This window comes from Chelativorans multitrophicus, from assembly GCF_011317445.1.
Taxonomy (GTDB): Bacteria; Pseudomonadota; Alphaproteobacteria; order Rhizobiales; family Rhizobiaceae; genus Chelativorans; species Chelativorans multitrophicus.
This window is the reverse complement of sequence record NZ_JAAAPL010000001.1, coordinates 954,547-1,069,889: the sequence shown is the minus strand read 5'-3', so window position 1 is coordinate 1,069,889 and position 115,343 is coordinate 954,547. Positions and strand designations below refer to the sequence as shown.

Here is a 115,343-nt window from a genome sequence, read left to right as displayed (position 1 = left end):
CTGGGGGAGCGGTTCCGCTTGGGGATCATCCCAACGGTGGCGCCTTTTCTTCTGCCGCGCCTTTTGCCGAAGCTCAAGCAAGACTTCCCTTCCCTCAGACTGGAGGTGCGCGAGGCGGTAACGGACACGCTTATCCAGGAGACAAGCGCAGGGAGGCTCGATGGCATGATCGCCGCCGCTCCCATTGAATCGCCGCAACTCAAAAGCGAGATGCTCTTCGAGGATCGGTTCTATCTTGCGGTTCCCGAAGTGGACGCGGAACGGCTGGCACCGCCTGTGGCGCAGGAGAGCATGGCGCTGGAGCGGCTCATGCTGCTTGAGGACGGTCACTGCATGCGCAACCAGGCGCTGGCGATCTGCGGTATGGTTAAGCCCATAACGATGGCAAGCCTGGGGGCGACGAGCCTCATGACCCTGCTGCAACTCGTCGCTCACGGGTTCGGGGTGACCTTGGTCCCGGAGATGGCGCGCGAGTCGGCGGACGCTCAGCAGGGCCTTCGCGTCCTGCCGTTTGTCGATCCTGCGCCGGCGCGCACCATATGTCTTTCCTGGCGCAAGACCAATACTCGCGAAGCCGACTTTGCTGCTTTAAGTAAAACCGTCAAAGATTTGCATCGGTTATAATAGTAGAATTGCGGTGAGCCTCTCCGCCAAGAGCCCAAAAACTTGCTTTCAAAAATAAATTGTAGGATGATTCATCGCTTTTACAATTGTGGGGATGATTCGATTATGAAAGCCTACATAGCGGAAGTATTTGGCACATTCTGCCTTGTATTTATCGGGTGCGGAAGTGTGGTGCTCGGCGGCTTCGGGCCGCTGATTCCTACGGGGGGAGCGCTGGGCATCGCGGTTGCCTTTGGTGTGGCCGTCTTGGCAATGGCTTACGCGATTGGCCCGGTCTCGGGTGCGCATCTCAATCCCGCTGTAACGTTGGGTGCTTTTCTTGCCGGGCGATTGCCGGCGAAGGACGTCGCACCATACATGATTGCACAGGTCGCGGGCGGCATTCTCGGCGCTCTGGTGCTCTGGATCATTGCCTCGGGCAAAACGGGTGGCGCGCCCGCCAATCTCGCCGCGAATGGCTGGAGCGAATATACGACAAGTGCTGCTTTCCTTGGTGAAGTCGTGGCCACCTTCATATTCGTGATGGTGATCCTGGGCGCGACCTCCGAGCGTCACACGACGGTAATGGCAGGCGCTGTTATCGGTCTGACACTCACCGCGATCCATATCTGTTTCATCGCCGTCACCGGTACCTCGGTCAATCCGGCCCGATCGATCGGACCGGCTCTGTTCTCGGGCGGCGCGGCGATCTCTAAGCTGTGGCTTTTTATCGTCGCTCCGCTGATCGGCGGTGCTCTGGCCGGGCTCGTCTACAAGTCGCATGCGCTTGAAAATACGCAGGCGGACCTTTTGAAGAAGGCAAAGGCCTGATCTAGCAAATATCCAGAAATAAAAACGCCCGGCTTGCCGGGCGTTTTTTGTCTTACCTTCCAGGGTTCTATTGTCTCATGACGCGCCCGGATAGTTCGGGCTTTCGCGCGTGATGGTCACGTCGTGTGGGTGGCTTTCACGAAGACCGGCGCCGGAGATGCGCACGAAGGTGGCCTTCTCCTGCAATTCTCTCAGATTGTGTGCCCCCACGTAACCCATCGCTGCCCGCAACCCGCCGGTGAGCTGATGCAGGACGCCGGCCGCGGGGCCCTTATAGGGGACTTGCCCCTCGATCCCCTCCGGAACGAGCTTCAGCGTATCACGCACTTCCGCCTGGAAGTAGCGATCTGCCGAGCCGCGCGCCATCGCGCCGACCGACCCCATGCCCCGATATGCCTTGAAGGATCGGCCCTGATAAAGGAACACCTCGCCAGGGCTCTCATCCGTACCGGCCAGAAGCGAGCCGATCATCGCCGCGTTTGCGCCGGCGGCGAGCGCCTTGGCAAGGTCGCCTGAAAATTTGATGCCGCCATCGGCAATGATGGAAATGCCCAGCTTCTGCCCTGCCTCCACGGCGGACATTATTGCGGCGAGTTGCGGCACACCCACGCCCGCTACAACGCGGGTGGTACAGATCGAGCCGGGGCCGATTCCCACCTTCACGCCATCTGCGCCCGCATCGATCAAAGCCTTTGTGCCGTCCGCTGTGGCGACGTTGCCGGCTATGATCCGCACCGCGTTCGACAACATTTTTGCCCGCTTCACGGCATCCAGCACGCGTTGCGAGTGGCCGTGGGCCGTATCGATCACGAGCAGGTCCACTCCGGCATCGATAAGCCGCTCGGCCCGTTCAAATCCGTCATCGCCCACGCTGGTGGCTGCGGCCACGCGCAACCGGCCTTGCGCGTCCTTGCTTGCATGTGGGTTGAGTTGGGATTTCTCTATATCTTTAACGGTGATCAAACCAACGCAATTGCCGGCATCATCGACAACCAGCAGCTTTTCGATACGGTTTTGATGTAGGAGGCGCTTTGCCTCCTCCTGGCTCACGCTTTCCTTCACGGTGATCAGCCGGTCATGCGTCATCAACTCGCGCACGGGCTGCGCCGGGTTCGAGGCGAAGCGTACATCGCGATTGGTGAGGATACCCACCAATTTGCCGACCGTATGACCACCTAGCCCGCCATTCTCCACAACCGGGATCCCCGATATGCGATGAGCGCCCATCAGGGCATGAGCATCGGCAAGCGTGGCGTCGGGGCCGATGGTGACCGGGTTCACTACCATGCCGGATTCGAACTTCTTTACCTGGCGCACCTCTTCCGCCTGCTCCGCAGGCGTGAGATTGCGGTGAATCACGCCGATGCCGCCCGCCTGCGCCATGGCAATTGCAAGCCGCGCCTCCGTCACCGTGTCCATGGCGGCTGAAAGGATGGGAATATTGAGCTCGATGTCGCCGGCGATCCGCGTGCTCACATCCGTCTGGCCAGGCATGACCTCTGAATGACCGGGCTGGAGAAGCACGTCATCAAAAGTAAGCGCTTCCGCGCCGGTGGGAGTCTGGATAATTTTTGCCATTGCCCAATCCTGAAAATATACGACAGGCGCTGGCCGTTGTTTCAACAAGACCGCGCCCGACTCTTTTAACCCTTTGCGGATTGGCAAGGGCTGGTAACACGTCTGTCCGATGAAGGGAAGATGCCGGCCCGCGAAGCGACAAAATATCTTGAAAACAATTCATGCCCTGGAGAACCAGCTGAGGCAGCCGGAAACCGCGGGAGAAGTGCCAACGAGGAGCGCGCCGTTCCTATAGAGCGGCAAAACGCTGGCGTTTTCCGGCAATTCGATTGCCCAGACCCGATCGAACTCATCCGACCAGATCAGGCGGCCGTTTACCTGTGTCAGGGCAGAAAAAGCGTGCGCGGGAGAAACGCCCGGACGGAACACCACCAGGACGGGGCCGTCGCCGGGAGGGGGCAGCGCCGCGGCCGCTCCGCCAAACAAGGCGAGCAGGGCCAAAGCCGAAGACGTCAGCCCGGCTCCTCCGGCGCCTGAACTGCGGCCCCGCTGCAGGTAAAAACCCGCCAACACGAAGACTACGCCGAAAAGGACAAACCAAAGCAGGTCCCAGAACAGCGGAAAGGCCGAATCCATGCGGATGCGGTGAATGCCAAGCACCCAATGCGAAAGGATCCCATCCAATATATGCCAGGCACCAAAGCCGATCAGCGCGGCCCCCAGAAGCGTTCGACCCGACGGAGATCGGGAGAATACTGTTCTCGACCGCCACAGCAGCCACAGGCCCGCCAGTGCAAGCACATACATCAGCAAATGGAACAAGCCGTCTGCAAGGATCTGAAAGCGCAGATCGCCGAAACGGCCGCCTTCCAACGCGGAAAGCAGGTGATGCCACTGCAATATCTGGTGGAGCAGGATGCCATCGAAAAAGCCCCCAATAGAGAAACCGAGCAAATATCCCGACCATCGATAGCCGGCGGTACTTTGCTTTTCTGTATCGCTGACCAGGGCGCTCATTTGTTCTTCCTTTTTCGGTAATGCCGAACAATGCGTATGCGCTGTGGTTCCGTCTTTACGGGTTGACTAACAGAACCCGGCTGCAATCCCCCTGCACAAGCGGAAGCGAAGATGCTAAGGGCAAGATATTGTTAGATCAGACGCGGGCTCGGCATCACCGCGCGCCCGTGGTGTTCTCGCCTATCACGTCCAAGAGTCCGCCTTGAACCGCACACTGCCCCTGGTCCTTGCCGTCGCCCTTTTCATGGAGCAGATGGATTCCACGGTAATCGCCACCTCCTTACCGGCGATCGCCGAGGACATTGGCACCAATCCCGTGACGCTGAAGCTTGCCTTGACCACCTATCTGGTGGCGGTCGCAATCTTCATCCCGGTCAGCGGCTGGATGGCGGACCGCTTCGGGGCCAAGCGGATATTCCGGCTCGCACTCGCGATCTTCGTGCTCGGCTCGATCGCCTGCGCGGTGTCCAACTCTCTTCTCGCCTTTGTCCTGGCGCGTTTCCTGCAGGGAATAGGCGGGGCGATGATGACGCCGGTGGCGAGATTGGTGCTGGTTCGCGCCACACCGAGGAACCAGCTTATTTCAGCCATGGCGTGGCTCTCTGTGCCGGCCCTTATCGGTCCCATTTCCGGCCCGCCGCTAGGCGGCTTCATCACCACCTATTTTTCCTGGCACTGGATCTTTCTGATAAATGTGCCCATCGGGCTTGCAGGCATCCTGCTCTCGGGCCGCGTCCTGCCTGATTTAGAGCCGGAACATAAAAAAAAGCTCGATTCCACGGGGTTTGCGCTCTCCGGTCTGGCGGCCTCGGGGATTGTTTTCGGTCTTTCCGTGATAAGTCTTCCTGCGCTCCCGCCCATTATCGGTATTGTCACCGCAGCCTTCGGCTTCGTGATGGCGTTCCTTTATATTTTCCACGCGCGCCGCGCGGCAGATCCGATTTTGAACCTGCGGCTCTTCGCCATCCCTGCCTTTCGCGCCGCTATAATAGGAGGGAGCCTCTTCCGGGTTGGCGTCGGCGCGGTTCCGTTCCTTCTGCCGCTGATGTTGCAGCTCCAGTTCGGGCTGACGCCCTTTCAATCCGGCATGCTTACCTTCGCGTCCGCGCTGGGCGCCATCTCGGTCAAAATGATCGCTTCCACGGCATTGCGGGCCGTTGGTTTCCGCCTCACGCTCATTTTCGCGGCCATCTTCGGCAGCCTGCTGATTGCCGCCAATGCTCTATTCACCGCTGCCACGCCCCATCTCACCATTGTGGCGGTTTTGGTGGCCGCCGGTTTCTTCCGCTCTCTTTTCTTCACCTCCAACAACGCGCTCGTTTTTGCCGAACTCGGAGACCGTGAAGCGGGGCAAGCGACCGCGATCGCGGCCGCGTCGCAGCAGATCAGCATCGCCATAGGCGTGGCGGTGGGGGGAGGCATTCTGGAGATCACCGGCTATGTCACCGGGGAGCCGCTCGGGCGCGACGCCTTTGTCAACGCGTTTGTGATTGTGGGATTTGTGTCGGCGCTGGCCGCCTTGCCGTTCCTGCGTCTTCCCGCCGACACCGGAAGTGCCGTATCCGGCCACGGCCGCAAGCGCGTGGCAGAAGAGGAACAGGCCTTGGCCGCGGAACGGACTGCTCAGCCCTCCGCAGCCTGACGGCCTTTGAAGTCCTTTGCAAGAATGTAAAGCTCGACCGATTCATCGCGGGAAGCAGGCGGCTTGACGTGATGGACCGAACGGAAATTCCTTTTGAGCAGCGACAAGAGCTCGCCCTCCGTACCGCCCTGGAACGTCTTGGCCAGGAAGTTTCCGCCGGTCTTCAACACGGAGATTGCAAAATCCGCCGCCGCCTCGCAAAGCTGCATGGTGCGCAGGTGATCGGTCCGCCGGTGTCCTGTGGTGGGTGCCGCCATATCGGACAGGACCACATCCGGCGACCCGCCCAGAACCTCGATCAGCCGGTCCGGCGCGGCGTCGTCGAGAAAATCCATCTGGAGCACCGCGGCTCCTGGCACGGGGTCCATTTCGAGATAGTCGATGCCGACGACGGAAGGCTTTGCGGGATCGGATTTCACGCTGGCAGCCGCCACTTGGCACCAGCCGCCGGGAGCCGCGCCGAGGTCGATCACCTTCATGCCTGGTGCCAGTATGTGGTGCTTATCGTCGATCTCGATCAGCTTGTAGGCGGCGCGCGAGCGCATTCCCTCCGAATTGGCTCGGCGCACGTAAGGATCGTTCAGATGCCGCTCCAGCCAGCGCCGGGACGAGCTCTTCAAGCCCCGCTTCTTCTTGACCCGCGTTTTCAGGACGCGCGTCCCGGAGCCAGCCTTCTTCTCCTTCGTCACGCCGGGCATGCTCCGTTCTGCTTTCGGCGCCGCCAAACACCGTCGCGCGCCATCATCTCGTTGAGCATGCCCTCCCTCAGGCCCCGGTCGGCGACCCGCAGGCGCTCTGCCGGCCAATGACGGCGTATAGCCTCCAGAATGGCGCATCCAGCGAGCACGAGGTCAGCACGCTCCAGCCCGATGCACGGATTGGCTCTACGCTCGTCGAAGCTCCAGTTCAGGATCGTGTCGATGATGCGGTCGACGCTGGCGCGCTCCATCCAAAGCCCGTCCACCCGCCTCCGGTCGTATCGCTTGAGACCCAGATGAACGCCTGCAAGCGTCGTCACCGTGCCGGAAGTGCCCAGCAGGTGGAACTTGCCGCTGCCGGCCACATGGGCAAGCCTTGTGCCGCCATCGAACTGGGCCAGCATTTCGGAGACGTGGGACACCATGGCCTCGAAAATCACCGGCGTGACGACGCGGCCGCCAAAACGTTCCGCCAGCGAGACGACGCCGGTCGGCAGGGAAGTCCAGGATAAGATGTGGTCGGCGAGCCGGGGCGTGCGATGGCGTGAGAGATCGATCAGCGCGATTTCCGACGAACCGCCACCGATGTCGAACAGGACGACGCCATCCGTATCGCGTGAAACGAGAGAACCGCAGCCGGAAACGGCGAGCCGAGCCTCGGTGCGCCGGTCGATGATCTCAAGGTCGAGACCGGTTTCGCGGCGTACGCGTTCGATGAAGTGAGGCCCGTTCTCCGCGGCGCGGCAGGCCTCCGTCGCAATCATGCGCACGCCGGCCAAACTCCGGCCGTCCAGCTTCTGCGCACAGACGGAAAGAGCCTCTACCGCCCGCTCCATCGCGGCGTCACTCAACCGTCCGCTGGCCGCGAGCCCTTCGCCCAGCCGAACGATACGCGAGAACGCGTCCACAACGCGGAAGCGGCCCGGCCTGCCCGGCGTAGCGACCAGCAGCCGGCAATTGTTGGTGCCAAGATCAAGGGCGGCATAAAGCGCATCGGCATCAGGGGAGCTTGAAAGCCGGGCAGCATAAGCCTTGCTCCTTCGCGCAAATTCTGCGGGTGCAGGCTGCGGTGTGAGGGCAGGCGCCTTCTGTGGCGCGGCTTTCCTGTCGGCGCAAGGCTCGGCTCCGCGCACGAACACGCCGCGCTTGCGCCTTCTCCTGCGTTTTCGTTTCGGCTGCGGAATGTCAACAGATGCGGGACTCGTGACCGGATCCCGTCCGCTGCCCACGCCGCCCCCGGTTGACGCGTGATCGCGAAGGAACTCCGCGACCGGTGGCGCGTCACCTTTTCCGTGGTCGTCCACCGTCTATCCTTCCGCGCCGCGCAGCGCCGAGAAGTGGCGCGCAGCAGGCGCTTCATATCGCCATGTTGGAAACAGATTAGCAGCCAAGAGGCTATCCACCAAGAGCAGACGGAAGCAAATTATCCCACCTTAAGCAGATAGGCATGCCGGCGCCGGTGAATGCGGTTTTCCCGGAATTGGTCAGATGAGAAAAAGATGCGGAAGGGGATTTGAAAGCGGGGCCGGGGTTGACTATTGAAGGGGCATGGCTAAATAGCTGTCACCGCATGGCCTTTGACGGCCGCTGCTGGGGAATAGGTTAACGGTAGACCAGCGGACTCTGACTCCGTTAGTCCTGGTTCGAATCCAGGTTCCCCAGCCACACACCTTTTTCCCTATACAGCACCAAAGGCGAGTCGCTACCGGAGGGGTCGTCTCTACGCCAAATCGGACGTGATCGTGGCGATACGTTCCCCAATGCGCCTTGGCACTTGCAGGACGGCGATGCGGAGATTGAGATCCCCCATACGGCTGAAGGGCGCTTTGCTGATTATTGCACCTGGTCGGCACAGAGCGAAACTCTGTTTCGTTGAGCCAGAGTTTATCCGGCAGGTGAATCTTGGGACATTTTATTTCGCTGGTCCGAATTCCTTGCCAATGCATTCTGGATAGAGACCACAATGTTATCGTAGCCCGTGCAACGACAGAGATTGCCGCTTATCGCTTGGCGGATATCTGCTGCGCTCACCTCCTGATCCCGATTCAATAGCTCAGCCGCCACTAGAATCATTCCAGAGGTGCAAAATCCGCATTGGAACCCATGGGCTTCGACAAATGCCTCGCGAACCACGTCAATCTCTGTGCTGCAATGCTCGATCGTCTGGACATCTGCATCACGAGCAGCCTGTGCCAGCATCAGGCAGGATTTCCGAAGCTCCCCGTTGAACAAAATAGTGCACGCCCCGCAATCGCCGGTAAGGCATCCAATGCGCGTTCCCTTCAATCCGAGAGGTCCCCGCAAGACCTCCGCCAGTAGCATGCGTTCATCGATCTCGACATCTCGGGCGACACCGTTCACCTTCATAGCGATTCTCATGCCGTGGCCTCCGCTAGGGCCTGCTTCACAGCCCGCGTGACAACCGATTTGACGATGCGTTGCCGATATGCTGCTGGCGCGAGTGCATCGCTCCACGGATCCACCAACGCCTCGCTCGCACGTTGTCCGATGTCTTCAGCGCATCCCTTGGTTCGGCATATCCCTTCGACCACATATGGCCTGGAAGCGGCTCCACCGACTGCGATGCGAACATTACGGTCATTATCTGCAAGACACGCCGCCGTAACTATGGGCCAAGAGCTCGTGGCGTGCTTTTGCTTGATGTAGCCGAAGCGATTCCAGCACGAAGGAGGGATAAGGATCTCCAGTAAAACTTCGTCCGGTCGGAGGACATTTGTAAATGCGCCGGTGAAGAATTCCAGCGCCGACAATGTTCGTGTGCCAGCAGCAGAACCCAAACGCATCCGCGCATCGAGAGCCACGATGCTAGCTGGAACATCCGAAGCGGGATTAGAATAGCAGGCCGAGCCGCCTGCGGTCGCTTGACTCAATATCTGCGGCCCACCTGTGATCTGCCTAGAGACATAGGCCAGCAACGGCGCCATCTCGCCGACAGCACGATCAGCCGCGATCGTTTTGTAGGTTGCGGCAGCACCGATCAAGAGGCTGCCATTGCTCTTCGTAATACCGCTAAGGGGCAAATTCCTAAGGTCAACAACAACCGAAGGCTTCACATCGCCAAGGCCCATCAGTGGCACCAGCACTGTGCCTCCGCCGAGAATTTTGGCATCGTTTCGCCCAGAGAGAAGCTCGAGAGCCGCATCCAGCGTCTTTGGCGCAGCGTAGTCAAAACGGTTGGGTATCATGCAGGATATCCAGAAGTGTTGGCGGTGTTGCGGGACAGCGTGTCAGCGCGGCGCGCCGTTCCCCCAAAGCGTCAGCGACGGCGGAAAGCATCGCTGCAATACCGCCACCGACCCCCGACTCGCCTGCGCCCTTCAGTCCGAGGGGATGATATGGGCTGGGCGTACTCATGTGCCCTACGCGGATTTCAGGCAGATCTATCGCACGCGGTAGAAGATATTCTTTAAGACGACGTGCCAGCGGCCTTCTCTGATCATCATAGGCAAGCTCCTCCCACAGGGCGGCTCCGATACCCATGACAATTGCGCCCTTTAGCTGCCCCGTAACCAGCATTGGGTTGATCATCACACCGCAATCATGGACGCAAGCGTAGTCCAAGACCTTGACCGAACCAGTCTCTCGATCGAGCTCGATGGCGGCTGCGTGAACCGAGTAGGGGAAGGAAGAATACGTCGCGATGCGGCCCTTTTCATCGGGAATAACGCTGACATTGATGGGCTGAAAGCTGCGAGTAGCTTCAAGTGGCAGTTCAGTACCCTTCGCCACGATGATGGGATTGGTATGCGCCTGGTGGGAGACTTCTTGAAGAGTTAGGACACCATTCCCCTCACTGTCGCGTATCATGCTCGCCTCTAGGGAGAGACCTTCCGTCGGCGCTCGAAGAATGTTTGCAGCGCATAACAAAACCTTCGCACGAAGATCGCGCGCGGCAAGAACGGCCGCGGTACCACCATAGAGCATCGCCCGGCTGCTTGCATGTCCGGTACCAACAGGCGTTACGTCAGTATCCCCTTGCACCACTTGGACGGATCTAGCATCGACGCCCAGTTCCGCCGCAACGAGTTGGGCAATACCAGTTTCGTTGCCGCTCCCGGGTGAAGTTACCCCAACCAGAACCTGCACGCTCCCGCCAGGAAGGAGCTTAACGGTAGCGGTTTCAAATCCGCTGGGGAATGCACCCGGTCGAGCTCCTCCTTCAGGCGTCAATTCGAACGCGATGCCAATGCCAATAACCTTTTCCGATTGGCGTTGCTTCGATTGCCGATGGCGCCAAGCGTCGTAGCCAAATAGCTTCGTCAGCTTCTCGAGCGCGGTCGGATAGTCACCGCTATCGAGATTGAGACCGGAGGCAAGTTTTTTCGGAAAATCGCCGGCCGCAATCAGGTTCAGGTGCCGCAGGGCCACCGGGTCCATTCTGAGATGTGCCGCGAGCAAATCGATGGCCCGCTCCATCACAGTGTTACCGATCTCCTTGCCATACCCGCGGATAGGTTGCCAAGGCGTGGAATTGGTCGCGATCAATGTCGCGGAGATCCGGCAGTGCTCCACATCGTAGACCGTCGGGAAGACCGTAGCCGTAACGAGCGGCATCGACCAACCATTGCCGGGCCCCGTGATGCCGACATCTGCGACAAACTGGTCTTCGAAGCCAAGAATCCTGCCGTCGCGTGTCGCCGCGATCTGGAACCTATGCTTCTGCCGGCGGCAAGGAGCCATCAGCGTTTCCCAGCGTTCTTCCGTGTAATTGACCGGCCGCTTAAGAAACCGCGCCAAGGCGCATACAAGAACCTCTTCAGGATGCCCCGCCATTTTTAAGCCAAATGAGCCGCCAAGCGGTGGCGCGACCACGCGCACGGCGGTCTCTTGGATATTGAGCGCCGTGGCGATCATCCAGCGGGTTGTGTGAGGGTTCTGCAGGGTACCGGTCAGGGATACGCGTTCAAGTGCCGGGTCCCAATCTCCCGTAAAACAGCATGGTTCCATGGGTGCGGCTGTTGACGGCGCGAACTCAAGCTCCCCGGCAACGACCACATCTGCCAAACGTAGGGCGGCTTCGAAATCGCCCCGATGGATCTCGTCACGGGCGACCACGTTCGTAGCCCAACCGGGGTGCGCAGCGACCGCTCCCGCATCAAGTGCTTCGTCGAAGTCAAGGACCGCTTGCAACGGCTGGTACTCGACTTCGATCAGGTCGAGAGCTGCCTGGGCGCTGTGCACACTGGTTGCGACGACAGCAGCGATTGGTTGACCGATGTAACAAACCTCGCCATCCGCAAGACATCGACCGACAATCGTTCCTCGCCCCTCCACGTCGCTCCTGAAGGGAAGTGCCGCAGGGATCGGCTTTAGATCGTCGAGGTCTACTGCGGTCACAACCTCAACGATATCGGGCGCTGCCTTTGCCTTCATTACATCAAGACTAACGATGCGCGCGCGCGGATGCGGACTGCGCAACAGAGCCATATGGAGGCAGCCAGCTGGGAGTAGATCAGAGGTATAAACCGGCTTCCCACTCACATAACGATGCGCGTCGATGCGAGGAATGGAGCTGGAGACGGCCGATTGCTCAGCTAAGGTAGGCATCGAAGATTTCCTGCGTGTCTACAATCTCGGATCGCGGTTTGCTGAGGGCAATTCCACCCCGCCGCAAGACGTAGACATGGTCCGCCACCTCAAGAGCCATCTTCGTATTCTGCTCAACGAGCAGCACCGTGTAGCCCCGCTCGTTCACTGCTCGGATAATTTTCTGGAGCTCTGAAACTATTATGGGTGCGAGTCCTGTTGTGGGTTCATCCAGCAAGAGCAATTTCGGCCGCGCCATCAAGGCACGGCCCGTCGCCAGCATCTGTTGCTCCCCTCCCGAAAGGGAGGCTGCTCGATTGAACGCCCTTTCACGCAGCCGCGGGAACATCTCATAGATTTCCTCGACGCGCGCCACGACGTCCGACACGCCTGTCTGAGCAAGGACTCCCAGCTCCAGGTTCTGACGAACGGTCATTTCCGGAAAGAGTTCCCTAGACTGTGCTACTAGCGAGATACCGGCAGCGAACACCTTGTGGGATGCCTGACGAGTGATGCGTTCGCCGTTCATGTAGATTTCGCCGCCTCGCAGCGGGATTAGCCCAGCGATGGCATTCATTGTGGTCGTCTTGCCGGCACCATTACCTCCCAGCAGCGCGACGACCTTTCCTTTCGGAACGGTGAAACTCAGGTCACGCAGAACCTCGATCGCACCGTATCCGACAGAAATCCCCTCGACCTTAAGCATGTACTTCTTCTCCGAGATAGGCGGATTTGACACGCGGATCGCGCGCTACCTCGTCCGGCAGCCCATGGATGACGAACCTGCCGTTGTCTAAAACCGTAATTTCATCTGAGACAACGAGAACCAGGGAAAGCACGTGTTCCACCAGCAGAATAGCCATGCCCCATTCAAGGGCGAGTCGCCTTAGCAGCCGATCCAGCTTTTCAATCTCAGCCTCACTAAGCCCAGCAGCCGGCTCGTCCAGCATCAGCACTTTCGGGCGGGAGACGATGGCTCGGGCGATTTCCACGAACCGCTGCTCAGCGAATGTCAACTCGGCGATTGACTTAAACAGGGTATGTTCGATGCCGAGGAAGGCTGCAACGTCCCAAACTTGCTCCTGCTCGGCCCGATCCGGGCCTTCAAAGCCGAAGAGTGCACCGATGCCACGCCAGCCCTTGCCTGCCGATCCACTGTGCAGACCGATAAGAATGTTTTCAAGTACCGTAAGACTCTGTACTAATTGAACTGACTGGAACGAACGTCGGATGCCAATATCCGCTCGCCGATGGGCAGGCAGATTGGTGATGTCTTTCCCTAGATATTGGACCCTGCCGTCGGACTGCGGCACCAGTCCGGTGATCGCGTTGAAGAAGGTCGTCTTGCCCGCTCCGTTCGGTCCAATGAGACCGTGCACCTTGCCAGCCTTGAGGGCAACGGAGACGCTGTCGACCGCAACCAGCCCGCCGAAGCGTACCGTCAGGTTGGATACGTTTAGAACTGGATCAGTCATGGGTGACTCCCACACCAATAGGTTCCAGGTCCTGATCCCGTCCGGGTGTAGCAACCGGACGCCTTTCGCGCACGATGCCACGCACGAGCATTTCACGCGGGAGAATGCCGAACCGAGTCAACGCGCCGGCAATACCCCGGGGCATGAATATCGCTACGATTACGAGCGCCGTTCCGAACATCACCTCCTGCAGACTCTGGAAGTCGCGCAAGAATTCTGGAAGCGTAGTCAGGAGCAGTGCCCCGATGATGGCGCCAGCAAGACTGGCCATGCCGCCTAGCACCACAATTGCTATGTGAATTACCAGCTGGAAAAGTCCGAACGACTGCGGCAGCACAAGGCCGACCGTATAGGCGAACAGCGCTCCACCTACGCCACCGAAGAATGCCGAGAGGCCGAAGGCAATCATCTTCGTGCGGCTGACATCGATCCCGTTGCAGCGGGCTACGATCTCGCTTTCGCGTATGATGACGAATGACCGGCCTATGTACGACTTCAGGATACGCGATGCGAGCCAAAGCATTGTCAGGCAGCACGGCAGAAGAAGATAATATAGGCGTTGGTCGCCGCGAAACACATAGCCGAAAAGATCCGGAGCGCTGACGCCAATGCCGTTCGATCCGTTCGTTACACCCTTCCAGTTGATGAAGACCCACACCATTAGCTCGGCGAAAGCGAAGGTAACGAGTGCAAGGTAGATGCTGGCCATCCGCATTGCCGGCACGGCGCAAGCTGTCCCAATCAATGCGGTCACGACGCCTGCGGCTGGAATGCACACCCAGAACGGCAAGCCGAGCTGACTGGACAATATCGCAGTTATATAGGCGCCGATGCCCATGAACGCAGCGTTGGCGAAGGCGAACTGCCCAGCATAGCCAAGCAGTATGTTAAGGCCGACTCCAAGCACAACATAGACGGTCACGAGATTGACAACATACTGCGTGTAGCCGTTGGTCAGCAACGGGACCGCAAGAAGAGCTGCGGCCAATCCGCCATAAATCAGGGGCTTCTTCATAATAGCGGTTCGATCCATCAAACTCGCTCCACCGGTCGGCGTCCAAACAGGCCGTGAGGACGGACGAACAAGACGATAATAATGATGAGGAACGGAGATACCTGCTGGAACGCCGTTGAGATATAGCCTCCGATCAGCATTTCGATCACCCCAACGAGCAAGCCGCCGACTATCGCCCCGGTGACGCTATAAAAGCCGCCGAGAACTGCGGCTGCGAAGCCCTTCAGCAGGAATTCACTGCCCATGTCAGGATACAGGAGGGAGGTCGGGCCAGCCAGAAGGCCAGCCACTGCGCCGACGGCGGCGGCAAGCGCCCACGTGATAGAGAAAATCCGTCCCGTATTGACGCCCACGATGCGGGCGCCGTTGAGGTTCTGTTGGGTTGCCTGCATTTGCCTTCCGGTACGGGTGTAACGGAAGATCGCCAGCAGCATTAGCGCGATGCCAACTGAAATAGTGATCGTCAGGACACTCTGCGCCGTGACTATCGCGCCAGCGAAGCGAAGTGGTCCGGCATCTACGGCCGGCGGCAAGGTGTACACGTCTGCACCAAAGGGGATGCGCGCCAGCCCTTTGATGATGACGGAGAAACCGATCGCCACCAAAGCAAGCGTTGCATGATGCTCATGTACGATGCCGCGAAAGGCGACCCGCTCCATCACCGCCCCTAGCAACGCACCGGCCAGGACAGCGATGAGGAAGGCAAGCGGATAAGGGAGGCCGACAAGCACGAAGGCAGTATAGCCGGAGAAGGCTCCCACCATCAGCAATTCGCCATGGGCCCAGTTGACGATGCCCTGTGTTTTGTAGATCAACACCAGTCCCAAGGCGACTAGCGCATAGAGTCCTCCATGCGCTAGTCCTGCCGTTAAAAGGGTCATGAACCCCATTTATAACCTCCCGAGTATTACTGCCGCCGGCGGAGCTTGGGCTATTGAGGCCAGGTCTCCCCGATAGCAACAACCTTACCGTCGCGTACCGCCCAGATATGCCCTTCTGTGCAGCCCTGGTGATTTTCGGGAGAGAACGAGATCTTACAGTAAGCGGGACCAGCGAAGCCGTCGGACGTGCTCTCCAGCGCGTTGATGAAACCTTCCCGCGTGAGATCCGGCCCCGCCCGCTCCAACGCATCGACGAATGCATACGCACCCGACATCCCGTAGAACGACAGAGTCTGCAGCTTATCGTTCGGAAAGTGCTTGGCGTAGAGTTCAGAAAACTCCTTCATCTTCTCGCCATCCACCGGCTCAAGGAGATAGGAACTTACATAGAGCTCTGAGATCGCATCGATACCCCCGGCCCGATCCGCAACTGCGAGCATGTCCATTTGGGAGCTGGCGCCGACAAAGGGACCCTTCAGCCCATACTTCTTTGCCTCACGCAGGAAGACAGCCGTCTCATTCGGATAGGTGACGAGAATGACGGCATCGGCATTCGCCTCAAGGCTATGAAGTGCTTGGGTCGTTGCGTCCGACGCATTGCGCTCCAGAACAATGTCTGCGGCGACCTCAATGCCTGCCTCTTTGAGGCCCGGGTAAATCGTCGACAAGTGTGAATCAGCCCAGTCGTCGGTATTCTTGACGATTACCACCTTCTTGACGTCTGGAATCGACTTCACGAAGTTCACCATAGTGACTCCATCGAGGGTGCCGGTTTGCGTGGTAGTGAACATATTTTTAGCGACAGGCGAGGTGATGGAATCGAGAACCATCGCCATCACCATGTAGGGCACTTCACTTGCAATGATTTCGTCCCTGGCCGCGTTCACCGCGGAGCTGCATGTGCCGCCGTGAATGGCGAAAACGTCGCTGCTATGAACCAGCTTCTTTACGGCCGCGCGGGTTTTCGCCGCGTCACAAGCGTCATCTTCATAGACCATTTCGATTTTACGGCCGTGGATTCCACCCTTCGCGTTGATCTCGTTATAGACGGCCACTGCTCCGTTGATGATTGGATAGCCATAGATCGAGACGGGTCCAGTCAGGGGGCCGAACGTGCCAATTCGAATTTTATCATCGGTTACGCCAGGCTCAGCCAACGCCGCAGACGAAACGCCTGCCAGCAGCGCAGCGGCCAAAATAGAGTTGCGCATTGCGGATTTCATTGCCTTCTCCTCCAATCGTCTGAACCCGACGTGCGCATGAAGCCTCACTCCCATTGACGCACGACATTAACTGATCAAACAGTCAGTATTTGTTACTGCAGTCTCGGCCTTAACGTCAAGGGGCGGATTCGGGCCACTTCTGCGCGCATTGCCAAATTTTTTACAAGAGATTGATATATAACTATTTATTGTGCTGACGCCCTGGTGCGCGCGAGCGGGAATTGGCCAATAATCACATGTCTTAGTCGTATCATACTTGACTGATCGATCAGTTAGTGACTTTCTTTTGGAGCCGTGGCCGGCACGTTCGTGGGCTGCGCGGATGACACTGACAAGCGAGATTTACGAATGGCGCGACGCTTTATCGACCTATCCGTCCCTTTGGAGAACGACCTCCCGGCTGATCCGCCCGGGTACGAGCTTTCCATCGACTACAAGAGCCATCAGGACACGCTCCCTATGCTGCTCGGCCGCTATAAGGGGCTAAGCGCAAGGGACCTGCCGAACAGCGAAGCCTTCGCCAATGAGCATATCAAGCTGTCCACGCACAATGGAACCCATGTTGACGCGCCATGGCATTATAGCTCGACCATGGAAGATGGGTCACGGTCATTAACGATCGACCAGATGCCGCTCGACTGGTTCTTTCGACCGGGAGTTAAGCTCGATTTTCGTGAGTTTGAGGACGGTTACGTGGTGCAGCCTCGCGATATCGAGGCGGAACTCGCTCGCATCGGATACGAGCTGAAGCCCTTCGACATTGTAGTCATTAACACTGCTGCCGGCGCCGCTTTTGGCAAACCCGGATATCACAAGCGTGGCTGCGGAATCGGACGGGATGCAACGCTCTACTTGACCTCGCAGGGAGTTCGGGTGGCCGGTATCGACAGCTGGTCCTGGGACGCTTCCTACGAACACATGGCCAAGGTTTACGAAGCCACTAGTGATGCAAGCATCATATGGGAAGGACACCGGGCCGGACGGAAGACAGCATACTGCCACATCGAGAAGCTGCACAATCTGGAAAGCTTGCCAGCCTTCGGCTTCGACGTGGCCTGTTTCCCAGTGAAAATCACCGGCGGCTCCGCGGGGTGGACGCGCGCAGTCGCCATTATCGACGAACCCGGGGATTGAGACACATGAGCACTTTTGCCGATTACGCCGAAAAATACTCCATGATTAAGATGCGTCGCGAGGATGGTATCCTTGAGATGCGCTTCCACACGGACGGAGGTCCTTTTCAGTGGAGCCTTATTCCACACGCCGAGCTTGAACAAGCTTTCCTCGATGTGGGCCGTGATTACGACAACGAGGTTGTAATCCTTACGGGCACCGGCGACGAATATTGCGGCCCGCTGGTCAAGGAGGGGGGCCATCCTAACCGAGCTAATGCCACCCCAAACCGCTACGACCGCATCTACTGGGAAGCGAAGCACCTCCTCAACAACCTGCTCAACATTGAGGTGCCAGTGATCAGCGCGATCAACGGCCCGGCTGTCCGGCATGCCGAAATCCCGCTCTTGAGCGACATCGTTCTGGCTAGTGATACAACTTATTTCATGGATTCGGCACACTACCAGGGTGGAATGGTGCCTGGGGACGGCGTGCACATCATTTTCCCGCTGCTGATGGGCGCCAACCGTGCGCGATATTACCTTCTGACAGGTCAGAAAATCCCAGCAGACGAGGCGAAGGCAGTGGGCCTTGTGAACGAGGTCCTACCCGCCAACGAGGTATTGCCACGCGCATGGGAGCTTGCCCGCCAACTCATGAAGCAGCCGCGTCTCGTACGCCGATACAGCCGGGTTGTGCTGACCCAGGACCTAAAGGAACGCATGCAGGGACTGCTCGGCTACGGCCTGGCTCTTGAGGGCCTAGCACGCATCAAAATGGACGAAAAGTGACCGTCTCGACCATTTCTAGAGGAGGAAGACGATGGTAGCAGCGGCAGATTTTGACGAAGTGGTGGACGTCGTAGCCATAGGCTACGGCTTCGCCGGTGCATGTGCGGCGATCACCGCACATGACGGTGGCGCCAGCGTTATTATTCTAGAGAAGATGCCGCACGGCGGCGGCAACTCTCGTGTGAGTGCCGGTCAAGGTTTCGTCGCTCTCCCGGGCGATCAAGCGATTCAGGATCTCGTTAATTGGTTGGACGCGATGTGCCTCCAGACTACGCCCCGGGATGTACTCGAAGCCTTCGCACGGGGGACGCGGGATCTTCCCCCGTTTCTACGCTCCCTCGGTGGAGAATTCAGCGTACCGAAGACCAAGATGTTGACAGGCCGGTATCCAAGCGCAGTGAAGGGGCCGAACTTTCCGGAAATTGCGACAACTCGATCGATGTTTGACAAGCGCTGCTTGGAAGGTCCAGACGATGTGCCACCATCTCGACGGCTATGGGAACTCTTCTCCAAAGCGGTTGCCGGCCGGGGCATCAACGTCCGCTACCAGACGCCGGCGACAGATCTAATTCGTGACGATAATGGCTCAATAGTCGGCGTTTCTGCCGCGGCGGGCGGGAAGACGATCCGGATTGGAGCACGCAAGGGCGTCGTCATGTCCTGCGGAGGCTTTATTGCAAATCCTGCCATGCGTTGGGACTACGCTGCGCCAAAACCCCTCAAATTCGCCGGCAACCCTGGCAATACCGGGGACGGCATCGGCATGGCGATCCGCGCTGGAGCAGATCTCTGGCACATGACGCGCACGTCGACGTTCATTGGCTTTCAGTCACCAGATTACGAAGCTGCGTTCTGCATCTTCTTCCCTGGTCCCGGCTTTATCTGGGTAGATAAGTATGGACGGCGTTATATAGACGAAACGAGCGTGGAGCTGCACGATTTCGATCGCGTTTTTGGTTACATCGATCCCGACAAGGTTGAGTTTCCGCGCATTCCCACCTGGGGCATCTTTGATGAAGAGACTCGGAACGGGGGAGCGCTAACCTGGCCAATCGCTGGCTACAACCGCGAGACCTACCGGTGGAGCGACGACAACTCGGTCGAGTTGGAGAAGGGTTGGATACGGCGCGCTGAGACGATAGAGGCCCTTGCCGAGATCACCAATATCGATGAACGGACGCTCACCGAAACCTTGGGCCGCTACAATTCTGGCTGTGCCTCGGGCATTGATCCGGAATTCGGTCGACCCGGCGAAACGTTAAAGACACTCGAGCCTCCCTACTACGCGATAGAGCTTCATCCCGTAGCTCTTAATACCCAGGGCGGCGCAAAGCGTGATGCCGCGGCCCGCGTGATAGATACACGTGGCCAGCCTATCCCTGGCCTTTATTCCGCCGGCGAGTTCGGCTCAATTTGGGGTCACCTCTATCCCGGCGGCGGCAACATCACCGAAGCGATGGTCTTCGGCCGTATCGCCGGCCAATCCATCTTGGCTCGGTCGGCATGACGGTATTTGAACAAGCGCGCAAAGTCTCGCGAAGAAGATCTGGCTCAGCGAGGGACACCTTCTTGACCCGTGATTCAGTCAATGAGAAGGATGCGCGCATGAGTCAGAAGCAGTCGTCCAGGGACGTGATTCTCGATGCGGCCGAGAAGGTCTTCGCAACCTTTGGGTTCGAAGGGGCAAGCATGCGTGAGATTGCCAATGAATCGGGCATATCCCAGGCGCTGCTGCACTACCACTTCCAAAGCAAGGACAATCTCTACGAAGAGATCTTTGCGCGCCGTGCCAGGATCATCAATGGATACCGTGCACAACTCCTCGACGAATTGTTCGCCGGGGAGCGAAAACCTGAACTTGAGGATGTGCTGGAGGTGATGTTCTGCCCAGCATCAGATGCGCTTGGCAGCGGCACACAGAGCGAGGCATTCACGCAAATGGTTTCTGCATTAGTCGCGGGCGGAGATGAACGCTCCCGCGCACTAATGATCAAGCACTACGACCCGATTGCTCGGCGGTTCATGGAGGCATTCATGAAACTCGAAACGCCGAAACTCAGCCAGGAAGATGCCGCTTGGGCGTACCTCTTTGCTCATTCCGCACGCATGCAAATCTATGCACACACGGGGCGCCCGGAGCGGTTAACTGGCAAACCTCTGAGCGAGACCCGCCTACGTAGAGTGAAAGATAACGCTATTCGGTACACGGCGGCCGGTATCCGAACCCTTGGCATTAATGGCTCGTCAGTGCGTTCTTCAAGAGAGTCTGCGCATCGCGCTTAACAGCGTAGAAAACGCTGTAGCACTGGCAGTAGTTTCAGCTGAAAAAACTGATCACTCGTGATTTACCGGTAAGGGGAAGAAAATTTCCTCCCTCCTGTTTTCCCCTTCGCTCATTCCTCTTCCCTTTGCCTGAGCGCCCGAGGCCTGTTGGCATCTTTGAGTTTATGCCTTCGGAAAGCCGGATCGCGTAAGGGCCAGGTTCCCTGGCCAACAAAATCCATCAAAACAATCATCTAATACGTCACTCGAGCCAACTTACGCCTCTTTACTTTGCGTTAACACGCAAGCTCTTCGCGACATTTTTTTCAAGCATTCGCAAGAATCGCAAACCCATGGCGCAACCTGAATCCCATACGAAGCTGGCGGTGGGGGGGGGAGGGGCGTTGCGAAGTTTTCGGCCCGTGCTTACGTCGCTGCGCGGCGGCGTTTCAACCGCGCACGAGCCATTCGGGACGATACTCGCCCGGCGGCTTTTGCGCCGTCTTCATGCGAAAGCAGAGCAGCTCCTTTGGAGCGGTTGATGTTTTGCACTCTTCCGGATGTTAGCTTTCAATCGGACATGATATGGGCCGGTGCAGGAGCCGGAGACTAAATTGGCGTGCAGGCCTGTCGAAGAAGCCGACGTTCCAGTGCTTCCCATCGTCTGGGGCGCCCGAAATACCCGCGCTTGATAATGGGGATCATCAATGCTGGATGGTATTGAACCTTGAAGAATAGGATGGTTGGATGAAAGTCACTGTATTCGGTGTGGGTTATGTGGGGTTGGTGCAAGCTGCTGCTCTTGCGGAAGTCGGAAATGACGTTCTGTGTATCGATGTAGATGAGAAAAAGGTGGAGCAGCTCCAACATGGAGTCATACCGATCTATGAGCCCGGGCTAGAGAGGCTGGTGAACGAGAACTGCGCCGCTGGTAGATTGCACTTTACCACCGATGCTGCAGCGGGCATCAATCACGGCAAGGTCATTATTATCGCCGTTGGTACGCCACCCGAAGAAGACGGCTCAGCTGACCTGAAGCACGTTTTGGCGGTCGCAAGCACAATCGGCCAGAACATGGCCGCAGACAAGGTTATCATCAGCAAGTCGACAGTGCCCGTGGGCACGTGTGACAGGATAAGGGAGACGATCAGCGCGGCGCTGTCCGACAGGGGCCTCGAGCGCATCGCCTTCCATGTTGTGTCGAACCCGGAATTCCTGAAGGAGGGCTCCGCTGTCTCCGACTGCATGAAGCCCGATCGAATTATCGTTGGCACTAACAGCCCGGAAGCTGAGGCGGTCATGCGTGAACTCTACGCGCCGTTCAACCGCAACCATGAAAAGATGATCTTGATGGATGTGCGGAGTGCCGAACTCACAAAATATGCCGCCAATTGCATGCTGGCGACAAAGATCAGCTTTATGAACGAAATGGCGAATATTGCCCATCGGTTGGGGGCTGACATCGAGCAGGTGCGGCTTGGGATCGGCAGCGATCCACGTATCGGCTACGACTTCATCTATCCCGGTATCGGTTATGGCGGCTCGTGCTTTCCTAAAGATGTGCGGGCGCTGATCCGCACGGCCGAGCAGGCGGAGTTGGAGCCGAAGATACTTCGGGCGGTGAGCGACCGAAATGAGCGGCAGAAATGGGTGCTGTTCGAGCGCATACGGGATTATTTCGGCCGGGATCTTTCGGGGCGCGTCATCGCGCTATGGGGACTCGCCTATAAACCGAATACCAATGACATGCGTGAAGCACCCTCACGCGTGCTCATGGAAGCGCTATGGGATGCCGGAGCCCAAGTGCAGGCATATGATCCACACGCAATGGGAGAGTGTCGGAAGATCTACGGCGAACGACAAGGTTTGACTTTCTGTGAGACAAAAGAAGCTACATTGGAGGGGGCTGACGCGCTAGCGATCGCCACCGAATGGAAAAGCTTCCGCGCACCTGACTTCGCTCTCATCCGGCGGAAGCTGAAGGCACCCGTCATTTTCGACGGAAGAAATCTATACGACCCGCGCATGGTGGCAAGGTACGGCCTGGAATACTGCAGCATCGGCCGAACGACTGGAAACGCGAGCTAGAGACGCCGCGTCAGGCTGGTGCACTCTCCCCCAGCTCGCCCTTCAGCGTGCATGTTCTCGGGCCGCGCGTGCCGCGCAAGGAGATCTCCCCGCTCGCGATCTTACCGGTGAGGTTAATCTTCTTTATACCTCCCGCACCTTGCCGGTAGACACCTTCAATAACGACGTCCGATCCCTCAACAGTGCCAGTCCACACTTCGAAACGCTTTTCGCGCTGCTGCCAATCTCCCTGACGAAGTAAGAGGGTGCCATCCTCCACTTTTATCTCGACCTGCCGGCTGAAAGCGATGTCTGATCCTACAGGACCGCACTTGAGGATTGCCGCCAAGACGTCGCCTTGTTTCGCGCCATTCTGCACGATCGAAGAGCTTTCACCGGCCGAAAAGGACAGCCCCGCCTTCTCGGCGAGATAGGGGGCGAGAGCTGCAGCATAGGTGGCGGTCATATGGTGGCGGTCGCGCCACACGATGACATTGCCAACCACTGCTCTGCATGTTTCCTTACCGCAGATCGCATCCGTGAGATCGACCACCCGGACGCCCTCGATGGCGCTAGCCGCATAATCAAATAGATCGCCCGCGACCACCTCGGCGCGCGGCGCCAGACATTCGTCCTGATCGCCCGCCAGACAGTCGCCGGGCTCGAACGGCATCCACGGCGTGTCGTGGATAGCAATCACCTTGACGCCTGCTTCCGTCAGCTCTCGCCACACGCTCCGCAGCCCTTCCGCCATCGCATTGCGGTCTATGTTCCCATACCGCGACTGAGTCGTGAACACGATGTCGGTGCCTATTTCCTTTATCTTTCGTATCGCATTCTCACGCCATTCCGAGCATGACGGATACGGCTTTCCTGATTTTATAACGTCGACGCGGCTGAAGGCGCATGCCGATTTCGTGAGGGTGACAAGCTTCCAGCCTTGGGCGGCAGCGATCCTCTCCAACGCAGGCACCCACTGGGCGGCGTGGGAATCGCCGGTAATGACCATCGTTTTGCTGCCATTAGGGTCGCCCAGCGTGCAGCTTATCGGCTCAGCACTTTCTTGATCCTGATGGCACTTCTGGCGGTAGACGACGGGCAGGTCGCGTTTCAGTTGAGCAAGCGCGGGAATGAACTCAACCCCGTCCGGCGAGGGAACGGCTGACATCAGAGCGGCAGGACCTGGATATCGAGGGTCATCCAGATCCACTTGGGCATCTGCCTGCATCGCAACGAACATTTGCACCATGGAAGAAGCAACAACACAGGCTGCAATGGATGCGAGGCCGTAACCTAGCGGGCGCCACTCAATGGGGGCTCGCGCATGCCTGTAACGCTGCTCAATGTGCTGATAGGAAAAATGCGAGAGGATAAGCGTTAGGGCGATCAGTGCGATGCCATCCAACGGGCCGATGCTCTCGGAGCCTACCGAATAGAAGGTGATAAGCGGCCAGTGCCAAAGGTAAATTGAGTAGGAGCGGTCACCCAAATAGAGAAGCCATTTGGCTTCGAACCAGCGCCACCAACCCAGGCGCACGTCACCGGCCAAGATTACCAGCACAGTGCCCAGCGTCGGCACCAGCGCCGCCCAGCCTGGAAATGCCGTCTGGGGCGAGTAGGCGAAGGCCGACCAAACAATGGCCGCGAAACCGGCAACCGCTATCAATGGCCTCACAGCCGCGCCAATGCTGAGGCGGTGTATCGTCAGTGCCAGGATCCCACCGAGCGCCAGTTCCCAAATCCGTGTATGGGTGACGAAGTAGGCGCGAGCCGGCTCATCCGCCGTTATAATCATGGAGGCAGCAAAGGAGGCGGCGGAAATCGCGGCAAGGGCAATGGTGAAGACGCGGCCCACCTGAAAGCCTAGCCGGCGCGCGAACGCCAGTGCTGCTATCATCACCAGCGGCCAGACGAAATAGAACTGTTCCTCGATGGACAACGACCAATAGTGCTGGACGGGGCTCGCTGCATTTTCCGCGCCGAGATAATCGACGGCGAGCCATGCCAGCGCCCAGTTTTGCACGTAAAGCGCGCTCGCGGCGATCTGAGTCGCCGTCTCCTCCCAGCGGGCCTCGGGCAGAAAGAGCAACGACCCGGCAAGGGACACTATAAGGACGACCGTAGCAGCTGGCAGAAGACGGCGCGCCCGGCGCGAATAGAATTGGACCAGGGAGATCCTGCCCTCCCGCAGCGCCGTGCGCGCCAGGAGGCCGGTGATCAGATAACCGGAGATGACAAAGAAAACGTCAACACCGACATAGCCTCCCGGCACCGCATGTGGCCAGACGTGAAAAAGCACGACAAGCGCAACGGCCACCGCGCGCAGGCCTTGGATTTCTGGAAGGATAGATCGGGTTGGGTTCACGTAGACTTCGCCCCGGCTGCAATAAAGGTGTGCTTGAATTATCAATGCTGAGGAGTCAAGTTGGTAAACCCGAGTGGGCGGCTTGCTAGGCTCGTGTCTTTTCTCGAAATACACCGCCCTCTAAGCGATTTCTTGCCGAAGCACCGTGTCCGCAATATAGGCTGCCCAAGATGCTGCTTCGAGTGTCGATTTCCCACGCCTTATGGAAATGGTCGATGTATATGCCAGGATCTACCGAGCTGGTTGGGCGTCCCAAAACCGGCTTCATGCTTGACGACTTTTCCGGCGCGGAATGTTGTCGAACAAGTGAGGTAGACTGATGAAGGGCGGCTCCGGGAGATGTCGGCTGCGGCGTTCGAGAAGCATAATAATTACTCGATGACATTCATTTCGATTCCTCGAGAATGACGTGTTGCAGGAGTTCACCGGGAAACAACACCTTGCCGGTTTTCCCTAAGCTGAAGCTTGCACGTGAACTGAGAAGGTTAGGTCACAACCGGGTAATCGGAAAATTGCAGGGCAGTCGCATGAGATCGAGTTGAGGATACTGCAGGAGGAGAATCGCGCCCTTCGCACTAAAGTGGCATCATTGCGCACCCAGATTGCGGCTGCCGCGGCACTGGATGATCAAACGCCGGCATTCAAAATCCTCACACGGCGATAGCTTATTGCAAAGGTTAAGTCCCTTTCCGATTTGGCTGCCGAAATTGAGAAACTGGAAAGGCGACTGGCTGCAAAGCGGCTCGCATGAGCCACACTGCTCATCCAATCAGCTTAACTGACGTAGTGCCCCATCTCTTGCGACTGGCTTACTACTGATTTGATTCTTCGACGGGAAGCGGACCTTCCGCGATAACCACAGCGAGGCCTTTCTCGAACTCGCGGTGATGATAAAGCCTGAGGCCACGATCAGAGGCCCACGCCTTAACGACCTTTCTTTCTTCCTCGCGGGACGCATCGTCCAGAAGGACGGTGCAGTTTGATGCCATTCGATCGCGGAAATGCGGAACTGCAGGGTAACGCGCAAAAGGCCCCGTTGCCTTAGGCGGTCCGTCGATGACCAGCAGATCGATGTCCTGTAGCGAACCCACCGTTTCAGGCACGGAATACCACTGCCACTCCGTACCGAGTTTTGTTTCCTTGGTGGGCCTCCACGGTGCTAGCGGCGCATGGTGCACAGTAGCAATATCGGCAAATGCATGCTTGGCGAGTAGCTTTGAGGTCGCCTCCGCGAAGGTCGCCTCATGATCCAGACTGTGCAACAGTCCGCCGTCGCCATTGGCCTTCAGCGCAGCGGCAATAACTACTGTCGAGACGCCACTGCCAAGCTCCACCACCAGCTTCGGCTTATGTTCGGAGATGTGCTGGTAGATATGGAGAAGAAAATCGGGCGAGGCGGCCCAGCCTCGAGTGGGAGGCAACGGCAAGTCCAAGCTCAATAGCTTTGAGAGGGCGCCAAGTGCTTCCGTCTGCCGAAACTCATTGAGGGCGGTCTTCTCGACACCGGCAACGACAGCGCGGGTGCTCTCGTCAATCTGCTCACTGAGTCGAGTGAACCTCTTGTCGATTTCGGCAATCGCACCGTCGGCCTGCATCGATAGTTTGGCGTTGATTTGATCGAGAAACTCGCCAGCCATGCTCTCTCTGAGTTCGGCGGTGAGGCGTTTTGCTTGTTCTATGGACAAGTTGATGTCGCGCAACGTGGAAAGCACCAAATTCTTGAATTGGTCCTCAACATCGGCATGCGCGTCTATTTTAGCAGATAGATATTCAATCTTCTTGTCGATGATGAGCACGGAGTCGCTGACGTAGTCCAACGTTTGGTGCGTGCGGCTGGACTTTTTCAGGATACCTCTTGCGTTATTGCGGGTTTCCCAGATGAGAGAGCGAAGAAGGAGCTTGTTGAGCAGCCATTTCAATCCTTCTTTCGCTCCTCGAAACACGAGTACTCTCCATTTATCAGTAATTATGGTAGCGGCTACCAAGCGTAGCACAGGACAATCCCAAAGCGGCTACAGCCTAATCTTTGCCTTTGCCGAGTGGCCATTTGGCCCACTTACCTCACTTTGCAGTTCACGCCTTCACAACCGTCTCGCCGCTAAAACCACGCTTTCCTAAAGCATTCCGTGTGTCCAGCACCAGCTTGGCCTTAGCCGCCACTAGCCCGTAGTCCACATCGTCATGATCGGTCACGAGGACGACTGCGTCGTAGCTTGAGATCGTCGCCGCATCCAGCCCCACCGAACGCTGCCCGTAGTACTGCTCGTGCTCGCGCGTGCGTGGAATGCTCGGCACATGGGGGTCATGATAGTCAAATGTCGTGCCGCGTGCTTTCAGCATGTCCATGATGGCGAAGGCCGGGCTTTCGCGGATATCGGGGACGTTCTTCTTGTATGCCAGGCCGAGGATGAGCACCTTCGAAGCACTCAGCGATTTGGCGAAGCTCTTATCCAGCGCGACCTCAAGCCGGCTGATCACATAGCGAGGCATGGCAACGTTAATCTCGCCCGCCAGCTCGATGAAGCGGGTGGGCACGTTGTATTCCCGAGCCTTCCAGGTGAGATAAAACGGGTCGATTGGGATGCAATGCCCACCGAGTCCGGGGCCCGGATAGAAAGGCATGAAACCAAAGGGCTTGGTGGCCGCGGCATCGATCACCTCCCAAACGTCTATGTCCATCGCGTCGTAGATGATCTTGAGCTCATTGACGAGCGCGATGTTGACTGCGCAGAAGATGTTTTCCGTAATCTTCACTGCCTCAGCTACCCGAGGAGAAGACACCGGCACGATGCGCTCCACTACATTGCCATAGAAGGCCTCAACCAGGGCTTGCGCATCTGCCCCGTCGCCCGAAACGATCTTCGGGATTGTGACCGTTCGGAAGCTGGCATTGCCGGGATCTTCCCGCTCAGGCGAGAAGCCGAGGAAGAAGTCACGCCCGCTCTTCGTGCCGTCGGCTTCCAAGATGTTCTTGACGACCGTCTCGGTCGTCCAGGGCCAAGTGGTCGATTCGAGGATGATGAGGGCACCGGGCTTGCGATTCCTGGCAATTGCGGATGCGGTTTGCTCTACGAAGCTCAAGTCGGGCTCCCGCTGCTTCGTGAGCGGCGTCGGCACGCAAATGACGACGACGTCGCATGAGGCGAGGCGCGCAAAATCGGCAGTCGCCTCGAAGCGGCCAACAGCAACCTGTTCGCGCAAGGACGGCTCAGGCACTGCCTCTATATAGGAGTTGCCGGCGTTCAGGGCTTCGACTTTGGATTGGTCGACGTCAAAACCTAATACCGCATATCCCGCTTTGGCCGCGGCCACGGCCAAAGGCAGCCCGACATAACCCAGACCGATGATGCCCGCGGTCGCCGCGCGAGACTCGATCCTGATTTTGATGTTTTCGGCGCTTACGACGCTCGTGTCCATGTCGGAGGACCTCCATGTTGGAAACGGGATCTAACCAGGGATTCCGGCCGTGAGGGGCACAAATCCACAATTTCGGAGTGGTGACTACGACAGCTGCTTTCTCCAGGCAACATAAAGCTGGACAACAGGTGCAAAATCACTGTCGTAAATCGCGCCATGTCACCGGTGCATCACAATAACGGCGCAGGGTTGCCTCGCAGATTTCGCGTTCACGCGCAGTGGGCGCTTTGTGGAATATGTCGCTTCTCGTTGTGGTCACCTCGATCGTTTTGGCGCTTACATCGAGGAAGAAGCGATTATAGTCCCGTAATGGCCGCCAGCCCAGTATTTGCAGCTTTTCGCAATCGACCTGTTCGCCCGTCACCACATACTGAAACAACCCGGCATCCAGGGCGGCAATTAGTGCCTCTTGTATCGGCTTTTCCGGGTCGAGCTCGAAAATCGGAAGGTGGAAAACTGCTACCGACATGCCCTGACGCCGGTAGCTTTGCAGGACGGAAACTGCATTCCTCAGTTCGCGTCCACCAAGCCTGCAATCAAGAACAAGAACAACATCAAAATAGCGCCTAGCTCCTCGGGGCGATCGCGCCGGCAGCATAGGTTCAGGAACGTAGAATGGCCGGTCTTGCGCATTTCCTCTGAATCGGAGCGGCAGCCCTGAGCGATGAAATCGCAAGTACCGCTCCCGATAAAATTGACGAGCACCCATGCGAAAACCATGGTAGCCGAACGCTTTAGACGCGGTAAGACTGTCTTCCCGATATCGAACCAGCGACAATGGCTTGGCGATGCTGATAACGGATATCCGTCCAAAAACCGCATACAGCCTCTCCAAAAATTCGCTATCCGCTGCAAATCGCACCTCGTCCCAAAACCCAAGTTCCGAAAGAACCGGCTCGCGCCTGAACATGAGAGAGGACGTGTTCAGCCGAAGATATGATCCGAGGCGGCGCGCTCGAACACGTAAATCGTCATCAACGAAATACAAATATGAGTAATTCGCTACAATTCTATCAGTGTGCCTTTCGAGGTGCTCTGCTTGAATTTGCAATTTCTCAGGATGAGACCAGTCATCTGAGTCGTGACACGTCACATACTTTCCTCTAGCGTTCTTCAAACCCAGATTGCGTGCACAGTAAGCTCCAGAGTTCCGCTCCATACGGAGCACCTGAATGCGAGAATCCTTGTTTGCAAGCTTAGTTACAATCGACACCGTCTCGTCAGTGCTGCAGTCATCGACTACATGGATTTCAATATTGCGCCAGGTCTGCTCCTGCAGGGAGCGGATGGCAGTAGCAATGGTGTATTGTGCATTGTACGCGGGTACGATCACCGACACCAACGGGCGCCCGCTTTGATCGGCTTCCGGCCGCAAGCCCGTGGTCAATCGGTCGAAGGCAGGCTCTGATCCAGGTAAAAGCCTCACAGCACTAAGTTTTTCCTGTTGTAGAACCTGGTTGACCGCGGCCAAACGCCCGTCCAGTTCGTCAATAAGACCACTACGTGCCAGAATGAAGTCGGGATGTGATTGCGAGAGCGAGGGGTCTTCAAAGCTTCGAGCCGCTTCTGCCAAGTTCCCAAGTGTGCACAGTGCGGTAGATCGTGCTGTTGCCAAGTGGATCAGCCGACCGCGCCGCCACTCAACGCGCTTCAGCATGTCGGCGTAACTAAGAACCTTTCTCGCATCCTCAATGGAAATTTGTCCGGTGTGCCAACTGATGAGTTCCCAGCAAGCGCGACGTCTTATCTCCCGACTCCTGGAACTCTCTGCCAAGTGCGCGAGCTCGCGGTAGCCGCGCTCAAGGTATCCAAGATTCAGCATGCGAAATCTGTGCTGGCGGATGCGTCGTGCCGCGAGCCCACCCTTACGCGGCAACTTTTCGTAGAGGCGCCTCACGAGGGGCCGCATGCCTGGAGGTATTCTGTTGATGAGTGCTCGCCGTAACTTCATGGGAAGCAATCGCATGCCGTCACGTAGGCTTTGCCAACGTGATTTAGCGCCCTCAGTGCATGTCTTCAGGAGATATGTTGCGGAATCCATGTCGATCCGTTTGGCTATCGGCGTTCGGGAGAGGAGGCGATCTTCAGGCGAAAAGTCTCTGCAAGTTGTACTCCCCACACTCGCAAGAGCACCAGACATGCAATCAAGCGATGCCTGATCGGAAACTGTGTTTGGCGAAGGAAGCGCCAGAAAACCTTTACTGTCGGTAGAGTCACACCAGTAACGAAAGATCGGTATCGGCGCGGGGAACCTGCGGTGAGTTGCCCTCCACGTATGCGCCTTGCCTTAACTGCGACCTCGTCCCAAGTGGAACGGCATGAATGGCTGACAAGAGCCTCATCAATCAAAACGATTTTGAAGCCCGCTGCTCGGGCTCGTCTGCAGATATCAGCATCCCCTCCTGAAAATCGGCGGCAATCGAAACTGCCGATCCGATCAACAAGACTGCGATGAAACGCGAGATTGGCGGTAGCCGCATAGCCGTTACGAACGTATTGATCTTGAGGTATGCCGCGCAACATATCATAGATTTCATACGGTGTCGGTCTGGAGGATCCAGGAACCATCTCGACACGACCTGCGATCAGATAATCCGGACCGAAGCGAGCAGCGCCAGCTGCGATTGAAAACAACCACTGCCGATGCGGTCTGCAGTCTGCATCCGTAAAAACCAGCCACTGCCCTTTGGCATTTTCAATGCCGAAGTTCCTGGCCGCATAGGAACCTGCCGTGTCGCAACGTAAGACACGAAAGTTTGCTCGCATGTTTTGGGGAATGCTGATGCTTTGTGAGCCGTTGTCAACCAGAAGGACCTCGTAGTCTAATGCCGGGAAATCTTGATTGGACAAGGCGTCACAAAGCTTAGTTACCAAGCCCCACTGTTCATAAATCGGTACGATAACAGAGATGCTCGGACTCATTGGAATTGCTACTCTTTAGAACCGTTCAGTAGAGAGCCGCTTCACATTTGCACAAAGTGAGCTTCTCATTTCAGCTTCGATCCGAAACCGCAAACTGAAATAGTCTGCCGAGCCGGTGCTCGCCTCATCGCAGCCCAGAATTCAAGTCGGTGAGTTCTGTCGCTCTATCTTCCGGGTTTTCATCCACGTCTGGTATTCAGGATACACCTCACCTACTCTGCCTAATGCAAGAATTTCGCCTTGATCGAGCCATGCAAGAGTATCCACCCATTCCTCAAGGACACGGCGTGAGTGGCTGGCGAGCAAGAGGATCTTTGCCCTTTCCACTAGCTGTGCCTGCAAACCGCTTACCTTGGTGCTAAGCGAGGGATCGGCTGCATTTATCCACTCATCCATGATCAAAATTTCGCCGCGCACCAGACGCAGCAGACTCATCACGAGTCGTGACCGCATTCCGGCCGAATAGCTTTGTATTGGCAACTCAAAATACCCGCCGAGCCCGGAAAGCGCTTTCACCTCTTCCACATGGGCGGCGATTGCGCTCTGCGGCACACCCATATAGAGGCATTTCAGCTCCGTATTCTGCCGCCCCGTCAGCGCCGGTTTCATGCCTGATCCGAGTGCGAATTGCGGGCTCACCCTGCCTTCGATTGCCACCGTTCCGGATTGCGCGGCGAGCGCGCCAGCGCAGAGCTTTAGCAGGGTTGATTTCCCCGAGCCGTTGATGCCGACAAGACCGACGCGATCGCCATCGTTGAGCGATAGCGTGATGTTCTTCAGCGCCGTTATTTCAAGATAACGCCTCCCAGCCACGATTTGCGCACCGACTGCGCCGCGCTCCAGACTTTTTACCTTGGCGCCAGACTTTCTGAGAAAGTAACTGACGCTGGCGTTCCTGATGTTGATCCTGGCCATGGCTATTTCAGATTCCTCACAAAGGCCTGGGAATGGTGATAGGCGATGTAAGCTGCCACGCAAACAATAACTGACAGAATGGCCGCAATAAGCCACGCCTTCAAATCCAAGGCCTCAATGCCGAAAACCTGTCTCGGCAGCGAAAGGTAGTAGGCCGCGGGGTTATATTGCACCAGAAAGGCGCGGGCTCCACCTGTGGTGTCAGCCGCGCTCCAAAATACCGGCGAGGCGAAAAACATGAAGCGCGTTCCGACACGAAACAGCGACTTCATGTCAGGGTAGAAGATGGTGGTTAGGTTCACCAGGTAAGCCGTGCCGACTGAAGTCAAGACAATGAGTGCGATGAACGGCAGGAAGAGGCCAAGTCTAGTTCCGAATTTCCCTGGATCAATTACCAGAATAAGGACGACCACCAATGCCAGGTTCAGAAAAAATTCGAAAAGCCGATCGACAAGAAGCTTTCCGAAAAGACCCGCTAGCGTAAGATTGTTATGGACCGCGAACTCGAAGCGGCTTTGGATCACATCGGTGCTGCCGGTGATAGAGTCGGAGATAAAACCCCAAAAGATGTAACCGACTAGGACGTAGAAAAAGAAATCGGTCAGCGGCATCGTATCGGAGTGGCGGAAAACAAGTGCAAGCATCGCCGAGAAAATTAGCGAGGATAATGGCACCCACAGAATCCCCAAGTGACTTCCGCGATTCTGCGATTTCGCCTCTATATAGCTGATGTGGAAGAAGCGTATGAGGCCCGAGAGGTATGGCCGGATGCTTTTCCAGATTACCATGATCCATCCACTTGAGACTTGAAGTTGGTTGGGTCGCTTACAGCCTAGCGGCGGCAACCGCAACGGTGCTTGCCCGCATTGGCTCTCCGGAATGCATCGCTGGTGCCCCAACGAGAACCAAGATCTATAAAGCTGATTTGCACCGTCAAAAGCGATTTGCGGAGCGGGCAAGCAAGAGATATCAGGCCCGTGTTGGATCTGACAAATCCGGTGAAAGCTGAGTAAAATGAAAATCTGGTACGTCCGTGATCTCGAGCCGGTTCCTACGGATCCCGGCAATCCGCGGCTCTTACGTGCTGGTCTGCTAGCCACGACACTTTCTTCTCTCGGACATGAAACTACTTGGTACACCTCCACCTTCAACCACTATTCGCGACGGCAGCGGAAAGCCGAGATACTCCGGCCAAGCGAGAACCTGAGCATCCGGGTCCTTCCGGCCCCCGGCTACAGCCGGAACATCAGTGTGAAGCGCGTTTTCCACAATCGGAGCTTTGCGCAGGCATTTCTGACTGTAGCAAATGCGGCGCAGGAACTGCCGGATATTCTCGTCGCGGACCTGCCGACCACCGACGCAGCCGCTGCCGCAGTTCAATTCGCCCGGCGGAGAGGAATTCCGACCGTAATTACCATCAGAGATTTGTGGCCGGATTTCTTTGCTGATTTCGTTCCATCCGCGTTAAGCCCGTTTGCGAAACTCGCTACATTGCCTCTTGAAATGCAGGCACGGTTCGCCTGCCGCCACGCGACCTCTTTGGTGGGGATCTCCGAGCAATATCTTGAATGGGGGAGGGAGAAGGGCGGTCGCACTTCCGTCGAACACGATCGCATCTTCCCGCTTGGCTATCTCAAACCACGACAGCTCGAGAGTGATGAAATCGACAAGATTCTCGGTCAAATGGGGATCAGTTCAGATCAGCACATCGTCTCGTTCGTCGGATCGTGGGGTGCCACATACGATCTGTCCCTCGTTTTGGAAGCAGCCCGTCTACTTGCGCATAGAAAAGACGTCGTCTTCGCCCTGGCGGGCAATGCCGCTGAAAGGCCTGATCTAGAGCGTTCGTTTCGAAAACTGGACAACACTGTCCTCCTCGGTTGGATAAGCCAGCCCGAGGTCAGCGCGCTTTTAACGCGATCCTCTATCGGGCTGCTGCCATACGCGAAACAGGCTCCTCAGGGGCTACCCAACAAGGTTTACGAGTATTTGGCATTCGGCACCTTCCAACTTGCCATCCTGGGAGAAGAAGCGGAGCACCTATATAGGGAGACGGCAGCCGGCCTTAATGTTCCGAATGCATCACCGCTTGAACTTGCAAATGCCATCGAAGCAGTGCTCTCCGATAGCCGTCTGATCAAGGCGCGAGAGGAACGCATCGCGATCTTCAACACCCGCTTCGACGCACGGAAAATTTATCGCGACATAGCAGATCACATAGTCAAGGTGGCAAGTAAAAAGCTTTGATCGGTCAATGTTCCTCTGCCTTCATCGCGTCAGAGATTAGAAATTGTGCCGCCCTGTGGAGCTAACATCGCGGGATCTTTCGACCCGCTCCACAGAAACGCGTTCACATGCACCGCAAGGCATTGGCGTTTGGCGTTGCCGCGAGCCGAAACGAGCCAATGGCTTTACGATCTCACCCATGAATCGGCAGTATTTGGCGACGATCTGCCCGATTGCCCCGCACAATCCGCTTTGTCATAAAGGCGGTGAAGAGGGAAGGGACCGATGCAGCAGCCACGAGTGGAAGGCGATTTTGAAGCCCGGGTGCGCGCAAGCTTTGCCCGGCAGAAGGCGATGGCCACCATCGGCGCCGAGCTTACATTGGTTACCCCCGGCATCGTCGAGATAGAGATGCCTTATTCCGAAAGCCTCACCCAGCAGCATGGGTTCCTTCATGCCGGCGTTATCTCCATGGCACTCGACGCCGCCTGCGGCTATGCTGCCTATTCGCTGATGCCCACCGATGCGGGCGTGCTCACAATCGAGTTCAAGGTAAATCTGCTGGCGCCGGGTAGGGGAGAGCGGTTTCTTTTTAGGGGTTCGGTCACGAAGCCTGGCCGAACCATTATCGTCGCCGACGGTCAGGCCTACGCCTATGACGGGGACGGAGAGGCAAAGCTGATCGCCACGATGACCGGCACCATGATGACGATCGTTGGTCGGCAGGAGATTGCGGGGTGAGGGAAGTTCCGCTCACAAGGCTCGGGGGCCAGCGCGTGCTTTTCGCAATGGCGGCGGAGCCGGAATATGGCGCGCATCTCAAAAAGCGTTTCCGGCCGCTCATAACGGGTGTCGGGCCGGTGGAGGCTGCGGTTGAGCTTACGGCTGCGCTTTCACAGCTCAAATCCGAAGGCGAAGCGCCGCAACTGGTTGTCTCGCTCGGCTCCGCCGGCAGCCGCATGCTCGAGCAAACCGAGATCTATCAGGCAAGCTCCGTCTCCTACCGGGACATGGATGCTTCTCCCTTGGGCTTCGAAAAAGGAGTAACGCCCTTCCTAGGCCTTCCGAAGGAGATGCCGCTGCCTTTCCGCATTCCGGGGATCAAGACGGCTACCCTTTCGACGGGCGGCGGTATCGTCAGCGGCGGTGCGTATGACACCATCGCTGCGGACATGGTCGACATGGAAACATATGCCTGCCTGCGCGCCTGTCAGCATTTCGGCGTGCCGCTAGTAGCACTTCGCGGCATTTCCGATGGCGCGGAAGAACTTCGTCATGTCGGTAATTGGACGCAATATCTGCACATTATAGACGAGAAGCTCGCAGCTGCGGTGGACCGGCTGGATACAGCGATCTGCGATGGCGATTTGCTATGCTGCTCGAGAAATCCCGATTCCGCCTGATCGGATCTGATCGGGTGGCGGAAAACGCATGGTGCTGAACGGATTGCGGCAAAAAACCCCTATCGAACCCGTTGCGCGGGATCGCTTCCTTCTTTAAAGCCTCGCCATGACCATTACCCATCCCGACACTGTTCTGATCATCGATTTCGGCAGCCAGGTCACGCAGCTGATCGCCCGGCGCGTCCGCGAGGCCGGCGTCTATTCCGAAATTGCTCCCTTTCAGTCAGCCGAAGAGGCTTATCTGCGGCTCAAGCCGAAGGCGGTCATCCTTTCCGGCAGCCCGGCCTCGACCGTCGAGATCGACAGTCCTCGTGCGCCCGATGTGATTTTCCAGTCAGGCGTGCCGGTTCTCGGTATCTGCTATGGCGAGCAGACCATGTGCGCCCAGCTCGGCGGCAAGGTCGAATCCAGTGATCATCGCGAGTTCGGCCGCGCCTTCCTCGAGATCGAGGAGGATTGCGGGCTGTTCGCCGGCATCTGGGCGCCCGGCACGCGCCATCAGGTCTGGATGAGCCATGGCGACCGCGTGACGGCGCTTCCGCCCGGCTTTAAGGTTGTCGGAACTTCAGCGGGCGCGCCTTTTGCGGCCATCGCCGACGATAAGCGCAAATATTACGGTGTGCAGTTCCATCCGGAAGTGGTCCACACACCCGATGGCGCAAAGCTGCTTGCCAACTTCGTTCACAGGATCGCGGGCCTTAAGGGCGATTGGACCATGGCCGCTTATCGCGAACAGGCGGTGGATGCGATCCGCGCCCAGGTTGGTTCCGGCAAGGTGATCTGTGCGCTCTCCGGCGGCGTCGATTCCTCCGTCGCCGCGCTTCTCACCCATGAGGCGGTGGGAGAGCAGCTCACCTGCATCCTTGTCGACCATGGCCTGATGCGCAAGAACGAGGCGGCGGAAGTGGTCTCCATGTTCCGCGAGCACTATAATGTGCCGCTCGTGCTGGTCGATGCTTCCGACCGTTTCCTAAGCGCGCTCGAGGGTGAAACCGATCCCGAGAAGAAGCGCAAAACGATCGGCCGTCTCTTCATTGAGGTGTTCGAGGACGAGGCAAAAAAGCTGGGTGGCGCTGATTTTTTGGTGCAGGGCACGCTCTATCCGGACGTGATCGAGAGTGTCTCCTTCACGGGCGGCCCCTCGGTCACCATCAAATCGCACCACAATGTGGGCGGCCTGCCCGAGCGCATGAACATGAAGCTGGTCGAGCCGCTGCGCGAGCTCTTCAAGGACGAGGTGCGGGTGCTCGGCAGGAAGCTCGGCCTGCCCGACCATTTCATCGGCCGTCATCCCTTCCCGGGCCCCGGCCTTGCCATCCGCTGTCCCGGCGGGATCACGCGCGAGAAGCTCGAAATCCTGCGCGCGGCCGACGCCATTTACCTCGACGAGATCCGCAAGTCGGGCCTTTACGACGCGATCTGGCAAGCCTTCGCCGTGCTTTTGCCGGTACAGACCGTCGGGGTGATGGGAGACGGCCGCACCTATGAATATGTCTGCGCGCTTCGCGCGGTGACGTCAGTCGATGGCATGACGGCTGATTTCTATCACTTCGACATGGAGTTCCTTGGCCGCGCCGCCACCCGCATCATCAACGAAGTGCGCGGGATCAATCGCGTGGTCTACGATGTGACGTCCAAGCCACCTGGGACTATCGAGTGGGAATGATTCTCGCCCATCCGAACGCCGCCGATTTTGCGCCAGAGTTCGACCTAACACACTGAAATATAGAATGTTTGTGACGGTGCCTATCAATGCCTATCGGTGGGCATAGATCGCATGTACCGTCACGGCTGACGGCCCTTGCCTATATTGATCCCTGCTGAATTCGAAAGTACCGTCACGGGAAATGAGGCTCGTGACGGTACTTTCTATGGCTTAAGCCATTGTAAGAATGCGCATGTTTTAGGCGCGAGCCTCCCAAAAACCCGCGTTACGGTAGTTTTTCGGAGGTGATACGGCAATGCTGACGGATGCCGCGCTCCAGGCGCTAAAACCAAAAGACAAAATATACAAGGTCGCGGATCGCGACGGCATGTATGTCTGCGTCATGCCATCAGGAGCCACATCTTTCCGGCTGGAATACCGGCTGCATGGCCGACGGGAAACGGTCTATCTCGGCAAGTATGGGCGTGATGGCATCTCTCTCGCGCGGGCGCGGGAGCTGTGCCTGGATGCAAGGCGGGCGATCAGAGAGGGACGTTCACCGGCGATCGAGAAGCAGCGCGAGAAGCGCCGCCTGAAGGAGGCCAAGAGCTTCGGCGAGTTCGGCGAGAAATGGCTGGTGAATGCCCCGATGGCAGACAGCACCAGAGCATGCGCGCGCGCCATCTTCGAGCGTGAGCTGCTCCCTGTCTGGCGCAATCGCCTTTACGGAAATCACGCCGGACGATCTGCGAGCGCACTGTGCCAAGATCGTCGAGCGCGGCGCCCCGGCCACAGCGATCCATGTTCGGGACATCCTGAAGCAGATCTACGGCTTCGGATTCTGCATGGAGAGAAGGTGCCCAACCCAGCGGATGAGGTTGGACCCGCCGCGATCGCGATGTTCGCGCCGAGGGATCGGGCGCTCTCCCCGACCGAAATCCGGATCATGCTGAGGCAGCTTGAGCATGTACCGACGCTGCCGACCATTCGGCTGTGTATGAAATTGTTCCTGCTGACAATGGTGCGAAAGAGCGAACTCCAGGATGCGGTCTGGGACGAGGTGGATTTTGAGAATGCTGTCTGGACGATACCGAAGGAGAGGATGAAGCGGTCGACAGCCCAGGCGACTGCCGGCATGTAGGGGGCTTTCGCCGAAGCGCAGTCGATAAGGTAAGTGCGGCGATCCGTGGTGATGACGAGGTTGATGGTGATGTCGGTGCGGGTCGGCTTGACCAGCACATGGACGCGCCGTGTGGCGCCGCTGCCGCTCTCGGTGTCGCCGATGATCCAGCGGACGGTGTCGCCGGCGGCGATGGGTCCAGCGCCGGTCAAGCTTCCACCCGGTTCGAGCGCGATTCGGGGGGGACGTTTAACTATCGAAGACCTGATTGGCGGAAGCCAAGTGACGAGTTCCTCGACTTTCTCGAAGACCACGGACAGCCCATCGAACCATAACTTTAAACCGGGACCCAATGACGACACGTCACCAGCGGGTGCCCCATCACTGTGTCAAGCGCAAAACTTGCCAGCCTTTCCAAGTTGCGCGTTTTTTTGGGCGCACCCACGTGTCATGACGATATTGAAATGATGCACGAACAGTTCGCTCCCCGGAAGTAACCGGAGAGCGAACGGCCAGCATAGTGGGAGGGGATTTCAGGCGGCTGGAATGAGTGGAATGCTGCGCACCATTGGTTGCTCGGAAGCACCGATGGAAACGCGCGCGTACGTCGCATCCCGGATTTTTCCTTCCGCGATCAACGAGTTTCCTTCGGAAGACGGCGTTATCGCCAGATTTCTAACCTGTGAGTTTTCCGTAATGGGTCCGATCGCCTGAACCACCACCTGATCTGCGGGCAGCGGTGAGGTCGGCTTGTTCTCGTTCAGGAAGATCAGTTCCCATTTACTCGGCTCCAGCGAACGCACTTCAACCTGCAGCCCATCGTTGAACACGGCTACCGTGCCGCCGTTTGGACCCTTCGTCGCTTCGATTGGCCGCGAGCCGCGCAGAAATGCTTCGCGCGTATGGAAATGCGTATCGTGCCACACTCGCACGCGTACACGATAGGCGTTGGCTGTATCGCCACTAGCAATCACAGTTGAAGGATTCGGTCCCTCCGATACCTGAAGTGGGGTGACCTTGCCGGCGATGTCGATTGCGTCTACCCCGATTTCAGCGACGGGAGGCGCAGAGTAGCTTGAGTTCCCCTCCTCGCTGAAAACGATTTCCCATTGGCCGGAACCCTTGTCGATGACATTGACCAACTGACCATGTCCCATGTCAATGAATGGCTTGTCTTGCATTCCAGTTCTCCTTTCAAGCTGTGTATCGCGTTGGACAGTTGATGCGCTTGAACCAATCCTGTTGGAGGGGATAGCTCACGACACATTAATGATGATGCGAGCACGAGGCATGCGCGCCTCCGCAGCAGCCGTGTACTCTTGCGCGCCTGGATCTCACCTCATCATGGGAGGGCCGAAATATTCGCTTCGCGACAACTCCGGACACGAACACGATCGCAAGGCTGACCGCAGCGATGATCATTCCACGCTCCAGATATGTGCCGTCTTCAAATTCAGCAGCGCTCTGTCCGGCTATCCAGCCGGGGATCAGCATGCAGATGCTCCACGCGATCGCAGACAAAACATTCGCAATTTGGAAGCGGAAATGACTCATCACCATCATGCCGGCCAGGAGCGGAACGGTGGAACGTATCGGTCCAAGGAAGCGGCCAAGGAAGATGGACGCCAGCCCGTATTTCCTGAAGAAGAGTCGTGTGCGCGCAGTGCCGTTTCGATATTTCTTCAACGGCCACCTGTAGGCGAATTGCCAACCCAGCTTACGTCCCAGCCAGTACGAAACGGCGTCTCCTAGGATCGCACCTAAAATTGCGGAACCGACGATCGGCCCGGCTTCAATGGTCCCGCTGCCAATTAGCCCTCCGAGGATTATCATCAGAGCGGTGGCTGGTATGGCGAATCCGATTATGAAGAGCGACTCTCCAAATGCGATCAGAAACGCTGCCACCGTCGCATAGACCGAATTGTGTTCGATAAAGAGCACCGCATACTCGATAAGCTGATCCATTATCACTTCCTGTAGGAGGGGATGATGATCTACGCACCTGTCATTGAGACAGCGAACATTTTAAAGATACTTGGTGATCGCCTTGAACTCGTCGATCGGCCTACGTTCCTCTCTAGGAAGCGTTCCGACCACCTCTTCGAGGCAATGATCGAGATGATCCTGGATGAGGGTCTTCTTGGCCTGGGTGATCGCCTTTTCAACAGCGAACAGTTGTTGGGCGATATCTAGGCATTCCCGCCCATCCTCCAGCATTTCGACTACCATCCTCAAATGTCCATTGGCACGCTTCAACCTCTTGGCGATCGTTTCGTGATGATGATGGATGGTGTGGCCATCGGAACGTTTTTTCATATTAGCGCAGCATCCAGTTTTCGGTTTTTGGTCAGTTCACCAAACACTGTTCTCATACGAAATTCCTTACAATGGCGAAATCCCCATGACCGCGCTTTCCAGGCTGGAGGAGATCACATTGAAGACTGCACCCGTTCGACAACGGGATTCGTCCTGCTCAAGGCCGCCTCCTCCTCATGGTGCGGGTTCATAATTCCTTCGATGCCGTGATAGCCCATGTAGAGCCCGACCAGCACGATCAGTGCGCTGGAAAAATATGGTGCTCTCGCGGCCGCCGTCGAAAGCCAGCTGAACTTCTGGGTCGCCTTCCTGACGCCGACCGCAGCCACTGCTCCGACCACGACCAATGTGATTGCCAATCCGATTGAGAAGCAGAGAACAAGAACCGCGCCGAGCGATAGCTTCTCAAGCTGGAGACACAGCAGGAGAACGGTGATCGCAGCGGGACAGGGAATGAGACCGCCGGTAAGACCGAACAGGATGATCTGCCAGGTCGTAACCTGCCGGTTTGCGAAACGCTTGCGGATATCATTGGCGTGCGAGAGGGCATGAGCGTCCTGGTACCCCTCCGTCTGCAGGTTCAATCCGGAATCATCCTTGGAAACAGCGGTCGATTCCTGCTGGAATGCCAGATCGTAATCATGCTCATGGTCGCCATGATCCAGGCTCAGGCGCGCGGTGAAATTATATGGCTCCGCAATCGTTTCGATCGATTCCATGTAACCGTCACGGTCGACGAAGGTGAACTTCTGCTTCGATCCGTCTGGCCGCTCGGTGGTAACGATCACGTCATCGGCAAGCCACTTATCACCACTCACGACCTTCAGGCGCCAGAACGCTGGCTTCTGCGGAGTGATCTCCATGGACATGAACCCGTGTCCGGTATCAACTTTTTGCGTGATCACGGATTTGTCGCGTGTCTTCTCCCACCGCGCGACGTCGCGCTCATACTGCTTTGCAGCTACCCGCTCCCTCCAGGTCTGGCGGAACATCCAGGCGGCGACACCTATGATTATGATTGCTGAAACCAACTGGAAGTAAGGCTCGGCGACCTCAGCGTCCAGATTTGAGAAGAGATACATGCCGCCTAACGCGATACCCCAAACCACCAGCGTGTGAGACACCGTAGCGGCCAGTCCGAGCAAGACAGCCTGCACGACGGTTCCCCTGACCGCTACAATGAACGCTGCCATCATCGTCTTTGAATGACCGGGCTCCAGACCATGCAGCGCGCCCAACAGGATCGCACTAGGAATGAATAGCCAAGCCGAACTGCCTCCCTGGGCAAGAAGTGAACTGAAAGATTCCATATCCTCTCTCCAATCTGCTCAGAACGCCACATAGACAGCGGCACACTGAAATTTTTGAACGGCGCCAGCAGACGGATCCCCTCGTCCGCGAGAATTCAAAAGAATGCCGCTGCGCAGAGAGCCTGCTCTCTGCGTTGAAGTGATGCCTTCCTACGTCAAATTCGACCCATTTATATCCTATGAGGGGGGATGGGATCAAGAGGATATTTCTTATCGTCTCTGAAAATTAAATTGGTAGTGGAAGAAAATCGCGATGACGATAGAGTCGTCCCAAATACTTGGCGCAACAGATAAATCATCCCGGTGAACCGATACGGCCCATCAGGCACACATTACGATCAAAGGTCTTCTTATATTATCTATTATCTTCTTAGCACACGCACTTATTCCGAACCAACGCGGACTCGTTTGATGAGATTCCGGGAATTGCCTGCAGAAGAGAGTAAGTGTACTGATTTGATGGCTTGGTGAATATTGCTTGAGTGGGACCCTCTTCAACTACATTCCCAGCCTTCAAGACGATTATGCGATCGCTCACTTGACCGGCGACGCGCAGGTCGTGCGTGATAAAAAGCATGGTGAGTCCAAGTCGATCCCTTAGGTCCGCAAGAAGTCGCAAAATCTGCGCTTGAACCGTAACATCGAGAGCAGAGACAGCTTCGTCCGCAATAAGAACCTCCGGCTTCGCGGCGAGAGCCCTGGCGATACCAATGCGCTGACGTTGCCCGCCGGAGAACTCATGAGGATAACGGTCGAGTGCATTTCGTCCCAGACCGACAATCGTGAGCAGGTGCTCCGCGAGTTCACGGGCTTCGCGTGACGCAACCCCCTGCGCAATTGGTCCGGCCGATACCGCATCCACGATCTTCTGGCGAGGATTCAGAGATCCGTACGGATCTTGGAATACGATCTGCACCTTGCGGCGCAGTTTCATTAGGGCCTCTCCTTTGAGGCTCAGCATATCTGCCCCGTCAAGACGGATCGAACCGGTGTCTATCGACGTGAGACGCGTCAGGCATTTTGCAATTGTTGATTTGCCGGATCCGGACTCCCCTACAAGCGCGACAACCTCGCCTTTGCAAACCTTGAAATTGACATCGTTCAGGACCCTCATGTCCTGCCTTCTGAAGATGCTCGTTGCCACTCCATACGTTTTGCTCAAGCCGCGCACTTCGAGCACCGGTGTCGATCGCTCGGCAACCGAAGCCTTATGCTCATGAAGGCGCGGAACAGCTGCGAGCAATTTTCGAGTGTAGCGGTGCTGCGCGCGAGCCAAAACATCTTCCTTCGAGCCGAACTCGACAAGGTTTCCGCTTTCCATGACAGCGACTTCGTCGGCAATATCCGCCACGATCCCAAAATCATGCGTGATGAATATGAGTGCCATTCGGGTTTCAGCCTGAAAGTCGGCCAACAAGTCAAGAACCTGTCTTTGCGTCGTCACATCGAGCGCTGTGGTCGGCTCATCGGCAATAAGCACCTTGGGCTTCATTGCCACGGCCATGGCTATCATAGCACGCTGCCTCTGACCGCCTGACATGCGGAACGTGTAGGATTTCGAGATGCGGGCCGGGTCCTTTATCCCGACACGCTCGAGCAAACCTTCAACCCGGTCCCGGACTTCCGCCTTCCTGAGGCGCAAGCCGTGTGACCGGTAAACTTCAGCAATCTGCTGCCCGACTGGCATCAGCGGATTCAAGGCAGTCATCGGCTCCTGAAACACCATTCCGATTTCCCGCCCTCGAATACGGCGCCACGCACATTCGTCTAGCGACAGCAAGTTTCGGCCGCCAAGGCGTATGGAACTCTGTTTCAAACAGTGAAGGGTTTGCGGTAGGAGCCCTGCAACGGCTTGTCCGATAACCGATTTCCCCGACCCGGATTCGCCCACAAGACAAAGCGTTGAACCGGACTTCACGCTGAACGAAACGTCCTTAATCGCGAGAGCCCTGTCGGCGCCGGAAGGAAGAACGATGCTAAGCTTTTCTATCTCGAGCACTTTGTCCTCACAGCATGCTTTGCTTGCGTGCACTACCTGAGCGCGCAATTCCGTCAGAGAGAAGCGTAAGTCCGAGTATGGTCACAAACAGCGCAACCCCCGGAAAAACGCTCATCCACCATGCTTCCCGGAGTTGCCCCTGCGCGTTACCGATCATCATGCCCCACGACATTCTAGTCGTGTCGCCGAGCCCGAGAAAGCTTATCGTCGACTCTGTCAGTATGGCGCTCGACACCTTCAGGGATGCCGTAGACACAATTGGCCCGAGCGCATTCGGTAGCATTTGGGAAAGAATGATTTTTGTGTTTCGCTGACCGAGCACGATTGCAGCCAGAACGAATTCCCGACCGCGCAGCGATAAGAATTCAGCACGGATCAAACGGGCGACCGGTGCCCAGCTCACAATTGTGATGGCGATCACGACGGACCAGATCGATGGCCCAAGAACGGCGACCAAAACAAGCGCGAGTGCCAAGCCTGGCATAGTTTGCAGGAACTCGGTGAACCTCATCAAAATATCGTCGACGATTCCGCCATAGTAGCCGGCAAATGCGCCTACAACGATTCCCAAGACAATTGCCGCGCCTGCTGAAGCGAGTCCGACCAGCAACGACGATTGAGCACCGTAGATCACGCCGGAAAGGACGTCGCGACCCAGCATATCGGTGCCGAGCAGATGTTCCGGCGAAAGCGGTGGAAGACATGGAGTGCCCGCAATCTCCCACGCCCCGTAAGGCGAGATTGGTGATGCGCCAAATGCAACCAGCGCCAATAGGGCGATGATGCCCGCGCCATTTGCGATCTGCCAATTAAAACCGCAAAAGGTAAGCACACTCCTGGGAACCGAATAAAAATACCTCATCGCACCAGCTCTATTCTTGGATCAACGACAACATACAGAACGTCAGCGACGAGATTCAGCAGAACGACCATGGTTGCCGTGACCAGGAACACACCCAACAGCATGTTATAGTCGCGCTGAACGAGTGCCTCGTAGCCAAGTCTCCCGATGCCTGGCCAAGCGAAGATCGTTTCGACGGCTATCGATCCACTGACGAGGTGCCCCGCCTGAAGCGCAGCCATGGTGACTACCGGCAATATGGCGTTCGGGAGCACGTGCTTGCGCAGAATGAACGCCGAAGGGAGGCCCTTCGACTTCGCGGTCCTGACAAAATCCTGATGCGTTACGTCGACGACTGAGGTGCGCGCAAGCCGAATGTAGACGGCGATGTAGAACAGCGACAGCGTGATCATCGGCAACAGCAGGTGACTCAGAAATTCCAGCACACCGGGGATTTGTCCGTATTCAAATCCCGTACCTGATGCTGGAAGCCAATGTAGCTTCAGCGAGAACACGAGTATCAACATCAAGCCGATCCAGAACACAGGAACGGAATAAAGCGCGACGGATACGAACTGGATGGCGACGTCCACTTTGCTGCCTGGGCGCGAACCCGCGATCACGCCAAGACTCACCCCCACCACCAATGAGAATATGAATGCGGCGCCAGTTAGGGCGATCGTTGCCGGAAGCCGTTCGATGATCAGCGCAAGTACATCCGTCTGGAGGCGATACGAATGGCCGAAATCCAGAGAAAGCGTATTCACGAGGTAGGTTTTCAGTTGGACCAGCAAAGGCTGGTCCAACCCATATATTTCACGGATTCGTGCTACGAAATCCGCGTCGGCCATGCCGCTTTCACCGGCAATAACGGTCGCGGGATCTCCAGGAACCATCCTGATCAACAGGAAATTCAAGGATATCACGGCCACCAGCAAAGCGGCAGCCTTCAGCAGGCGCCAGGAGACGTAACCGAGAAACTGCATAGCTGATCACTATTCAATGTAGGCGCTTGCCCATGAACCCCATGGTCCGAACGCGTCCGTCACCAGGTTGTGAACATTCTTTTGGCTGACGGTGAAGCGCTCGAGGTCAATTAACCAGATTGCGGGAGCATCAGTGACGATCTTCTGCTGGATCTGGTGATAGATCTCGCCGCGGCGTTCAGGATCCATCTCGAGTGAAGCCTGATCAAACAGTGCGTCGACATCCCCGTTCTTGTAGCCGCCCATGTTCGAGAACATCACACCTTTTTTGATGTTGCCCGAATGATAGTAGCTCCTAGCTCCGATCCCGGGATCGGCAAATTGGCCTAGATTTGCGATGGCGACATCGAAGTTCCAGTTGGCCATGCGGTCATACCAGTTGCCTAGGTCGACTGCCTGCAGATCCGTGGCGATGCCAATGCCGCGCCACGCCTCCCTAATATACTCCGCCAACCTGCCATAAGGTTCTCCGGGCAATATCAGCAGTTTAACAGTAATCGGATTGCCTTGGGCATCGAGCCTCTTGTCGTCGGCACCTGCCCTCAACCCAATCTCGTCGAGCAAGGCGCTCGCTTTCTTGGGGTCGAAGCTGTAGCTCGAAATTTTATCGGTATAGAACGGGATAGAGTGGCTAACGGGCCCGGTCGAAATTGCACCGGTGCCGTTCCACACGTGATCTAGGATGAATCTCTTGTCGAGTGCATAGGAGAGTGCCTGTCTGAACCGGGCATCCTGTAGAACGTGGTTCCGCACATTGATGACCAGAAGCGCCTGGCTGGCGAAATATTCCCAACCTTTGGAATCCATCCGAAACTCGCCGGATGTCTTGAAGCGCGCAATGTCCGAACTGCTCAATTCTCCCGACGTCGCGACATTGACATCGCCACTTTCCAGGGCGATCGCGCGCGAAGATGCATCCGGCATGATCCGATAGGTGATTGAATCCAGGTAGGGTTCCGGCTTCTTCCAGTAATTCTCGTTCTTCTCAAGACGAACGTAGGAACCACGCTTCCATTCGACCAACTCGAATGGACCCGTGCCGATTGGCATTAGATTCGCTGGATTCTTTATGTAGTCGGTGCCCTCATAGATATGCTTAGGCATGATGGGCATCTGTTGGCCCGGGAAGAGCATAAGGAAGTAGGGCACGCGCCGCTTGAGGGTGATCACGACCGTTTCCGCGTCGGGCGCCTCAATGGATTTCACCTCTTCAAGCGCCTGCTTCGCCGCCGCATTGGTGGCGGGAAGCATTTCGTTCAGACTGAATAGGACGTCGGCCGACGAGAACTCCTTGCCATCGTTCCAATGCACGCCGTTTTGGAGTTTGAACGTATAGGTCAAGCCATCGCTCGAGATTTCCCAGCTCTTGGCGAGCCCTGGGAGCGGCCTTAAATCCGTGCTGTAGGATATCAGGCCCTCAAAGATCTTTGCTGCGATGATCCGAGCGTCACCTCCGTGGGGAAATGCAGGTATAAGACCTTTTGGATCCGCCCGCATTACGGTGACCAGATCTCCTCCGCTCGTCTGAGCGGAGGCGTTGCTTAGGCTGTTGGCGACGGTAATTATTGCCCCGATAGTTATGAACGCCGCCTTTGCTTTCATTCCCATTTGAATGCGCATTGCGAATCCCCTGTTTTTAGTTATTCTAACTCATTGGATAACTAGACCTTTTTTCTCCTTGAAGTGACCGATCATCCATCAGCCTCAGCGCAGGTATTTTCTGTCGGTTTGGATGATCTGCTGCACGCTGTCCGCCAGTGTTTGCTTTGCGTTCGCAAGAGCTTGCGTCGCATTTGCGAGCCATGCACGATCTTTGTGAAGTTCCGCCATTGCATCATCGATGCTGGCCTTCACGGACATCGGGGCCGGCATTCCCTTGCCTTCGCGCCGTAGGACGTTCTGCCACGGGTCGAGCGCGTCCTTGATGTCGTCGGCACTCACATTTATTCCCGCGCCGGTCTGGGCAACTGCCGCCTCCTGGACCAGATCGAGACCAATTTTGTTTGCCTTGATGCCTTTTTCGATGGCTGTGATCACGACATGAGCCACTATCTCGTGCGCTTCGCGATAGTCGATTCCCACGCGTCTAACGAGCATGTCGGTGAGGTCGGTCATGGTCGAATAGTTTTCTGCAGCGTATTGCCGCATGCGTTCCTTGTTAGGATGCAGTGTCCGCACTACCCCTGTCATCGCGTGCGTTGCGGCGATCAAGGCGTCGATGGAGCGTGGTTCCAACTCAACGCGGGCAGCGCTATATTGATATTCGATGGCATTTAGCGAGGTGAGGATACCTACAAGCGGACCCATCGCTGCAAATGCCGCTTTTCGGCTGCGTTCCAGCGAGTCTGGATTCTTCTTCTGCGGCATGATGCTGCTCGTGCCTGCGAATGACGCATCCAGTTCCGCTACTTGATATTCGTCAGTGGACCAGAGCTGGATTTCCGAAGCCAGACGGCTGAGGCCGCTCAGGAAGACGGCATTGACAAAGGCATGCTCCGCGACGTGGTCCCAGCCCGCGACGCCCTCGATCGAATTCACGACCAACCCATCAAAACCCAGCAGAGCTGACGTGCGGTCGCGGTTCAACGGCCAGCCTGTGCCGGCGGTGGCAGCCGCTCCCAACGGGCACAGGTTGATGCGCGCATATAGTTCGCGATATCTGTCGAGGTTCTTCGCAAGATTTTCGCTTATCGCCATGAGATAATGGCCGAGCGTAATAGGCTGCGCCTCCTTGCGCTGAGTATATACTACCATCACCGTATCGAGATGGTCGGCCGCCTTGTGCACAACCGCTTCGCGATAGCCGATCACCGCCTCAATAGTGCGCAAGAGCTGATCGCGCAGAAACATCCGCTTTCCGGCATTTGCGAGATCGTTACGGCTTCGTCCGATATGCATTTTTCCCGCAACCGAGCCGATTGTTCGCTTCAACGCAGCCTCGTAAGGAAGATAGGTGCGCAATGACCCATCAGTGGCGGCGAGCTCGTCCACCTGGGCCAGTCCACTGAGAATGGTTGCTGATTCCTCTACAGTGAGAATTCCCTGTTCCGTCAGCATCACGACATGCGCACGATGTATTTGACTGTCGTAGGGAAAGACCGCGCTCGTAAGGGTCAGCGCTGCCGCGTCGAAGTCATATAGCTCTTGGAACTCAGGCGCTTTTGCTCCCGTGGCGCGGCCGATCCGGGTGGCATCCGGGACATTAATGTTCATCGATTGCTCTCTCTATTTGCTTCTGGGTGAGTTCACGGACCTGCTTTCCAGGAGGTGGGAATAGGGAGCAAATCCCATCCTGCTCCAGAATTGCTGCCCGCCGGGATTCGACTGCATCACTTCGAGGAGCACCCGCGTGTCGGCCGGAAATTCGCGACCCATCAATGCGTTAAGAGCCTGCCGTCCAACTCCGCCGCCCCTCGATTCGCGCGCCACATAGAATTGCCGGAGATAGACGCGCTTTCCGCTCGGTTCCGTGTTGTCGTCCTCGAGTTTCCAGGTTGCATATCCAACAACGCTCCCCGCCTGCTCGAATAGATCGATCCTCCACCCGGATTCATCCATGAACCCGGCAGCTCTTTGCTCCAACTGATCGACAGTCATCGGATTTCGATGGCCCTCATCTTCGATAAGTTCCTTGTTCATCCGCGCTACAAGTTTCAGGTCGGCCCTAGTGGCCGGTCGAACGCGTATTTCAGGATGGAGGGTCATGCGGCACTCCCTTGAACGGCCATCCACGTCGTCTTTAAGTCGCAATATTTGTCGAGCGCATGGAGCGAAAGATCCCGGCCGTTTCCAGATTGCTTCACGCCTCCGAACGGCGTCCGTAAATCAACATGGTCGACCGCGTTTATGCTGATACTGCCCGCATGCAGTCTGCGCGAAAGGCGGAACGCGCGATCAAGATCGCCTGTCCAAACGGAAGCGCCCAGCCCGTAGATTGACGCATTCGCCAGCTCCACAGCCTCAGACTCCGACCCGAAAGGAATGATGGACAAGACGGGGCCGAAGATTTCTTCGCATGCGATTACGCTTCGCGGATCCACATTCCGGAAGATCGTGGGCTCGATGAAATACCCTCCGGTCTCCTGGAGAACCCGACTGCCACCGGCGATCAGGTCTGCCTCCTCCTTGCCCTTTTCGATATACGACATGACCCTTGTCGTCTGCTCTTCACTGATCATCGAACCCATGCCGGAACTGACTTCCAGCGGATCGCCGGGTTTGAAGGAATTGCTCGCTTCTACTAACAGGGTTGTAAAATCGTCGAGCAGGTCTCGATGAACGAACAATCGCGACGTCGCCGAACAGACTTCGCCCTGATTGAAAAAAATGCCCAGCGCCGCGGCTTTCGCAGCCGCCTCGAGATTTTTTGCGTCCGGAAATACGATGCAGGCACTTTTTCCACCGCACTCCAGCCAGACACGCTTCATGTTTGACTGCCCGGCATAGGCGAGAAATCGTTTTCCAATTTCAGTCGAGCCCGTGAAGCCTACGCAATCAATTCCTGAATGAAGTCCAATCGCAGCTCCGGCTTCCGGGCCAAAGCCCGGGACGACATTGAAAACGCCTTCCGGAACTCCCGCCTCTACCGCGAGCTGGGCCAGTTTTAACGCCGTTAAGGGTGATTGTTCTGCCGGTTTCAGCACCACGCTGTTGCCTACGGCGAGAGCAGGCGCGCATTTCCATGCTGCCATCTTCAAGGGAAAATTCCAGGGGATCACAGCGCCGACTACGCCGACAGGCTCTTTTGTAATCGAGGCAAAGGCATAAGGGCCTACTGGAACCACCTCGTGAAGCAGCTTGTCGCAGGCTTCCCCATAAAAGCGAAAAACGGCCGCCGAAGAAGGAATATCCAGGGTTACGGAATCCCTGATGAGCTTTCCGGTATCTAGAGTCTCAAGCAGCGCGAGTTCGTCCCTCGCTGCTTCGATGAGATCGGCAAGCCGAATGAGAACCTTCCGACGTTCGCTCGGATCACAGCAGGACCAGGCGCCGCCATCAAAGGCGCGTCTTGCTGATCTCACGGCCAGGTCGATGTCGGTAGATTTGCAAGAGGCAATCTTCCCAAGAACCCGCCCGGTTGCAGGATTTATGCAATCGAAGCTGTCTCCGTCCGCCGCGTCAATATATCTGCCACCTATAAAGGCTCGGCCTTCGATGGAGGCTTTCTGGGCGGCTGCCTTCCATTCGTCTCTGTTCGTATCTGTTATGTCAGCCATTGCTTTGCCTCCGATGTTTCTGCTTTCACGCATGCCGCATGCGATCGATCCAATCGTTTAAGCCGAACCATCCAGCCGCGAACGGAACAAACCATGGTTTGCCTTCAATGGTCGGCATTACATCGAAGGCGATTCGTTCGAAAACCGTCGACTCCGTCCGCGTGCCAAGCATTCGCTCGACCGCCAGCCGGCCAACCCATGGCATGATGGCGACGCCGCTGCCGTTGCAGCCGACGGCGAACCAGATTCCCTTTCTTTGACCGATGTGCTGGACCTGCCGCCGTGTCATCGCGATGGTCCCCGTCCAGGCGTGGGTGATCTTCACATCATGCAATGACGGAAAAACCAAGGACATGTATTGGTGTAGTTTAATTGCCGCCTGGCGAGGAGCGCGAGGCAGAATTCCAGGCCGTCCGCCGAATAGTATTCGCTTCCCATCGGGCGACGGCCGGAAGAACCAAAGATTACGCTTCGTGTCTGAATACATGCGAAGCCCGGGCATCGCCGCGGCAACCTGGTCGGTACCCAATTCTTCGGTCGCGATCATGAATGAGCCGACAGGCGCGATGCGACGCCGGACAAGGCGCATTGCATTGTCGGTGTAGCCGTTAGTGGCGAACAGTACCTGCCCAGCCCGCACCGACCCCGCGTCGGTCTCGACGATAAATTCCGACCCGCGGGCTTTCACGGCCAGCACCCGAGTATGCGAACGAAGTTCTGCACCTTTCCGCTGAACTTCCCGCGCGAGGTTGCAGGCGAAGAGCGAGGGATGCAGACCGCCGAATTCCTCTACCAACAGGCCGCCGTAATACCGCTGGCTTGCCAGTTCAGAACGGAGATCCTGTTTGCAAACCGTCCGCGCGGTGACTTGCGCAATTTCATTCAGTATCTCTGCGTACTGCGCGAAGCGTTGGAAGTGCTCTGGTACAGCAGCAAGAAAGAGCCTTCCGGAAGTTCGAAACTGCCCTTCCACTCCACCCTTCGTCGCCAAGGTTCGCACATAGCGAAACGCATCGGCATGCACGTTTATTAGTTCGTTGACAATTTCGCTTCCTAGTGACTGAGCCGCGCCGCTGATCAGAAATTTCTGTCCACTTGAAACCATAGCGCCGCTGCGCGAGCTGGCCTCGCCGCCTATGAAGCCGACATCAAGCACGAGCGGACGGACGCCCAGCTCCAAGGCGCGCAAAGCGGCGCTGAGCCCACAAAGCCCGGCTCCGACTATAACGAGGTCGCTGCGCGCCGGGAGGCTCGCGACCGATGAGAATGGCCGTGCCAAATCCCACCAGTAAGGCTCCTCCTTGAACTCGCTCTTGAATATGTCGCGCTGCATTTGTCCCCTGCACTTCGTCGGTCTTGGTGCCGATGGAGAGAGCTTGGTTCGAAGTCGTTAAATTGTCAACAATAAAAACTTTGCAAAATTACGGCGTAGCGCATAAATGGCTGAAGGGAGTGGATCGCCATGAAAATTGAAGGCAAGGGGACAGATTTGAGTGTGAAGCGGCGGCCGTTGGCCGAAACCGTCCGAGAGCAGATCTCAAACATAATTTTGAACGGGGAACTGAAGCCGGGAGACAAACTGAACGAGATGGAGATCGCTGGGCGCCTCGAGGTCAGCAGGGGCCCCGTGCGTGAGGCGGCAAGGCAGCTGGAGGAGATGGGTCTCCTGGAAACGCATGCCTTCCGTGGCTCATACGTGAAGAAGTTCAGCCAGAGAGAGGTTGCCGACATCTACAGCTTGCGTGAGATTCTCGAATCCACCGCAGCGCTCGAAGCTGTACGATTGGCGACGCCCAGCGATCTGAACGCCATCGAAGTTGCAATGCGCGACACTGAAACGGCCGCACTCTCGAATTCACGCAGTCGAATGATGGAATCCGATGCCGCATTTCATACAGCACTTTGCCGTGCCGGCAAGAACGATAGGATCACTGAAACCTTCAAGAGACTGGCGACCGAACTGCGATTGGTGCACCTGATGATGAGCCCGAACCCCGAGCAGCTGAGAGCCGCGGCGTTGGACCATGCGGCGATCCTACGCGCATTGCGGAGTCGGAACGCACAACATGTGGTCGACGCTCTGCGTAGCCATATTACTGGCGAGCGCGATGTCGTCCTGCAATACCTGGCCCCCCATGGAAGCAATACAGGATCGTCGGTTTCGCCCAGGGGAGTCGACGGTCCCCAAGAGACCCGGTTCACGGGCAAGATCATAATCAGCAGGCACTCGGCGAAAGACTACCCGCTTTTGGCGCGGATGAATCGCGAATTGGCTGACGATGAAGGTCACCGCAATCCAATGACGGTAGCGCAAATGGAGGAGCGATTCCGCCACTTTGTAAACAAAGAGGGTTGGAGTGTCGATCTATTTAAGGTCGGCGACGAGATTGTTGGCTACGCCACACATCGCCGCGACAATGACCCCACCAATCCCAACCGTCAGTGCGTATTTCTGAAGCAGTTCTACATTGTGCGCCACTATCGGCGAGACAATTTTGGAAAGGCAGCGTTCGATGCACTAGCTGCCGCCAGATTCCAGGAAGGCGAACGTGTTGTTCTCGAGGTGATCGAAAACAATCCTGGCGGCAGGGTGTTCTGGATGCGGGTTGGCTTCACGCCATACAGTTCAATGCTCGAGTACATCCACCAATAATCCTGCGTCAGAGCGATCTCGTCTGCGTGTGCCGTGATATCCTCGGGAAGGATGCTCACCCTTCGAGATCTGAGCGAGATACGTCTTCGCGGTCGCGCGTGCCTCGCGAGTGGAGATCGATACTGCGTCACCTATACGGACAGAGATCGATGCGACGCGCTTGCCGTTTCTTCGCAGATCGCCATGGACTGCGAAGATCTTCCTCCGCCTCGCGACCACGACATGGAAGCCCTTCAGCTGTGTATCGCGTGCGCGGTACTGGCCTGAACCAGGTGGTTCGAGGTCGCTGATCGCTCTGTCGTTAAGGAGGTCGGCCATGGCGTATTTCCTGCGAGTCTAGACGTCTGAGGTCGAAAATCCAGCCGGTTTTAGACTCGCACAGGATTAGGTGGTGTTTCTACGCCAGTTCCCTACGTGTCGCGCAAATTACTAGTAAACAATACGATCGTCGAAGAGATCGCGTGGATGCTGCCGGTCGAGTGCGGCACAATCTTCCCAGCATAGAGATCGGCGAAGGAGACGATCCGCATTTCCGCAAAGCCGAACTCGTCTTCGACACTGGATGAGACTGGACGCATCCCCGGCTCGAACACGCAGCCCCGCAGGACCGGCGTGACCTCGATCTTGATCAGCGCACCGTCGCTCCGGACTACGAGCTTGGTGACGACATTCTCACGCGAGCGCGAAGGTGCGACGTGGACGCCACGGACGACTTTAGTGATGCGCTCGGCGATGCGCAGCATCGCCACATCGATCGCGGTTAGCGAGGTCGCACGATCCTGAACAGGCAGATAGGTGAGGTCGATATCCACCGAGAGCCGAGGCAGGTCGCGGATAAAGTGATTGATAGCCGTGCCGCCCTTCATCGCGAAACACTCTTCCGCTGCGACGGAAGGTAGCGTGCGGATCAGGAGTGCGACCTGGTTGCGGTAGGCATCAGCAAAAGCCATCAGCGTGCCTCGCCCAGCTCTTTCGGCACGGTGATCTGATAAGCGGGATCGAACTGGCATAGCCCTGCAGTCGAGGATTTGTATCGGTCGGCTGACGCTTGACCATCGGTGGATGACGGGTATTTTATGGCCTCACAAGCGCCCGGCAGAAGTGCCTGCCAGAGGTCGAAACAGGCGATCGACGTCGATGGTCGCTGAACCCTCAAAAAATTTTTCGGGCGATTTCCCTTTAAAATCAAGATAGTAACTTTTTGGCGACCTGCGCGTCGGTATTTCCGACGTTAGAGGAAAATTTGACTGCGATTTCAAAGACTTAGATGTGGTTTGGACAGTCGAGTGGGAATGACCCAGGACTCAGACCACGAGTGGCGCGCACCGGTAGTCCGCTTGCTTGTCGTGGTCGCGAATCCTCGTAATCACTTCTCCTCTGCGCGGAGAAAATCGATGAACGCCCTGAGCTTGGTGGGAATGAGCCGGCGACTGGGATAATAGAGGTGAAGCGGATCCAAAGCGGGTAGGAACGGCTCCAAAACCTTGAGCAGGCTGCCTTCCTCCAAGCGTCGCCTGGCGAGATGCTCGATAGTGTAGGCGAGTCCAACACCTTGCGCAGCCGCCTCGACGACGAGCGGCATTGTATTTGCGCTGAGGCGCGGATCTGGTGTGAATGCGATCTCGCGGCCATTTTCGATAAGATCCCACGATGAGATCGCGCGGGTCGATGCGAAGCGGTAGGCTATGCAGCGGTGACGGGCGAGGTCGGCTGGCCGCTGCGGCATGCCAAACTCGGCGAGATAGGTTGGGCTCGCCAGGACTGCCATGCGCATCGGTCCTCCGATCCGAACGGCGATCATGTCCTTCTCCAGCAGCTCGCCGATGCGAACTCCAGCGTCGAACCCTTCTGCCGCGATATCCACAAGGCCGTCATTGAAGACGAGATCGAGCCTAATGTCGGGATAGGAGTCGAGGAAGCGGCCCATCAACGGCTCTATCAGGAGCGGCCCGACGATCCAGGGCAAGCTGAGGCGCAGCACGCCCGCGGGGCGGTCTCTGGTGTCGGCAAGGGCGGTTCCGGCCGTCCTCCGCTGCCGGGCGGACCCGTTCCAGGTAGGCCGCGCCGGCCTCTGTCAGACCGACACTACGGGTCGTGCGGTTCAGCAGCCTAATGCCGAGCCGTTCTTCCAATCCCTTCACCGCCTCACTCAGCGAGGGTGGAGTGACGCCGAGCTCGACCGCCGCGCGGGTGAAACTCTTCGTCTCCGCAACTTTCAGGAAGGCGATAACGCCACTGAGCTGATCCAGTCTCATTATAAGGAATTTCCGAATAACTCAGTAGAACATAGCCGATTTTTCCGCATGCTGGGAAGTGGCAGTCTCTTCTGGACGCAAACCCAAGGAGACCTACAATGACTTCTTCCCTTCTTCGTCCCTCCCGGCGTGCCTTCCTCGGACAGTCGGCGATTGCAGCCGCATCCATTGCCACACTGGGGCTTTCCGGCTTCGCCAAAGCGGCCCCTTCGGCCAGCGCCGCCGAAAGCGCGATTCAGAAGGTCCGTTTTACGGCGGGCGACAGCTTCGTTGTCGGCAACCTCTACCTGCCCACGGACTACCGCGCAGGTGTGCGCTACCCAGCAGTGGTCGTCGGTGGTTCGCTCACAGCCGTCAAGGAGATGATGGGCGGCATTTACGCGGCCGAAATGGCCAGCCGCGGGTATCTCACCCTGTCGATCGACTACCGTCACTACGGCGAGAGCGGCGGCGGTGCCCGACAATACGAGGACCCGAACAGCAAGGCCGATGATCTGGCAGCTGCGGTCACCTATCTTGCTTCACGCGAGGACGTGCGCCCGGACGGCATCGGCCTCCTCGGCGTCTGCACCTCGGGCGGCACGGTGCTCTATGCCGGCGCCCGCGACAAAAGAGTTGCGGCAATTGCGTCCGTCGCCAGCCATCTTGCAGAGCCGTCGATCACGCCATTGCTCTATGGCGGTCCGGAAGGGGTTGAGCAGCGCCGTGCGGCGGGCCGTGAAGCCCGCGCAGAGTACGAGCGCACGGGCCAGAACCGAATGATCCTCGCCTACCACAACACCGACCAGAGCGCCTCCCATGTCGGACCGATGGAATACTACATGGATACGTCGCGCGGCGGCGGTATCGCCGAATGGACAAACGCCTTCGCCGTCATGTCATGGGAGCCCTGGCTCGACTTCGATCCCATCAGCGAAGCCGAGCGGGTGACGGCGCCCACGCTGATCGTCCACTCCGATGGCTGCGCGCTACCGGACCAGGCACGCAAAGCCTACGATCTGTTGCAGGGACCCAAAATGCTTCACTGGACCGACGGTCTTCATTTCGAGTTCTACGACGGCGCGAAGGTGTCGGAAGCGACAGATGCCGTCGCCCGTCACTTCGGTAATCATCTCGCGTGATCAGGTTTCTGCGAAAGACTCACTAGCAATTCATGCCGGGACGTTCGCGCCCCGGCATTCCATTCTGCGACGCGGGGCCTTGACGCTGACATATGGCTTACCGTTAGAGGCTCGGGCTCACTGCTGGACGCCAGCCAGCGTTCTCTCGCCAATTGCAAAGCGCTGGCGATAATCGTTGGGCGAAATGCCTAACTGCCGATGAAAAGCCTTGCGTAGATGTGCCTCATCACTGAAGCCACAGCGGTTTGCGACCTCGATCAGCCTCAAATCGTGTTCTTCCAGAATGCGGCGAGCCGCCTCGACGCGAATTGCCTCGACGGCACGAGCGGGCGTTGCCTTTCGCATATCACTATATCGCCGCGCAAAGTTGCGCGGGCTCATGCCAGCGCGCGCGGCAAGCCGCTCAACGCGGAGATCCTCAGTCGGGTTCTCCAGCATCCAGCGCTCAAGGTCAGCGAACCGGTCGGTTGAGCAAGAGGTTTGGGCGGCAAGCATGGCGCTGAATTGAGACTGCCCGCCAGTGCGTCGAAGATAGACGACCAGCAACCGCGCTACGAACATTGCCAGGTCGCGCCCGAAATCCTCCTCTATGAGCGCGAGCGCGAGGTCGATGCCGGTGGTGACTCCTGCCGAAGTCCAAACGCGTCCGTCTCGCACGAAGATTGCGTCGGCGTCGACGGTGATGTCTTCGTAATCCCTGCTCAAACGATCACAATGAAACCAGTGCGTGGTTGCACGGCGGCCACGCAGGAGCCCGGCTTCGGCCAGTATGAAGCTGCCCGCGCAGATCGAACACACCCGATCCGCTCTGCCGGCGTTTTCTCGCAGCCATTCAACCAAGGCCGTGTTGCCGATAATCAGATCGGGCTGAATAGCGCCTGGGACAACAACGGTGCGGTAGGGCGTTTTCAACGCACCCACCTCTACAGTGTCGATGCTGAGGCCGTTGAATGTCTGAACAGGACCGCCTGTCATAGAAGCGACAGTGCACCGGTATCCCGCCGGATTGGACTGGTGCAGCGCCACTCCTTGGAGTGCCTCCATCGGCCCGATGAGATCAAGCATGGAGACGCCAGGATAAGCTAGAAAAAGAACGTCGATCGGGGAGATCGGACCTGGCACGGCAGAAAACTCTCGGTTCAGCAACTTTCTGGCCAATCCTTATTTTGCGCGAACTGCCTGTCAAGCTCTCACCGCCGACTTTCAGCCTTTGGCAGAAAAGTGCATCTCCTATGTCATTCTCGCGCAGTGTGAGTTGAGGCACTACCCCCAACCAACCGCCTCGGTCCGCAGTATCAACGCCATCGTGACGAAATCCTGTCTCAGCAGGGCGAAGGCGCGGATTCTGATTAGGCATCGCTATCACAGCAGCGAGTCTACGAATTAGAATTATGCAAAGGCGATGCCAAGGTCGCCACGTGAGGGCGTCAAAAGGTAAACACGATGAATGCCGTTGCGCATACGAGTTATTTGCGAAACCTCAGCTCACGGGCGCACGAACAAAGCACCTTTCTTTGGTCAAGCGGGCAATTTGACGTCGCGCGTCGCGATTACACAGAACTAGTTGAGGGCTCGATCCTTTCTACCTGCCATCTCCTCATGGTCACCTTGGAAGGCGGTGCCGCTCGCCACTCTTACGTGACCGATTGCGGGTATCGGTACGACGGTATTGACGCGCCAGGATCGGTTTCCTTCTTACCCGCGAATTCCCAGCGTCGCCTGAGACTTGAAGCCGTGTCATGGCGCTGGGCCAGCATTGCGATCTCGCCTGATCATTTCGAGGACATGACAGGGGGCGTGCATATCGATGCGTTCAGCACCCGCGACGACCGTTTCCTGAGTGCCCTTCTGGGTCAACTCGCGTGGTACCAAGTTCGGGATGGTCATCTCAATCTCCCATATCTTGACGCGATGCTAACCGCTCTCATTCACCACCTACGGGTCCGCTATCAGACTGAAAGCAGAGCGGTTACTGAGCGTCTTCGTAGGTTGCCCTCATGGGCGATCCGCCGCATCACGGACTACATCGTGGCTCAGTTGCCGGGAGAGGTCCGGGTTTCGATGCTGGCCAAACTGACGGGGCTGTCGGAGGGTCATTTTCATCGCGCCTTCCGCGCGACGACCGGAAAAACGCCTCTGCAGTTCATAAATGAGCTGCGTATCCAAAGCGCCATTCAAATACTCAACCAGCACCCGATCAATACCGCTGAACTTGCAGTGGCGGTCGGCTTTTCAAGTCCAACTTACTTTTCACGTGTTTTCCGTAAGGCCGTCGGCTGCTCCCCCTCGAATTATCCAGTATCAATCAAACGTGTTCGAGAATCTGCAGGCACAATTGCGGAAAACATCAGCTCTGTGCGACCCAGGTCAGGATCGTGAGCGACCATCCGCAGCAAAAGGTCTACTCCCCAGGCCTGTAAACCAGGTACGGAGAGCATGATGACACGAGTTCACAGGCGCACAATCCTGCAGGCTGCGGGTGCAGCGATTGGATCGATGGCGATTGGTTCGCTGGCTGGCGGCCAAGCCTTTGCGCAGCAGGCAACTGAGCGGCCAATCATCAGGCGCGCAATCCCCAAGACGGGGGAGGAAATTCCTGTCGTTGGCCTTGGCACCTTCGAGACGTTCGATGTCTTGCCCGGCGAGCCGCGCGAGCACATCCGAGAGATCATGCGCCGCTTTCATGCGGCTGGCGGACGGGTAGTCGACACGTCGCCGCTCTATGGCATGTCGGAAGTGAGCGTCGGCGACTTTGCCACCGAGCTCGGCATCGCCGACGACCTCTTCATCACCAACAAGACATGGACGACTGGCGAATGGCTCTCGGATGACAGCCATTCCGAGGCGCAGCTCCGCCGCTCGATGGAACGGCTGTGGCGCAACAGAATGGACGTCCAGCAAGTTCACAGTCTGGAGAACGTCGATCAAGTCCTGCACGCGCTTCGGCGATGGAAGAGTGAAGGGCGGGTCCGGTACATCGGTGTCACGCAGTGGAGCCCGGAATACTACGACACGATGGAGCGGCTTATCCGCACCGGTGATCTCGATTTCGTGCAGGTCAATTACACGATCTTCTCCCGCCAGGCGGAGGAGCGCATCTTGCCGGCCTGCGCGGACAACGGCGTTGCCGTCCAGATCAACATTCCGTTCGAGAAGGCGCGGCTCTTCACCTGTGTAGAAGGCAGGCCGCTACCCGAATTCGCGGCCGACTTCGGTGCGGAAACCTGGGCGCAGTTCTTCCTCAAGTTCATCATCGCGCATCCGGCCGTCACCAATGTCATACCTGCGACGAGCAATCCCGAGCATCTGACAGATAACATGGGCGCGCTCTACGGTGAGCTGCCGGACCAGGCCATGCGAGCGAGGATGGTCGAGCACATGGAAGGGATCGAGGGATTTGGCGCCACGCTACGTCAGCCGCCGTATCCGGGAAAGAACTATGGCGGGGTCGTCACCTGGCCATTCAGGAGGACCTGAAGGTGGGCGGTCGACTCGGAAGCAAAGCCCTGCTGGTGATCGGCATCATTGTTGGCATTGGATCACCGGCGCGGTCGGAAGACGGCGAACGTGTCACGATCGGCGCGTTCGAAATCGATGCGACCGAGGTCACAATCCGGCAGTTCCGCGAATTTGCCGATGCGACCGGGCTCGAGACCGCAGCCGAGAAATCCGGCGGCGGCTTCGAATGGGGCTCGGGTTGGGAGCGCCGGTCCGGGTGGATCGTCTATCGCCCGTTCGGCGCTGAACCGGCCTCACTCGATGAGCCTGCCGTGCATGTGAGCTGGGAAGAGGCGTCCGCCTATTGCCGCTGGCGGGGCGGCCGACTCCCAACTGCACAGGAGTGGCGCCTTGCCGCCTACACAGAAACGCGATCGTCGGTGGCCGGCTTCGAGACCGGCCGAACTTATCGCTTTCCCTCCGGCGAAACCGCGGAGGGCATGAACACGCGGGAGGACGATCCTTGGCCGCGCCATGCGCCGGTCGGATCGACGCCTCCAGGTGTCAACGGCCTCCACGACATGGGAGGGAATGTCTGGGAATGGATCGCGGATCGGCAGGGTGACGAGGCACTCACCGCTGGGGGCTCGTGGTGGTACGGCAGCGAACAGGCGACAGCCGAGGCCATGCAGTGGAAGCCATCTGATTTCTACGCAGTCTATGTCGGGTTCCGCTGTGTATACCCGCCCCCTTCATGATCTGGCGGCCGGACGCCGAATCTCGCGCTCGACTTGATGCCACGATGCAACCCATCGTGCAGGAGTAGCCAAATGGATGAGGAATCCGGCCGCACCGATTCCTCTTCACGGATGGAAACGCATTCGGCTCCGCTCTCTGCGGTGGTGGCCGAGCGCGAGGTTCAGCCCTCAGAAACTCATCCATCGGCAAGGTCCACCGTAGAACCGACCTTCGCTGTGAGGCAGCTACAGGGTGGAGCCCCCGTCGAGCTCTGCTGGGGAACGAACACCGCCAGGTCGTCCCTGCGGCATCTTCATGAGGATTATCGCTTCGGAATTGCCGGATCAGGCCACTGGGCGTGTCGATACCGAGGTATCGATCACATCGTGACATCGGGGCACCTCCAGTATGCAGAGCCGGGCGAGACAAGCTTCTGCGCCTTCGACGGCGTGAACGATTCAAGCTATCGGGTCATCGTCATCAGCCCGGCCGCGCTTCAGGCGATTTATGAGGATATCACGGGGCGTCCATCGAATGCGCCGCACTTCCGAGATCACATTATTGCGGACCCAGCGATCTGGCAGTCGTTCGCCTGCACGCACGCGGAACTCACAAGTCCGATGAGCAGGCTCGAGGCCTCATCGCTGCTTCGCGACTTGGTTGTCCAACTTCTTGCCCGGAATCTGAGCAGCACTCGTGTGCCCCGTTGCACGCGCCACTCCAGCGGACTCGAGATCGTGCGCAGCTATCTGCATGATCAGATCGCGGCGAATCCATCGCTCGAGGAACTCGCCGCAATAGCGGGACTGAGTCCATTCCATTTCAGCAGGTTGTTCCGCCAGACGTTCGGTCTACCGCCGCATGCCTACCAGAACCACCTGCGCATCGAGCGTGCGAAGGAGCTCTTGAAAGGCGGGAATTCAGCAGCCGCAATCGCCCACGATCTCGGCTTCAGCGACCAACCCCATTTCATTCGCCATTTCCGCCGCCAAGTCGGCGTCACGCCGCAGCGCTACCTGGACGCATGGCTGCACTGGAACCGCTCCTTCGAACCGCAGGCTCCTGCGTGTTAGCTAAAGGGACTAGCGAACCTCAGCGCTCGTCCAGTTCGGGTTCAAGGCTGGCCACCACTTCGAAAAATCGTTCCGCAGTCACAGAAGGTAACGATCCTGCCCAAGCGGCGGCAACCGGTAAAGACGGAGCGGCGGGAGATACGGGACGAAATGCCACTCCGGGCCGGCCTGCGTTGGCCATGCCTTCCGTTACAAACCCGACGCCGGTACCAGCCGCGGCCAGCCCGACCAGGGTCGTCATCGGGGTGACATACTGCACGATGTGCGGGCTGATGCCCTCGTTCCTGAACAGAGCGACAGTTCGATCGTGGATACTGGGCCCGATTTCCCGAGGTGCCATGAGGAACGGCTGACGGTCGAGATCACGCACGGAAATGGTTTGCTGTGCCGCCAAAACGTGGTGTTCCGGCAAGGCGAGCATGAGCCTCTCCGATCGAAGCGCTCGAACCGACAGACCAGGAGTCTCGATTGGCGGATGAAGAATGCCGAGATCGATTTCGCCGGCAGCGAGAGATCGTTCCAGCGTTGGGGAGTTCATCTCCGCGAGTTCGACGGCAACATCCGGGAATCGATTCCGATAAAGCCGCACGGCCTCGGGAAGAGCGCTGTAGAAGGCTATCACCGTAAACCCGAGCCGGAGCCGGCCGACCTCACCACGGACGGCTCTCAGTGCTTGTGCCTTTGCCTGGGCGGCGTTGGCCACCGCCGTACGCGCGGGCTCGAGGAACGCTGCACCGGCTGCCGTGAGCTGCACATGGCGTCGATCTCGCTCCAGAAGCGCCGCTCCAACCTCGTGCTCAAGTGTTCGAATGCGCTGACTTAAAGCCGGTTGCGTGATGTGAAGGCGTTCGGCAGCCCTCCGGAAATGGAGATCTTCAGCGACGGCAACAAAGCAAGCAAGCGAACGAATGTCCATGGCGGAGAAAGCATTGCCTTATCACAGGGCGGGGTATTCGAATTGGATACTAATCAGTACCCGTGGCATCGTCCACTCAATCTGACGAAGCCTCGTCGAACAGAAGGAGCGTTCTATGCCCGGAAATCGCCTTGCCGCAGGTCTTGCGGCCGCATTGATGAGCAGCATCTTGAGCTTCCCGGCGATGGCTGATCCGGCCGAACTCGTCGGCCGCATATCCGGATCGACGATCGCTGTGATTTCCGACGGCGACTTCGTCGGCCAGACCTACGCGACCGGACGTCTTGCGCCGCGCGAGGCGGGTCATCGCGATCTTCTCACCATCCTGTCCATCGCTGATGGTCGTCTTGTCTCGGGTAGCCTTCCGCTGTCGAACTCGGTGACCGCCGCGCCGGAGGTTCTAGCGCTCACGCGCGATGGCCGGACGGCCTTTGTAACCGAGCGCCTGGGCGAACGCCTGGAGGGAGGGGATACGGTGGCCGATCTGCCGCCCGGCAACAGGCTGTTCGCGGCAGACCTTACAGACGAGGCAAAACCGCGGCTCGCCGATACGGCGGAACTGGCCGCTTTTCCGGAGGCTCTTGCGATCGGTCCAGATGGCCGACTGGTCGCCGTGGTGTCCAACACGGCGGAAGCGAGCTTTCTGCAGATCGTGCCCTACGACGGCGGCAGGTTCGGCGAGGTGACGCGGATCGATCTGGATGAACTCGGCGTGCGGGGCTCGGCTGGCGGACCGCGAGGCGGCGTGACGGCGACCAACGTGCAGTGGCACCCCTCCGGACGCTTCCTTGCCGTCAATATCAACACGCAGAACCGCGTCGCCTTCTTCGAGCTGACGGATGAGGACGGAAGACCGGGCCTGCGCCCGTGGGGCAATATAGTCGAGACAGGAGCAGACCCCTTCGTCGGGCGGTTCACACCGGACGGCGGCTTCTATCTCACCTCCGACTGGGGTAGGAACTTCACCGCCACCGACCTGGCCGGCCGCATCCCGGACAGGCCGTCGGCGATCAGTGTTATCCGCCTGGCCGATCGCACTCGCCGAGGCGACGACGAACGTCACGAGCGGATCGCCAGCGTCGAAACGGATGTCGCCGCCGAAGGATTGGCCGTCAGTCCTGACGGCAGGTTTGTCGCAACGGTGAACATGCGCGGCACCGCTTTTCCCACCGATACCGATCGTTTCCAGCCGGAGGGAACAGTCACCTTGCTCGCTTTCGACAGCTCAGCCGGCGCCCTGACAAAGATCGGTGACTATCCGTTCGAGGGCGTTCTTCCTGAAGGCGGCACGTTTGATCTCACGGGCGATCACTTCCTGGCCACGGTATTTCATGGGCATGACGGCGCGGATGACAGCGTAGGCTCGGGCCTCGAAGTGTTCCACGTCATCAAAGGCGATAATCCTGCCCTGGAACGTCTCGGCCGCATTCCGTTGCCGCACGGTGTTCACCACGTCGACATCGCCGGCGGGCAATAGCAGACGCTTGAAGGCGGCTCACTCGGATGATGGTGTCATCTTCTGCTGTCATCTGGCGCCGTCATGTCTGTCCGAGGAAATGCTCGGGAAGGATGGGAAGCGATCTCACACGGCGACCGCTCGCGTGGAAAACGGCATTGGCGATAGCGGCTCCGATGCCGATGCCGCCGAGCTCGCCGATCCCCCGCGCTCCGAGCGGTCCTGCCTCGGCGTCAAAGCCATCGATGAACTGGACTTCGATGTCGGGCACGTCAGCGTTCACCGGCACCAGGTAGCCGGCGAGGTTCTTGCTGAGAAACCGGCCAAGCGTATGATCCATCTCGGATTTCTCCAAGAGCGCCTGGCCGATCCCCCAGATGATGCCGCCGGTCATCTGACCTCGTGCTGCCTTCGGATTGATGATCTTTCCTGCGTCGTAGACGCCAACAACCCGCCGGACGCGCGGAATGGCCAGGTCCTTGTCGACACCGACCTCCGCGTAAACAGCGCCAAAGCTGTAGAGCGAGAAACGGCTCTCCTGCTCGGGTTGCCACCGGCCATCCGCTGAGAGTTCGTCAAGATTGAGCCGCTGCAACGCTGCCGCGAGACTTTCGCCGTTGGGCCGCCCGACCTCACCAAAGCGGGTCAGGAGGTTTCGAGCCGCGGCTTGGACCGCTGAGCCCGCGCTAAGCGTCACGCGCGAGCCCGCCGAAATCGGTCCTTCCGGCAGGCGGGTGTCGCCGATCACCACGTCCACGTTGGCCACAGGCACGTCGAGAACCTCAGCGGCCACTTGCGCGAGCACCGTATAGGTACCGCCGCCGATCTCCTGTGTTCCGGTCTCCACCCGAATGCGACCGGATTGAAGTGCTGTGACACGGGCTGAGGCTTCGCTCCGGAATGTCTGGAAGATCGCGGTGGCCATGCCGTAGCCGACGAGCTCCCGCCCGTCCTGGAGCGTGGCCGGCGGTGGGAGGGTTTGCGGCCAGCCGAACAGGCGCGCCCCTTCCGAGTAGCATTCGCGCAGCCGCTTCAGTGAGAAGGGTCTATTATGCGCAAGATCCGTATCAGTGTAGTTCCGCAGCCTGAGTTCCAGCGGGTTCATTCCCAGCTCGAATGCGAGTTCGTCCATTGCGATTTCGGTAGCGACCATGCCGATACCCTCGATCGGGGATCGCATCGGCGTCGGATTGCCCTTGTTGAGCCGGACGACGCGATGGGTGACCGCGGCATTGTCACACGCATAGACCGAGCGCGTGCCCCAACCGACGGGCTCAACGTGCCCGCCTGCGACCGAGCCCGCCAGAAGGCTGTCGTGGCGTGTGGCGAGAAGTGCCCCATCTTGAGTGGCGGCCAGCCGAACGGTCTGTACGGAGGCTGGCTGATAGCCATGCGCCGTGAAGGTTTGTGCACGCGTGAGGGTGAGACGAAGTGGTCGCCCAATTTCGCGAGAAAGAGCTGCCGCGAGGAGCTGATGCGACCAAATAAAACCCGTGCAGCCAAATGCACCGCCGACGAACTCGCATTGGACCTCAACCTGTGAAGGTTCAATCCCGAGCGCCTGCGCGACGGTGTTGCGGGTCAACATCACTCCTTGTACGGCATCACGCAGGATCAGCCGCTCTCCATGCCACATTGCCATGGTGACGGATGGCTCCATCGGCACATGATGCCGGTCCGCGGTGGCATAGGTGGCTCCGACGACGACGTCACCACGTTGCATGAACGTGTCGGGATCGCCGTGCTGCGTGTCCGGGGGCATGCCGTAGAGCGGCCTGTGCTCCGCTCGCGAGAGATTGCCCGCGAAGTCGGTTAGGAAGTCACTCCGATCATAGGTAACCTCAACCAGCCGCGCGGCTTCACGCGCCTGCTCGAAGGTTTCTGACACCACCACGGCGACCGGCTGACCCTCGTAGAGAACCCTGTCGTCTTGCATCGGGAGATGCGTGTCGCCTGCGGGCGGACTCGCGAGGCTCCGCAGCCTCGGCATGTCCAGATGGGTGAACACCCGGAGAACTCCGCCGGCCTCGCGCGCCCTCGAAAAGTCGATATCGAGCACGCGCCCGCTGGCGATGGTGCTTCCGACGATGAAGCCGTGGACCAGGCCTTCGGCCACGATATCGCCCGTGTAGCGGGCAGCGCCGGTGACCTTTGCTCGCCCTTCGACCCTGTTTGTTGCGACGCCGATAGCACTCATCAGGCGCGTCCTCCTGCAATTTGGACGGCCCGCACCGCAGCGCGTATGCCCAATTCGACCTTAAAGCGGTTGTGACGTCCCAGCCGCGCCTCGGCGAAGGATTGCTCGATGGCCCGGCGGAGAGCGGCATCGTCAGCGATCGACGTGCCTTCGAGTGCGGCCTCCGCCGCGCGCAGGCGCCATGGTTTGTGCGCCACGCCACCCATTGCCAGGCGCGCGCCTCGAATAGTACCGGCGTCGTTCTCGAAGGCCGTCGCGACAGAGACCAAAGCAAACTCATAGGAAGCGCGCTCGCGCACCTTCAAATAGCAAGAGTTTCGTGCTGCCGCAGATGCCGGTACATGGATCGCCCGGATCATCTCGCCCGGTTGAAGAACGGTTTCGGATGCATGGGCTCTGTCCGGCACGAGGTGAAAGCCATCCAAAGCGACGGTCCGCACGCCCTGCGCTGAAAGGAGCTCAACCGAGGCATCCAATCCAGCGAACGCGACCGCCACGTCGGAGGGATGGGTGGCGATGCAATGGTCGGTCCAGCCGAAGATGGCGGCTGCGCGGTCTTCCCCCAGCCGGGCCGAGCAGCCGGTTCCCCCTACCCGCTTGTTGCAGGGCAGCGGCGTGTCCGCCCGGAAATAGGCGCAACGGGTCCGCTGAAGCAGATTGCCGCCCATGGACGCCATGTTGCGGATCTGGGGCGAAGCACTTTTCAGGAGCGCTTGCGAAATAGCCGGATAGTCCCGCTGCACGAGCTCATGAGCGGCAACATCGCTCATCCGTGCCAAGGCGCCGATCCGAAGGCCGCTGGCGTCCGCCTGGACGTCGGCCAAGCCCGGAACGGCATTGATGTCGACGAGTAGGGAGGGAGCGACTATCCCTTCCTTCAGCCAGTTGAGGACTTCGGTGCCACCTGCGATGAGCATGGCGCCGGGTTGTGCGGTCGCCTCCAAAGCATCATCGAGGGAGGAGCTTCTTGCAATCGCGAACGGCCCCATTCAGATCTCCTCCATCCCGGAGCAAGAGCGAACGGCCGCTACGATCTGCGGATAGGCGGCACAACGACAGATATTTCCGCTCATGAATTCCCGGACCTCGTCATCCGAGGCGGCGTGACCTTCCCGGATACACGCCACGGCGGACATGATTTGTCCGGAGGTGCAGAAGCCGCATTGGAACGCATCATGTTCGATGAAAGCGGTCTGCACGGGGTGAAGCTGATCGCCCTCTGCAAGCCCTTCGATCGTGGTGATTTCCCGCCCATCCGTCATGACGGCAAGCGTCAGGCAGGAGAGAACTCTGCGCCCGTCGATATGAATCGTGCAGGCACCGCACTCGCCACGGTCGCAGCCCTTCTTCGTGCCGGTCAGGCCAATTGTGTCTCTAAGAGCATCGAGCAACGTTGCTCGATTCTCGACGGAGACCGGATGCACCGCGCCATTGACGTGCAAATCGAGCGTGGTTTTTTGGGCCGCGGCGGGCGACGGCTGAGCAGTGGCCTCTGCCCGGCGAACACTGATGGTGGGAAGGAGCGCGGCCGCGCTGGTTACTGCGCTGAGCTCCATCAGCTGACGTCTCGTAATTTCGGAAGGACTCATAACCGGCTCACGATCGTGTTTCTGGCTGTTCTTCTATTCGTCTTGCGTGCGTTCCTATGGTTGGCGCATCGGACACGCTTGTATTGAACATTCTTGCTGTCGAAGCTCTTCAAGACTGGCATCTTTGTTGATCCAGGTGCCGAGCCTCACATGTTTCATTTTGTAGCGGATTGGCGGTGGCTGAAATGACATTTGTGCGGCTGAATTCTGCCAAGCGCTTCCCCGCCAGCGCGACATCTGCAGCGTCCGCGTGGTGCCTCGCCGGGCCAATGAGCGCCATATGCTGCCCGACGCTTTTTGCTGATCTTGGCGGTTTTCAAGCTGTCCCGTCTACTTGAGGCGTGACGTGCCGCGTTGTCGACTCCGGATGCCGATCAAATTGGTGATTTACGGTATCCCAATAGTCTCAGGGCAGGGGCTGCAGAGGCACTTAAGGTTCCGGCGCACATGGTTCAGTGTGCATTTGGAGCATTTTGTCGTGTGCTGAATCCGCTCAACGCTGCACTGGAGGGCGGACGCACTCGTCTCGTCGATCGGCAAGTACGACCTGAGTAGGGGTCGGCATGACAGCAGTGACTGGCGCCAATGGGCCGAAGGTTGTTTCCAGACCCGATGCTTCATGCCGCACCACGCCGCATCGGATGGAGATTTCGCTCGCCGCAACGTCCCACTTGGCTGCCGCACCGGCAACGAGCATCATACGTGCCATGGCAGCGGCACGGCGGTACTCGTCCCAAGATTGGCGGCACTCGTGGCCGTTGACCGTCGCAGATCCTTCGGGGGCAGGCTTGCTTTTGTTCGTGTCGCTTGGATCTGTTTCGACACGGATCTGTGTTGCGTCAGCATGAAGTTCCGCGGCGACCGTCGTGGCGAGAGTCGACTCCACCTGCGCACGGCACCTTTGGGAAGCAATCACCGTGACAATGTTGTCATGCGCTATGCGGATGAGGCCGTTTGGGGCAAAAGTGCCGCCCGATGGCGCCGATTGTGCCAGCGCCCGATGACCGGGCAGAGAAAGGGCGACCACAAGGCCGAGAGCGACGATTGCGGAATTGTTCAATTTCTCGCGACGCATGGTGCAGAACTGTTCGATCATTGTGCCCCCTAAAGGTTCCAAGCTTTCTGGTGAACCGCGTGTCTTGGTCCGGCTTCCTATTACATCCAACGAGCATTGGGCCTTTCTTTGTCACGATTTCCGGAATCGGGCCATTGGGGCGCCGCGCGGGCCAAACTCCAGCTTCACCCGCGGCGTGATGTAGGCCATGCCGTCATACGCTGTCCGTGCCAGTGCGGCGGATGATGGAAAGTTTAAGATCTGCGGATTGTCGGCGTCGATTTCCAGTGACCACTTGCCATTGGTCGATCCGCCGCGATGCTGCACGATCGCGGTTTGGCGCGCCGGGAGCAGCTTTCGGCTACGCGCAACTCGACATCGCTCGGAAGAATTCGCAGCGCAGGCAGTGACTTGTCCGCAACATCAATAAGCTTTTCTAAAGCATATGATTGATGCGCCGGAGTATTTTGTAAAAACCAAGTTTTCTTGAAAGACCCGCCGACGCCGACGTGTTGCCTTCTGCCGTCGGATTGTCTCTGCGGAGATGATTCGAGGAAACACCGATCTCACCGGGTTCAGACAAACCCGCCTGAGGCAAGAGTCGGCATCCTGAGCGAGGGTGAGATCGGTTGGCGGGCGCGGCATTCGGCTGCGATGTATGATGGGGGCAGGAAAATGCGGCGGAACTCCGAGGGTGCGGCTTGTGCCGGGCTGAGCAGATCAGATCGGGCAGGGCAGGCGATGCGCCATGCTGGGTTCTCGCGTCTTCTGCGCGGCGGGCGCATGACCAAGTGGAAGGGCATGGCGGCGAGTTATGCGCCGCATGCCGCGGAGCTATTCTCATGCGCGGCGCGCGCGTCAGCCGCCATGCTGGCTGCGGTATTGCTTGGTGCCCTCGCCAATCCAGCGGAAGCTGCCGACAGATACTGGGACGCCAACCAGAACGGCGCCGGCTGGGGCGGCACCGGCGTCTGGGATGTCAGCAACTTTAACTGGAGTCCCAACAGTGACGGGACCAGCGGCCCTTTCAACGCCGCGTGGAACAACGGAGGCATCGTCCCCGGTACGATCGACAACGCCATCTTCGGCGGCACTGCGGGCACGGTGACGCTCGGCGCACCCATTACCGTCCATAACATCACTTTCCAAACCGGCGGCTATACGTTTACCGGCAATACGCTCACCCTGGCCGGCGCGACGCCCACCATCGATACAGGCACTGGCACCCAGACTATCAACTCTGTCGTCGCCGGGTCGGCAGGCCTGACCAAGACCGGCACGGGCACGCTTTCCCTGACTGGGACGAACACGTTCAGCGGCGGGATAACGCTGAGCGGCGGCACATTGCAGGCCAGTGGCAATGCCGCGCTCGGCGCAGCCAGCAACACGATCACGACCACGGCCAACGCAATACTGAACGTCGAGTCGGGCTCGATGGAGGACCGCGTCGTATTGATTGCGGGAGGCACGACGCTCTCCGTACAGGGCAACGGCGTGGGATCGGCGAAGTTCACAGGTTCGGGCAATCTCAACGCCTTTGGCGGGGTGACGCTCAACAATGATGAGAACGACTTTACCGGTACGACGACGCTCAGCGGCTATTTCGGGAGCAACGCTAGTATCTTTTTCACCTCTGTTGGTGACGTCGGCGACGCGAGTTCGCTGGGCGCCGGCGGAACGATTACGTTCACCAGAGGAGATCTTTCGCTCCTACGTTATATTGGCGGCGGCGACAGCTCGAACCGGGACTGGGTAATGTCGGGTGACGGGGCTCGTCGTTTCCTCAATGAAGGCACGGGAACGCTGACGCTCAGCGGCGACATCAGCCTGCTGCAGCGCACTAATTTCGAAGCCGTCGGCGCGGACTTCGATCTGCAGGGCGAAATCAGCGGCGCCGGCTCAGCTGTCTTCACCGCGGCTTCGGGTCGCACAATGACTCTGGGCGACGCCAACAGCTTCACGGGAACTGCGACCATAACCGGGGCCGGCGTCGTCAGCGTCGGGAAGCTTTCCAACGCCGGGGTGAACAGCTCGCTCGGCGCGGGAACCGGCGACGATATAATTATCAACAATGGCACGCTGCAATATACGGGCGACGGCGACAGCAGCGACCGCACGTGGTATTTCTCGACTGCCGCCACTTTGCAGCACGACGGCGACGGCGCGCTGACTCTCTCCGGCGCAATGGTGTTCAATCCCGGCCCCACCGTCGAAGTGCTCACGCTCAGCGGCACCTCCGACGATGAAAACAGGATAGAAGGCCCCATCAGTGGCACTGGCCGTGTCGTCATCAACAGCGCCGGTACCTGGGTGTTTTCCGGCGCCAACACCTATACGGGCAGCACCACCGTCAAGAGCGGCACGCTACGCGCTGGCGGCGCATCGGCCTTGGGCGCGTCGGGAACCGTCGTGGTCGATGGCGGCGTGCTCGACCTCAACAATCACAATTACACCTTCGGCAGGCTTGATGGCTTGGGCGGCGAGGTGAAGCTGGGCACCGGCAACCTTACGCTCGACACCGCCGACGGCGTAAACGCGGTCTATGCCGGCAGCATCACGGGCGACGGCGGTCTCTACAAGACCGGCGCCGGCAAGCAGACCTTGACCGGACAGAGCACGTATGCGGGCGCGACGAATATCTCAGGCGGCACGCTGGAACTGAGCTTCGTCGGGACCGGCGGCCCCACGTCCGATATCATCTCCGCCTCCTCGGCGCTCAACATGTCGGGCGGCACGCTGACGGTGACGGGCGTCGCCGGCGAAGGCAACACCCAGACCTTCAACGGGCTCGAGATCGGGGGCGGCGGCAACACGATCAGCGCCACCAATGCGACCGTCAATTTGGGCGAGGTCACCCGCGACGCCGGCATCGTCGACTTCAGCATCGGCGCTGGCGCCAAGATGACCGTTTCGGCAGACACCGAGCTCGGCGGCTGGGCCACCGTCAACGGCCGCGACTATGCCGATGTGAACGACCAGAACGAGATCGTGGCCTTCACCAATTACGCGCTGGGGGACGACGCGGCGTCGTGGAGCGACGGCGAAATCGTCGCCGACACGGATGGCGACGCCAATACGCCGTTCTACGGCATCGTGGACGAGGCCGGCGGCGATGATGTGGTGCAACTCGGCGGCTTGCGCTACGCGGCGGCGCGGGATTCCACGGTGACGGTCGCCGACGAAAAGACACTCGGCGTCGACGGCGCTATCATCGTGGGCGACCAAGTGGGCAGCAACAGCTTGGCCATCCAGGGCGGCTCGATACGCGGGGCCGCCGGCGGCGTCCTGGGCATCCAGTAGAACAGCACCGGCACCTTCACCATCAGCTCGACCATCGTCAACAATGGCGGGGCGACAGGGCTCACCGTGATGGGGACGGGAACGGCCGCCGGCAAGGTCGTGCTCGGCAATGCCGCCAATACCTATGAGGGTGCCACGTGGGTCACGCGCAGTACGCTGGAGGTCGGTACGCTCGCTGATGGCGGTGTCGCCAGCAGCATCGGAATGTCGTCGGCGGATCCGCAAAATCTCGTCCTTGAGGCCAGCAGGTTCAGCTATACCGGCGGCACGGACGAAACCGATCGCGGCATGACCCTCATGCGCTCCGGCGCCGTCGCCGAGAACCTGATCCGTGTCACGCAGGCCGGCACGAATCTGACGATCGGCGGTGCGATCGTCAGCGATGACGCGGCGGGCCTGACCAAGGAAGGCGCGGGCACGCTGACGCTCACCAGCACCAGTAGCAACTACACTGGCATTACCACCGTCAGCACCGGCACGCTGGCGGCCTCATACCTCGCCAATGGCGGCGAAAACAGCAGCATCGGTGCCGCAAGTACCGATTCAGCCAATTTAGTCATCCAGAACGGCGCCACTCTCAATTATATCGGCACCGGCGCCACTGCAGCCAGCAACCGAGGCTTTACGCTGAGTGGCTTAGCCGATCTGGGAAGTGGCTTTGGCGTGGCCAACGCCGGCACCACGCTGACGATGAGCGGCGCGGTGACGGGAACCGGCAGGCTGCGCAAGGAAGGTCCCGGCACGCTCGTCCTTTCGGGGATCAACACCTATACCGGCGGCAATCTTGTCAACAGCGGCATCCTGCGGGCGGGATCCACCCAGGCTTTCGGCAACACAGCGACATGGACGACGGTGAATTCCGGTGGCACGCTGGACCTCGCCGGTTTCAACAACAGCATAGGCGGTCTTATCGGGACAGGTGCCGTGTCGCTCGGCTCCGCCACGCTTACACTCACGAACGGATACAGCTCCACTTTCTCGGGAACGATCAGCGGTACTGGCGGCCTGACGAAGGAGGGCGGCGGCACACAGACATTTTCCGGATGCGCCAACGATTATACCGGGCCGACCACAATCAACGGCGGCACGATCATCACAAACTGCATCCGCGACGGCATGGTGGCCAGCGGCATCGGCGCGTCCAGCGCGGCCTCCACGAATCTGGTGCTGGCGAGCAGCGGCGTCCTCCAATACACCGGCGGCGACGTGGCGACAGACCGCGGTTTCACGCTCCAAGGCGGCTGGGGCGTTATCGACGTTGTGCAAGCTGCCGCCGAGCTCGAGTTCGAAGGCGGCGTGGTCGGCGCGGGAAGTCTGGCCAAGCGCGGCGCCGGCACGCTGATACTTTCGGGCACGAACACCTCCACAGGTTCCACCTCCGTGGAAGCCGGCACCCTGGTCGCGGGCTCAGCCCAGGCCTTCGGTTCCGGCCTACTGTATAGTCTCGCTGGTACCCTGGTGGACACGACGGGCTTCAACAACACGGTTCAAGCCCTGAGCGACAACAACACAGCCGGCGGCGTGATCGATATCGGCGCGCGAACGCTGACGCTGAGCGCCGGCGGCGCGTCTTTCGCCGGCAAGATCACAGGCACGACCGGCGATCTCGTCAAGATTGGCGGAGGAACGCAGGTTCTTAGCGGCTGCGGGAACGATTACGAGGGTTCCACCACGATTGGCGGTGGCTGGCTCCGCGTCACCTGCATCGCGGATGGCGGCCAGGACAGCTCCATCGGTGCATCATCCAACGACGCGGCGAACCTCGTCATCGGCGCCCCGGCAAATGCCGGCCTCGAATATGTCGGCGACGGGGATACCACCGACCGCCGTTTCACCCTGGGTGCGTCGGCCGGCTATATCTACAACAACGGCACCGGAGCGCTCGAGTTCACCAACACGGCTGCCGTCGCCTTTGCCGGCACCGGCACCCGGCAGTTCCGCCTCGGCGGCTCGAACACCGCCACCAACATCATGGCCGCGCAGATCGTCAACAACGGCGCCTCGGAGACGAGCCTCGTCAAGGAGAATGCCGGCACCTGGCGCCTCACCAACACCACCAGCACCTACACCGGCATCACCACGATCCAAAATGGTGGCGTGCTGGAGGTCGTGAAGCTCGCCGATGGCGGACAGGCCAGCAGCATCGGCGCGGCTACAGCTGACAACACCCGTCTGGTCATCAACACCGGAAGCCATCTTCGCTATGTCGGCGCGGGCGACAGCACCAACCGCCTGTTCAGGCTCGGTACCGGCGCGACCTACATCGAATCCTCGGGCACCGGCGCAATCAACTTCACAGGCACGGGCGGCGGCACGATGGGTTTCGCGGGCGCCGGCGCGCGTACTCTGGCGCTGGGCGGCACCTATACCGGCGACAACATCATGGGCGTCGTCATACAGGACCAGGACGCCACCGCCGGCAAGACGACGCTTGCCAAGAACGATGCCGGCACCTGGATCCTGACCGGCAACAACACGTATACCGGAAACACCGTCATCAATGACGGCAAGCTGATCATCGGCAATGGCGGCACCACGGGCAATGTCGGCACCGGCGAGGTGATCCTCGCCTTCTCGACGGGCGTGCTCGGCTTCAACCGCAGCGACACGGTCAATTTCGCCGGAAAGATCAGCGGCCCGGGCATCATCGAGCAGATGGGCGAAGGCACGACGGTCCTCACCGCGGTGAACAGTGCCGGCACGGCGAAGATTTCCGAGGGCACGCTGCAGGTCGACGGGAGTCTGACGGCCGACACGATCGTCTTCGACGACGACGAGGCGACTACCCTTGTCGTCAATGGTTCGATACAGGGCAACGGCCTGCCGGCCGTGATCACCGGCGACGGTTCGTCCAACATCATCGAGGTCAATACCGGCGGCACGCTTACCGCAACCGGCGATCTTGCCGGCGGCAACGATGCGGTCGATGTCTCTGGCACGCTTAACACGGGCGCGGGCGTTTTGGCGCTCGGCGGCGGCAACGATACTCTGACGCTCAACGATGGCGCCACGATTGCCGGCGGGGTCACAGGCGGCGCGGGTAGCGATACGCTGCAGGCCAACAATGCTGCCACCTTGACCCTGCAGGGAAGCAGTTTTGCCGGGTTCGAGCGCCTCAACAAAACCTTGGGCGGTTTGCTCCTCCTGACCGGCAACCACAGCTACAGTGCCGGCACAACCATTTCGGCCGGTACCCTGCAGGTCGGCAATGGCGCGACAGCAGGCGCGCTGGCGACGCCGACGGTCACTAACAACGGCTCGCTCGTCTTCAACCTTGACAGCGAATACACCTTCGATGGCGTGATTTCGGGCACCGGCAACCTGCTCAAGGCCGGCACAGGCATCACGACGCTTACCGGTGACAACAGCTATGCGGGGAATACCGGCGTCAATGCCGGCACGCTCATCATCAACGGCGATCAATCCGGCGCGACCGGACCTACCACGGTTGGCTTTGCGGGAACCCTGGGCGGGACCGGCACGATCGGTGGCAGTGTCACCGTCCTCGGCGCCCTCAGCCCCGGCAATGCCGGCAGCGCGCCGGGTACTCTTGCGATCAATGGAAACCTGTCGCTGAACAGCAGTGCGGCGCTCAACTACAATTTCGGCCAGGCGGGTGTGGTCGGCGGTGCTCTAAACGACCTGATCACCGTCGGGGGCAATCTTACCCTGGACGGCACGATCAACATCACCCAGTCCTCGGGCGGCACGTTCGGTCCCGGCGTCTACCGCATCTTCAACTATGGCGGGACGCTCACCAACAATGGCCTTAATGTCGCTTCGCCCGACTATTTTGTGCAGACCGCGGTTGCCAATCAAGTCAACCTCGTCAACTCGACGGGCCTGGCGCTGAGCTTCTGGGACGGCGATGCTGGCCCGCATTCCAACAGCGCCGTCAACGGCGGCGACGGCACCTGGCGCGCCGGCAGCGACGACAACTGGACCGATAGCACCGGCATCTTCGCTGCGCCCTTCGCCAATGCGAGCTTTGCCATCTTCCAGGGCACGGCGGGAACGGTTGACGTCGACAATACCGGCGGTCAGGTCGAGGCGCTGGGCATGCAGTTCGCGTCCGGCGGCTATCTGATCGAGGGCGATGGCATCGAGCTCATCGACGACAGCTCTCAGATGGGTCTGCAGTCCGTCATCCGCGTCGGCGACGGCACCGCCGACGGGGAAGGTTATGTCGCCACCATCGCCTCGAACCTTTCCGGCGCAACCCAGCTCGTGAAGACGGATCTTGGTACGCTGGTGCTTTCGGGCACCAATACCTATACGTCCGGCACCGCCATCAACGGCGGTGTCATCGAGATCGCCTCCAACGCAAATCTCGGCGCGGCCGGCGGGGCGCTCAGCTTCGATAGCGGTACACTGCGCAATACGGCCGCTGTGGTTTCGTCCCGCGCTGTCACGCTCAATACCGGCGGCGGTACCTTCGAGGCGCTCGATACTCTCACGCTCAATGGCGCGGTCGGAGGAACCGGCGCGCTCACCAAGACCGGTGCTGGCACGCTGGTACTGGCCGGCGCCAACACCTATCAGGGTGGAACCTTCGTCAATGGCGGCAGGGTCGAGGTCTCGGCCAATGCTAATCTCGGCAACGCGGCCGGCGGGCTTACCTTCAATGGCGGCACGCTGCACACCATCGCCTCCTTCAGCGCTGCCCGAAACGTGACCCTCAATGCCGCTGGCGGCACTTTCGAGGCGCTCACGGCAACGACCCTGACGCTGACCAATACCATTAGCGGAACGGGCGCGCTGACCAAGGATGGCGCCGGCGGCCTGACGCTCACCGGCACCAATACCTATGCCGGAGGCACGACGATCAGCGCAGGCACGCTGCAGCTCGGCGATGGCGGGGAATCGGGATCTATCACCGGAAACGTCGCCAACGACGGCACGCTCGCCTTCAACCGGAGCAACAGCTATGCGTTCTCCGGCTTGATCTCGGGCAGCGGCGCAGTCGAGCAGATCGGTAGCGGCATCACAATCCTCACTGCCGGCAACAGCTATACCGGAACGACGGCTGTGCGCGCGGGAACTCTCATCATCAATGGCGACCAGACGGCGGCGACCGGCACCACGACTGTGGAAGTCGGCGGTAGCCTGGGCGGCATCGGCACCATCGGTGGCGACGTGGCCATTCTCGATGGCGGCGCTCTCAATCCCGGCGATCTCGGCGTTGCGCCTGGAACGCTCACCATCAATGGCAATCTCGATCTGGCTGCCGGTGCGACGCTCAATTATAACTTCGGGCAGGCCGGCGTCGTCGGGGGTCCTTACAATGATCTGACCATCATCGAGGGCGACCTCACGCTCGACGGCACAATAAACGTTGCCGAGACGCCCGGCGGCAATTTCGGCCCCGGCATCTATCGGGTGATCAGCTATGGCGGGACGCTGACCGATCTCGGGCTTTCCGAGAGCTCTCCAGTTCATGTGGTTCAGACTTCGATCGAAGGCCAGGTGAACCTCGTCGAGATCAGCTCGATGACCTTGAACTTCTGGGATGGCGACAGCGGTCCCAAGGACGACGATCTCGTTGCGGGCGGCAACGGCACCTGGCGGGCGGCCGGCGACGACAATTGGACCGACGAGACCGGGAATATCAACGCGGCGTTCTCAAACGGCAGCTTCGCCATTTTCGGCGGCACGGCTGGTACGGTCGATGTCGACAGCGGCAGCGGACAGGTTGCGGTCACCGGCATGCAGTTCGCCTCCGGCGGCTACCTCATACAGGGCGACGCCGTCACGCTCGACGGGGCGCAGGCGATCATCCGCGTCGGTGACGGCACGGCGCCGGGCGCAGGGTATGTCGCCACCATCACCTCCGTGCTTCAGGGTGATGCGCAACTGGTCAAGCGCGATCTCGGCACTCTCGTGCTGACGGGCACCAACACCTACACCGGCGGAACCGTTATCCGGGAAGGAACGCTGCAGTTCACCAGCGACGCAAATCTCGGCGATGCGGCCGGCGGCATTACGCTTGACGGCGGCACGCTGCAGAACACATTGGCCGAGACGACGGCCCGCAGCATCACCCTCAACGCCGCTGGCGGCACGTTGCTCACCGATGCGGACCTGACCCTTTCCGGCATTGTCGGCGGCTCCGGAGGCCTCACCAAGGCCGGCAGCGCCAATCTGACGCTGACGGGTAGCAATACTTATGCCGGCCCGACCATTGTTTCCTCCGGCGGCCTCTATGTCGAGGGCGACCAGAGTGCGGCAACCGGGCTCGTCTCCGTTGGCGGTGGTGCGACGATCGGCGGCGGTGGTACGATCGGCGGCAGCGTCACGGTCGCCGACGGGGCGACACTATCGCCCGGCGCGGCGGACGGCACGCCCGGCACGCTCGCGATTGCAGGCGACCTGACGCTCTCGGGCGGGTCGATCCTCAACTATTCCCTCGGGGAGGCAAATGTTGCGGGCGGGGCGCTCAACGATCTCGTCACCGTCGGCGGCAATCTTACCCTCGATGGCACGCTGAACGTCACCGAGACGGCCGGCGGCAGCTTTGGGCCGGGCATCTACCGCCTCTTCAATTACGCCGGCACCCTGACCAACAATGGACTCACTCTCGGGGTCATGCCGTTGGCCGGGACGTACGTCCTGACCGCTATCGCCAACCAGGTCAATCTCGTCAACACCAACGGGCTGACGCTCAATTATTGGGACGGAGCAGGAGGTCCGAAGTTCGACCGTGCCATCCAGGGCGGCGACGGCGTGTGGCAGAACTCGCTCGGCAACGACAACTGGGCCGACGGCTCCGGCGCGGTCAACGCGGCCTTCACCGACGGATCGTTTGCCATATTCTCTGGCACGGCCGGCATCGTGACGGTCGACGACAGTCTCGGCCAGGTCGTCGTCTCCGGGATTCAGTTCGCCGTCGACGGTTACGAGATCCAAGGTGACAGGATCGGCCTCGACGGACCTGTGGTCACGATCCGCGTGGGAGACGGCACGGATGCAGGCTCGGGCATGGTCGCCACCATTTCCGCCGGCCTTTCAGGCAGCTCACAGCTCGTCAAGACCGATCTCGGCACGCTGGTGCTTTCTGGAACCAATACTCACAGCGGCGGCACGGCGGTCAACGGCGGCACGTTGCAGGTCTCGGTAGATGCCAATCTCGGCGATGCCAGCGGCGCCATCAGCTTTGCCGGCGGTACGCTGCAGACGACTGCCCGCTTCGAGAGCGGGCGCTCGCTCAACATCGCCGGCACTGGGACTCTCCTGGTTGATGCCGGAACGATACTGACCTCGACTGGCGCGGTTTCCGGCGCTGGAGTGTTCACCAAGTCCGGCGCCGGCACACTGACGCTCAATGGCGACAGTTCCGCCTTTACCGGCACCACCTCGGTGGCAGGTGGCACGCTGGCCGTCAACGGAAGCCTCTGCGGCGTGATCAACGTGCGCGACGGCGGCCGGCTGCAGGGTACAGGTACCGTCTGCGATACGAACAATTTCGCGGGCGGCACTGTGGCGCCGGGCAATTCTATTGGCACGCTGACGGTCGCCGGCGATTACGCGGGCGACGGCGGCACGCTGGAGATCGAGGCCGTGCTCGGCGACGACGCCTCGCCGACCGACCGGCTCGTCGTGACCGGCGACACTTCCGGTACCAGCGAGGTCAGGGTGATCAACCTCGACGGGGCCGGTGCGCAGACGGTGGAGGGCATCAGGATCATCGATGTGGGCGGCGCCTCGAACGGCACATTCTCGCTCGACGGCGACTACGTTTTTGAAGGCCAGCAGGCTGTGGTCGGCGGTGCCTATGCATACCGCCTCTACAAGGGCGGCGTCTCGACGCCGAACGACGGCGACTGGTATCTGCGCTCGGCATCTCTGCATCCGGACGATCCAGATCCGCAGCCGCTCTATGCGCCCGGCGTGCCTCTCTATGAGGCCTATCCAGGCGTCCTGCAGAGCTTCAACGAACTCGGCACCTATCAGCAGCGGGTCGGCAACCGGTCCTGGAGCGGCGCGGACGCGCAAACGGGCTCGGCCGGCGGCAGCCCGATCTGGGCTCGCATCGAGGCAGCGCATGCGAGCGTTGATCCTGAGAGGTCTACGACCGGCACCGATTATGACGTGACGACCTGGAGACTCCAGGCAGGCATGGAAAGCATGCTCCACGAGAGCGGTGCCGGCGTCCTCATGGGCGGCGTTACCGCGCATTACGGAACTATATCATCGAATATCTCATCGAGGTTCGGCGCTGGCTCGATCAATGCCACCGGCTACGGCGTCGGGGGCACGCTCACCTGGCTCGGCAATGAAGGGTTTTATGTCGACGCTCAGGCGCAGGGCACGTGGTATGACGCCGATCTCGCTTCCGCAACGCTCGGGAGGACGCTGATCGATGGCAACGATGCCTTCGGTTACGCGCTCAGTATCGAGACAGGACAGGTGATCGAACTGAATGACGGTTGGTCGCTGACGCCGCAAGCCCAGCTCGCCCATTCCTCGGTCGATTTCGAGGACTTCATCGATCCGTACGGAGCCGCCGTTTCCCTCGAAGACGGCGACAGGCTGGTCGGCCGCTTGGGGCTCTCCGTCGATTACGAGAACGAGTTGACGCGTGCAGGCGGGCAGGTTGGCAAGGCGCATATCTATGGCATCGCCAATGTCTATTATGACTTCAGCGACGGCTCACAGGTCGATGTGTCGGGCGTGCGTGTGGTCAGCGATAACCATCCGTTGTCGGGTGGCCTCGGACTGGGCGGTTCGCTGAGCCTCGACAATGGTCGCTTCACGATCTTTGGTGAGGCGTCGGTCCGCAGCACGTTCAAGGATGCCGGCGACAATTATGGCCTGGGCGCCGAGCTCGGCTTCAATGTGAAATGGTGAGCCACGCGTCTTGAAAGCGTGCAGGCACTCACCGCAATCCATGGCCTCGAGGCGTTCACCCGTGCGTGACCGCCTCGCGCCAGCAACCAGTCCGCGCCAGACGCCGGCTGTGCTCTCGAACAACAAGAAGGATGATCGTTCGTGCTGATGAAAACCTCGCGTAAGCACTGCGCAGCGATGGCGGCAGTTTTCACAATCCTTACCGGCGGAGCGGTCGCGCAAGAGGCGAACTCGACGCCTGGCGAGATTTCGTCGCTGCCCGGCGGCGCCTCTTCACTCCAGGAAACCTATCAGGACTGGAGCCTTGCCTGTCAGAGCGCGCCGCAAAAGGTTTGCGTCATATCCCAGCAGCAGGTTCAGCCGAATGGTCAGCGCGTGCTGGCGATCGAACTGCGTAGCGGCGGCGAAGGCTCCCTCTCGGGCAATCTCGTGCTTCCGTTCGGGTTGATGCTGGATGCGGGTGCGGTTTTCCAGATTGACGAGGCGGCTCAGCAGGAGGCTCGGCCTTTCCTTACATGTCTCCCGGTGGGCTGCGTGGTTCCGCTCGATTTGGACGCTGATGCGGTCGCGGCACTTCGCGCCGGCGGGAAGCTGCAGGTGAGGGTGCAGACTGCGGATGCAGCCGAAGTTGTATTCCCGATCTCCTTGATTGGCCTGGGGGATGCCGCTGATCGGCTCGAGGCACTGCAGGACGCCGGGAGCAACTGACATGCAGGAACCGACAACACTTTCTGAAACCTATGAGGCGTGGACCGTGCAGTCCGTCAAGGCGGGTGAGGGCGCGCGACGGATGTGCCGGATGTCCCAGGAACTGATCCAGCCGGAAACGCGCCAGCGTGTGCTTCTGTTCGCGATCACGAAGGGAGAGCAGGAGGGGCCAAACGCAACACTGGTCATGCCGTTCGGGCTGCTCCTATCCGAAGGCTTCCGCATCGAGATCGCCGGACAGGAGATTTTGCGCGGAGCCTACCGAACCTGCCTGCCGGATGGCTGCGTGGCTGAGATCGACCTTGCGGACGCTGCCTTGGAAGCATTGGAGTCCGCCGCCGCCGCGAGCGTTCTGATGACCGCCAACAACGGCCAACCGGTGCGGGCCGATATCTCGCTCAGGGGCTTTAAACCCGCATACCGCAGACTGACGGAGCTTGCGGCGGGTTGAAGCGATTTGGCGTGGCTTTCCGCCACGGCCATTGACGATCTCTGAACCACCTCTCCGCCAAACCTCTCGCCATGCGCCTATCTGAGGCCTCTTCGGGCACAGCTTCCGCCGTGCCCGCTTGCCGTCACTTCTCTGCGCAGATCGAGCGGGCCACGATCATGCGCATGATCTCGTTCGTGCCCTCAAGAATTTGATGCACGCGCAGATCGCGCACGATCTTCTCCATGCCGTATTCGGCGAGATAGCCATAGCCGCCATGCAGCTGCAAAGCCTTGTTGGCCACCTCGAAGCAGCGGTCCGTCACCAGGCGCTTGGCCATGGCGCAGAGCCGCGTTGCGTCCGGCGCCTTCCTCTCCAGCGCCTCGGCCGCACGCCACAGAAAGGTGCGGCAGGCCTCCAGCTCCGTCGCCATGTCGGCCAGATGAAACTGCAGGGCCTGGAAATTTATGAGTGCCTGCCCGAAGGCACGGCGCTCGCGCATATAGGCCACCGCCTTCTCGAATGCCGCCTGTGCGCCGCCGAGCGAAGCCGCCGCGATATTCAGGCGGCCGCCATCAAGGCCTGCCATGGCGATCTTGAAGCCATCCCCTTCCGCGCCGAGGCGGTTGGCGACGGGAACGCGCGCGCCGTCCAGGACGACGGCCCGCGTCGGCTGGGCGTTCCACCCCATCTTGTGCTCGTTGGCGCCGAAGGATAGGCCCGGCGTATCGGCCGGGATTACCAGCGCCGAGATCCCTTTGGGGCCGTCGCCGCCTGTGCGCACCATGACGATGTAGACGCCCGCGGCCCCAGCTCCAGAGATGAACTGCTTCTGACCGGTCACGACATAATCGTCGCCGTCGCGGATCGCCCGTGTCGTCAAGGCTGCGGCATCCGAGCCCGAGCCTGGCTCGGTAAGGCAATAGCTGCCGAGGCACTCCATCGCGATCATTTGGGGCAACCAGCGCCGGCGCTGCTCGTCATTGCCGAAGCAGTCGATCATCCAGGCGCACATGTTATGGATGGAGATATAGGCCGCGATTGAGGGGCAGCCGGTCGCCAGCGCCTCGATGGTGATAACGGATTCCACCCGGCCGAGCCCGGTGCCGCCGCTCGCCTCCGCGACATAGATGCCGCCCATCCCAAGCGCGCCGGCCTTGCGCAGCGTCTCCAGCGGAAAATGCTTGTCGCGATCCCACTGGATCGCAAAAGGGGCAAGCTCCTCGTCAGCGAAGGACCGCGCCGTTTCGGCGACGGCGACCTGCTCCTCGCTCAGATCGAAATCCATATCGTCGTCCCTAGGCCGGGTCCGCCCTTCGGGCTATCGCCCATGGTAACTACGCACGGCAACATCGGCAATTCCATACGATAGCCGTGCAGCAATTCACATTAATTCCAACGGCGGCATCGTGGTCCCATCCACTCTCCAGCCGGATATATGCTCACATCCACAAAGGCGTGGTCAGCAACTAGACTATCGGAGCGATTGGCTAGGCCGGAAAGAGCATATCTGCCTCTGTCAAATCGGGCTGCGGCTGCTTGCGTATCTGACGGCGCCACGCTTCCGGCGTTACCCCTTCGCGTTGCCGGAATACCTGGATCAGATGCGACAGATCGCAAAATCCGGTCGCGGCCGCGATGTCCGTCACGGACCTGCTTGATCTGCCGAGCAGGAAGCGGGCCTGTGTTAATCTTACCCGCAGAAACGCCTCGCTCGGGGTCAGCCCGAGCGCATTGTTGAAATGGCGCTCGAGCTTGCGGCGACTGACGCCGAGGCGCGCGGCGACAGTCGAAATCGTCGGCGGGTTATCGAGGTTTTGCTGCAGGTGTGACAACGCCTTGCGCACCAGAACATCCTGCGTCTTCAGTTCCAGCGGCAGGCCAGGCTGGGGATCCTCGGCCGCCATCGCCTCGTCGATGATCATTATGTGCAGGCTCTTGCGCGCGGCCGAGCGGCCGATGTGCCGATCCACCAGGAAAGCCGCCAGGTGGGCGGAGCTGGCACCGCCCGAACAGGTTAGCCGCTCACGGTCCACCACGAAGATCTGGTCGGAAACCGGGACCAGCCCATCGAACTGTTCTAGAAAATCATGGTGGTGGAACCAGCTCACGCAACACCGGTAGCCCTGCATTAGTCCGGCGCGGTGGAGGATGAAGGCGCCGGTGCACACCCCCACGAGGGGCACGCCTGCCTCCGCCGCGCGGCGCAGGAAAACGATGTATTCCGGGTCGAGATTTTCGATCTCCTTGATCAATCCGCCCACGACGACGATGTAGTCAAATCGCGTCGGATCGCCCAGGTGCTCGTCCGGTGTGACGGCGATGCCGCAGCTCGAGGCGACCGGGCTCATGGTGGCCGAGAGCACTTTCCAGCTGCAGTGGATTGGGCGAGAACGGTCCCCTTCGTCCGCGGCCAGCCGCAACACATCAACAAAATTGGCGAAGGCCGATAGCGTGAACCGGCGCGCTAGGACAAAGCCGATGCGCAAGCGTGGGCGGCTACCGGGCTGCGGATTTTCATCGTATCGCTGCATGGCGCAATAATAACGCCAGTTTGACGCAATGATCCAGTCTTCCGCGCGCTCTTTTGCATAGGGTGCAAGCACGGCAGTTTCTGCCGCAAGGAAGGCGCCATGACCCGTTTTTCCGCCCTGTCGATTTTGAAGAATGCGCTGATCGGCAACACCGGTTGGAGGGAGCAATGGCCCGAATCCCAGCCGAAAGCGGAATATGATGTCGTGATCGTCGGCGCAGGCGGGCATGGGCTGGGCGCGGCCTATTACCTGGCCAAGGAGCATGGGATCACCAATGTCGCGGTGATCGACAAAGGCTGGCTCGGCGGCGGGAATACAGGACGCAACACGACCATCATCCGTTCCAACTACCTCTATGACGAAAGCGCCCGGCTTTATGACCATGCGCTCGATTTGTGGGACGGGCTGAGCCAGGAATTGAATTACAACGTCATGTACTCGAAGCGCGGCGTGATGATGCTGGCGCATAACGTGCATGATGTTCAGAGTTTTCAGCGGCATATCCACTCGAACCGCCTCAACGGCGTCGACAACCGTTGGCTCACCCCCGAAGAGGCGAAGGCATATTGCCCGCCGCTCAACATCTCGAAGAGCGCGCGTTACCCGGTTATGGGTGCAGCGCTGCAGAAGCGTGCGGGCACCGCACGGCATGACGCGGTTGCCTGGGGTTATGCGCGCGGCGCTGCGATGCGTGGCGTGGATATTATCCAGAACTGCCCGGTTACCGCTATCCGCCGCGGCCCGGATGGGCGGGTGACCGGCGTGGAGACTGCGAAGGGCTTCATCAGGGCCAAGAAGGTGGGCGTTTCGGCCGCGAGCAACACCACGGTTGTCATGGACAGTGCGGGGGTGAGGCTGCCGATCGAGAGCTTCCCGTTGCAGGCGCTCGTTTCAGAACCTGTGAAGCCAATCTTCCCTTGTGTCGTGATGTCGAACACGGTGCACGCCTATATCAGCCAGTCCGACAAGGGCGAGCTGGTGATTGGTTCGGGTACCGACCAGTACACCAGCTATTCGCAGCGCGGCGGCCTTCCGCTGATCGAACATACGATTGCGGCGATCTGCGAGATTTTCCCGATCTTCACCCGCATGCGGATGCTGCGCAACTGGGGCGGCATCGTTGATGTGACGCCCGATCGCTCGCCGATCCTTGGCAAGACGCCGGTGCCAGGGCTCTATGTCAACTGTGGTTGGGGCACGGGCGGATTCAAGGCCACGCCTGGGTCCGCGCATGTGTTTGCCTGGACCATCGCCAAGGACGAGCCGCACCCGGTCAACGCGCCGTTCACGCTCGAACGCTTCCGCGCCGGTCGCCTCATCGATGAAGCCGCTGCGGCGGCCGTTGCCCATTGAGGACACCATGCTGCTCATTCACTGCCCCTATTGCGACGAGACCCTGCCCGAGCTGGAATTCACCTATGCCGGTGAGGCCCACATTGCCCGGCCCGCAAATCCTTCCGAAGCGAGCGACGAGGACTGGGAGAAGTTCCTGTTCATCCGCACCAATGCGCGAGGCCCTCATTTCGAGCGCTGGCGGCATATCCACGGATGCGGCCGCTTCTTCAACGCGCTGCGTGACACCGTAAGCGACAAGTTCCTGGCCACATACAGGGCCGGCGCGCCTAGGCCTGATCTGGACTCTGTAAAAAAGGCCGCAGAATGAATAGCTTGCGCGTTCCCGGCCGTGGCCGCGTAGACCATTCCCAGCCGGTGAAATTCACCTTTGATGGCAGGATTGTCGAGGGGCGCGTGGGTGATACCGTCGCCTCGGCTCTGTTGGCGAATGGCGTGCACCTTATGGGCCGGTCATTCAAGTATCACCGTCCGCGCGGCCCGGTTACCGCGGGTTCGGAAGAACCAAATGCGCTCATCGGCACCAGCCGGGGTCCTGGCCGGTTTGAGCCCAACACCCGCGCAACCATGCAGGAAATTTGGGAAGGACTTGAAGCCACGAGCCAGAACAAGTTCCCGAGCCTAGCATTCGACTTGGGCGCGGTGAACGATTGGTTCTACATGCTGTATTCGGCGGGTTTCTACTACAAAACCTTCATGTGGCCGAAGTCCTTTTGGGATAAGGTTTATGAGCCATTCATCCGCGCGGCGGCGGGCCTGGGCGTGTCGCCGACCGAAGAAGATCCGGACACCTACGCGTCGCGCTATCTGCACACCGATGTGCTGATTGTCGGTGCGGGGCCGGCGGGTCTGGCGGCGGCTCTCTCGACGGCAAAAGCGGGCCTGCGGGTGACGCTGGTCGACGAGAACGCAGAAGCCGGAGGAACGCTTCTGAGCGAGCCTCAGGCAGAGATCGACGGAACCCCCGCCTGGAACTGGCTTGCGGCGACGCTCAAGGAACTTGAAGGCCTTGGCGTGCGCATCATGACGCGCACCACCGCAATCGGCTATTACCACCAGAATATGGTCGGGCTGTGCCAGAAGCTGACCGATCATTTGCAGTCTCCGCGGAAGGGCATGCCGCGCGAGAGGCTTTGGCGGGTGAGGGCAGGGCAGGTCATTCTGGCGCAAGGCGCGCTGGAAAAGCCGCTGGTCTTCGACGGTAACGACCGGCCGGGCGTGATGCTGGCGGGCAGCGCACAGATCTATCTCAATCGATATGGCGTGCGTGTCGGGGAGAGGGCTGTCGTGGCAACGAGCCATGACAGCGCATGGTATGCCGCCTTCGATCTTGCGGATGTCGGGACGAAAATCGAAGCGATCGTGGATACCCGCGCCAAGATCCGTGAGGATCTGATCTCCGAAGCGCGGTCCCGCGGTATCGCGGTGCTGACGAGCCATACGGTCACCGGCACGAAAGGGCGGCTGCGCGTGCAGGGCGTGCGGGTGAATCCGGTCACGGGAGGCCGCGTCGGCCCCGCGCGGTGGCTTCCCTGCGACTGCCTGCTGATGTCGGGCGGCTGGACGCCGTCACTGCACCTGTTCTCGCACACCAAGGGTACGCTTCGGTGGGATGAAGAACGGCAGATCTTTCTGCCGGACCGTAAGACAGAAGCTTGCGAGATCGCTGGGGCTGGGCGTGGGCTTTGGGGTATTGAGGCAGCGCTCAACGACGGTGCCGTTATGGACGCGGCAGCCGCCCGCGAACATCGTCGTGAGCCGACCACCGCCCGTTATACGGTCAAGCACGACCGATGCGGTAGCGGCGCTTCTCACACGGAATTGCCGACCGACCGCAGCCCCGGCCGTGCTCGCGCCTTTGTCGACTTTCAGAACGACGTGACAGCTAAGGATCTGCGCCTCGCAGTGCGCGAAGGAATGCGTTCGATCGAGCACGTCAAGCGCTACACGACAAACGGCATGGCCACAGATCAGGGCAAGATGTCCAATATCAACGGCCTCAATATTGCTGCCGATGCGCTCGGAAAACGGCAGCCGGAGGTAGGGCTAACCACTTTCCGCCCGCCCTATACGCCCACCACGTTCGGCGCATTGGCCGGCTATCATCGAGGCGGGCATTTTGAGGTGACGCGCAAGACGCCGATCGATGGTTGGGCAGAGCAACATGGCGCGGTGTTCGAACCGGTCGGCCTGTGGCGGCGCGCGTGCTATTTCCCCAAGCCCGGTGAAGATATGCATGCGGCTGTGGGCCGAGAATGCCGCACGACGCGGGCTTCTGTGGGCATGTTCGATGCCTCGACACTTGGCAAGATCGAGGTCGTGGGGCCCGATGCCGTTACCTTTATGGAGCGGATATACACCAATCCCTGGGCCAAGCTCGGCATTGGCCGTTGCCGCTATGGTCTGCTCCTGGGCGAAGACGGCTATATCCGCGATGACGGCGTGATCGGGCGTCTCGCGGAGGATCGCTTCCACGTCACCACCACCACGGGCGGCGCGGCGCGGGTTCTGAACATGATGGAGGACTACCTCCAGACCGAATGGCCGGACCTCAAGGTCTGGCTGACCTCGACGACCGAGCAGTGGGCGGTGATTGCCTTGAATGGCCCGAACGCTCGCAAGCTGCTCGCGCCATTCGTCGGCGGGCTGGACATTTCAGACGCGGCGTTCCCGCATATGTCGGCTGCGGAGTGCGCGGTTGCAGGCTTCCCGGCGCGGCTGTTCCGCGTGAGCTTCACCGGCGAGCTTGGCTTCGAAATCAACGTACCGGCCCGCTATGGACGGTTGCTTTGGGAAAAGCTCTGGGAGGCAGGTCAGCAATACCAAATCTGCGCCTATGGCACCGAGACGATGCACGTTCTTCGTGCCGAAAAGGGGTACATCATCGTGGGCCAGGATACGGATGGCACGGTCACGCCGCATGACGCGGGGATCAGCTGGGCAATCGGCAAGGCAAAGCCGGATTTCATCGGCAAGCGCGGGCTCCAGCGGGCCGATCTTGTGGCCGAGGGCCGCAAGCAACTGGTCGGTCTGCTGACGGAAGATGGTAAGACCAAGCTGGAGGAGGGTGCGCAGATCGTGCTCGACCCAAATCAGCCCATTCCGATGAAAATGGTCGGCCACGTCACCTCGTCCTACCACAGCGATGCGGTAGGCAGGCCGATTGCCCTGGCACTGATCGAGGGCGGGTACAGCCGGATGGGCGAGTCGGTTTTCGTGCCCATGCCCGGCCGCGTCATCAAGGCCGAAGTCACGGGAACTGTCTTCTATGACCCCGCCGGCGAACGGCTGAAACTTTAGGAGGCGGCATGACGATTGATACGCTCACTCCGGGAGTAATCGCGCAGACGAGCGCCGCGACGGTGTCCTTGCTACCTCTCCTCGCGCGTTTCTCGCTGCGCGTCGGCGAAACCGAACGGGCGGCGCTTGCCAAAGCGATTGGGCTTGATCTTCCATTGAAGACAGGCGCCCGTGCGAAGGCGGGCGGCGTTGAAGTCCTCTGCCTCGGCCCCGATGAATGGGTGCTCATCACCGACGATGCGCCGCGTCTCCGCGACGCCTGCGCCGGCATTCAGCGGCAAGCGCCGCACAGCCTCGTCGAGATTTCTGACCGTGAGCTTAGCTTTCTCATCGAGGGACCAAAAGCCGCGGAACTTCTTACGCTTGGCTGCCCGCGAAACATCGACCGCATCGCCGATGGCGAGGGCCGGCGGACGGTGTTTGACGGCGCGACGGTCATCCTGTGGCGCGACGGCGCAAACCGCTTCCGCTTCGATGTGTCGCGTTCCTTCGCCCCGCATATCGTCGCGCTTCTCGAAACCGGCTGTGCCGAATTGGGCGCAGAATACTCTGATTGAGGCGGGCAATGCCGACGTCGCTGCCGCTGCGCGTCGGAAGCTGGCGGGCGTTTTTCCGCGCACGCGGCGTTCGACCGTTCGCCCGGACACCCGATTGGCGGGCGAACGAGCCTCGCCTTCAGCCCCGTATCAAGAAGTGTATAAATTGGCTGGCCTATCGATGTCTGGCCGTGGGTGACCGATATGTTCTCAAGCTGGCGACTTGGGCTTCAATGACGAGCTAAAAAGTCCATTATTTAGCCGGCTTTTTTTCTTGTATCGGCTAGTATAGTTGTTTTAGCAATATCAACGGCAAAAAAATCAAGGGGAGCGATGCCTTCCGCGCGCATTACATTCGCTGGATTTCATGTCTTCTTCTGCCGCGGTGGACAGTATCAAGAGCATAGGGTCGAGCACCTTCACTTAACGGACAGCCGGCTCTGCGGTGGCAATGCAGGCTTTAGTTCCGCAGTTGCATCCGCTCATTATTGGAAGGTAGATTATTCGAAGGTGGAACTTTCTGTTTAGTGAGATCAACCTGATGGCCTAGGCCATTCAGCCTGATGGTCAAAGAGTAGAAAGAAGATCATATGCGGCGGTAGGAGCGGATCAGCCCGTTCATGTCCGAGCTATTAGGGCCAGTATGACCGACAAAAATCTCAATCTTGCAACGGAGATCCGAGTAGCCTTGGGCCTTATTGCTGCATTCGCCGCAGCGGGGGCTATTGCCGTCTCGGTTGTCGCGTCTCTCAGGACCGATCAGGATGCAATTCTGAAACAGGAGCAGCTGACCCGGCACGCGCTTGAGGAACAGATTGAGGCCGTGCCGCGGGACCAGCGCAGCGTTACCGTCTGGGATGAGGCCGTTGTTCATTCGCGCGAGAACGATCAGCGTTGGATGGCGGAATATCTCGGCAAATGGATATACGACTATTTCGGCCATCAGCGCGCCTATGTTCTCGACGACCAAGGACATCTCATTTACGCCATGCTTGACGGCAAGACGGTCTCACCGCCGTCCTTCGGCAACGAAATCGCGGAGGCTACGGAAATTGCCTCCAGCCTCCGGCGAAGGCTGATAGCACGGCGCTCTGCGGGCGATCAGGCCGAGCCGATCAAAAGCGTTGTGGAAACGCGCGTGATCGACCTGAACGGCGCCCCAGCGATCCTGAGCATGCAGCCGATCATCCCGTCGACCAATCGTTTGACCGTACCGGCGGGCGAGGAATATCTCTATGCTTCCGTCAATATGGTGGATAGCGCGCTCGCCGAGGAGATCGGTCACCATGTCCTACTCCAGGGCATGCGCTTCGATTCGTCTGCACCGAAGGGTTACCGTCAGGCGAGTGTTCCCGTGACCGGTTCTACAGGCGAGGTTTTGGGCTATCTGATATGGGAGGCCGACAGGCCGGGGCTCCATCTGCTCAAGCAGGTGCTCCCGGCTTGCCTTATTGCCCTTTTTGCTGTGGGCGGGATTGCGCTTTTCCTTGGCCGCAAGCTGCGCCGCGCTTCTCTCGCGCTTCATGCGAGCGAGCGCCGCGCCCGGCATCTCGCATCCCATGATGTTCTCACGCGCCTGCCGAACCGGGCCTTCTTCGAAAAGAAGCTGGATAGGGTGATCGACACGGTTCAAGCCGGCCACGGCGAGGCGGCGCTGCTCTTCCTTGACCTGGATCGTTTCAAAAACGTCAACGACACTCTTGGTCACCGGGCCGGCGATGAGCTGGTGCGGGAAACGGCTGTGAGGCTGAGCACGGCGATCGGCAATGCCGGCGTCGTTGCACGCATAGGCGGCGACGAGTTCGGTATGGTGATCCTGCGGAGGAGTGGGGCCCGGGAAGCGGCGATCGAGCTTTCTGAAAGACTGCTCCAGGCACTGAAGGTCCCCTTCGTCATCAGCGGCGAGCCCGTGCACGTTGGCGTCAGCATCGGCGTAGCCCTTGCCCCTGAAGCGGGCAGCGAGCGTCAGGACCTCCTGCGCAAGGCCGACATCGCGCTTTATGACGCCAAGAAGCGCGGCCGCGGCTGTTACCAGATCTTCTCGGAGGCAATGGGCGATATTCTCAAGCAGCGCCGCCAGGTGGAGGCTGACCTGCGCAACGCACTGGCAAACGGAGAGGAACTGCAGCTCTTCTACCAGCCGCTCTATTCCGATGCGAGCGAGATTACCGGGGCTGAAGCGCTTCTGCGCTGGAAGCACCCGGTCCACGGCTCAATGTCGCCGGTGTTTCTGATCTCGGTGGCTGAGGAATCCGGCATGATCATGCAGCTCGGCGATTGGGTCTTGCGGGAAGCCTGCAGAATGGCCGTCAAAGCCGATATCCCCTTGATGTCGGTGAACGTGTCGGCGGTGCAGCTTCGCGATGAGCACTTCGCAGAGCGGTGCCTGGCGATCATCCGCCAGGAGAACGTAGCGCCGGAACGGATTCAGCTCGAGGTCACAGAAACCGTGCTGATCGAAAATCCGGACCTTACCGTCAGGATCTTCGAAACGCTGCGTGAAGCGGGCATCCGCATCGCGATCGACGATTTCGGCACCGGCTACTCTTCGATGAGCTATCTCCGCAACTATCCGGTCGACCGGCTCAAGATTGACCGTTCGTTCGTGCAGGCTCTTTCGGAAAGCAAGCAGGGACGTGCAATCGTTGGAGCCATGCTCGACATTGCGCGGGCGCTGGAGCTGGACGTGGTCGCCGAGGGCGTGGAGACAGTGGACCAGTGCAAGGTTCTGCGCTCACTCGGCTGCCGCGAGATGCAAGGCTATCTCTTCTCGCGCCCCCTCGAGCCGCTGCAGTTCCTGCACTCCCTGAAGCGCCCCGTTCCCTTGACCGCCTAGAAAGCTATTCGCGGGCGTCGGGAAGTAACGTTTTGGAAAGGTTGAAGCAGGTCCAGTGCTGAAATATGGGAACTACGCCCGTTACTAGTGCTTTTTCTGAAGGAGGAGCAGAGGATGCGGGTAACAGGACGAAATTTTCTTCTTCTTCTGGGCGAAGAAAAGATATTCTTTGGGGACGGGACGTGATGGCCGGTCACGGCGATCGCGTCGCCTTGATCGCGGACGACGATGAGTTCTTCAGGATTGCCCTGCGCACGATTCTGAAGGGCGAGCTCGGTTTCGCCGAGGTGATTGAGGCGGGATCGCTCGACGAGGCGATCGAGCGGCTTGCCGAGCGTGACGAGATCGGGCTGGCTCTCTTCGATCTGGCAATGCCTGGCATGAAGGATGCCGGAAGCCTTGAAGCGGTCCGCGATTTCCGCCGCGAAATGCGTGTTGCCGTCGTCTCGGCCTCGACCAGAAGGGCGGATATGCTGGCGGCATTGTCGGCCGGAGTCCACGGTTACGTGCCAAAGGGGCTTGGAGCTACGGAGCTTGCCGCTGCACTCGGCCATGTGTTGAACGGAGCAATCTACGTTCCACCGGAGATCGCGGGGCGAGATGAACGTTCATCGCAGGCCGTGTCTTCCGAACCGTCTTCGGAAAAGCCGGGCCGTGGCGTCGAACACCTGACGCCCCGCCAGCGAGAGGTGCTCGCCCTCCTGGTGGACGGCCTCTCCAATAAGGAGATTGCGCGCAAGCTTCGCCTCGGCGAGGGAACGGTCAAGATCCATATGGCGGCCCTCTTTCGCAGCCTGGGCGTAAGGAACAGGCAGGCTGCGGCTGCCGCCGGGGTGCGGCTCATGTCGAACCCACGGAAAGATACCGATTGAGGTCTGATCCTCGCCCCGGCTTTGAATAGGCCATCTGGCCGAATAGGCGACACTGGCGAAAAAGTGCAGGTATCCAGCCAAAGGAAACGCATATGCAATCGGTCACCGCACGCCGCAGAAGAGCCGGATTGCCCAGCCTGCGGCCCGCGCAGGCCGCGCAGGGCCTTACGCCGGCACAATGCTGCAGCGACGCGCTGATCGAGCCGATTGCCGATAAAGTTGGGCTGGAGATCGCGCCAACTCAAAGGCACAATCTGGCCCGCAACCTGATGAAATTGATGGAGCGGCACAAAATCGAGAATGCCGGCCTTTTTCTCGAGCGCTTCAATCGCGATGCCGCGCTCTTCGACGATGTCATCGCGGAGATGACCGTCGGCGAGACCTATTTCTTTCGCGATCCCGCCCAGTTCGATCTCGTACGCAAGAAGGTGCTGCCTTCTCTGCTTGCCGACCGCCCGGAAAGGGCGCCGATCAGGATGTGGAGCACCGGGTGCTCGACGGGTGAGGAAGCCTATTCCCTGGCGGTTTTGGCCGATCAGATGGGTCTGGCGGACCGAACGCAGATCATCGCCACCGACATCTCCCGCAAGGCTTTGAAGGTGGCGAGAGAGGGACATTATACAGAGCACTCTATGAGGGGCCAGGCAGCCGAGCGCATCAGGCCCCATCTCTCGCGCAGGGGCAACCGGTTGCGCCTAAGGGAGAAATACAGGCGGCGCGTTCGGTTCGATCAATTCTGGCTCGGTGAGGATGATCTCCCCTGTCCCGCCAAGGGCATTGCTGATCTCGATCTCATCCTCTGCCGCAACGTGCTTATCTATCTGCGGCCGGATGTCGTGCAGCGCATTGCACGCCAGTTCTACCGCTGCCTTGCGCCAGGCGGGTGGCTTCTCCTCGGCCCCTCCGATCCGCCTTTGTGGGACCACGCTCCATTCGCGACCTTTGTCACGCGCGCGGGTATTCTCTACCGTAGGGATCCCTCGGCGCCCGGCCGCGTCGCGTTCGACCGGAAGGGAGCGGTGACGGTTCCCGCGAGCGACGAAGCGTCCCCGCCCGGCGAGCCAGCGATGGCGGAAGAACAGACCGTCGGGCAGCGCCTGAGGGAGGCGAAGCTTGCGCTGGGGGAGGATTTTCTTGCCCGATGCATCCAAGAACTCGTGGGAATAGGTGCCTTAGATGCCGCTGCGGCTCTCGTGAAAGAGGCCATCGGGGTACATCCGCTTTCGATCAGGCTGCACTATCTTCAAAGCGTCGTCCTGATAGCCGCGGACCGGCTGCACGACGCGGCGGCCGCGCTGCGCAGGCTGTTGTATCTCGACGGTAGCCTTGCTGCCGCGCATTACCTTCTCGGCACCTGTCTTCGTGAAAGCGATCCGGAGACCGCCGGGCAGGCCTTCGCCATTGCCTTTGCGCTTTGCACGCGCCGCCCCGCCGAAGAACCGGTGGAGCTTATGGAGGAGTACAGTACCGGCCGCCTCGCCATCCGCATTGGACGCGAGATCGCCGATTTGAAGCTTTCGACGCGGGACGGTTTCTAATGCCGTCCAAGAAGAGTTCCGACGAACTGATCGATTGGGCGGTTGTTCGCCAGAGGCTAAAAACCGCCATGGACGCGACGGCCGGCCGCTGGGAGCCTTCCGCAGATGCCCGGCAGCGCAAGCTTGAAACCGTCGCGAAGGCCTTCACCCGTCCGCATGAAAGGTCGGGTGTTCCGGCTATCGGCTCCATCCTCTTCGATCTGGATGGCAGGCGCTGTGCCATAGAGGCGCGCTATGTCAGCGAGATCGTGCCGCTGACGCAGATTACGCCTCTCCCCCGCACGCCGGAATTCGTCATCGGCCTTTACAATCTGCGCGGACACCTTCTTCCCGTGTTCGATTTACGCCGGGTGATGGAGCCCGCCAAGCCGGTTCCGTTTTCCCCGGCTTGGGCGATCGTATGCGGGGATGAGCAGCCGGAGTTCCTGATTGCGACTTCGGCGATGGCCGGTGCGGCATCAGATCTCCCGGATGCGAGCCACCCACGGGAAGACGGGGCTGCTGCCTGGGTCCGTGGAGAGACCAGCGATGGCACGGTCGTTCTGGACGGAGAGGCACTTCTCGCGGACCGATTGCTTTTCCTGGAGGAGCCGGGGAATGCCGGCTTCCCCGGCGGAAAGGAGGGGGGAGAATGAGCGTATTGCGAGGCCTATACGGCACGCTGGGCCTGCCGATGATTTTCTTTGTCGCGGCCTGGGCCCTCTTCGTCAGTCTTGGGCTGTTGAACCTTGAGCATGTACGCCAGGATGTCGCAGCGACATCCCAGCTGGGTCGAGAGAGGGTATACCATGAGATCCTCTATAGGATCTCCCGGCTGAACGAAGGTGGCACGGCAGGTCCCGCCAACGGCGCGGCGGGCATTCGCGAGCTCATGAGTCGCAATGAGAGGATGCTGCAAACGCTGATCGAGGGTGAGGTCGGGGGGCATCCGCACGCCACGAGGGATCCCCATGTCACGGCCGAACTCGAGGAAAGCAGGACATATTGGGTGACGGTGGTCAGGCCTGCTCTGGAGCGCGCTATCGAGAGCCCGCCGGTCGACCTCGCCGAGATGGACCAGATCGAGCGTCTGATGGAGGTCTACGTCAATCGGCTGAATCGGCAGATCGTCCTCATAGAACAGCATGCTGGCGCGCAGCTCGAGCAAGCGCGGTTCCTGTTGCTTGCGGCAGCAGCCGTGATCGTGCTCGGCTTCTTCACGATGATCTTCCTTCTCCACTATCTGGCGAAGCGGACGCGCGCGCTCGTGAGGACGGCAGAGGAGATCAGTGCTGGCAATCTGGAACGGCGGGCGCCGGTCAACGGGCCTGAGGAGCTGGCGCTCCTCGGCACCTCCATCAATAGTATGACGCAGAAGCTTTCGGCGATGATTGAAGGCGAGCGCAGTGACCGCACGAGGCTGGAGGCGCTGGTTGCGACGATTTCGGAAACGGCCGAGCATCTTTCCAACTCGGCGGCCGAAATCCTGGCAGGCGCCTCGCAGCAGGTGGAAGGCATGCGCGAGCAGTCGGCTGCGGTGGCGGAGACCGCGACGAGCGTAGACGAGGTGCTGCAAACCGCCGAACAGGCGGCCAGCCGCGCAGAAGCAGTGGCGGCTTCGGCGGAAGCGGTCGTCGAAGTGAGCGGTGCTGGCCGTAAGGCGGTGGATGAAACCGTGGCCGTTATGAATGCGGTCAGTGACCGGACGGAAGCTATTGCAGGCGATATCCTTGCCTTGGCCGAAAGCAGCCAGGAGATCGGCGAGATCGTAGCGGTCGTTACGGAAATCGCCGACCAGACGAATCTTTTGGCGCTCAACGCCACCATAGAAGCCTCCCGCGCCGGCGAGCATGGCCACGGTTTCAGCGTGGTCGCATCGGAAATCAAGGCTCTCGCCGACCAGTCGAAGGCATCCATCGACAAAGTCCGCCGCATCCTGCTGGATATCCAAAGGGGCACCAATGCCGCCGTGATCGGCATGGAGGAGGGCGCAAAAAGCGTCGATCGCGCGCTGGAGAAGGTCAACGAAGCGGGGGAAACCATTCGGCAGCTGGAGAGCGTGATCGCCAACTCCGCTCGCTCGGCTGCGCAGATCGCCGCTTCCGCCGGTCAGCAGCGCGCCGGGCTAAAGCAGATCCACGACGCGATCTATCACATCGAACAAACGAGCAGGCAGAATCTCGCGGCCGTCCGCCAGTCCGAACAAGCCGCGCGGACCCTGAATGAACTCGGGACACGGTTAAAAACGATGCTGGGCACACGCAAGGATTGACCCATGGCAAAGGCAGATCTCGATCGCCAGTTGCTCGGCCTGTTCATCAGGGAGGTGCAGGAGCGTTCGGGCGAGTTGGAGCGCATGCTGCTCGCGGTCGAAGGCGCCGCAGGGGCAGAGGAGCGGCGGCACTTGCTGGAAAGGCTGCTGCGCATCGCACATAGTCTTAAGGGGGCTGCGGGGCTGGTGGAAATCCGCTCTATTGAGAAGGTGTGCCACAGGATGGAAGATCTTCTTGCCCAGCTCGCGCGCGCTGAACGCCCCCTGGAGAGGGCGGATCTTGATGTGCTGCTCGAAGCAACGGACTGGATCGCGCAAACCGGAGGCAAGTTGGAGCGGGAGCCCGGTGCCCCGATGACTCCGACCGAAGATGTGCTCGAACGGCTGGATGCAAGGCTCGGGGAAAAGCCGAAAGCGCCTCAGGATACCCGCGCCGCTGGCGGCGTGCCCATGCCGCCTGTGCGGACGAGCGATCTCGACGGCTCTATTCGGCTTTCCGGCCACCGCCTCGACGCGCTTCTTTACAGGAGCGGTGAGTTGCTCGCCGCAAAGTCGCGGCTGAGCCTGAGGGCTGCTGAAGCCGCCTCCCTGCGGGAGCGGTTCAGGCGGGTTCGTTTCCCGCACACCGCCAACGGCGAGGCGGCGCCATCGCTCGACGAGAGTTTGCGGGAACTGGCTGCCGGGCTCTCAGAGGACGCAAGACTGATAGGCAGCCTTGTCGGCGCGCTCGATCACGAGATTCGGCGCGCCCGCATGCAGCGTTTCGCGGAAGCCTGCCAGGGCCTTCCCCGCCTCGTCCGGGATATTGGGAATGAGTCTGGAAAACTGGCGGAGCTGAACATCCTCGGCGGTGAAATCGAGGTCGACCGGTCCATCGTCTCGGGGCTTCAGGATTCTCTCAGGCACCTCGTGCGCAACGCCATGGGACATGGCATCGAGACGCCGCCTGAGCGCCGCAAGGCAGGCAAGCCAGAGAAGGGTAGGATAACGGTCTCGGCTGCACTGTTCCGCGATCGATTTCAGGTACATGTCGAGGATGACGGCCGGGGCTTCGACCTGAAGTCGATCGCCGAAGCCGCAGCCGGGAAGGGACTACCCGAAGCGCAGGACGAGCGGCAACTTCTGCGCCGGGCATTTGAGCCGGGCATTTCGACATCGGCCGAGGTTACCAGCCTTTCGGGCCGCGGTGTCGGGCTCGATATCGTCCGCAACGCAGTGGAGGCGATGAGGGGTACGGTCGAGCTTTCCAACGTTCGGGGCGGCGGCGCGGCCTTCACCATGACGCTGCCGCTGACCCTGGCCACAGTTCGGGCGCTGGAGGTGATGTCTGGCGGTCAAATCTTCACCATCGACACCTCTTCCGTACGCAAAGTAGGCCAGATCTCCACTCGCGATCTGCCTCAACGCGGCAAGCCGAACCTACTCAAAACGGCTAACGGGAATGTGCGGGTTCTCGATCTTGCCACCTGGCTCGGTTTTCCCGGACCACTGATGCCGGATGGGAAAGACATTCGCACGGCTGTATTTGTTGGCACGGCCGGTGATGAAACCGCTGTTCTGGTGGAGCAGATCCTGGAGGAACAAGAGATGCTGGTGCGCTCGCTCGGGCCGCGCCTGGCGAACACGAGGTGCTACAGCGGCGCCACCATCCTTCCGGACGGGCCCATCGCCCTGCTTCTGAATGCGGCCGCTCTGATCGAGGCGGCGGCGTCGGGCGAGTATTCTGGAACCGATGCCTATTCCCTCCAAGTGCGGCAGGCACGGAAGAAAATTCTCGTCGTCGACGATTCTCCTTCCGTGCGCGCACTGGAAAAACTTATCCTCGAGGGTGCCGGCTACGACGTGGCAATTGCGGCCGATGGGGCCGAGGCATGGAAGCACCTGCGGACCCATGGCGCAGACGTGGTGGTGGCTGATATCGACATGCCGGAAATGGACGGCGTTGCACTCACCCAAACAATAAGACGGTCCCGGAAATTCGCCCAATTGCCGGTCATATTGATCTCAGGGCGCGATACTGTCGAGGAGAAGGAGCAGGGTCTGCATGCAGGCGCCAACGCCTACATGGCCAAGAGCAGCTTCGACCAGCAGCTCTTCTTGGAAGCGGTTCGCCAGATGGTGTGACCTCAGATGCTCCGCATACTCCTTGTTTCAGACAATGGGGAGCTGATCTCGCTGATCAAGCGCGCGCTGGCCGGCGGAGAGCTGGAGCTGGTCGGCGTGGCGCAAAGCCAGGCCGATGCCGTCGAGGGAGCAAAAAGGCGCAAGCCCGATCTCATCATTGTGGAACCCCGGATGGGCCTGCTGGACGGCATTTCGGTGGTGAGGGAGATCATGGTCGAGGCGCCGGCGCCGATTGTCATCGTCGCGGGAAAGGGCGATCCCGATTTGGGGATCGGTGGGGCCGATGCGCTGGCTTCCGGGGCGCTGGCGATCATTCCTGCGCCCTTGGAGAGTGGGGGCAAGCTGGAGGAAAATTCGACACGCAAGTTCCTTTCGAGCCTCACCGCGATGTCGCAGGTGAAAGTGGTCAGGCGCTGGCGCGGGCGGTCCGAGAGGCAGGGACCTCATCCCAAGATCGTGCTGCAGCCGTCCGTGCGGGTTGTCGGGATCGCGGCATCCACAGGGGGCCCGGCAGCCATCAAAACCATTTTGAAAAGCCTGCCACCGGAATTCCCGGCGCCCATCCTAGTGGTCCAACACATATCGGATGGGTACATCAACGGGGTCGCATCGTCCCTCGACAAGGCGCTTCCGCTTCGGGTGAAGGTTGCCGAAAATGGAGATCCGCTTTCTCCCGCCACCGTCTACTTCGCCCCGGACCGGCATCAGATAGGCTTGCGGGGAAAGACACGCATCGCCGTCGCTGATGACCCTCCCGTGGATGGCTTCCGCCCTTCAGGCACATACCTGTTTGAGTCGATGGCGCAGGCCTTCGGAAGTCAGGCCCTTGCGGTGGTTCTTACGGGAATGGGCCGGGACGGCACCGAAGGGCTGAGGAGCATCCGCGCCGCCAACGGACTGGTGATCGCCCAGGATGCCGAAAGCTCCGTGGTTTTCGGCATGCCGAAGGCAGCTATCGATTCAGGGCTCGTCGACCTCGTTCTTCCCCTGGAACAGATCGCGGGCGAGATCGCCCGGCTGGCAGGGGCTTCGAAGTCCTGAATGGCATTATTGAATTCCCGCGATCTGGATCGCTGCCGGCGTGATGATGACGGCGAAGAGAACGGGCAGAAAGAACACGATCATCGGTACGGTGAGCTTCGGGGGTAGCGCGGCGGCGCGCTTTTCAGCCTCGCTCATGCGCATGTCGCGGTTCTCCTGCGCCATGACGCGCAGCGCCTGGCCAAGTGGCGTGCCGTATTTCTCCGCCTGGATGAGGCTGGTGACGGCTGCGCGCACACCCTCCACGCCGGTCCGCCGGCCCAGATTTTCATAGGCCTGCCGCCGGTCCTGAAGAAAGGACAGCTCCGCCGTCGTCAGCGCAATTTCCTCCGCTATCTCGGCGGATTGTGTGCCGATCTCCTCGGCCACCTTGCGGAAGGCGCTTTCGATGCTCATCCCGGATTCGACGCAGATAAGCAGAAGGTCGAGCGCCTCCGGCCAGGCGCGCTGGATGGCCTTCTGCCGCTTGGTGATCTTGTTCCGGATATAAAGGGCCGGCACGAAATAGCCGAAGCCCCCCAGGGCGGCAGCGATGCCGAGGATCGCGAAAAGAGGCAGGTCGGGCTTGAGGATGAGAAGAACATAAGTGAGGCTGACGGCAAAGATCGCGATCGGTGCGATGAGCCGCACCGCAAGGAAAGTGATGACCGGCGCATTGCCGCGATAGCCTGCCCTGCGGAGACGGTCCACAAGCTGTCCGTTATCGCCCTGCTTTGCGAGTTTGAAACGATCGACGATCTGCTTGAAGAGTTTTCGCGGTTCGCTGCGGAGCGAAGGAAGGCGCTTTTGCATGGCAAGTCGCGCCCGCTCCTGCTTGCGAAGGAGCTCCCGCTCATTCTCCACCTTCGCCATGCGACGGGCGAGATTGTCGCGAAAAAGATAAGGCCAGGAAACCACGATGACGGACGAAAACGCCGCCACCGCCGCCATCAGGGCGGAAAGCTGTCCGGGTTCGGGGATGTAGGAAGCCAGGCTCATATCGCCCTCAAAAATCGAAATTGATCATCTTGCGCATGACGAGGATGCCCATGCCCATCCAGAGTGCGCAGCCTGCGAGCACGAGCTTTCCCGTGAGGGTGCTGAACAGAAGCGACATATAGTCTGGGCTGGTCAGGTAGATGGCCGCCGATACGAAGAACGGCAGGGCGCCGATAATGCCAGCCGAGGATTTGGCTTCCGAGCTCATAGCCCTGATCTTGGCGCTCATCTTCTTGCGCTCGCGCAGGACCTTGGAAAGGTTCCCGAGCGCTTCCGCCAGGCTGCCGCCGGTCCGGCTTTGAAGGCCCACCACAATTGCGAAGAAGTTTGCTTCCGCAAGCGGCACGCGCTCCCATAGCCGCTGTACGGCCTCGTCGAGGGAAATGCCAAGCGTCTGGTCCTGCACGATCGCGACAAATTCGCTTTTGACCGGCTCCTGTGCCTCGGCGGCGATGATGCGAAGGCAGTCTCCCACCGGCAAGCCCGATTTCAGGCCGCGCACGATCACGTCCACCGCATTGGAGAATTCGTTGGTAAACTGCTTGAAGCGCCGCTTGCGGCGGCTCGCCACGTAGAAATGCGGCAACAGCAGTCCCCCGGCCAGCGCAAAGCCGACGGAAACGAGACTGCCCGCCCCGAGGAGAAGCGCCACCGGAAAGGTGAGGGCGCCACAGACCGCGCAGGCGGTGAAATAGGCTCGCCTGTTCCAGCTCAGGCCGGCTTGCCGCAGCCTGCCGCTCAGTGTTGGCTTTCCGGCTTTCCTTGTCTTGGCCTTCTGCTTTTCCTCGAGTTCCCGCAGCGTCTTCTCGACCGATTTGCGGCGGTCCCTGTCTTCGTCTGCCGGTGCGGTGCTCTCCTCTTCCTCGCCCAAGGCGGCCAGGCCCTGGAAGCGCCTGCGGAAGGGGCTTGCCTTGGCGAACTGCGGATAGAACAGGGCGGCTGCCACGCCGCCGACGCTAAGCGTGGCGAATGCGAAGACCATCAGTGGGAAGAGGGTGGGCCCCAGCGCCGTGCTCAGATCCATTGATTTTCTCCCAGGGGGGTCAGGCCGCGGCCTTCGCTTCCGCGGCGTCCAGCGCTGCCGCCAGGCGGGCCTCTTCGCCGTAGTAGCGCGCGCGGTCCCAGAAGGCCGGACGGCCGATGCCGGTCGAGCGATGCCGCCCGATCAGCCTGCCATTGGCATCCTCGCCGAGGATGTCATAGACGAAGAGGTCCTGGGTGATGACGACATCGCCTTCCATTCCCAGCACTTCGGTGATGTGGGTTATGCGCCGCGATCCGTCGCGCAGACGCGCGGCCTGAACGATGACGTCCACTGAAGAAACGATCATCTCCCGGATCGTCTTGGAGGGCAGCGTGAAGCCGCCTGTGGTGATCATGGATTCCAGGCGCGAGATAGCCTCGCGCGGCGAGTTGGCGTGCAGGGTTCCCATCGAGCCGTCATGGCCGGTGTTCATGGCTTGCAGGAGGTCGAAGGCTTCGGGTCCGCGGACCTCGCCGACGATGATGCGTTCGGGGCGCATGCGCAGGCAGTTCTTCACCAGGTTGCGCATTGTGATCTCGCCCTGGCCCTCGATGTTGGGCGGGCGGGTTTCCAGGCGCACCACATGCGGCTGCTGAAGCTGAAGCTCGGCGGCGTCTTCGCAGGTGACGATGCGCTCGCCGTCATCGATGTAGCCGGTCAGGCAGTTCAGAAGCGTCGTCTTGCCGGAGCCTGTTCCGCCGGAGATCAGCACATTGCAGCGCACGCGGCCGATAATCTTCAAAAGTTCCGCGCCTTCCGGCGTAATGGATCCGAACGTGACGAGCTGATCGAGTGTGAGCTTGTCTTTCCTGAACTTGCGGATCGTCAGGGCCGGGCCATCGATGGCGAGCGGCGGCGCAATGACGTTGACACGCGAGCCGTCCGCCAGACGCGCGTCGCAGATCGGGCTGGATTCATCGACGCGGCGGCCGACCTGGCTCACGATGCGCTGGCAGATGTTCAGAAGCTGCTCGTTGTCGCGGAAGCGGATGCCGCTTTCCTGAACCTGACCGCCGACCTCGATAAAGACCTGGTTGGCGCCATTGACCATGATGTCGGCGATGTCATCGCGCGCAAGCAGCGGCTCCAGCGGACCGTATCCAAGAATGTCGTCGCAGATGTCGCGAAGCAGGTCATTCTGCTCGGCTTGCGAGATGCCGGCCCTTTTGGCGGCAACGATATCGTTGATGATGGCGCCGATTTCCTTGCGCGCCTGCGACTGCTCCATGACTGAGAGCGCGGCGACATCGATTGCGGCAATGAGTGCGCTGAAGACTTCCTTCTTCAGCTCGTAATAGCTGCTGGGCTTCTCGGCGAAAGAAGCGGCCGGAGCCGTCGCGGGAAGCTTTTCTGACTGGTTTGCGGGTTCAGGTGCGCGGCGCGTGATCGGCGCTTGAACGGCGGGCTGTTCGATGGCCTGCACCTGGGAGGCGGATTTTCTGCCAATCATCGTTCCTGCCTTTGAAGAGAGGGTCTGCCCGCTATGTGCCTGGGGGAAAAAAGGGGGGGATTCTCATCCCCCCAAATTTCTTGTGTCCTGAGTGACTTAACGTCTTAGAGGACGGGGTTTAGCCGGTTGGCGATCGCCTGGAACGAGTCGCGCACGTCGGTGCCGACCAGTCCGGCCGCGGTAATGATGACGACGGCGATCAGGCCGGCGATGAGGCCGTACTCGATGGCGGTGGCGCCAGACTCGTTTTTGGCAAAGCGGGTGAGAAGGTTCTTCATGATCCGATCCTTTAGGTTGAGGTTGCGCCGACCCGTGCAAGAGCGGCATCACAGGCGGGGCGGCATCTGCCCTGAAGTCCGCGTTCTGTGTAGCCGTGATATAACTCTGTTAACCCTACGGCTCCATTCGGCCTGATGGCCGAGCTTCATGCGCGCTATTCTCGGCCACATGGTCTAATTCGCCCGATCGGAACGGCCGCTGTACCGCTCACCATCACGCCGCGGGAACGCCTCGCTCGCGCAGCCGTTCAGGCAGAAGTCCAAGGAGGTAATCTGCCATGAGAGCCGCTTCCCGAATTCCGCTTGCGCTGGCCGTCTTGCTTGTCACGCCGCCCGCAGAGGCAGGCGGCGATCCGCTTTTGGCCGTTGAGCAAACCGTGGCCTATGAGAGGGCAGGTGCGGTCAGGCTCACCATAGACTTCGCCGAGCTTCTTGTGCTTGACGAGCCGGCAAGCACGATCATCGTCGGCAATTCGGCCATCGCAGCGGCGAGCCTTACCGATGATCGCACGCTCATCCTGACGGGAAGAACGGCGGGAGCCACGAACCTCATCGTCCTCGATGCCGAGGGTGAGGAAATCGCGAATCTCGTGCTGGAGGTCGTCGCGGCGGGAAACCATCTCATCACAGTCCACCAGGGTCAAAGTAGGCGGACATTCGCCTGTGCGCGCCGTTGCGAGCCGGTTCTGTCCGTCGGGGACGATGCGGAACTATTCAGCGCGACGGCATCCCAGATCAACACGCGCAGCGGCTTCACCGATACCGGGCAAGCCGGCCAGTAAGGAAAATCATCCGGCGGGGATGCGCCGGGATACGCCGAGCGCAAATGGACTGTCATCCAATCCCGGAACAAGGAAGGTGAACGGGTAGCGAATTGATAATGTGCGATATCGTGCGCCGTCGACGGTTTCTTCCCCAACCGCAATTTGCAGCAGGGAAGCGTCCCCGACGAAGGCTTCACGAACCGCGGTTTCAAGGCCGCTGGCGGCATCGGACGACGGCGCGCCCGCTGGTATCTGGCCGATCAGAACCTTGCGTGCGGCCACATCGGCGGCATAGGAAAGGTCATTACGGACAAAGAAGGCGCGGCCGAATTCCACGATCCCGAGACAGATCAGGAGCAGCGGCATGCAAACGATGGCAAACTCGACAGCCGCCGCGCCTGAGCCGGACTCCAGGAAGCGGCGGAACAGGCGCTGTTTTCCGCTCATCGCACCTGCACCTGAACGGACGAGCTCAGCCTGAAATCCGCAAGGATCTCCGGCAATGACATCGCGTCGTAAAGCTTCGAGGCCTGAAGGCGGTAAAAGATGAATGGTGGAGCCGAGCCCGAGCACGTCGTGCTGCAGGCAGGGGCAGTTGCCGGCGGCACATCGGCGTTTTCCGGGCAGGCGCAGTAGCGCTTGACCAGATCGAAGGTGACGTCGGCGGGTGCTCCCGGCTGACTGACCATGGATTGCAACACCTTTTGCACCTGCGCCTCACCGGGATCGGACATAGCCGCCTGTGCGCCCGCGCGCAGCATGTGGTCGATTGTCATCCGCTCATTGAGAGCAAGGCCGATATCGGCCATGACCACCAGCGAGAAGGCGAGCACCGGCGCTATCAAAGCGAACTCGACAGCGGACACACCGCTTTCGGACTTCGCCATCTCCTCCGCCTTGCCTTTCACCAGCGGAATACTGTCCTGCCACCGGCGAAGCTTGAACCTGCCGAGAAGTGTCTGCAGGCCAAATTTCTTCCCGCTTCGCTTGTCGCGCTGGCCGCTCACGCGCCAGGCAAGTTCGCTCATGGCACGGGCAGCCTTTGAACCGCGCGCCACCTTGGTAACCATCCGTCCCTCATTCGCGGCCTTGCCGAAGGTCTGCGGATCGAAGGGTACGATTACGCATTGCTCCAGGCCGATCGCCGAGGTGAAGTCCTTGGGTGCGATCTCCGGCTGCTTCGGTGTCCCGACGCGATTGAGCACGAGCCGCGGCGGCGGATCGTTCGGTCGCGCCTTCTTCAGGAAGGAGACGATGTTCTTGGCATTGCGCATGCTGGCCAGATCGGGCGTGGCGGTTATGACGATTTCGTCGGCGCTAAGGAGCGCCTTTTTCGTCCACAGCGTCCAAAGATGCGGCAGGTCCAGTACAAGATGCCAGGAACTCGACCTTGCCACATCCAGCAGCCGGTCGATTTCTCCGTCCTTCAGGTTGAAGGACCGGTCAAAAGCCGCGTTGACCGGCAGCAGGTGCAGGCGTTCCGAGTGCTTCACCGCGATGCGCTTGATCAGCACCTCGTCGACGCGGGAGGCGCTTTCGAGGATGTCTGACATGCCCTGCGGCGCGTCAATGTCGAAGTCCAGGCTGACCGTGCCGAACTGGAGATCGAGGTCCGCGACGAGAACGTCGGCGTCGGAACGCTCCACCATGGCAGCGGCGACGTTATGAGATACCGTGGAAGAGCCGGTGCCTCCTTTTGCGCCGATGAAGGCGATGATGCGCCCGAGCTTCTGCTCCACCGCGTCGCGGAAACAGCGCGAGACCGCCTCGATGAATGCCATGGGTTCGACGGGAGCGAGCAGATAGTCGTCCACGCCCGCGGCAATGAGGTCCCGGTAAAGGTTCACGTCGTTCGAGGAGCCGATGACGATCAGCTTCGTGCCGGCGATGCATTCCAGCGCCAGTGCTTCCAGGTCCGCCATGAGCTTTTCCTTGCCGTCGTTGCATTCCACCACAACGAGGTTCGGTGACGGCGTGCTGCGGTAGAAGGAGGCAGCCTCGCGCATTCCGCCATCCCTAACGGTCACGTTCGCCCGTGCCATCCGCCGGTCGAGTGCGCCGGTACGAATGGCCGCGGCGATTTCCGGCGAGGCACAGAAAGCGGTGATGTCAATCTTCGGAATGGCGTGCAGGGCGCCCGGCTCCGCCGTTTCCGTATCCTGCTTTTCGGTCGTAATCAGCATCATTTCAATTCGTTCCTAGCTGCCTTCGTGAGCAAAGGACGGTACCTCGACCGTTCTGGAAGTGGCGCCGCCGAAGATCCGCACCTTCTTTGTGTGCTTTCCCGCCTGAACGGCAGCCGCAGGCTCGTCCTCGTCGGAGGCGGCCCTCAACGCGAGTGAGATCGTGCCGGAAGCTTCCGCCGCCGTGACGATGGGGATCTGATCGGGTTCCACCTCTAGTGTCGCGGTCTTGGCAACAACGGCCTCACCGTCGCTCTCGCCGGAGGCGTTCTGGTCGACGGCGAGCACTCTGATATTCGACAGGATCGTGCGGCTGGAAACCTGCTCGCCGCCCGATTGGCCCGAGAGCACTGAGGTATGGATGAGATCGACCCTGTCGTTGGGCAGGATGAATCCGCCTGCCGCGCTTTCAGCGGTGACACGTACGGCAATGGCCCTTTTTCCCGAAGGAAGTTGGCCGGAAAGGAAACCTGCTCCGGGCAGGGCCAGGCGGTCTTCCCGGATCGGCTCTCCGGCCACGAAGCCGCCGCGCACCAGCGAGCCTTTCAGCGCCTGCGGCGCGTCCGGCTTTGCGGCGCGGCTAATGAAGACCGCGGGCACGGTGCCTGCAGTCCAGGGCTGCCAGCGCAGGTGGCTCTCGTCAAGCACCGAGCCATGCACAAGGTCGGCACCCGCGACCAGCACTTCCCGCGCAGGATCAGCTTCCTGCTCGACTGCCGCAGCCGGTTGTGAAGCAGTCGGCTCAGCGGTTCCCATCGCCAGCCAGGCGGCGATACCGCCTGAGCCGAGCGCGAAGAGGAGAATGAGAATACGAACCATTGCCTAGATCCTCGTATGGGGTTGCGCCGTCGTCAGGTCAGGGCCGCGAATAGGGCGGTTTCCGGCAGGAGGAGCAGGGCTGCCCCGGCAAGAGCCGCGCCATAGGGAACACCCGCTGCCGCAGAATGCAGCCGCTCTGTCCACGTCAACCGCTGCAGAACAGCGGGAAGCGGAAACCGTCTGAACTGAATGAGCGCCAGAGTGAGCAGCGCGCCGGCAACGGAAACATAGAAAATGTACGGGAGCGTTTGATCCGCGCCCAGCCAGAGCACCGCCACGGCGGCAAGTTTCGCATCGCCGCCGCCGATCCACCCCAATGCGAAAAGAAGGAATGTTCCTGCCAGCATAAGGGATGCGGCTGCGGCTGCGGCCAACATTTCGTCAACGCCGAGGCCCGCGAGGGGGGCAAGCACGACATAGGCGGCCGCAAGCAGCAGCACGAGACGGTTTGTGATCGTCATCGTCGCCACATCCTTAATGCCTGCATAGATCATGGTACCCGCGAAAAGGAGAAGCGCGACCCAGGCCGCGAAACTGGAGATCATCGAAGCTTCCTCGTGAGCTTAAGGGAGAGGCGGTGCCCGCTCGTGATCGAGGCGGCCCGCAACGTGCCCCTATTTGATATGCGCGCGTCTGGAAGGCCATTCAGCCTGATGGACTACCGCCCTGGGCTGCGGGGACTAGGCTATGTGGCTGAATCGAGAGGAACTGCCGGAAGGGCTATATCCGTCGCGCTCCACCTTTCCCGGAAAAGAAAAATGACTTCCTGCTCGCGATCCCCATCGAACCTGTTCCGCTTCTTCCGCTCTCTGGCGAAAGACCAGGGCGGTTCGGTAGCGGTTATTGCCGCCATCGTCTTTCCCGTCGTTGTCGGTGCGATGGGTCTGGGCGTCGAGAGCGGCTATTGGTATCTCAAGCAGCGCAAGCTGCAGCATGCGGCTGACGTTGCCGTCTACGCCGCCTCTGTTCGCTATCGTGCGGGCGACGCCCGTGCGCTGATGGAAACGGCGGCTCTCAGATCCGCTCGCGTGACCGGCTACCAGCCTTCCATTGGAACCATTACGACAGGAGTCCAGGCCGGCTCGACGGCCGGAAGCGGTACGGTTTCGGTAGAACTGACGGAAACGCATTCGCGCCTCTTCTCGTCTGTTTTTACCACCGATCCGGTTGTCCTCAGTGCCCGCGCGGTGGCTGAGCTCAAGGGCGGCTCCAGAGCTTGCGTCCTTGCGCTGTCGCCCACCGCGCCGGGCGCCGTCACCGTGACAGGCTCGACCGACGTGCAGCTTAACGGCTGCAGTGTCGTGTCAAACTCCAACGCGTCCGACGCATTTTTGATGAGGAACGGCAGTGCTCTTATGTCGACGGACTGCGTCTATACCGTCGGCGGCGCGATCACGACGACGGGTCTGAACCTGACCGGGTGCAGCAAGCCGGTGGTCTCTTCTCCACCTGTTCCCGACCCTTTTGCCGGTGTCCCCGAGCCAGACAAGGTGCAGATCCAGCAGCTACCCTGCCGGACGCTTTCTCACGTTTCGACCACCGACTACGCATTCGATACCTTGGCCAACGGGCAGAAGGCCATCCGCTTCTGCGGCGGGCTCGACATCAAAGGTAACATTACGCTCAAATCTGGGCTCTATATCATCGACGGCGGCAAATTCACGATAACGGCGGGGGCAGCGCTTGTCGGCAGTGGCGTGACATTCCTGCTCACCGGCGCCACCACGGTGGACTTGATGGGTAACGCGAAAATCGACCTTTCGGCCCCGACTTCCGGACCATATGCCGGAGTTCTGATGTTCGGAAGCCGCAGCGGGCCGGAAGCCAATCATACGATCACCGGCAATTCGGACTGGCGTCTTCAGGGCACGATCTACATGCCGAAGGGAATCCTCGATTTCACGGGTAACTCGACCGTGACCGGCGCCTGCACGCAGATCGTTGCGGACCGGATTAACTTCACCGGAAATTCGGCGATGGAAACCTGCGCCGACAAGACAAACGAGATCTTGGTCGGCCGCACGATCGCTATCATCGAGTAGAAGGCGGGAGCGGACCGCTCCTGCCGCTTTCCGGCGGAACGTGTTACGATTTGTTCAGCAGGGCCAAGTTGGCCTGCACCACTGGGTCTCCAGGCAGGGCGGCATTCGCTTCCATCAGCAATTCGCGAGCCCGCTTGCGATCCCCCCGCAGAAGATGGGAATATCCGATATTGTTGATGATGCGCGGGCGCCGTCCCGCCAGCCCTAACAGTTCCTCATAGGCGCGGTCGGCCAGATCGAACCGGCCAAGCTGGTCATAGGTGGCGGCAAGCCCGAGCCATGCCTCCGCGTCGTCCGGCTGCAATTCGACAGCCTTTCTGAAATGCGCTTCCGCCAGACCGTAATTGCCGTCGCGAAAATGGGCTTTCCCGACGCTGAGGTCATCCCCGGCGACGCCGCCGCTCCGTGTTTTGCCGCTCTCCATGCCCATGCTGGCGTCGAGCGATGAGGTTTGGCAGCCTGCAACAAGCAGGGATGTGCCGAGTGCAAAGGACACCGTCCGGATCAGGCGCGCCGGGAAGCGTGAATTTCCGCCGAAATGCATGTTACTGGACCGCATCACTATTGGTCTGAGACATCACTTCGCCCGCATAAGCCCCTTCGCCCTCCGCCGGCGCTTTGCGATACTGCTCACGGTTCGCGGGCACCGCAAGGCGCGTGTCCCGCGCCCCCAGCGGCCAGGGATCGACCATCTGCAGGACCGTGTTCGCCGCGATGGCATCGCCCGCGCCGAAATCTATGGTCTCGGAGCGCAACGGCGGCTCGGTGGCGCAGCCGGCCAGAAGAAGCACGGCCGTCGCAAGTGCTGCGGGGATGGCCAACCGCTTACGCATTAGCGCAGCTCCAGGAAGTGGCCCGCCGAAGGGGCGTTTGCAGCCGTGCGCTGCTGAAGCCGCACCTCCTCCACATTGCCCAGGAAGACTTCACCGTCGCGCGCAGGCTTGGTCCGGTCCGCTGGAGTGGCGACCTTGTTTCCCGGCGGGATGGGGCTGACGAGGTGAGGCGTGACTATGATCACAAGATCGGTCTCCCGGCGCTGATATGCCTTCGACGAGAACAGCGCGCCCAATACGGGGAGCTGGCCGAGGCCCGGCACGCGCTGGGTGTTGATCTCGTTCTGGCTCTGCAGAAGCCCTGCCATCATGAAGCTCTGCCCGCTTCTAAGATCGATCGAGGTGCGCGCCCGCCGGACGGTGAACCCAGGAATGGCGATATTGCCCACGCGATAGGAGGAGGTGGTGTCGATGGAGGAGACCTCCGGTTCAATGTCGAGGGCGATCAATCCATCGCTCAGCACGGTCGGAGTGAAATTGAGGCCCACCCCGAATTTCTTGTAGGAGACGGTTACCGCGCCGTTCTCCTCCGAAACCGGAATCGGGAATTCTCCGCCAGCCAAAAAGCTTGCCGTCTCGCCGGAGCGGGCGATGAGATTCGGTTCGGCGAGCCGGCGGGCGACGCCGCGGTCCTCCAGAGCCTCGATCGCGACATCTATGGAAAAGCCGTCGCTCACCAAGCCCCCGATGAGGTCGCCGGCCGGCGTGTTGCTGGAAGCTCGCGGATCGCTGTTGAAGGAAATGCCACCTCCGGAGGTGACATAGGCCGCGCTGATCTTCGTTCCCAGCTCCTTGCCCACCGCCCGATTGATCTCGACAAAACGGACATTGAGCTGAACCTGTTGGGAAGAGGTAATATCGATGGTGTTGATGACGTCCTCGTCGCCCGCAAATCGCGCCGCAATCTGGCTGGCCTTTTCAGCGGCAACCGCGTCGGGCGCGGAGCCTGAAAGAACGATCCTGCCGTTGGCGGAGGTCACCTTTATGTTTGATCCGGGTACGCTCTGGCGGATCGTGCCGGCGAGCATCTTCGTATCGAGCGTCACTTCCACGTCGAAAGTGCCGATGAGGCGCTTGCTTTCGTCGTAGAGCGCTATTCCGGTGGTGCCGAGGCCCTGGCCGAGCACGTAGAAGGAATGATCGGTGAGGGGATTGATTGTTGCGATTTCGGGATCGCCGATCACTATTTCGTCGAATGCTTCAGCGATCTCGACCGTAAGTGGCTTTCCCCTTGCCACTCGGATCGCCGAGTCCTTTGCAACCGATACCTGAATGGAATCCCCGTTGGCGGATGAATCCATTGTGCCGAATGCGCAACCAAAAAAGGCCAGTGCGCACACGGCGAAAACATATCGGGTCAGCCGCTTGTTTCCGGTGGCTGTGGCCGCTTTCATGTCAACCCCCCTTGCTGATCACGATCCTCCGCCCTGGCAACCCCGAAGTGATATTTTGATAAGCAGTGATGGGGGAAGCCCGTGATGCGGTCAACACATTATTGGTTTCCCCACAGACAATGAGTTGCCAGCCGTAATAAATGCTCCCTGCTGACCTTGAAATCTAAATAGATGAGAGTTTGCAGGGCCGTTACTGTCATGCCAGCTACGGTTTCATCGGACCGGCGGCGGCAGCGGGCTCGAATGCCTGGGCCGTTCTTCTTCTACAACCCTGAAGCGAACAGGCTTTGTCTTCCAGTCAAATGGAAGTTGAAGCGGCACGACGCAGTGGGTGGTCAGGATATGCTGGTCGGCATTTTGTACCTCGAACACCAGCCCGGGCCTTTCCATCGAAGCACAATCCGGCCAGCGTGAGAAGTCGATCCATTCACTCATGTAGGCCTCCTGATCCTTAGAGGTAGAAATCAGTTCCCAGAAGGCTGGAAACGTTCGGAATATCGACCTGGAAATCTGCTATGCGATCGCCGTTCACGTCACCGGAAAGAACGTTGCCAGCGAAGTTAAGTTCGCTCGCCTTGCCGCTGAACGCCTTGCCCCCGATGAAGGAAAAGGCCTGGTCGCCGCCGAGTGAAGTGTTCGCGTCGATTGATCTTAAGTCGATCTTGTCCTCACCTCGCGTAAAGTCGCCTATCCGGTCACGGGCGGTCGGAAGCGAGTTGCCGATTTTGTCGATGACGAATCTGTCCGCGCCTGCGCCTCCGTACAGCCTGTCCGCGCCTGCGCCGCCGATCAGCACATCATTGCCGCCGAGGCCATAAAGCACATCATTGCCCGCTTCCCCGTAAAGCCTGTTAGCAGCCGCATCGCCGTAAAGCTTGTCTGTGTACTTGCTGCCCATCAAGCCTTCGATGCCGGTATATGTGTCACCGGCCGCATAGCCAGTGTTACTCGAAGGCCGATCGAGCCGCGCCACTACGCCAGCCGTTGCATCCTGGTAGCTGGCATAATCGAAGCCTGCCCCGCCATCGAGCTTATCTGCGCCTGCACTGCCCACAAGCTTGTCAGTGCCGTCCATGCCATAAAGCGCGTCGTTGCCCCCCAGGCCATAGAGCACATCATTGCCCGCCCCTCCAAAGAGCTTGTTGCGGGCTGCATCGCCGTAAAGCTTGTCGCTGTACTTGCTGCCGATCAGGCCTTCGATGCTGCTATAGGTGTCACCTGCCGCGTGGCCGCTGTTGGCTTTGGGCGCGTCGAGCCGCGACACTACCCCGGCGGTTGCATCCTGGTAGCTGGCGTAATCGAAGCCTGCCCCGCCATCGAGCTTATCTGCGCCTGCGCTGCCGAAAAGCTTGTCATTGCCGTCTACGCCATAAAGCGCGTCATTGCCCCCTAGGCCATAGAGCACATCGTTGCCCGCGCCTCCGTGGAGTTTGTTGCCGGCCTCATCGCCGGAGAGCTGGTCACTGTGCGCACTGCCGATCAGGCCTTCGATGCTGGTATATGTGTCACCGGCCGCATAGCCCTTATTAGTCGTTGGCGCGTAGAGCCGAGCCACTACCCCGGCGGTTGCATCCGTGTAGCTGGCGTAGTCGAAGCCGGACCCGCCGTTGAGTTTGTCTGCGCCTGCTCCGCCGATCAGCACATCGTTCCCTTCCATGCCGTTCAGCGTGTCGTTTCCGCCATTTCCACACAGCTTGTTGACCGCTGTATTCCCGGTGATCCTGTCGCTGGCTGAGCCGCCCTTCGCGTTTTCGATCAGCGACCGCGGATCGTTTCCATGGAGAAGAGCGTTGGCGATGTTGCCGGCGGCAAGCTTCGAGCCGTCGTAATGCAGCCGGGCAAGCTGGTCCGATGAGGTGGTGGTCCACGCGCCCGGTCTCAGATCCACCTTGAGAGAGGTGCTGTATGCCGAGAAATTGTAGGTGTCGGCACCCCCTCCGTCCCACACGGTGAGGAAGATGCGGTTCGCACCCGGCATGTCCTGACCGGTGCCGTTGATGAACATCTGCCCGGTGGTTGGACTCCAGGAATAGGTGGTGGCGCCGGAATTGGTG

At 59.8% G+C, this 115,343-nt stretch carries 90 protein-coding genes, 1 tRNA gene and 4 pseudogenes (2 of these 95 only partly in view); 38 read left to right on the top strand and 57 right to left on the bottom strand.

The window, feature by feature from the left end:
- Together GNP00_RS05230 and GNP00_RS05225 are read left to right on the top strand one after the other, a co-directional pair.
- A protein-coding gene (locus GNP00_RS05230; RefSeq protein ID WP_011579812.1) for a hydrogen peroxide-inducible genes activator crosses the window boundary here: on the top strand, positions 1-624 show its 3' portion. 273 nt of this gene lie to the left of the window's left edge; the window shows 624 of its 897 coding nt (coding positions 274-897); its start codon lies beyond the left edge, outside the window; the stop codon is at positions 622-624.
- A gap of 105 nt (positions 625-729) precedes the next feature.
- A complete protein-coding gene (locus GNP00_RS05225; protein WP_011579813.1) occupies positions 730-1,434 on the top strand; it encodes an MIP family channel protein in 705 nt (234 codons plus the stop codon).
- Positions 1,435-1,509: 75 nt separating this feature from the next.
- On the opposite strand, the gene guaB is transcribed toward GNP00_RS05225, so the two are convergent.
- Entirely contained in the window at positions 1,510-3,012 is a 1,503-nt protein-coding gene (gene guaB / locus GNP00_RS05220; protein WP_011579814.1) for an IMP dehydrogenase, read from the bottom strand.
- A 159-nt stretch (positions 3,013-3,171) separates the two neighbouring features.
- Positions 3,172-3,969 (bottom strand): DUF2243 domain-containing protein, encoded by a 798-nt coding sequence (locus GNP00_RS05215; RefSeq protein WP_011579815.1) that lies wholly within the window; start codon positions 3,967-3,969, stop codon positions 3,172-3,174.
- A gap of 202 nt (positions 3,970-4,171) precedes the next feature.
- Between GNP00_RS05215 and GNP00_RS05210 the strand changes: the two genes are divergently transcribed.
- Positions 4,172-5,611: an MFS transporter gene (locus tag GNP00_RS05210; RefSeq protein WP_011579816.1), complete on the top strand. Its 1,440-nt coding sequence runs from the start codon at positions 4,172-4,174 to the stop codon at positions 5,609-5,611.
- Here GNP00_RS05210 and GNP00_RS05205 read toward each other — a convergent pair.
- On the bottom strand, positions 5,593-6,309 hold the full coding sequence (locus GNP00_RS05205; protein ID WP_085953088.1) for an RlmE family RNA methyltransferase: 717 nt from the start codon (positions 6,307-6,309) through the stop codon (positions 5,593-5,595). The two genes, GNP00_RS05210 and GNP00_RS05205, sit on opposite strands and share 19 nt — an antisense overlap.
- On the bottom strand, positions 6,297-7,613 hold the full coding sequence (locus GNP00_RS05200) for a Ppx/GppA phosphatase family protein (protein ID WP_041544455.1): 1,317 nt from the start codon (positions 7,611-7,613) through the stop codon (positions 6,297-6,299). The genes GNP00_RS05205 and GNP00_RS05200 overlap by 13 nt, the downstream gene beginning before the upstream one ends.
- 287 nt (positions 7,614-7,900) lie before the next feature.
- Here GNP00_RS05200 and GNP00_RS05195 point away from each other — a divergent pair.
- Positions 7,901-7,974 (top strand) — tRNA-Gln (locus GNP00_RS05195).
- A 219-nt stretch (positions 7,975-8,193) separates the two neighbouring features.
- Here the strand turns inward: GNP00_RS05195 and GNP00_RS05190 are convergent.
- The 8 genes from GNP00_RS05190 to GNP00_RS05155 are packed head-to-tail and all read right to left on the bottom strand — an operon-like array spanning position 8,194 to position 16,450.
- Positions 8,194-8,676, bottom strand: a complete 483-nt coding sequence (locus GNP00_RS05190; RefSeq protein WP_246259196.1) for a (2Fe-2S)-binding protein — start codon at positions 8,674-8,676, stop codon at positions 8,194-8,196.
- An 8-nt stretch (positions 8,677-8,684) separates the two neighbouring features.
- Positions 8,685-9,515 carry an FAD binding domain-containing protein gene (locus GNP00_RS05185; protein WP_011579820.1) on the bottom strand — a complete coding sequence of 277 codons (831 nt, stop codon included), beginning with the start codon at positions 9,513-9,515 and terminating at the stop codon, positions 8,685-8,687.
- Complete coding sequence (locus GNP00_RS05180) at positions 9,496-11,877, bottom strand: xanthine dehydrogenase family protein molybdopterin-binding subunit (protein WP_011579821.1); 2,382 nt, start codon at positions 11,875-11,877, stop codon at positions 9,496-9,498. Before GNP00_RS05180 ends, GNP00_RS05185 begins: the two co-directional genes overlap by 20 nt.
- Complete coding sequence (locus GNP00_RS05175) at positions 11,861-12,562, bottom strand: ABC transporter ATP-binding protein (RefSeq protein ID WP_011579822.1); 702 nt, start codon at positions 12,560-12,562, stop codon at positions 11,861-11,863. The genes GNP00_RS05180 and GNP00_RS05175 overlap by 17 nt, the downstream gene beginning before the upstream one ends.
- Complete coding sequence (locus GNP00_RS05170; protein ID WP_011579823.1) at positions 12,555-13,331, bottom strand: ABC transporter ATP-binding protein; 777 nt, start codon at positions 13,329-13,331, stop codon at positions 12,555-12,557. The genes GNP00_RS05175 and GNP00_RS05170 overlap by 8 nt, the downstream gene beginning before the upstream one ends.
- Entirely contained in the window at positions 13,324-14,364 is a 1,041-nt protein-coding gene (locus GNP00_RS05165; protein WP_011579824.1) for a branched-chain amino acid ABC transporter permease, read from the bottom strand. The genes GNP00_RS05170 and GNP00_RS05165 overlap by 8 nt, the downstream gene beginning before the upstream one ends.
- The gene (locus GNP00_RS05160) at positions 14,364-15,236 is read right to left on the bottom strand and encodes a branched-chain amino acid ABC transporter permease (protein ID WP_011579825.1); all 873 of its coding nucleotides are present in this window, start codon (positions 15,234-15,236) and stop codon (positions 14,364-14,366) included. Before GNP00_RS05160 ends, GNP00_RS05165 begins: the two co-directional genes overlap by 1 nt.
- Positions 15,237-15,277: 41 nt before the next feature.
- A complete protein-coding gene (locus GNP00_RS05155; RefSeq protein WP_011579826.1) occupies positions 15,278-16,450 on the bottom strand; it encodes an ABC transporter substrate-binding protein in 1,173 nt (390 codons plus the stop codon).
- A 348-nt stretch (positions 16,451-16,798) separates the two neighbouring features.
- Between GNP00_RS05155 and GNP00_RS05150 the strand changes: the two genes are divergently transcribed.
- From GNP00_RS05150 to GNP00_RS05130, 5 genes are all read left to right on the top strand, one after another.
- Positions 16,799-17,584 carry a cyclase family protein gene (locus tag GNP00_RS05150; protein ID WP_011579827.1) on the top strand — a complete coding sequence of 262 codons (786 nt, stop codon included), beginning with the start codon at positions 16,799-16,801 and terminating at the stop codon, positions 17,582-17,584.
- A gap of 5 nt (positions 17,585-17,589) precedes the next feature.
- Entirely contained in the window at positions 17,590-18,354 is a 765-nt protein-coding gene (locus GNP00_RS05145; protein WP_011579828.1) for an enoyl-CoA hydratase/isomerase family protein, read from the top strand.
- Positions 18,355-18,385: 31 nt separating this feature from the next.
- Positions 18,386-19,861, top strand: a complete 1,476-nt coding sequence (locus tag GNP00_RS05140) for an FAD-dependent oxidoreductase (protein WP_011579829.1) — start codon at positions 18,386-18,388, stop codon at positions 19,859-19,861.
- 98 nt (positions 19,862-19,959) lie between these two features.
- Entirely contained in the window at positions 19,960-20,637 is a 678-nt protein-coding gene (locus GNP00_RS05135; RefSeq protein WP_011579830.1) for a TetR/AcrR family transcriptional regulator, read from the top strand.
- 726 nt (positions 20,638-21,363) lie between these two features.
- Complete coding sequence (locus tag GNP00_RS05130; protein WP_166015759.1) at positions 21,364-22,704, top strand: UDP-glucose dehydrogenase family protein; 1,341 nt, start codon at positions 21,364-21,366, stop codon at positions 22,702-22,704.
- A 10-nt stretch (positions 22,705-22,714) separates the two neighbouring features.
- Here GNP00_RS05130 and GNP00_RS05125 read toward each other — a convergent pair whose 3' ends face one another.
- The 7 genes from GNP00_RS05125 to GNP00_RS05095 all read right to left on the bottom strand — a co-directional run bounded on the left by GNP00_RS05125 (position 22,715) and on the right by GNP00_RS05095 (position 33,090).
- Positions 22,715-25,048 carry an acyltransferase family protein gene (locus GNP00_RS05125; RefSeq protein ID WP_011579832.1) on the bottom strand — a complete coding sequence of 778 codons (2,334 nt, stop codon included), beginning with the start codon at positions 25,046-25,048 and terminating at the stop codon, positions 22,715-22,717.
- A gap of 812 nt (positions 25,049-25,860) precedes the next feature.
- Positions 25,861-26,967, bottom strand: coding sequence for a class I SAM-dependent methyltransferase (locus tag GNP00_RS05120; RefSeq protein WP_157038012.1), 1,107 nt, complete (start codon positions 26,965-26,967; stop codon positions 25,861-25,863).
- 154 nt (positions 26,968-27,121) lie between these two features.
- Positions 27,122-28,465 carry a nucleotide sugar dehydrogenase gene (locus GNP00_RS05115; protein ID WP_166015757.1) on the bottom strand — a complete coding sequence of 448 codons (1,344 nt, stop codon included), beginning with the start codon at positions 28,463-28,465 and terminating at the stop codon, positions 27,122-27,124.
- Positions 28,466-28,601: 136 nt separating this feature from the next.
- Positions 28,602-30,287, bottom strand: a complete 1,686-nt coding sequence (locus tag GNP00_RS05110) for a glycosyltransferase family 2 protein (protein ID WP_166015750.1) — start codon at positions 30,285-30,287, stop codon at positions 28,602-28,604.
- A 233-nt stretch (positions 30,288-30,520) separates the two neighbouring features.
- Complete coding sequence (locus tag GNP00_RS05105) at positions 30,521-31,387, bottom strand: glycosyltransferase family 2 protein (RefSeq protein ID WP_166015748.1); 867 nt, start codon at positions 31,385-31,387, stop codon at positions 30,521-30,523.
- A gap of 141 nt (positions 31,388-31,528) precedes the next feature.
- Positions 31,529-32,302, bottom strand: coding sequence for an ABC transporter ATP-binding protein (locus tag GNP00_RS05100; protein WP_011579836.1), 774 nt, complete (start codon positions 32,300-32,302; stop codon positions 31,529-31,531).
- A gap of 2 nt (positions 32,303-32,304) precedes the next feature.
- Positions 32,305-33,090, bottom strand: coding sequence for an ABC transporter permease (locus GNP00_RS05095; protein WP_011579837.1), 786 nt, complete (start codon positions 33,088-33,090; stop codon positions 32,305-32,307).
- A gap of 226 nt (positions 33,091-33,316) precedes the next feature.
- On the opposite strand from GNP00_RS05095, the gene GNP00_RS05090 reads away from it, so the two are divergent.
- From GNP00_RS05090 to GNP00_RS05070, 5 genes and pseudogenes are all read left to right on the top strand, one after another.
- The gene (locus GNP00_RS05090; protein ID WP_011579838.1) at positions 33,317-34,549 is read left to right on the top strand and encodes a glycosyltransferase; all 1,233 of its coding nucleotides are present in this window, start codon (positions 33,317-33,319) and stop codon (positions 34,547-34,549) included.
- Between the two features lie 264 nt (positions 34,550-34,813).
- A complete protein-coding gene (locus GNP00_RS05085; protein WP_011579839.1) occupies positions 34,814-35,269 on the top strand; it encodes a PaaI family thioesterase in 456 nt (151 codons plus the stop codon).
- Positions 35,266-35,931, top strand: a complete 666-nt coding sequence (locus GNP00_RS05080) for a 5'-methylthioadenosine/S-adenosylhomocysteine nucleosidase (protein WP_011579840.1) — start codon at positions 35,266-35,268, stop codon at positions 35,929-35,931. The genes GNP00_RS05085 and GNP00_RS05080 overlap by 4 nt, the downstream gene beginning before the upstream one ends.
- Positions 35,932-36,037: 106 nt before the next feature.
- Positions 36,038-37,597 carry a glutamine-hydrolyzing GMP synthase gene (guaA, locus tag GNP00_RS05075; protein WP_011579841.1) on the top strand — a complete coding sequence of 520 codons (1,560 nt, stop codon included), beginning with the start codon at positions 36,038-36,040 and terminating at the stop codon, positions 37,595-37,597.
- A 295-nt stretch (positions 37,598-37,892) separates the two neighbouring features.
- Positions 37,893-38,690 (top strand): annotated as a pseudogene (locus GNP00_RS05070) (tyrosine-type recombinase/integrase); the annotation flags it as partial.
- A gap of 2 nt (positions 38,691-38,692) precedes the next feature.
- Here the strand turns inward: GNP00_RS05070 and GNP00_RS05065 are convergent.
- The 13 genes and pseudogenes from GNP00_RS05065 to GNP00_RS05005 all read right to left on the bottom strand — a co-directional run.
- A pseudogene (locus GNP00_RS05065) lies at positions 38,693-38,932 on the bottom strand (TrbG/VirB9 family P-type conjugative transfer protein); the annotation flags it as partial.
- A gap of 297 nt (positions 38,933-39,229) precedes the next feature.
- Entirely contained in the window at positions 39,230-39,877 is a 648-nt protein-coding gene (locus tag GNP00_RS05060) for a hypothetical protein (protein WP_011579901.1), read from the bottom strand.
- 85 nt (positions 39,878-39,962) lie between these two features.
- Positions 39,963-40,661: a DedA family protein gene (locus GNP00_RS05055; RefSeq protein WP_011579902.1), complete on the bottom strand. Its 699-nt coding sequence runs from the start codon at positions 40,659-40,661 to the stop codon at positions 39,963-39,965.
- A gap of 60 nt (positions 40,662-40,721) precedes the next feature.
- Entirely contained in the window at positions 40,722-41,012 is a 291-nt protein-coding gene (locus GNP00_RS05050; protein ID WP_011579903.1) for a metal-sensing transcriptional repressor, read from the bottom strand.
- A gap of 113 nt (positions 41,013-41,125) precedes the next feature.
- Entirely contained in the window at positions 41,126-42,322 is a 1,197-nt protein-coding gene (locus tag GNP00_RS05045) for a nickel/cobalt efflux transporter (RefSeq protein ID WP_011579904.1), read from the bottom strand.
- A 370-nt stretch (positions 42,323-42,692) separates the two neighbouring features.
- A complete protein-coding gene (locus GNP00_RS05040) occupies positions 42,693-44,321 on the bottom strand; it encodes a dipeptide ABC transporter ATP-binding protein (protein WP_011579905.1) in 1,629 nt (542 codons plus the stop codon).
- 7 nt (positions 44,322-44,328) lie between these two features.
- Positions 44,329-45,183, bottom strand: a complete 855-nt coding sequence (locus GNP00_RS05035) for an ABC transporter permease (RefSeq protein ID WP_011579906.1) — start codon at positions 45,181-45,183, stop codon at positions 44,329-44,331.
- Entirely contained in the window at positions 45,180-46,148 is a 969-nt protein-coding gene (locus GNP00_RS05030; RefSeq protein WP_011579907.1) for an ABC transporter permease, read from the bottom strand. Before GNP00_RS05030 ends, GNP00_RS05035 begins: the two co-directional genes overlap by 4 nt.
- A gap of 9 nt (positions 46,149-46,157) precedes the next feature.
- Positions 46,158-47,768: an ABC transporter substrate-binding protein gene (locus GNP00_RS05025; protein WP_166015746.1), complete on the bottom strand. Its 1,611-nt coding sequence runs from the start codon at positions 47,766-47,768 to the stop codon at positions 46,158-46,160.
- Positions 47,769-47,852: 84 nt separating this feature from the next.
- On the bottom strand, positions 47,853-49,361 hold the full coding sequence (argH, locus tag GNP00_RS05020) for an argininosuccinate lyase (protein WP_011579909.1): 1,509 nt from the start codon (positions 49,359-49,361) through the stop codon (positions 47,853-47,855).
- 12 nt (positions 49,362-49,373) lie between these two features.
- Positions 49,374-49,853 carry a GNAT family N-acetyltransferase gene (locus tag GNP00_RS05015; protein WP_011579910.1) on the bottom strand — a complete coding sequence of 160 codons (480 nt, stop codon included), beginning with the start codon at positions 49,851-49,853 and terminating at the stop codon, positions 49,374-49,376.
- Positions 49,850-51,364 carry an aldehyde dehydrogenase gene (locus GNP00_RS05010; protein WP_011579911.1) on the bottom strand — a complete coding sequence of 505 codons (1,515 nt, stop codon included), beginning with the start codon at positions 51,362-51,364 and terminating at the stop codon, positions 49,850-49,852. The genes GNP00_RS05015 and GNP00_RS05010 overlap by 4 nt, the downstream gene beginning before the upstream one ends.
- Before the next feature lie 25 nt (positions 51,365-51,389).
- Complete coding sequence (locus GNP00_RS05005) at positions 51,390-52,697, bottom strand: NAD(P)/FAD-dependent oxidoreductase (RefSeq protein WP_011579912.1); 1,308 nt, start codon at positions 52,695-52,697, stop codon at positions 51,390-51,392.
- A gap of 129 nt (positions 52,698-52,826) precedes the next feature.
- Here GNP00_RS05005 and GNP00_RS05000 point away from each other — a divergent pair, with 129 nt between their 5' ends.
- Entirely contained in the window at positions 52,827-54,017 is a 1,191-nt protein-coding gene (locus GNP00_RS05000) for a GNAT family N-acetyltransferase (protein WP_011579913.1), read from the top strand.
- On the opposite strand, the gene GNP00_RS04995 is transcribed toward GNP00_RS05000, so the two are convergent.
- From GNP00_RS04995 to GNP00_RS23810, 4 genes and pseudogenes are all read right to left on the bottom strand, one after another.
- Positions 53,991-54,335, bottom strand: coding sequence for an integrase arm-type DNA-binding domain-containing protein (locus GNP00_RS04995; protein ID WP_011579914.1), 345 nt, complete (start codon positions 54,333-54,335; stop codon positions 53,991-53,993). The two genes, GNP00_RS05000 and GNP00_RS04995, sit on opposite strands and share 27 nt — an antisense overlap.
- Positions 54,336-54,458: 123 nt before the next feature.
- A pseudogene (locus GNP00_RS04990) lies at positions 54,459-54,967 on the bottom strand (nucleotidyl transferase AbiEii/AbiGii toxin family protein); the annotation flags it as partial.
- Positions 54,968-55,383: 416 nt separating this feature from the next.
- A pseudogene (locus GNP00_RS04985) lies at positions 55,384-56,001 on the bottom strand (LysR substrate-binding domain-containing protein); the annotation flags it as partial.
- The gene (locus GNP00_RS23810; protein ID WP_083764414.1) at positions 55,910-56,272 is read right to left on the bottom strand and encodes a LysR family transcriptional regulator; all 363 of its coding nucleotides are present in this window, start codon (positions 56,270-56,272) and stop codon (positions 55,910-55,912) included. The gene GNP00_RS23810 and the pseudogene GNP00_RS04985, both read right to left, overlap by 92 nt.
- Before the next feature lie 98 nt (positions 56,273-56,370).
- Between GNP00_RS23810 and GNP00_RS04975 the strand changes: the two genes are divergently transcribed.
- Positions 56,371-57,393, top strand: coding sequence for an alpha/beta hydrolase (locus tag GNP00_RS04975; protein WP_011579916.1), 1,023 nt, complete (start codon positions 56,371-56,373; stop codon positions 57,391-57,393).
- 117 nt (positions 57,394-57,510) lie between these two features.
- Here the strand turns inward: GNP00_RS04975 and GNP00_RS04970 are convergent, their stop codons facing one another.
- Positions 57,511-58,515 (bottom strand): DJ-1/PfpI family protein, encoded by a 1,005-nt coding sequence (locus GNP00_RS04970; protein ID WP_041545054.1) that lies wholly within the window; start codon positions 58,513-58,515, stop codon positions 57,511-57,513.
- Between the two features lie 321 nt (positions 58,516-58,836).
- On the opposite strand from GNP00_RS04970, the gene GNP00_RS04965 reads away from it, so the two are divergent.
- From GNP00_RS04965 to GNP00_RS04950, 4 genes are all read left to right on the top strand, one after another.
- Entirely contained in the window at positions 58,837-59,772 is a 936-nt protein-coding gene (locus tag GNP00_RS04965; RefSeq protein ID WP_011579918.1) for a helix-turn-helix domain-containing protein, read from the top strand.
- A gap of 60 nt (positions 59,773-59,832) precedes the next feature.
- Complete coding sequence (locus GNP00_RS04960) at positions 59,833-60,870, top strand: aldo/keto reductase (protein WP_011579919.1); 1,038 nt, start codon at positions 59,833-59,835, stop codon at positions 60,868-60,870.
- A 2-nt stretch (positions 60,871-60,872) separates the two neighbouring features.
- Positions 60,873-61,589, top strand: a complete 717-nt coding sequence (locus GNP00_RS04955) for an SUMF1/EgtB/PvdO family nonheme iron enzyme (RefSeq protein WP_011579920.1) — start codon at positions 60,873-60,875, stop codon at positions 61,587-61,589.
- Positions 61,590-61,661: 72 nt separating this feature from the next.
- Complete coding sequence (locus tag GNP00_RS04950; protein WP_049764635.1) at positions 61,662-62,642, top strand: helix-turn-helix domain-containing protein; 981 nt, start codon at positions 61,662-61,664, stop codon at positions 62,640-62,642.
- A gap of 19 nt (positions 62,643-62,661) precedes the next feature.
- Here the strand turns inward: GNP00_RS04950 and GNP00_RS04945 are convergent, their stop codons facing one another.
- A complete protein-coding gene (locus GNP00_RS04945) occupies positions 62,662-63,558 on the bottom strand; it encodes a LysR family transcriptional regulator (protein WP_011579922.1) in 897 nt (298 codons plus the stop codon).
- 115 nt (positions 63,559-63,673) lie between these two features.
- Here GNP00_RS04945 and GNP00_RS04940 point away from each other — a divergent pair, with 115 nt between their 5' ends.
- A complete protein-coding gene (locus GNP00_RS04940) occupies positions 63,674-65,035 on the top strand; it encodes a lactonase family protein (protein WP_166015742.1) in 1,362 nt (453 codons plus the stop codon).
- A 61-nt stretch (positions 65,036-65,096) separates the two neighbouring features.
- On the opposite strand, the gene GNP00_RS04935 is transcribed toward GNP00_RS04940, so the two are convergent.
- The 4 genes from GNP00_RS04935 to GNP00_RS04920 all read right to left on the bottom strand — a co-directional run bounded on the left by GNP00_RS04935 (position 65,097) and on the right by GNP00_RS04920 (position 69,896).
- Entirely contained in the window at positions 65,097-67,211 is a 2,115-nt protein-coding gene (locus GNP00_RS04935) for a xanthine dehydrogenase family protein molybdopterin-binding subunit (protein WP_011579924.1), read from the bottom strand.
- A complete protein-coding gene (locus tag GNP00_RS04930; RefSeq protein ID WP_011579925.1) occupies positions 67,211-68,200 on the bottom strand; it encodes an FAD binding domain-containing protein in 990 nt (329 codons plus the stop codon). Before GNP00_RS04930 ends, GNP00_RS04935 begins: the two co-directional genes overlap by 1 nt.
- On the bottom strand, positions 68,201-68,767 hold the full coding sequence (locus tag GNP00_RS04925) for a (2Fe-2S)-binding protein (protein WP_246259203.1): 567 nt from the start codon (positions 68,765-68,767) through the stop codon (positions 68,201-68,203).
- A gap of 526 nt (positions 68,768-69,293) precedes the next feature.
- Positions 69,294-69,896 carry a hypothetical protein gene (locus GNP00_RS04920; protein ID WP_011579927.1) on the bottom strand — a complete coding sequence of 201 codons (603 nt, stop codon included), beginning with the start codon at positions 69,894-69,896 and terminating at the stop codon, positions 69,294-69,296.
- 741 nt (positions 69,897-70,637) lie between these two features.
- Between GNP00_RS04920 and GNP00_RS23280 the strand changes: the two genes are divergently transcribed.
- The 4 genes from GNP00_RS23280 to GNP00_RS04875 all read left to right on the top strand — a co-directional run bounded on the left by GNP00_RS23280 (position 70,638) and on the right by GNP00_RS04875 (position 83,160).
- Positions 70,638-73,154 carry a beta strand repeat-containing protein gene (locus tag GNP00_RS23280; protein WP_246259204.1) on the top strand — a complete coding sequence of 839 codons (2,517 nt, stop codon included), beginning with the start codon at positions 70,638-70,640 and terminating at the stop codon, positions 73,152-73,154.
- A 69-nt stretch (positions 73,155-73,223) separates the two neighbouring features.
- Positions 73,224-82,001 (top strand): autotransporter-associated beta strand repeat-containing protein, encoded by an 8,778-nt coding sequence (locus tag GNP00_RS23275; RefSeq protein WP_049764636.1) that lies wholly within the window; start codon positions 73,224-73,226, stop codon positions 81,999-82,001.
- 147 nt (positions 82,002-82,148) lie between these two features.
- On the top strand, positions 82,149-82,709 hold the full coding sequence (locus GNP00_RS04880; protein WP_011579930.1) for an invasion associated locus B family protein: 561 nt from the start codon (positions 82,149-82,151) through the stop codon (positions 82,707-82,709).
- A 1-nt stretch (position 82,710) separates the two neighbouring features.
- On the top strand, positions 82,711-83,160 hold the full coding sequence (locus GNP00_RS04875) for an invasion associated locus B family protein (RefSeq protein ID WP_011579931.1): 450 nt from the start codon (positions 82,711-82,713) through the stop codon (positions 83,158-83,160).
- A gap of 124 nt (positions 83,161-83,284) precedes the next feature.
- Here the strand turns inward: GNP00_RS04875 and GNP00_RS04870 are convergent, their stop codons facing one another.
- Positions 83,285-84,427: an acyl-CoA dehydrogenase family protein gene (locus GNP00_RS04870; protein WP_011579932.1), complete on the bottom strand. Its 1,143-nt coding sequence runs from the start codon at positions 84,425-84,427 to the stop codon at positions 83,285-83,287.
- Positions 84,428-84,629: 202 nt separating this feature from the next.
- On the bottom strand, positions 84,630-85,673 hold the full coding sequence (locus GNP00_RS04865) for a GlxA family transcriptional regulator (RefSeq protein ID WP_011579933.1): 1,044 nt from the start codon (positions 85,671-85,673) through the stop codon (positions 84,630-84,632).
- Between the two features lie 99 nt (positions 85,674-85,772).
- On the opposite strand from GNP00_RS04865, the gene GNP00_RS04860 reads away from it, so the two are divergent.
- The 11 genes from GNP00_RS04860 (at position 85,773) to GNP00_RS04810 (ending at position 101,524) form a co-directional block, all read left to right on the top strand.
- Complete coding sequence (locus tag GNP00_RS04860; protein ID WP_011579934.1) at positions 85,773-87,026, top strand: sarcosine oxidase subunit beta family protein; 1,254 nt, start codon at positions 85,773-85,775, stop codon at positions 87,024-87,026.
- Between the two features lie 7 nt (positions 87,027-87,033).
- Entirely contained in the window at positions 87,034-87,336 is a 303-nt protein-coding gene (locus tag GNP00_RS04855; protein WP_011579935.1) for a sarcosine oxidase subunit delta, read from the top strand.
- A complete protein-coding gene (locus GNP00_RS04850) occupies positions 87,333-90,326 on the top strand; it encodes a sarcosine oxidase subunit alpha (protein ID WP_011579936.1) in 2,994 nt (997 codons plus the stop codon). Before GNP00_RS04855 ends, GNP00_RS04850 begins: the two co-directional genes overlap by 4 nt.
- Positions 90,327-90,334: 8 nt before the next feature.
- Positions 90,335-90,883 (top strand): sarcosine oxidase subunit gamma, encoded by a 549-nt coding sequence (locus GNP00_RS04845; RefSeq protein WP_011579937.1) that lies wholly within the window; start codon positions 90,335-90,337, stop codon positions 90,881-90,883.
- A 622-nt stretch (positions 90,884-91,505) separates the two neighbouring features.
- Positions 91,506-93,698, top strand: coding sequence for a putative bifunctional diguanylate cyclase/phosphodiesterase (locus GNP00_RS04840; protein ID WP_011579938.1), 2,193 nt, complete (start codon positions 91,506-91,508; stop codon positions 93,696-93,698).
- A gap of 185 nt (positions 93,699-93,883) precedes the next feature.
- Positions 93,884-94,570 carry a LuxR C-terminal-related transcriptional regulator gene (locus GNP00_RS04835; protein WP_011579939.1) on the top strand — a complete coding sequence of 229 codons (687 nt, stop codon included), beginning with the start codon at positions 93,884-93,886 and terminating at the stop codon, positions 94,568-94,570.
- Between the two features lie 92 nt (positions 94,571-94,662).
- Positions 94,663-96,108 carry a CheR family methyltransferase gene (locus GNP00_RS04830; RefSeq protein WP_011579940.1) on the top strand — a complete coding sequence of 482 codons (1,446 nt, stop codon included), beginning with the start codon at positions 94,663-94,665 and terminating at the stop codon, positions 96,106-96,108.
- Positions 96,108-96,743 (top strand): chemotaxis protein CheW, encoded by a 636-nt coding sequence (locus GNP00_RS04825; RefSeq protein ID WP_011579941.1) that lies wholly within the window; start codon positions 96,108-96,110, stop codon positions 96,741-96,743. The genes GNP00_RS04830 and GNP00_RS04825 overlap by 1 nt, the downstream gene beginning before the upstream one ends.
- On the top strand, positions 96,740-98,359 hold the full coding sequence (locus tag GNP00_RS04820) for a methyl-accepting chemotaxis protein (protein WP_011579942.1): 1,620 nt from the start codon (positions 96,740-96,742) through the stop codon (positions 98,357-98,359). Before GNP00_RS04825 ends, GNP00_RS04820 begins: the two co-directional genes overlap by 4 nt.
- Positions 98,360-98,362: 3 nt before the next feature.
- Positions 98,363-100,483, top strand: coding sequence for a hybrid sensor histidine kinase/response regulator (locus tag GNP00_RS04815; RefSeq protein WP_011579943.1), 2,121 nt, complete (start codon positions 98,363-98,365; stop codon positions 100,481-100,483).
- Between the two features lie 6 nt (positions 100,484-100,489).
- Entirely contained in the window at positions 100,490-101,524 is a 1,035-nt protein-coding gene (locus tag GNP00_RS04810; RefSeq protein ID WP_011579944.1) for a chemotaxis protein CheB, read from the top strand.
- Between the two features lie 6 nt (positions 101,525-101,530).
- Here the strand turns inward: GNP00_RS04810 and GNP00_RS04805 are convergent, their stop codons facing one another.
- From GNP00_RS04805 to GNP00_RS04790, 4 genes are all read right to left on the bottom strand, one after another.
- Positions 101,531-102,502, bottom strand: coding sequence for a type II secretion system F family protein (locus GNP00_RS04805; RefSeq protein ID WP_011579945.1), 972 nt, complete (start codon positions 102,500-102,502; stop codon positions 101,531-101,533).
- Between the two features lie 7 nt (positions 102,503-102,509).
- A complete protein-coding gene (locus GNP00_RS04800) occupies positions 102,510-103,526 on the bottom strand; it encodes a type II secretion system F family protein (RefSeq protein WP_011579946.1) in 1,017 nt (338 codons plus the stop codon).
- A gap of 19 nt (positions 103,527-103,545) precedes the next feature.
- Entirely contained in the window at positions 103,546-104,976 is a 1,431-nt protein-coding gene (locus GNP00_RS04795) for a TadA family conjugal transfer-associated ATPase (protein ID WP_011579947.1), read from the bottom strand.
- 104 nt (positions 104,977-105,080) lie between these two features.
- On the bottom strand, positions 105,081-105,254 hold the full coding sequence (locus GNP00_RS04790) for a Flp family type IVb pilin (RefSeq protein WP_011579948.1): 174 nt from the start codon (positions 105,252-105,254) through the stop codon (positions 105,081-105,083).
- A gap of 278 nt (positions 105,255-105,532) precedes the next feature.
- Here GNP00_RS04790 and GNP00_RS04785 point away from each other — a divergent pair, with 278 nt between their 5' ends.
- Entirely contained in the window at positions 105,533-106,036 is a 504-nt protein-coding gene (locus tag GNP00_RS04785) for a pilus assembly protein N-terminal domain-containing protein (protein WP_011579949.1), read from the top strand.
- 6 nt (positions 106,037-106,042) lie between these two features.
- Here the strand turns inward: GNP00_RS04785 and GNP00_RS04780 are convergent, their stop codons facing one another.
- Genes GNP00_RS04780 through GNP00_RS04765 form a run of 4 tightly spaced genes read right to left on the bottom strand, consistent with a single transcriptional unit; the run spans position 106,043 to position 109,565 of the window.
- Positions 106,043-106,465, bottom strand: a complete 423-nt coding sequence (locus tag GNP00_RS04780) for a TadE/TadG family type IV pilus assembly protein (RefSeq protein ID WP_011579950.1) — start codon at positions 106,463-106,465, stop codon at positions 106,043-106,045.
- Complete coding sequence (locus tag GNP00_RS04775; RefSeq protein WP_011579951.1) at positions 106,462-108,204, bottom strand: AAA family ATPase; 1,743 nt, start codon at positions 108,202-108,204, stop codon at positions 106,462-106,464. Before GNP00_RS04775 ends, GNP00_RS04780 begins: the two co-directional genes overlap by 4 nt.
- 12 nt (positions 108,205-108,216) lie before the next feature.
- A complete protein-coding gene (gene cpaB / locus GNP00_RS04770; RefSeq protein WP_011579952.1) occupies positions 108,217-109,020 on the bottom strand; it encodes a Flp pilus assembly protein CpaB in 804 nt (267 codons plus the stop codon).
- Positions 109,021-109,052: 32 nt separating this feature from the next.
- Complete coding sequence (locus GNP00_RS04765) at positions 109,053-109,565, bottom strand: A24 family peptidase (protein ID WP_011579953.1); 513 nt, start codon at positions 109,563-109,565, stop codon at positions 109,053-109,055.
- A 213-nt stretch (positions 109,566-109,778) separates the two neighbouring features.
- Between GNP00_RS04765 and GNP00_RS04760 the strand changes: the two genes are divergently transcribed.
- A complete protein-coding gene (locus tag GNP00_RS04760) occupies positions 109,779-111,062 on the top strand; it encodes a pilus assembly protein TadG-related protein (protein WP_011579954.1) in 1,284 nt (427 codons plus the stop codon).
- A 43-nt stretch (positions 111,063-111,105) separates the two neighbouring features.
- Here the strand turns inward: GNP00_RS04760 and GNP00_RS04755 are convergent, their stop codons facing one another.
- From GNP00_RS04755 to GNP00_RS04735, 5 genes are all read right to left on the bottom strand, one after another.
- Positions 111,106-111,606: a tetratricopeptide repeat protein gene (locus GNP00_RS04755; protein ID WP_157038015.1), complete on the bottom strand. Its 501-nt coding sequence runs from the start codon at positions 111,604-111,606 to the stop codon at positions 111,106-111,108.
- 1 nt (position 111,607) lies between these two features.
- Positions 111,608-111,895 carry a hypothetical protein gene (locus tag GNP00_RS04750; RefSeq protein ID WP_011579956.1) on the bottom strand — a complete coding sequence of 96 codons (288 nt, stop codon included), beginning with the start codon at positions 111,893-111,895 and terminating at the stop codon, positions 111,608-111,610.
- On the bottom strand, positions 111,895-113,196 hold the full coding sequence (locus GNP00_RS04745) for a type II and III secretion system protein family protein (RefSeq protein ID WP_246259236.1): 1,302 nt from the start codon (positions 113,194-113,196) through the stop codon (positions 111,895-111,897). The genes GNP00_RS04750 and GNP00_RS04745 overlap by 1 nt, the downstream gene beginning before the upstream one ends.
- A gap of 306 nt (positions 113,197-113,502) precedes the next feature.
- Positions 113,503-113,724, bottom strand: coding sequence for a hypothetical protein (locus GNP00_RS04740; RefSeq protein ID WP_011579958.1), 222 nt, complete (start codon positions 113,722-113,724; stop codon positions 113,503-113,505).
- 16 nt (positions 113,725-113,740) lie between these two features.
- Positions 113,741-115,343 carry the 3' portion of a M10 family metallopeptidase C-terminal domain-containing protein gene (locus tag GNP00_RS04735; RefSeq protein ID WP_011579959.1) on the bottom strand. The gene runs 635 nt beyond the window's last position, so 1,603 of the gene's 2,238 nt are visible here — the last part of the coding sequence; the start codon falls outside the window, past its right edge — the gene reads right to left on this strand; the stop codon is at positions 113,741-113,743.

What these genes read in the sequence shown, in the direction of transcription:
- GNP00_RS05225 (WP_011579813.1), top strand. Translation starts at nt 730, where the DNA reads ATGAAAGCCTACATAGCGGAAGTATTTGGCACATTCTGCCTTGTATTT.
- guaB (WP_011579814.1), bottom strand. Translation starts at nt 3,012, where the DNA reads ATGGCAAAAATTATCCAGACTCCCACCGGCGCGGAAGCGCTTACTTTT.
- GNP00_RS05215 (WP_011579815.1), bottom strand. Translation starts at nt 3,969, where the DNA reads ATGAGCGCCCTGGTCAGCGATACAGAAAAGCAAAGTACCGCCGGCTAT.
- GNP00_RS05205 (WP_085953088.1), bottom strand. Translation starts at nt 6,309, where the DNA reads ATGCCCGGCGTGACGAAGGAGAAGAAGGCTGGCTCCGGGACGCGCGTC.
- GNP00_RS05190 (WP_246259196.1), bottom strand. Translation starts at nt 8,676, where the DNA reads ATGAAGGTGAACGGTGTCGCCCGAGATGTCGAGATCGATGAACGCATG.
- GNP00_RS05185 (WP_011579820.1), bottom strand. Translation starts at nt 9,515, where the DNA reads ATGATACCCAACCGTTTTGACTACGCTGCGCCAAAGACGCTGGATGCG.
- GNP00_RS05180 (WP_011579821.1), bottom strand. Translation starts at nt 11,877, where the DNA reads ATGCCTACCTTAGCTGAGCAATCGGCCGTCTCCAGCTCCATTCCTCGC.
- GNP00_RS05175 (WP_011579822.1), bottom strand. Translation starts at nt 12,562, where the DNA reads ATGCTTAAGGTCGAGGGGATTTCTGTCGGATACGGTGCGATCGAGGTT.
- GNP00_RS05170 (WP_011579823.1), bottom strand. Translation starts at nt 13,331, where the DNA reads ATGACTGATCCAGTTCTAAACGTATCCAACCTGACGGTACGCTTCGGC.
- GNP00_RS05165 (WP_011579824.1), bottom strand. Translation starts at nt 14,364, where the DNA reads ATGGATCGAACCGCTATTATGAAGAAGCCCCTGATTTATGGCGGATTG.
- GNP00_RS05160 (WP_011579825.1), bottom strand. Translation starts at nt 15,236, where the DNA reads ATGGGGTTCATGACCCTTTTAACGGCAGGACTAGCGCATGGAGGACTC.
- GNP00_RS05155 (WP_011579826.1), bottom strand. Translation starts at nt 16,450, where the DNA reads ATGAAATCCGCAATGCGCAACTCTATTTTGGCCGCTGCGCTGCTGGCA.
- GNP00_RS05150 (WP_011579827.1), top strand. Translation starts at nt 16,799, where the DNA reads ATGGCGCGACGCTTTATCGACCTATCCGTCCCTTTGGAGAACGACCTC.
- GNP00_RS05145 (WP_011579828.1), top strand. Translation starts at nt 17,590, where the DNA reads ATGAGCACTTTTGCCGATTACGCCGAAAAATACTCCATGATTAAGATG.
- GNP00_RS05140 (WP_011579829.1), top strand. Translation starts at nt 18,386, where the DNA reads ATGGTAGCAGCGGCAGATTTTGACGAAGTGGTGGACGTCGTAGCCATA.
- GNP00_RS05135 (WP_011579830.1), top strand. Translation starts at nt 19,960, where the DNA reads ATGAGTCAGAAGCAGTCGTCCAGGGACGTGATTCTCGATGCGGCCGAG.
- GNP00_RS05130 (WP_166015759.1), top strand. Translation starts at nt 21,364, where the DNA reads ATGAAAGTCACTGTATTCGGTGTGGGTTATGTGGGGTTGGTGCAAGCT.
- GNP00_RS05115 (WP_166015757.1), bottom strand. Translation starts at nt 28,465, where the DNA reads ATGGACACGAGCGTCGTAAGCGCCGAAAACATCAAAATCAGGATCGAG.
- GNP00_RS05110 (WP_166015750.1), bottom strand. Translation starts at nt 30,287, where the DNA reads ATGCTGAATCTTGGATACCTTGAGCGCGGCTACCGCGAGCTCGCGCAC.
- GNP00_RS05105 (WP_166015748.1), bottom strand. Translation starts at nt 31,387, where the DNA reads ATGAGTCCGAGCATCTCTGTTATCGTACCGATTTATGAACAGTGGGGC.
- GNP00_RS05100 (WP_011579836.1), bottom strand. Translation starts at nt 32,302, where the DNA reads ATGGCCAGGATCAACATCAGGAACGCCAGCGTCAGTTACTTTCTCAGA.
- GNP00_RS05095 (WP_011579837.1), bottom strand. Translation starts at nt 33,090, where the DNA reads ATGGTAATCTGGAAAAGCATCCGGCCATACCTCTCGGGCCTCATACGC.
- GNP00_RS05090 (WP_011579838.1), top strand. Translation starts at nt 33,317, where the DNA reads ATGAAAATCTGGTACGTCCGTGATCTCGAGCCGGTTCCTACGGATCCC.
- GNP00_RS05085 (WP_011579839.1), top strand. Translation starts at nt 34,814, where the DNA reads ATGCAGCAGCCACGAGTGGAAGGCGATTTTGAAGCCCGGGTGCGCGCA.
- guaA (WP_011579841.1), top strand. Translation starts at nt 36,038, where the DNA reads ATGACCATTACCCATCCCGACACTGTTCTGATCATCGATTTCGGCAGC.
- GNP00_RS05060 (WP_011579901.1), bottom strand. Translation starts at nt 39,877, where the DNA reads ATGCAAGACAAGCCATTCATTGACATGGGACATGGTCAGTTGGTCAAT.
- GNP00_RS05055 (WP_011579902.1), bottom strand. Translation starts at nt 40,661, where the DNA reads ATGGATCAGCTTATCGAGTATGCGGTGCTCTTTATCGAACACAATTCG.
- GNP00_RS05050 (WP_011579903.1), bottom strand. Translation starts at nt 41,012, where the DNA reads ATGAAAAAACGTTCCGATGGCCACACCATCCATCATCATCACGAAACG.
- GNP00_RS05045 (WP_011579904.1), bottom strand. Translation starts at nt 42,322, where the DNA reads ATGGAATCTTTCAGTTCACTTCTTGCCCAGGGAGGCAGTTCGGCTTGG.
- GNP00_RS05035 (WP_011579906.1), bottom strand. Translation starts at nt 45,183, where the DNA reads ATGAGGTATTTTTATTCGGTTCCCAGGAGTGTGCTTACCTTTTGCGGT.
- GNP00_RS05030 (WP_011579907.1), bottom strand. Translation starts at nt 46,148, where the DNA reads ATGCAGTTTCTCGGTTACGTCTCCTGGCGCCTGCTGAAGGCTGCCGCT.
- GNP00_RS05025 (WP_166015746.1), bottom strand. Translation starts at nt 47,768, where the DNA reads ATGCGCATTCAAATGGGAATGAAAGCAAAGGCGGCGTTCATAACTATC.
- argH (WP_011579909.1), bottom strand. Translation starts at nt 49,361, where the DNA reads ATGAACATTAATGTCCCGGATGCCACCCGGATCGGCCGCGCCACGGGA.
- GNP00_RS05015 (WP_011579910.1), bottom strand. Translation starts at nt 49,853, where the DNA reads ATGACCCTCCATCCTGAAATACGCGTTCGACCGGCCACTAGGGCCGAC.
- GNP00_RS05010 (WP_011579911.1), bottom strand. Translation starts at nt 51,364, where the DNA reads ATGGCTGACATAACAGATACGAACAGAGACGAATGGAAGGCAGCCGCC.
- GNP00_RS05005 (WP_011579912.1), bottom strand. Translation starts at nt 52,697, where the DNA reads ATGCAGCGCGACATATTCAAGAGCGAGTTCAAGGAGGAGCCTTACTGG.
- GNP00_RS05000 (WP_011579913.1), top strand. Translation starts at nt 52,827, where the DNA reads ATGAAAATTGAAGGCAAGGGGACAGATTTGAGTGTGAAGCGGCGGCCG.
- GNP00_RS04995 (WP_011579914.1), bottom strand. Translation starts at nt 54,335, where the DNA reads ATGGCCGACCTCCTTAACGACAGAGCGATCAGCGACCTCGAACCACCT.
- GNP00_RS23810 (WP_083764414.1), bottom strand. Translation starts at nt 56,272, where the DNA reads ATGAGACTGGATCAGCTCAGTGGCGTTATCGCCTTCCTGAAAGTTGCG.
- GNP00_RS04975 (WP_011579916.1), top strand. Translation starts at nt 56,371, where the DNA reads ATGACTTCTTCCCTTCTTCGTCCCTCCCGGCGTGCCTTCCTCGGACAG.
- GNP00_RS04965 (WP_011579918.1), top strand. Translation starts at nt 58,837, where the DNA reads ATGAATGCCGTTGCGCATACGAGTTATTTGCGAAACCTCAGCTCACGG.
- GNP00_RS04960 (WP_011579919.1), top strand. Translation starts at nt 59,833, where the DNA reads ATGACACGAGTTCACAGGCGCACAATCCTGCAGGCTGCGGGTGCAGCG.
- GNP00_RS04950 (WP_049764635.1), top strand. Translation starts at nt 61,662, where the DNA reads ATGGATGAGGAATCCGGCCGCACCGATTCCTCTTCACGGATGGAAACG.
- GNP00_RS04945 (WP_011579922.1), bottom strand. Translation starts at nt 63,558, where the DNA reads ATGGACATTCGTTCGCTTGCTTGCTTTGTTGCCGTCGCTGAAGATCTC.
- GNP00_RS04940 (WP_166015742.1), top strand. Translation starts at nt 63,674, where the DNA reads ATGCCCGGAAATCGCCTTGCCGCAGGTCTTGCGGCCGCATTGATGAGC.
- GNP00_RS04935 (WP_011579924.1), bottom strand. Translation starts at nt 67,211, where the DNA reads ATGAGTGCTATCGGCGTCGCAACAAACAGGGTCGAAGGGCGAGCAAAG.
- GNP00_RS04930 (WP_011579925.1), bottom strand. Translation starts at nt 68,200, where the DNA reads ATGGGGCCGTTCGCGATTGCAAGAAGCTCCTCCCTCGATGATGCTTTG.
- GNP00_RS04925 (WP_246259203.1), bottom strand. Translation starts at nt 68,767, where the DNA reads ATGGAGCTCAGCGCAGTAACCAGCGCGGCCGCGCTCCTTCCCACCATC.
- GNP00_RS04920 (WP_011579927.1), bottom strand. Translation starts at nt 69,896, where the DNA reads ATGATCGAACAGTTCTGCACCATGCGTCGCGAGAAATTGAACAATTCC.
- GNP00_RS23280 (WP_246259204.1), top strand. Translation starts at nt 70,638, where the DNA reads ATGACCAAGTGGAAGGGCATGGCGGCGAGTTATGCGCCGCATGCCGCG.
- GNP00_RS23275 (WP_049764636.1), top strand. Translation starts at nt 73,224, where the DNA reads ATGGGGACGGGAACGGCCGCCGGCAAGGTCGTGCTCGGCAATGCCGCC.
- GNP00_RS04880 (WP_011579930.1), top strand. Translation starts at nt 82,149, where the DNA reads ATGAAAACCTCGCGTAAGCACTGCGCAGCGATGGCGGCAGTTTTCACA.
- GNP00_RS04875 (WP_011579931.1), top strand. Translation starts at nt 82,711, where the DNA reads ATGCAGGAACCGACAACACTTTCTGAAACCTATGAGGCGTGGACCGTG.
- GNP00_RS04870 (WP_011579932.1), bottom strand. Translation starts at nt 84,427, where the DNA reads ATGGATTTCGATCTGAGCGAGGAGCAGGTCGCCGTCGCCGAAACGGCG.
- GNP00_RS04865 (WP_011579933.1), bottom strand. Translation starts at nt 85,673, where the DNA reads ATGCAGCGATACGATGAAAATCCGCAGCCCGGTAGCCGCCCACGCTTG.
- GNP00_RS04860 (WP_011579934.1), top strand. Translation starts at nt 85,773, where the DNA reads ATGACCCGTTTTTCCGCCCTGTCGATTTTGAAGAATGCGCTGATCGGC.
- GNP00_RS04855 (WP_011579935.1), top strand. Translation starts at nt 87,034, where the DNA reads ATGCTGCTCATTCACTGCCCCTATTGCGACGAGACCCTGCCCGAGCTG.
- GNP00_RS04850 (WP_011579936.1), top strand. Translation starts at nt 87,333, where the DNA reads ATGAATAGCTTGCGCGTTCCCGGCCGTGGCCGCGTAGACCATTCCCAG.
- GNP00_RS04845 (WP_011579937.1), top strand. Translation starts at nt 90,335, where the DNA reads ATGACGATTGATACGCTCACTCCGGGAGTAATCGCGCAGACGAGCGCC.
- GNP00_RS04840 (WP_011579938.1), top strand. Translation starts at nt 91,506, where the DNA reads ATGACCGACAAAAATCTCAATCTTGCAACGGAGATCCGAGTAGCCTTG.
- GNP00_RS04835 (WP_011579939.1), top strand. Translation starts at nt 93,884, where the DNA reads ATGGCCGGTCACGGCGATCGCGTCGCCTTGATCGCGGACGACGATGAG.
- GNP00_RS04830 (WP_011579940.1), top strand. Translation starts at nt 94,663, where the DNA reads ATGCAATCGGTCACCGCACGCCGCAGAAGAGCCGGATTGCCCAGCCTG.
- GNP00_RS04825 (WP_011579941.1), top strand. Translation starts at nt 96,108, where the DNA reads ATGCCGTCCAAGAAGAGTTCCGACGAACTGATCGATTGGGCGGTTGTT.
- GNP00_RS04820 (WP_011579942.1), top strand. Translation starts at nt 96,740, where the DNA reads ATGAGCGTATTGCGAGGCCTATACGGCACGCTGGGCCTGCCGATGATT.
- GNP00_RS04815 (WP_011579943.1), top strand. Translation starts at nt 98,363, where the DNA reads ATGGCAAAGGCAGATCTCGATCGCCAGTTGCTCGGCCTGTTCATCAGG.
- GNP00_RS04810 (WP_011579944.1), top strand. Translation starts at nt 100,490, where the DNA reads ATGCTCCGCATACTCCTTGTTTCAGACAATGGGGAGCTGATCTCGCTG.
- GNP00_RS04805 (WP_011579945.1), bottom strand. Translation starts at nt 102,502, where the DNA reads ATGAGCCTGGCTTCCTACATCCCCGAACCCGGACAGCTTTCCGCCCTG.
- GNP00_RS04800 (WP_011579946.1), bottom strand. Translation starts at nt 103,526, where the DNA reads ATGGATCTGAGCACGGCGCTGGGGCCCACCCTCTTCCCACTGATGGTC.
- GNP00_RS04795 (WP_011579947.1), bottom strand. Translation starts at nt 104,976, where the DNA reads ATGATTGGCAGAAAATCCGCCTCCCAGGTGCAGGCCATCGAACAGCCC.
- GNP00_RS04790 (WP_011579948.1), bottom strand. Translation starts at nt 105,254, where the DNA reads ATGAAGAACCTTCTCACCCGCTTTGCCAAAAACGAGTCTGGCGCCACC.
- GNP00_RS04785 (WP_011579949.1), top strand. Translation starts at nt 105,533, where the DNA reads ATGAGAGCCGCTTCCCGAATTCCGCTTGCGCTGGCCGTCTTGCTTGTC.
- GNP00_RS04780 (WP_011579950.1), bottom strand. Translation starts at nt 106,465, where the DNA reads ATGAGCGGAAAACAGCGCCTGTTCCGCCGCTTCCTGGAGTCCGGCTCA.
- GNP00_RS04775 (WP_011579951.1), bottom strand. Translation starts at nt 108,204, where the DNA reads ATGATGCTGATTACGACCGAAAAGCAGGATACGGAAACGGCGGAGCCG.
- cpaB (WP_011579952.1), bottom strand. Translation starts at nt 109,020, where the DNA reads ATGGTTCGTATTCTCATTCTCCTCTTCGCGCTCGGCTCAGGCGGTATC.
- GNP00_RS04765 (WP_011579953.1), bottom strand. Translation starts at nt 109,565, where the DNA reads ATGATCTCCAGTTTCGCGGCCTGGGTCGCGCTTCTCCTTTTCGCGGGT.
- GNP00_RS04760 (WP_011579954.1), top strand. Translation starts at nt 109,779, where the DNA reads ATGACTTCCTGCTCGCGATCCCCATCGAACCTGTTCCGCTTCTTCCGC.
- GNP00_RS04755 (WP_157038015.1), bottom strand. Translation starts at nt 111,606, where the DNA reads ATGCATTTCGGCGGAAATTCACGCTTCCCGGCGCGCCTGATCCGGACG.
- GNP00_RS04750 (WP_011579956.1), bottom strand. Translation starts at nt 111,895, where the DNA reads ATGCGTAAGCGGTTGGCCATCCCCGCAGCACTTGCGACGGCCGTGCTT.
- GNP00_RS04745 (WP_246259236.1), bottom strand. Translation starts at nt 113,196, where the DNA reads ATGGATTCATCCGCCAACGGGGATTCCATTCAGGTATCGGTTGCAAAG.
- GNP00_RS04740 (WP_011579958.1), bottom strand. Translation starts at nt 113,724, where the DNA reads ATGAGTGAATGGATCGACTTCTCACGCTGGCCGGATTGTGCTTCGATG.